This is a genomic window from Terrabacter ginsenosidimutans, from assembly GCF_039539425.1.
In the GTDB taxonomy this organism is placed as follows: Bacteria; Actinomycetota; Actinomycetes; order Actinomycetales; family Dermatophilaceae; genus Terrabacter; species Terrabacter ginsenosidimutans.
Genome location: NZ_BAABDC010000001.1, coordinates 697,717 through 810,279 on the forward strand (window position 1 = coordinate 697,717; position 112,563 = coordinate 810,279).

General features: G+C 72.3%; 101 protein-coding genes, 1 tRNA gene and 1 pseudogene (1 of these 103 only partly in view). 40 read left to right on the forward strand and 63 right to left on the reverse strand.

Annotation, left to right across the window (positions count from 1 at the left end; translation table 11 throughout):
• Window positions 1-673, forward strand: partial view of a hypothetical protein gene (locus tag ABD831_RS03365; RefSeq protein ID WP_344941476.1) — the 3' portion only. Its footprint begins 575 nt before the window's first position; 673 of the gene's 1,248 nt are visible here — the last part of the coding sequence; its start codon lies off the left edge, out of view; the stop codon is at window positions 671-673.
• A 23-nt stretch (window positions 674-696) separates the two neighbouring features.
• Window positions 697-1,644 carry a carbohydrate kinase family protein gene (locus tag ABD831_RS03370; protein ID WP_344941479.1) on the forward strand — a complete coding sequence of 316 codons (948 nt, stop codon included), beginning with the start codon at window positions 697-699 and terminating at the stop codon, window positions 1,642-1,644.
• Here ABD831_RS03370 and ABD831_RS03375 read toward each other — a convergent pair.
• Together ABD831_RS03375 and ABD831_RS03380 are read right to left on the reverse strand one after the other, a co-directional pair.
• Window positions 1,621-2,049, reverse strand: coding sequence for a VOC family protein (locus tag ABD831_RS03375; RefSeq protein ID WP_344941482.1), 429 nt, complete (start codon window positions 2,047-2,049; stop codon window positions 1,621-1,623). The two genes, ABD831_RS03370 and ABD831_RS03375, sit on opposite strands and share 24 nt — an antisense overlap.
• Before the next feature lie 83 nt (window positions 2,050-2,132).
• Window positions 2,133-3,002 (reverse strand): DNA-formamidopyrimidine glycosylase family protein, encoded by an 870-nt coding sequence (locus ABD831_RS03380; RefSeq protein ID WP_344941485.1) that lies wholly within the window; start codon window positions 3,000-3,002, stop codon window positions 2,133-2,135.
• Between the two features lie 394 nt (window positions 3,003-3,396).
• On the opposite strand from ABD831_RS03380, the gene ABD831_RS03385 reads away from it, so the two are divergent.
• Window positions 3,397-4,281, forward strand: a complete 885-nt coding sequence (locus ABD831_RS03385) for a hypothetical protein (RefSeq protein WP_344941488.1) — start codon at window positions 3,397-3,399, stop codon at window positions 4,279-4,281.
• A gap of 18 nt (window positions 4,282-4,299) precedes the next feature.
• On the opposite strand, the gene ABD831_RS03390 is transcribed toward ABD831_RS03385, so the two are convergent.
• The 5 genes from ABD831_RS03390 to ABD831_RS03410 all read right to left on the reverse strand — a co-directional run bounded on the left by ABD831_RS03390 (window position 4,300) and on the right by ABD831_RS03410 (window position 13,171).
• Window positions 4,300-9,240 carry an ATP-dependent helicase gene (locus ABD831_RS03390; protein WP_344941490.1) on the reverse strand — a complete coding sequence of 1,647 codons (4,941 nt, stop codon included), beginning with the start codon at window positions 9,238-9,240 and terminating at the stop codon, window positions 4,300-4,302.
• Between the two features lie 96 nt (window positions 9,241-9,336).
• Window positions 9,337-9,798: a universal stress protein gene (locus tag ABD831_RS03395; protein WP_344941493.1), complete on the reverse strand. Its 462-nt coding sequence runs from the start codon at window positions 9,796-9,798 to the stop codon at window positions 9,337-9,339.
• A gap of 110 nt (window positions 9,799-9,908) precedes the next feature.
• Window positions 9,909-11,729, reverse strand: a complete 1,821-nt coding sequence (locus tag ABD831_RS03400) for a SelB domain-containing protein (protein ID WP_344941496.1) — start codon at window positions 11,727-11,729, stop codon at window positions 9,909-9,911.
• A gap of 2 nt (window positions 11,730-11,731) precedes the next feature.
• Window positions 11,732-13,036, reverse strand: a complete 1,305-nt coding sequence (gene selA, locus ABD831_RS03405) for an L-seryl-tRNA(Sec) selenium transferase (protein WP_344941499.1) — start codon at window positions 13,034-13,036, stop codon at window positions 11,732-11,734.
• Window positions 13,037-13,075: 39 nt separating this feature from the next.
• Window positions 13,076-13,171: transfer RNA gene (locus tag ABD831_RS03410), tRNA-Sec, on the reverse strand.
• 86 nt (window positions 13,172-13,257) lie between these two features.
• Between ABD831_RS03410 and selD the strand changes: the two genes are divergently transcribed.
• Complete coding sequence (gene selD / locus ABD831_RS03415) at window positions 13,258-14,250, forward strand: selenide, water dikinase SelD (protein ID WP_344941502.1); 993 nt, start codon at window positions 13,258-13,260, stop codon at window positions 14,248-14,250.
• A 142-nt stretch (window positions 14,251-14,392) separates the two neighbouring features.
• Here the strand turns inward: selD and ABD831_RS03420 are convergent, their stop codons facing one another.
• The 4 genes from ABD831_RS03420 to fdh are packed head-to-tail and all read right to left on the reverse strand — an operon-like array spanning window position 14,393 to window position 21,307.
• Window positions 14,393-15,721, reverse strand: coding sequence for an L-lactate MFS transporter (locus tag ABD831_RS03420; RefSeq protein ID WP_344941505.1), 1,329 nt, complete (start codon window positions 15,719-15,721; stop codon window positions 14,393-14,395).
• A 34-nt stretch (window positions 15,722-15,755) separates the two neighbouring features.
• Window positions 15,756-16,856, reverse strand: a complete 1,101-nt coding sequence (nrfD, locus tag ABD831_RS03425; protein WP_344941510.1) for an NrfD/PsrC family molybdoenzyme membrane anchor subunit — start codon at window positions 16,854-16,856, stop codon at window positions 15,756-15,758.
• Complete coding sequence (locus ABD831_RS03430; protein WP_344941513.1) at window positions 16,853-17,977, reverse strand: 4Fe-4S dicluster domain-containing protein; 1,125 nt, start codon at window positions 17,975-17,977, stop codon at window positions 16,853-16,855. The genes nrfD and ABD831_RS03430 overlap by 4 nt, the downstream gene beginning before the upstream one ends.
• Window positions 17,978-17,980: 3 nt before the next feature.
• On the reverse strand, window positions 17,981-21,307 hold the full coding sequence (gene fdh, locus ABD831_RS03435) for a formate dehydrogenase (protein ID WP_344941516.1): 3,327 nt from the start codon (window positions 21,305-21,307) through the stop codon (window positions 17,981-17,983).
• 132 nt (window positions 21,308-21,439) lie between these two features.
• On the opposite strand from fdh, the gene ABD831_RS03440 reads away from it, so the two are divergent.
• Window positions 21,440-22,504, forward strand: coding sequence for an FUSC family protein (locus ABD831_RS03440; protein ID WP_344941518.1), 1,065 nt, complete (start codon window positions 21,440-21,442; stop codon window positions 22,502-22,504).
• Window positions 22,505-22,597: 93 nt separating this feature from the next.
• Window positions 22,598-25,147, forward strand: a complete 2,550-nt coding sequence (locus ABD831_RS03445; RefSeq protein WP_344941521.1) for a DEAD/DEAH box helicase — start codon at window positions 22,598-22,600, stop codon at window positions 25,145-25,147.
• A 7-nt stretch (window positions 25,148-25,154) separates the two neighbouring features.
• Here the strand turns inward: ABD831_RS03445 and ABD831_RS03450 are convergent, their stop codons facing one another.
• Complete coding sequence (locus ABD831_RS03450) at window positions 25,155-25,598, reverse strand: SRPBCC family protein (RefSeq protein ID WP_344941524.1); 444 nt, start codon at window positions 25,596-25,598, stop codon at window positions 25,155-25,157.
• A gap of 76 nt (window positions 25,599-25,674) precedes the next feature.
• On the opposite strand from ABD831_RS03450, the gene ABD831_RS03455 reads away from it, so the two are divergent.
• The 3 genes from ABD831_RS03455 (at window position 25,675) to ABD831_RS03465 (ending at window position 27,718) form a co-directional block, all read left to right on the forward strand.
• Window positions 25,675-26,517 carry an acyl-CoA thioester hydrolase/BAAT C-terminal domain-containing protein gene (locus ABD831_RS03455; protein WP_344941527.1) on the forward strand — a complete coding sequence of 281 codons (843 nt, stop codon included), beginning with the start codon at window positions 25,675-25,677 and terminating at the stop codon, window positions 26,515-26,517.
• Between the two features lie 134 nt (window positions 26,518-26,651).
• On the forward strand, window positions 26,652-26,828 hold the full coding sequence (locus tag ABD831_RS03460; protein ID WP_344941530.1) for a hypothetical protein: 177 nt from the start codon (window positions 26,652-26,654) through the stop codon (window positions 26,826-26,828).
• 104 nt (window positions 26,829-26,932) lie between these two features.
• Window positions 26,933-27,718, forward strand: coding sequence for a DUF1206 domain-containing protein (locus ABD831_RS03465; RefSeq protein ID WP_344941533.1), 786 nt, complete (start codon window positions 26,933-26,935; stop codon window positions 27,716-27,718).
• An 80-nt stretch (window positions 27,719-27,798) separates the two neighbouring features.
• Here the strand turns inward: ABD831_RS03465 and ABD831_RS03470 are convergent, their stop codons facing one another.
• Genes ABD831_RS03470 through ABD831_RS03480 form a run of 3 tightly spaced genes read right to left on the reverse strand, consistent with a single transcriptional unit; the run spans window position 27,799 to window position 30,291 of the window.
• On the reverse strand, window positions 27,799-28,530 hold the full coding sequence (locus tag ABD831_RS03470; RefSeq protein WP_344941536.1) for a phosphatase PAP2 family protein: 732 nt from the start codon (window positions 28,528-28,530) through the stop codon (window positions 27,799-27,801).
• Window positions 28,527-29,249 carry a phosphatase PAP2 family protein gene (locus ABD831_RS03475; protein WP_344941539.1) on the reverse strand — a complete coding sequence of 241 codons (723 nt, stop codon included), beginning with the start codon at window positions 29,247-29,249 and terminating at the stop codon, window positions 28,527-28,529. Before ABD831_RS03475 ends, ABD831_RS03470 begins: the two co-directional genes overlap by 4 nt.
• Before the next feature lie 13 nt (window positions 29,250-29,262).
• Window positions 29,263-30,291, reverse strand: a complete 1,029-nt coding sequence (locus ABD831_RS03480; protein ID WP_344941542.1) for a diacylglycerol/lipid kinase family protein — start codon at window positions 30,289-30,291, stop codon at window positions 29,263-29,265.
• Window positions 30,292-30,441: 150 nt separating this feature from the next.
• Between ABD831_RS03480 and ABD831_RS03485 the strand changes: the two genes are divergently transcribed.
• Entirely contained in the window at window positions 30,442-31,086 is a 645-nt protein-coding gene (locus ABD831_RS03485; RefSeq protein WP_344941545.1) for a DUF1345 domain-containing protein, read from the forward strand.
• A gap of 46 nt (window positions 31,087-31,132) precedes the next feature.
• Here ABD831_RS03485 and ABD831_RS03490 read toward each other — a convergent pair whose 3' ends face one another.
• From ABD831_RS03490 to ABD831_RS03500, 3 genes are all read right to left on the reverse strand, one after another.
• Window positions 31,133-31,321 carry a hypothetical protein gene (locus ABD831_RS03490; RefSeq protein WP_142176068.1) on the reverse strand — a complete coding sequence of 63 codons (189 nt, stop codon included), beginning with the start codon at window positions 31,319-31,321 and terminating at the stop codon, window positions 31,133-31,135.
• A gap of 436 nt (window positions 31,322-31,757) precedes the next feature.
• Window positions 31,758-33,011, reverse strand: a complete 1,254-nt coding sequence (locus tag ABD831_RS03495; protein WP_344941551.1) for an ATP-grasp domain-containing protein — start codon at window positions 33,009-33,011, stop codon at window positions 31,758-31,760.
• Window positions 33,008-33,742 (reverse strand): alpha/beta hydrolase, encoded by a 735-nt coding sequence (locus ABD831_RS03500; protein ID WP_344941555.1) that lies wholly within the window; start codon window positions 33,740-33,742, stop codon window positions 33,008-33,010. Before ABD831_RS03500 ends, ABD831_RS03495 begins: the two co-directional genes overlap by 4 nt.
• 183 nt (window positions 33,743-33,925) lie before the next feature.
• Between ABD831_RS03500 and ABD831_RS03505 the strand changes: the two genes are divergently transcribed.
• Window positions 33,926-35,374: an HNH endonuclease signature motif containing protein gene (locus tag ABD831_RS03505; RefSeq protein ID WP_344941558.1), complete on the forward strand. Its 1,449-nt coding sequence runs from the start codon at window positions 33,926-33,928 to the stop codon at window positions 35,372-35,374.
• A 77-nt stretch (window positions 35,375-35,451) separates the two neighbouring features.
• A complete protein-coding gene (locus ABD831_RS03510; protein ID WP_142176060.1) occupies window positions 35,452-35,892 on the forward strand; it encodes a DUF1348 family protein in 441 nt (146 codons plus the stop codon).
• A gap of 24 nt (window positions 35,893-35,916) precedes the next feature.
• On the opposite strand, the gene ABD831_RS03515 is transcribed toward ABD831_RS03510, so the two are convergent.
• On the reverse strand, window positions 35,917-36,603 hold the full coding sequence (locus tag ABD831_RS03515; RefSeq protein ID WP_344941563.1) for an SPFH domain-containing protein: 687 nt from the start codon (window positions 36,601-36,603) through the stop codon (window positions 35,917-35,919).
• Window positions 36,604-37,074: 471 nt separating this feature from the next.
• Here ABD831_RS03515 and ABD831_RS03520 point away from each other — a divergent pair, with 471 nt between their 5' ends.
• Complete coding sequence (locus ABD831_RS03520) at window positions 37,075-38,472, forward strand: DUF2786 domain-containing protein (protein ID WP_344941566.1); 1,398 nt, start codon at window positions 37,075-37,077, stop codon at window positions 38,470-38,472.
• On the opposite strand, the gene ABD831_RS03525 is transcribed toward ABD831_RS03520, so the two are convergent.
• The 3 genes from ABD831_RS03525 to ABD831_RS03535 all read right to left on the reverse strand — a co-directional run bounded on the left by ABD831_RS03525 (window position 38,469) and on the right by ABD831_RS03535 (window position 41,714).
• Window positions 38,469-38,831, reverse strand: coding sequence for a TfoX/Sxy family protein (locus ABD831_RS03525; RefSeq protein ID WP_344941569.1), 363 nt, complete (start codon window positions 38,829-38,831; stop codon window positions 38,469-38,471). The genes ABD831_RS03520 and ABD831_RS03525 overlap by 4 nt on opposite strands.
• Window positions 38,832-38,917: 86 nt before the next feature.
• Window positions 38,918-40,357: an MFS transporter gene (locus ABD831_RS03530; protein WP_344941572.1), complete on the reverse strand. Its 1,440-nt coding sequence runs from the start codon at window positions 40,355-40,357 to the stop codon at window positions 38,918-38,920.
• Window positions 40,358-40,388: 31 nt separating this feature from the next.
• On the reverse strand, window positions 40,389-41,714 hold the full coding sequence (locus ABD831_RS03535) for a M20/M25/M40 family metallo-hydrolase (RefSeq protein ID WP_344941574.1): 1,326 nt from the start codon (window positions 41,712-41,714) through the stop codon (window positions 40,389-40,391).
• A gap of 28 nt (window positions 41,715-41,742) precedes the next feature.
• Between ABD831_RS03535 and ABD831_RS03540 the strand changes: the two genes are divergently transcribed.
• Complete coding sequence (locus tag ABD831_RS03540) at window positions 41,743-43,356, forward strand: LLM class flavin-dependent oxidoreductase (protein WP_344941578.1); 1,614 nt, start codon at window positions 41,743-41,745, stop codon at window positions 43,354-43,356.
• 12 nt (window positions 43,357-43,368) lie between these two features.
• On the opposite strand, the gene ABD831_RS03545 is transcribed toward ABD831_RS03540, so the two are convergent.
• The gene (locus ABD831_RS03545) at window positions 43,369-43,917 is read right to left on the reverse strand and encodes a type 1 glutamine amidotransferase domain-containing protein (protein ID WP_344941581.1); all 549 of its coding nucleotides are present in this window, start codon (window positions 43,915-43,917) and stop codon (window positions 43,369-43,371) included.
• A 139-nt stretch (window positions 43,918-44,056) separates the two neighbouring features.
• Here ABD831_RS03545 and ABD831_RS03550 point away from each other — a divergent pair, with 139 nt between their 5' ends.
• The gene (locus ABD831_RS03550) at window positions 44,057-44,782 is read left to right on the forward strand and encodes an MBL fold metallo-hydrolase (RefSeq protein ID WP_344941584.1); all 726 of its coding nucleotides are present in this window, start codon (window positions 44,057-44,059) and stop codon (window positions 44,780-44,782) included.
• Between the two features lie 82 nt (window positions 44,783-44,864).
• Window positions 44,865-45,851, forward strand: a complete 987-nt coding sequence (locus ABD831_RS03555; protein WP_344941587.1) for an LLM class F420-dependent oxidoreductase — start codon at window positions 44,865-44,867, stop codon at window positions 45,849-45,851.
• A gap of 12 nt (window positions 45,852-45,863) precedes the next feature.
• On the opposite strand, the gene ABD831_RS03560 is transcribed toward ABD831_RS03555, so the two are convergent.
• Together ABD831_RS03560 and ABD831_RS03565 are read right to left on the reverse strand one after the other, a co-directional pair.
• Window positions 45,864-46,418, reverse strand: a complete 555-nt coding sequence (locus ABD831_RS03560; RefSeq protein WP_344941590.1) for a DUF4395 domain-containing protein — start codon at window positions 46,416-46,418, stop codon at window positions 45,864-45,866.
• Window positions 46,419-46,488: 70 nt separating this feature from the next.
• Window positions 46,489-48,030, reverse strand: a complete 1,542-nt coding sequence (locus tag ABD831_RS03565; RefSeq protein WP_344941593.1) for an MFS transporter — start codon at window positions 48,028-48,030, stop codon at window positions 46,489-46,491.
• 80 nt (window positions 48,031-48,110) lie between these two features.
• Here ABD831_RS03565 and ABD831_RS03570 point away from each other — a divergent pair, with 80 nt between their 5' ends.
• Window positions 48,111-48,908: a deoxyribonuclease IV gene (locus tag ABD831_RS03570; protein ID WP_344941596.1), complete on the forward strand. Its 798-nt coding sequence runs from the start codon at window positions 48,111-48,113 to the stop codon at window positions 48,906-48,908.
• Window positions 48,909-48,982: 74 nt separating this feature from the next.
• Here the strand turns inward: ABD831_RS03570 and ABD831_RS03575 are convergent, their stop codons facing one another.
• Entirely contained in the window at window positions 48,983-49,813 is an 831-nt protein-coding gene (locus ABD831_RS03575) for a DUF4118 domain-containing protein (RefSeq protein ID WP_344941600.1), read from the reverse strand.
• 161 nt (window positions 49,814-49,974) lie between these two features.
• Here ABD831_RS03575 and ABD831_RS03580 point away from each other — a divergent pair, with 161 nt between their 5' ends.
• Window positions 49,975-50,376: a DUF3224 domain-containing protein gene (locus ABD831_RS03580; protein ID WP_344941603.1), complete on the forward strand. Its 402-nt coding sequence runs from the start codon at window positions 49,975-49,977 to the stop codon at window positions 50,374-50,376.
• Between the two features lie 115 nt (window positions 50,377-50,491).
• Here the strand turns inward: ABD831_RS03580 and ABD831_RS03585 are convergent, their stop codons facing one another.
• On the reverse strand, window positions 50,492-55,612 hold the full coding sequence (locus ABD831_RS03585; protein WP_344941605.1) for a GH92 family glycosyl hydrolase: 5,121 nt from the start codon (window positions 55,610-55,612) through the stop codon (window positions 50,492-50,494).
• A gap of 246 nt (window positions 55,613-55,858) precedes the next feature.
• On the opposite strand from ABD831_RS03585, the gene ABD831_RS03590 reads away from it, so the two are divergent.
• Window positions 55,859-56,890: a LacI family DNA-binding transcriptional regulator gene (locus tag ABD831_RS03590; protein WP_344941608.1), complete on the forward strand. Its 1,032-nt coding sequence runs from the start codon at window positions 55,859-55,861 to the stop codon at window positions 56,888-56,890.
• 41 nt (window positions 56,891-56,931) lie between these two features.
• Window positions 56,932-58,011 (forward strand): class I mannose-6-phosphate isomerase, encoded by a 1,080-nt coding sequence (locus ABD831_RS03595; protein WP_344941611.1) that lies wholly within the window; start codon window positions 56,932-56,934, stop codon window positions 58,009-58,011.
• Between the two features lie 2 nt (window positions 58,012-58,013).
• On the opposite strand, the gene ABD831_RS03600 is transcribed toward ABD831_RS03595, so the two are convergent.
• Both ABD831_RS03600 and ABD831_RS03605 read right to left on the reverse strand, forming a co-directional pair.
• The gene (locus ABD831_RS03600; protein ID WP_344941614.1) at window positions 58,014-58,892 is read right to left on the reverse strand and encodes an ABC transporter permease; all 879 of its coding nucleotides are present in this window, start codon (window positions 58,890-58,892) and stop codon (window positions 58,014-58,016) included.
• On the reverse strand, window positions 58,889-59,929 hold the full coding sequence (locus ABD831_RS03605; protein ID WP_344941617.1) for an ATP-binding cassette domain-containing protein: 1,041 nt from the start codon (window positions 59,927-59,929) through the stop codon (window positions 58,889-58,891). The genes ABD831_RS03600 and ABD831_RS03605 overlap by 4 nt, the downstream gene beginning before the upstream one ends.
• A gap of 253 nt (window positions 59,930-60,182) precedes the next feature.
• Between ABD831_RS03605 and ABD831_RS03610 the strand changes: the two genes are divergently transcribed.
• Window positions 60,183-60,563 (forward strand): helix-turn-helix domain-containing protein, encoded by a 381-nt coding sequence (locus ABD831_RS03610; RefSeq protein ID WP_344941620.1) that lies wholly within the window; start codon window positions 60,183-60,185, stop codon window positions 60,561-60,563.
• Window positions 60,564-60,600: 37 nt separating this feature from the next.
• Here the strand turns inward: ABD831_RS03610 and ABD831_RS03615 are convergent, their stop codons facing one another.
• From ABD831_RS03615 to ABD831_RS03630, 4 genes are all read right to left on the reverse strand, one after another.
• Complete coding sequence (locus tag ABD831_RS03615) at window positions 60,601-61,572, reverse strand: phage tail tip lysozyme (RefSeq protein WP_344941623.1); 972 nt, start codon at window positions 61,570-61,572, stop codon at window positions 60,601-60,603.
• The gene (locus ABD831_RS03620; protein ID WP_344941625.1) at window positions 61,557-62,306 is read right to left on the reverse strand and encodes a D-Ala-D-Ala carboxypeptidase family metallohydrolase; all 750 of its coding nucleotides are present in this window, start codon (window positions 62,304-62,306) and stop codon (window positions 61,557-61,559) included. The genes ABD831_RS03615 and ABD831_RS03620 overlap by 16 nt, the downstream gene beginning before the upstream one ends.
• A 269-nt stretch (window positions 62,307-62,575) precedes the next feature.
• Window positions 62,576-63,187 carry a ClpP family protease gene (locus ABD831_RS03625; RefSeq protein WP_344941628.1) on the reverse strand — a complete coding sequence of 204 codons (612 nt, stop codon included), beginning with the start codon at window positions 63,185-63,187 and terminating at the stop codon, window positions 62,576-62,578.
• Entirely contained in the window at window positions 63,184-63,792 is a 609-nt protein-coding gene (locus ABD831_RS03630; protein ID WP_344941631.1) for an ATP-dependent Clp protease proteolytic subunit, read from the reverse strand. The genes ABD831_RS03625 and ABD831_RS03630 overlap by 4 nt, the downstream gene beginning before the upstream one ends.
• Window positions 63,793-63,920: 128 nt before the next feature.
• Between ABD831_RS03630 and ABD831_RS03635 the strand changes: the two genes are divergently transcribed.
• Both ABD831_RS03635 and ABD831_RS03640 read left to right on the forward strand, forming a co-directional pair.
• Window positions 63,921-64,469, forward strand: a complete 549-nt coding sequence (locus ABD831_RS03635) for a DinB family protein (protein ID WP_344941634.1) — start codon at window positions 63,921-63,923, stop codon at window positions 64,467-64,469.
• A gap of 25 nt (window positions 64,470-64,494) precedes the next feature.
• A complete protein-coding gene (locus tag ABD831_RS03640) occupies window positions 64,495-66,141 on the forward strand; it encodes an FAD-binding dehydrogenase (protein WP_344941637.1) in 1,647 nt (548 codons plus the stop codon).
• A gap of 20 nt (window positions 66,142-66,161) precedes the next feature.
• Here the strand turns inward: ABD831_RS03640 and ABD831_RS03645 are convergent, their stop codons facing one another.
• Complete coding sequence (locus ABD831_RS03645) at window positions 66,162-67,346, reverse strand: MFS transporter (protein WP_344941640.1); 1,185 nt, start codon at window positions 67,344-67,346, stop codon at window positions 66,162-66,164.
• Between the two features lie 147 nt (window positions 67,347-67,493).
• On the opposite strand from ABD831_RS03645, the gene ABD831_RS03650 reads away from it, so the two are divergent.
• Window positions 67,494-67,946 (forward strand): MarR family winged helix-turn-helix transcriptional regulator, encoded by a 453-nt coding sequence (locus tag ABD831_RS03650; RefSeq protein WP_344941642.1) that lies wholly within the window; start codon window positions 67,494-67,496, stop codon window positions 67,944-67,946.
• 41 nt (window positions 67,947-67,987) lie between these two features.
• On the opposite strand, the gene ABD831_RS03655 is transcribed toward ABD831_RS03650, so the two are convergent.
• The 7 genes from ABD831_RS03655 to ABD831_RS03685 form a co-directional block, all read right to left on the reverse strand.
• Complete coding sequence (locus tag ABD831_RS03655; RefSeq protein ID WP_344941645.1) at window positions 67,988-68,785, reverse strand: phosphatase PAP2 family protein; 798 nt, start codon at window positions 68,783-68,785, stop codon at window positions 67,988-67,990.
• 43 nt (window positions 68,786-68,828) lie between these two features.
• A complete protein-coding gene (locus ABD831_RS03660; protein WP_344941648.1) occupies window positions 68,829-69,911 on the reverse strand; it encodes a DNA polymerase IV in 1,083 nt (360 codons plus the stop codon).
• Window positions 69,912-70,010: 99 nt separating this feature from the next.
• Window positions 70,011-70,454: a hypothetical protein gene (locus ABD831_RS03665; protein WP_344941651.1), complete on the reverse strand. Its 444-nt coding sequence runs from the start codon at window positions 70,452-70,454 to the stop codon at window positions 70,011-70,013.
• Window positions 70,455-70,560: 106 nt separating this feature from the next.
• A complete protein-coding gene (locus ABD831_RS03670; RefSeq protein ID WP_344941654.1) occupies window positions 70,561-71,601 on the reverse strand; it encodes a hypothetical protein in 1,041 nt (346 codons plus the stop codon).
• Between the two features lie 492 nt (window positions 71,602-72,093).
• Window positions 72,094-74,283, reverse strand: a complete 2,190-nt coding sequence (locus tag ABD831_RS03675) for a penicillin acylase family protein (protein ID WP_344941657.1) — start codon at window positions 74,281-74,283, stop codon at window positions 72,094-72,096.
• A complete protein-coding gene (locus tag ABD831_RS03680) occupies window positions 74,280-74,690 on the reverse strand; it encodes a TIGR03618 family F420-dependent PPOX class oxidoreductase (RefSeq protein WP_344941660.1) in 411 nt (136 codons plus the stop codon). Before ABD831_RS03680 ends, ABD831_RS03675 begins: the two co-directional genes overlap by 4 nt.
• Before the next feature lie 5 nt (window positions 74,691-74,695).
• Window positions 74,696-75,145 (reverse strand): hypothetical protein, encoded by a 450-nt coding sequence (locus ABD831_RS03685; protein WP_344941663.1) that lies wholly within the window; start codon window positions 75,143-75,145, stop codon window positions 74,696-74,698.
• Window positions 75,146-75,226: 81 nt separating this feature from the next.
• On the opposite strand from ABD831_RS03685, the gene ABD831_RS03690 reads away from it, so the two are divergent.
• The 3 genes from ABD831_RS03690 to ABD831_RS03700 all read left to right on the forward strand — a co-directional run bounded on the left by ABD831_RS03690 (window position 75,227) and on the right by ABD831_RS03700 (window position 77,122).
• Complete coding sequence (locus ABD831_RS03690; RefSeq protein WP_142175997.1) at window positions 75,227-75,622, forward strand: DUF2237 family protein; 396 nt, start codon at window positions 75,227-75,229, stop codon at window positions 75,620-75,622.
• Window positions 75,619-76,386, forward strand: a complete 768-nt coding sequence (locus ABD831_RS03695) for a pentapeptide repeat-containing protein (RefSeq protein ID WP_344941666.1) — start codon at window positions 75,619-75,621, stop codon at window positions 76,384-76,386. The genes ABD831_RS03690 and ABD831_RS03695 overlap by 4 nt, the downstream gene beginning before the upstream one ends.
• A gap of 97 nt (window positions 76,387-76,483) precedes the next feature.
• Window positions 76,484-77,122 (forward strand): hypothetical protein, encoded by a 639-nt coding sequence (locus tag ABD831_RS03700; RefSeq protein WP_344941669.1) that lies wholly within the window; start codon window positions 76,484-76,486, stop codon window positions 77,120-77,122.
• A gap of 34 nt (window positions 77,123-77,156) precedes the next feature.
• On the opposite strand, the gene ABD831_RS03705 is transcribed toward ABD831_RS03700, so the two are convergent.
• Window positions 77,157-78,137 carry a DUF389 domain-containing protein gene (locus ABD831_RS03705; RefSeq protein WP_344941672.1) on the reverse strand — a complete coding sequence of 327 codons (981 nt, stop codon included), beginning with the start codon at window positions 78,135-78,137 and terminating at the stop codon, window positions 77,157-77,159.
• A 67-nt stretch (window positions 78,138-78,204) separates the two neighbouring features.
• Here ABD831_RS03705 and ABD831_RS03710 point away from each other — a divergent pair, with 67 nt between their 5' ends.
• Window positions 78,205-79,398 carry an MFS transporter gene (locus ABD831_RS03710; RefSeq protein WP_344941674.1) on the forward strand — a complete coding sequence of 398 codons (1,194 nt, stop codon included), beginning with the start codon at window positions 78,205-78,207 and terminating at the stop codon, window positions 79,396-79,398.
• On the opposite strand, the gene pdxR is transcribed toward ABD831_RS03710, so the two are convergent.
• Window positions 79,361-80,827, reverse strand: a complete 1,467-nt coding sequence (pdxR, locus tag ABD831_RS03715) for a MocR-like pyridoxine biosynthesis transcription factor PdxR (RefSeq protein ID WP_344941677.1) — start codon at window positions 80,825-80,827, stop codon at window positions 79,361-79,363. The genes ABD831_RS03710 and pdxR overlap by 38 nt on opposite strands.
• An 80-nt stretch (window positions 80,828-80,907) precedes the next feature.
• Between pdxR and ABD831_RS03720 the strand changes: the two genes are divergently transcribed.
• Window positions 80,908-82,212 carry an amino acid permease gene (locus ABD831_RS03720; protein ID WP_344941680.1) on the forward strand — a complete coding sequence of 435 codons (1,305 nt, stop codon included), beginning with the start codon at window positions 80,908-80,910 and terminating at the stop codon, window positions 82,210-82,212.
• 146 nt (window positions 82,213-82,358) lie between these two features.
• Window positions 82,359-84,176, forward strand: coding sequence for an APC family permease (locus ABD831_RS03725; RefSeq protein ID WP_425582789.1), 1,818 nt, complete (start codon window positions 82,359-82,361; stop codon window positions 84,174-84,176).
• Window positions 84,177-84,194: 18 nt separating this feature from the next.
• On the opposite strand, the gene ABD831_RS03730 is transcribed toward ABD831_RS03725, so the two are convergent.
• Complete coding sequence (locus ABD831_RS03730; RefSeq protein WP_344941686.1) at window positions 84,195-84,728, reverse strand: GNAT family N-acetyltransferase; 534 nt, start codon at window positions 84,726-84,728, stop codon at window positions 84,195-84,197.
• Window positions 84,729-84,825: 97 nt separating this feature from the next.
• Between ABD831_RS03730 and ABD831_RS03735 the strand changes: the two genes are divergently transcribed.
• From ABD831_RS03735 to ABD831_RS03745, 3 genes are all read left to right on the forward strand, one after another.
• Complete coding sequence (locus ABD831_RS03735; protein WP_344941689.1) at window positions 84,826-85,872, forward strand: GTP pyrophosphokinase; 1,047 nt, start codon at window positions 84,826-84,828, stop codon at window positions 85,870-85,872.
• A 121-nt stretch (window positions 85,873-85,993) separates the two neighbouring features.
• Complete coding sequence (locus tag ABD831_RS03740) at window positions 85,994-86,419, forward strand: YciI family protein (RefSeq protein WP_344941692.1); 426 nt, start codon at window positions 85,994-85,996, stop codon at window positions 86,417-86,419.
• The gene (locus ABD831_RS03745; protein ID WP_344941695.1) at window positions 86,420-87,670 is read left to right on the forward strand and encodes a DUF6596 domain-containing protein; all 1,251 of its coding nucleotides are present in this window, start codon (window positions 86,420-86,422) and stop codon (window positions 87,668-87,670) included.
• Here the strand turns inward: ABD831_RS03745 and ABD831_RS03750 are convergent.
• Complete coding sequence (locus ABD831_RS03750) at window positions 87,657-88,199, reverse strand: DinB family protein (RefSeq protein WP_344941698.1); 543 nt, start codon at window positions 88,197-88,199, stop codon at window positions 87,657-87,659. The genes ABD831_RS03745 and ABD831_RS03750 overlap by 14 nt on opposite strands.
• Before the next feature lie 72 nt (window positions 88,200-88,271).
• Here ABD831_RS03750 and ABD831_RS03755 point away from each other — a divergent pair, with 72 nt between their 5' ends.
• The 3 genes from ABD831_RS03755 to ABD831_RS03765 are packed head-to-tail and all read left to right on the forward strand — an operon-like array spanning window position 88,272 to window position 91,709.
• A complete protein-coding gene (locus ABD831_RS03755) occupies window positions 88,272-88,904 on the forward strand; it encodes a LysE family translocator (RefSeq protein WP_344941701.1) in 633 nt (210 codons plus the stop codon).
• Window positions 88,905-88,950: 46 nt separating this feature from the next.
• Window positions 88,951-90,429: an FAD-binding oxidoreductase gene (locus ABD831_RS03760; RefSeq protein ID WP_344941704.1), complete on the forward strand. Its 1,479-nt coding sequence runs from the start codon at window positions 88,951-88,953 to the stop codon at window positions 90,427-90,429.
• Between the two features lie 8 nt (window positions 90,430-90,437).
• Window positions 90,438-91,709: a class I SAM-dependent methyltransferase gene (locus ABD831_RS03765; protein WP_344941707.1), complete on the forward strand. Its 1,272-nt coding sequence runs from the start codon at window positions 90,438-90,440 to the stop codon at window positions 91,707-91,709.
• Window positions 91,710-91,745: 36 nt separating this feature from the next.
• Here ABD831_RS03765 and ABD831_RS03770 read toward each other — a convergent pair whose 3' ends face one another.
• Window positions 91,746-92,231 carry a hemerythrin domain-containing protein gene (locus tag ABD831_RS03770; protein ID WP_344941710.1) on the reverse strand — a complete coding sequence of 162 codons (486 nt, stop codon included), beginning with the start codon at window positions 92,229-92,231 and terminating at the stop codon, window positions 91,746-91,748.
• A gap of 127 nt (window positions 92,232-92,358) precedes the next feature.
• Here ABD831_RS03770 and ABD831_RS03775 point away from each other — a divergent pair, with 127 nt between their 5' ends.
• Complete coding sequence (locus ABD831_RS03775) at window positions 92,359-94,017, forward strand: FAD-dependent oxidoreductase (RefSeq protein ID WP_344941712.1); 1,659 nt, start codon at window positions 92,359-92,361, stop codon at window positions 94,015-94,017.
• Window positions 94,018-94,046: 29 nt separating this feature from the next.
• On the opposite strand, the gene ABD831_RS03780 is transcribed toward ABD831_RS03775, so the two are convergent.
• From ABD831_RS03780 to ABD831_RS03790, 3 genes and pseudogenes are all read right to left on the reverse strand, one after another.
• Window positions 94,047-94,307 (reverse strand): metal-sensitive transcriptional regulator, encoded by a 261-nt coding sequence (locus tag ABD831_RS03780; protein WP_030201220.1) that lies wholly within the window; start codon window positions 94,305-94,307, stop codon window positions 94,047-94,049.
• A 91-nt stretch (window positions 94,308-94,398) separates the two neighbouring features.
• Window positions 94,399-94,733: pseudogene (locus ABD831_RS03785) on the reverse strand (YnfA family protein).
• A 43-nt stretch (window positions 94,734-94,776) separates the two neighbouring features.
• Entirely contained in the window at window positions 94,777-95,175 is a 399-nt protein-coding gene (locus tag ABD831_RS03790; protein ID WP_344941716.1) for a VOC family protein, read from the reverse strand.
• Window positions 95,176-95,301: 126 nt separating this feature from the next.
• Between ABD831_RS03790 and ABD831_RS03795 the strand changes: the two genes are divergently transcribed.
• Together ABD831_RS03795 and ABD831_RS03800 are read left to right on the forward strand one after the other, a co-directional pair.
• Complete coding sequence (locus ABD831_RS03795) at window positions 95,302-96,135, forward strand: isocitrate lyase/PEP mutase family protein (RefSeq protein ID WP_344941719.1); 834 nt, start codon at window positions 95,302-95,304, stop codon at window positions 96,133-96,135.
• Between the two features lie 130 nt (window positions 96,136-96,265).
• On the forward strand, window positions 96,266-96,487 hold the full coding sequence (locus tag ABD831_RS03800; RefSeq protein ID WP_344941722.1) for a sigma factor-like helix-turn-helix DNA-binding protein: 222 nt from the start codon (window positions 96,266-96,268) through the stop codon (window positions 96,485-96,487).
• A gap of 23 nt (window positions 96,488-96,510) precedes the next feature.
• On the opposite strand, the gene ABD831_RS03805 is transcribed toward ABD831_RS03800, so the two are convergent.
• Window positions 96,511-97,131 carry a class I SAM-dependent methyltransferase gene (locus tag ABD831_RS03805; RefSeq protein ID WP_344941724.1) on the reverse strand — a complete coding sequence of 207 codons (621 nt, stop codon included), beginning with the start codon at window positions 97,129-97,131 and terminating at the stop codon, window positions 96,511-96,513.
• A 140-nt stretch (window positions 97,132-97,271) separates the two neighbouring features.
• On the opposite strand from ABD831_RS03805, the gene ABD831_RS03810 reads away from it, so the two are divergent.
• Window positions 97,272-97,790: a flavodoxin family protein gene (locus ABD831_RS03810; protein ID WP_344941727.1), complete on the forward strand. Its 519-nt coding sequence runs from the start codon at window positions 97,272-97,274 to the stop codon at window positions 97,788-97,790.
• A gap of 6 nt (window positions 97,791-97,796) precedes the next feature.
• On the opposite strand, the gene ABD831_RS03815 is transcribed toward ABD831_RS03810, so the two are convergent.
• From ABD831_RS03815 to ABD831_RS03875, 13 genes are all read right to left on the reverse strand, one after another.
• Window positions 97,797-98,762 (reverse strand): alpha/beta fold hydrolase, encoded by a 966-nt coding sequence (locus tag ABD831_RS03815; RefSeq protein ID WP_344941730.1) that lies wholly within the window; start codon window positions 98,760-98,762, stop codon window positions 97,797-97,799.
• A gap of 72 nt (window positions 98,763-98,834) precedes the next feature.
• Complete coding sequence (locus tag ABD831_RS03820) at window positions 98,835-100,079, reverse strand: RNA polymerase sigma factor (RefSeq protein ID WP_344941733.1); 1,245 nt, start codon at window positions 100,077-100,079, stop codon at window positions 98,835-98,837.
• Between the two features lie 17 nt (window positions 100,080-100,096).
• Window positions 100,097-100,477 carry a YciI family protein gene (locus ABD831_RS03825; RefSeq protein ID WP_344941737.1) on the reverse strand — a complete coding sequence of 127 codons (381 nt, stop codon included), beginning with the start codon at window positions 100,475-100,477 and terminating at the stop codon, window positions 100,097-100,099.
• A 119-nt stretch (window positions 100,478-100,596) separates the two neighbouring features.
• Window positions 100,597-100,968 carry a VOC family protein gene (locus tag ABD831_RS03830; protein ID WP_344941740.1) on the reverse strand — a complete coding sequence of 124 codons (372 nt, stop codon included), beginning with the start codon at window positions 100,966-100,968 and terminating at the stop codon, window positions 100,597-100,599.
• Between the two features lie 48 nt (window positions 100,969-101,016).
• Window positions 101,017-102,027: a sugar phosphate isomerase/epimerase family protein gene (locus ABD831_RS03835; protein WP_344941743.1), complete on the reverse strand. Its 1,011-nt coding sequence runs from the start codon at window positions 102,025-102,027 to the stop codon at window positions 101,017-101,019.
• 50 nt (window positions 102,028-102,077) lie between these two features.
• Window positions 102,078-103,472 (reverse strand): alkaline phosphatase family protein, encoded by a 1,395-nt coding sequence (locus ABD831_RS03840; protein ID WP_344941746.1) that lies wholly within the window; start codon window positions 103,470-103,472, stop codon window positions 102,078-102,080.
• The gene (gene eboE / locus ABD831_RS03845; RefSeq protein ID WP_344941749.1) at window positions 103,469-104,668 is read right to left on the reverse strand and encodes a metabolite traffic protein EboE; all 1,200 of its coding nucleotides are present in this window, start codon (window positions 104,666-104,668) and stop codon (window positions 103,469-103,471) included. The genes ABD831_RS03840 and eboE overlap by 4 nt, the downstream gene beginning before the upstream one ends.
• 3 nt (window positions 104,669-104,671) lie before the next feature.
• Entirely contained in the window at window positions 104,672-105,559 is an 888-nt protein-coding gene (locus ABD831_RS03850) for a TatD family hydrolase (protein ID WP_344941752.1), read from the reverse strand.
• Between the two features lie 9 nt (window positions 105,560-105,568).
• Window positions 105,569-106,174 (reverse strand): EboA domain-containing protein, encoded by a 606-nt coding sequence (locus tag ABD831_RS03855; protein ID WP_344941755.1) that lies wholly within the window; start codon window positions 106,172-106,174, stop codon window positions 105,569-105,571.
• Entirely contained in the window at window positions 106,171-107,052 is an 882-nt protein-coding gene (locus ABD831_RS03860) for a sugar phosphate isomerase/epimerase family protein (RefSeq protein ID WP_344941758.1), read from the reverse strand. The genes ABD831_RS03855 and ABD831_RS03860 overlap by 4 nt, the downstream gene beginning before the upstream one ends.
• A complete protein-coding gene (locus ABD831_RS03865) occupies window positions 107,049-107,945 on the reverse strand; it encodes an SCO3242 family prenyltransferase (RefSeq protein ID WP_344941761.1) in 897 nt (298 codons plus the stop codon). The genes ABD831_RS03860 and ABD831_RS03865 overlap by 4 nt, the downstream gene beginning before the upstream one ends.
• Window positions 107,942-109,084 carry an inositol-3-phosphate synthase gene (locus ABD831_RS03870; RefSeq protein ID WP_344941764.1) on the reverse strand — a complete coding sequence of 381 codons (1,143 nt, stop codon included), beginning with the start codon at window positions 109,082-109,084 and terminating at the stop codon, window positions 107,942-107,944. Before ABD831_RS03870 ends, ABD831_RS03865 begins: the two co-directional genes overlap by 4 nt.
• Window positions 109,085-109,194: 110 nt before the next feature.
• Window positions 109,195-112,539 (reverse strand): PQQ-dependent sugar dehydrogenase, encoded by a 3,345-nt coding sequence (locus ABD831_RS03875; RefSeq protein WP_344941767.1) that lies wholly within the window; start codon window positions 112,537-112,539, stop codon window positions 109,195-109,197.
• Window positions 112,540-112,563 lie beyond the last annotated feature (24 nt).

Sequence of the window (112,563 nt, forward strand, 5' to 3'; positions counted from 1 at the left end):
GAACGTGCTCCCCGCCGACGTCGGCATCCCCCTGAAGCGCGGGTCCCTGCTCGTGATGCAGGTGCACTACAACCTCCGTCACGGGGTCACTCCCGACCGCACGTCCGTCAAGCTGCGCCTGTCGTCGTCGACGAGGCTCAAGCCGCTCGAGACGATGCTCTATCCGGCTCCGGTCGAGCTTCCTTGTCGCGCAGGCAAGTCCGGGCCCCTCTGCGACCGTTCGGCCGCTGTCGCCGACGTGACGGCACGCTTCGGCGCCATGTCCGGGCCCATCGTCAACGGCCTGCTCCTCGTGTGCAACGGCACGGTCATCCCGACTCCTGGACCGACCCAGTCGTGCACCCGTCGGGTCGACGCCCCCGCCACGATCCGCGCGGTGGCCGGCCACATGCACCTGCTCGGGTCGTCGCTGCGCATCGAGCTCGACCCGGGCACGGCACGGGCCAGGACGCTGCTCGACATCAAGGTCTGGGACTTCGACAACCAGGGATCGGTCCCGATCCCGGCGACGGCGATCCGTCCCGGTGACTCGATCAAGGTCAGCTGCACCCACGACCAGGCGTGGCGCGACAAGCTGCCCGACCTGCAGGGTCTGCCCGAGCGTTACGTCGTCTGGGGCGAGGGCACGACGGACGAGATGTGCCTCGGTCTGCTCAGCGTGACCCGTCCCTGACGCGAGCCGTGCAGAATGGCCCGGTGACACCTTCGACCACTGACGTCCTCGTCGTCGGCGGCGCCGGCGTCGACACCATCGTGCGGGTCGAGGCGCTGCCCGTCCCGTTCGCCGACTCCCACGTCGTCCCGCCGATCGACACGGTGGTCGGGCACACGGGGAGCGGGGTCGCGCTCGGCTGCCACCGCCTCGGCCTCGCCACCCGCTTCGTCGACGTCATCGGCGACGACCGCGAGGGCCGGATGCTGCTCGACCGTTTCGCCGCCGAGGGTCTGACCTTCGAGCACGTCGTCCACGAGAGCGGGACCCGGCGCGCGGTCAACCTCGTCGACGCGGGCGGCCGCCGGATGTCCTTCTACGACCCGCGCCACCCCTACGACCTGGCACCGGACCCCACGCTCTGGCGGGGCCCGCTGGGGCACGCTCGTCACGTGCACGCCTCGATCATGCCGTGGACCGTGGGAGCGCTCGAGGACGCGGCTGCCGCCGGGGCCACCACCTCGACAGACCTGCACGACTGGGACGGGCACAACCCGCACCACCGGCCGTTCGCGTATGCCGCCGACCTCGTCTTCGTCTCGGGCTCACGCCTCGACGGGATCGAGGCCGACGTCGTCGCCGACGTGCTCGACCGGGGCCGCACCCGGCTCGTCATCGTCATGGACGGTGCGCAGGGCAGCCGCGTGACGGTGCGCGACGGCGGGTCGTTCGCCGTGCCGGCGATCGACATCCCCGGTCGACCTGCCATCGACTCGAACGGCGCGGGCGACGCGTACGTGTCGGGGTTCCTCCACACATGGCTGGCCGGCGGCGACGCCCACGCCGCAGCGAGGACCGGTGCGGTCGCCGGCGCCTGGGCGTGCGGGACCGCAGGCACGCACGCGAGCCCGATCGGCGCGGACGAGCTGACCCGCCAGCTCGAGCGGGTCGGGCACGTCGGTGACCGGTCAGCCGGCGGCCGCGTCTCCTGACTGCTGCCCGGAGATGTTGACGAGCCAGCCGATGCCGAACCGGTCGGTCAGCTGGCCGAACTCGTCACCCCACATCTGCTTCTCGAGGGGCATGGTCACGGTGCCGCCGTCGGCGAGGCCGTCCCAGAAGCGACGCAGCTCGTCACCGTCGTCGCCGCTGAGGCTCACCGTGATGCTCGATCCCTCCCGGTGGGTCATCCCCTCCGGGGTGTCGGACGCCATGATCGTGTAGCCGCTCGGGGTCTCGAGCTGCGCGTGCATGACGTTGTCGGCACCTGGTCCGGGCTGACCGAACTCGCCGAAGGTCGACACCGTGAGCTCGCCGCCGAAGACCGACTGGTAGAACTCCATCGCCGCTCGGGCGTTGTCCTTGAAGCTGATGTAGGGGTTGAGGCGGGACGCCATGGCCGTGCTCCTCTCGGTGGGGTCTGGCAGCGGGGTTGGGCTACCCACCACGGTAGGACGGCGTCCCGACAGCCACGGCCTTTTCAGTACGAGCGGCGCGAGCGGGCCGCACCACGGTTGGATCCGAGCGGCACCTGGGGCCGGCCGTCGTCGGTGGGTCCCAGACCGCCCTGGCAGCCCGGGCAGTAGAACATCGTCCGCTCGCGCGTGGGCTCCCCGATCATGGCGACCCGGACCGTCGTGCCGCAGCGTCGGCACGGCCGGCCGCTCCGGGCGTGGACGTAGTGCGCCTCGTCGAGCCGGTAGCTGCCGGTGCTCGACTGGACCGCCTGCCGGCGACCGTTGTCGATGAGCCGGTGGGCCCGCGCCACGATGCGCTCCACGGTCTCGCGTCCGAGCTCGTCGGCCGGGGTCCAGGGGGGCACACGCTCGAGGAAGAGCGTCTCGGCGCACCACATGGTGCCGACCCCGGCGAGGTTGCGCTGGTCGAGCAGCGCCTGCCCGACCGGCACGTGGCTGCCCACGACGTGGTCGACGGCGCGCACCGGATCCCAGTCCGGGCCGAGGACGTCGGGGCCGAGATGGCCCACGACGTCGGCCTCGCGGTCGGTCGGCACGAGGTCGAGCATGCCGAGCCGCAGCCCGAGGGCCGTCCAGTCGGGCGCCGCGACGAGGGCCCGCAGCTGCGGGTTGCGCCGCCACCGAGGGGCGAGTCCCGGCGTCGCCTCGACCCGCCACTGCCCCTCCATGCGCAGGTGCGAGTGGAGAGTCAGACCGCCCTCGACCCGGTGCAGCACGTGCTTGCCGCGGCTGACGACCTCGAGCGTCGTGCGGCCGGTGAGGTCCACGGTCGAGATCTCGGGCCAGCGCAGGTCGGACTCGATGATCTCGCGCCCGGCGAGGGCCTCGTTGAGGCGGGTGGCGGTGCGCCACACGGTGTCTCCCTCGGGCACGCCACCTCCTGCTCACCGGTCGTTCACCTGCGCGGGTGCGCGCCCGTCCAGCCTATTCACATGCAGTCGCTACCTTCGCCGGGTGCGTGACCTCTCCGTCGTGGTGTCCGCCCTCGGCTCGTGCGACCGGCTGGCCACGTGCCTCGGCTCGCTCGCGGCCCAGACCCTTCCGCCCGACCGGTTCGAGATCGTCGTCGTGCTCCACGGCCCGGGTCACGCAGCGCGCGAAGCCGCCGAAACGGGCAACCCGCGGTCCACTTGCCGGTCACGAGGTCGAGCTGGTCGACGCTGGAGGCCGCTGTCTCCGTGCGCGAGCTCGGGTCCGCGGTGGCGGGGCTCAGCAGCGCCGGGGCGGCTAGCATCACCAGATGCCCATCGCTGCCCGACCTGCGCGATGATCGGCGGCTACGCCTCGGCCGGTGCCTGGGGTGCGCGCAACGGCCCGGCCTTCATCCGCCGGATGCTCGACCGGGAGCGTGCCGGCACCTTCGTCGCGCTCCTGCTCGCCGAGCTCGCCGTTCTCGCAACGTCGGCGGGGGTGCTCGTGGCGGTCCTCGTCGTGTCCGCGGACGAGCCCCTGTGGCTTCGGGCGCTCGCGGTCGGCGCCTTCGGGCTGACCACCGCCGGCGCTCTCGTCTGGGTCGTCGAGGCGGTGTCGCGCTGGTGGTGGAGCGTTCGGCGGCCCGGGATCCTCGTGCTCGCCACGGCGCCCTCCGGAGCCGCCTCCACTGCGGTCCGGCGCTCTCGCGGGTCGCTGGCGACACCTGTGACGACCGCTCTCGTCCTGCCTGCGTGGTGCGTCCTCATGGCTGTGCTGACCGCGCCTTCCCCGCGGGTCGCGCTGCTCTTCGTCCTGCTCGCCCTCGTGGCCGGCTCGAGGCTGGCGCCCTTCGTGCTCGGCCGGGCCGCGGCCGGCGGCGTCTACCTGACGCCCGCCGCGATCGAGCTGCGCTGGGGCGTGCGCTCGGCCAGCGTCCCGTGGGAGTCCGTGAGAGGTCGCCCCGACGATCTCGCGCACGGCCTGGGCGGCGCCGTGGACCCCGCGGTGCGGGCCTTCCCCGTGGACGTGGCCCTCGACGTCACCGACCGGCCGCTCCCCGTCCGGGTGGCGGTGCCCGTCGCCTACCTCTGGCTGCGCGCCGACGAGCTCGCCGAGCTCATCGGGTGGTATGCCGTCCAGCCGGGTCTGCGGGCGCACCTCGGGACGCGACCGTCCCTCGAGTGGCGAGCCTCTGCACCCAGTGCTGTGACGATGACCGACCGCGACCCGTTCGGCTGATCGGCGTTCGGGCTCCGCTCAGCGGCGCAGGCGCAGGCCTCGCGGAGTCATGTGGAAGCCGGCATTCGAGAGCGCCTGCACGAGCGGGTGGTCGGAGCCGAGCACCGAGGCGCCGTCGGCCTTCTCGACGGTGAGGCGACCGAGGGCTCCCTCACGGACGGCGAGCGCCAGGGCGTCGGCTGCGGCCTGGAGGTGCTCGGGGGCGTCGGACCAGCACAGCATGGTCTTGCCGCCCCGCTCGACGTAGAGCACGAGCTCGCCGTCGACGACCACGACGAGGGCTCCGGCCTTGCGGCCGGGCTGGTGCCCCTTGCGCCGGGAGGCCTTGGGAGCGGACTCGTCCTCGCCCTCCTTGCCAGCAGCCGGCTCGTCGGCGGCGGCGTCGGTGAGCCCGCGCTCGGGCCAGCCGATGGCGGCACCGTAGGGGTTGGCGGGGTCGCTGGCCGCGAGGACGAGCGCCGGAGGTCCGGTGCGCTCACGGTCACGCCGACCGGCGTGACCTGCTGCTGCGGACCCGGCGGACGTGCCGGGCGAGGGCGCGAGCCACTCGTCGCCGTCGGCAGCCTCGACACGTCGACCGCCGACCCCGTCGTCGCCGCCGGGTAGGCGGGACATGGACCGGAGCCGGTCGACGGCGCCGGTCGAGGCGAACTGCGAGGCACCGAGACCTTCGACGAAGTAGCCGCGCCGCACCTTGCCCGCCTCCTCGGCGGCCGCGAGCACGCGGTAGACGGCTGCGAACCCACCGGGCACGTCCTCGGTGACGACCGACCCGCGGGTCAGCACGCCGTAGCGGTCGAGGAGCAGCTCGGCGTTGGTCACGGCCCGCACCGTCGGGTCGGACTCTGCCGGCGGCAGGGCCGTCCAGCGACCGACACCCGTCGAGGGACCGGAACCCACGGCTCTGCCCGCCGCGAGTGCCTTGCCCGTCGCCGCCTCCTCCGCCGCCTCGACCTGGGCTGGGCTCGTGCCGGCGAGGGGGCCACGCAGGGAGCCGAAGCGGCCCAGCGAACCGCGCCGGCCGGCATACCTCGTCGAGCGCGGGCCGCTCGTGGTGCGCTTGTGGGCGGTGCGGCCGCCGGCGAGCAGGGCGCGCAGCGGCGCGATCGTGTCGTTGGTGATGCGGCCCGACCAGAGCAGCGACCAGAGCGCGTCGTTGAGGGCGGCGTCGCCGAGGCCGACCCTCGTCGAGAGGGCACGGAAGAAGTAGGCGCCGCCCCCCTCGAGCGCGTCGAGCACGGCCTGCTCGTCGTCGGTGAGCTCCACGACCTCGGGCGGCGTCAGCGTCAGGTGCGCGGCGTCGGCGAGGTGGAGGCTGACCCAGCCGTCGTCGCCGGGGAGCGAGCCGTGGCCACGCCAGACGACCTCGCCTGCGCTCATCACCTCGTCGAGCAGCGCCGGACGGTAGTCGGCGACCCGCGCCGGCAGGACGAGCGACTCGAGCGCACTCGCGGGCAGGACCGCGCCGGTCAGCTGCTCGACGGCGCGGAGCAGCCCCTCACGTCCGCGCAGTCCGCCACCGACGCCCTGCCACTGCGGCAGGAAGCGCGCCAGGTCGGGCTGTGCGACGGGCTCGACCTCGTGACGGAGCGCAGCGAGCGAGCGCCGACGGAGCAGGCGCAGCACCTCGGCGTCGCAGAACTCGGGACCGTGGCCGCCGCCGTTCTCGGTCGGGAGCAGCTCGCCCTCGACGACGCGGCCGGACGACACCAGGCGGCGCAGGGCGTCGTGGACGACGGCGGGGCCGACGCCCCACCACGCGGCGACGGTCTGCACGGCGAAGGGTCCGTGGGTGCGGGCGAAGCGGGCGACGAGGTCGGCCAGCGGGTCCGGCACCGGGTCGAGGAAGGCCTGCGGCACCCCGACCGGCAGCGCGGTGCCGAGGGCATCGCGCAGCCGGGCGGCGTCCTCGATCGCTGCCCACCGGTCGTCTCCGCCGACGCGGACGGCGATGACTCGACGGGCCGCCTCGAGCTCGGTGATGGACGCTTCGACGGCGGCCGGGGCGAAGCCCTCCGCGGCTCGCGCGACGATGTCGCGCAGGGACAGCGGACCGAGCACGCGCAGCAGGTCGGCGACGTCCTCGGCGTCGCGGGCTCCGCGCTCGGGCGTCAGTCGCTGGAGCTCGGCCTCGGTGCGGGCGACCGCCTCGGGGTCGAGCAGGTCGCGCAGCGCGAGCGCCTCGCCCTGCCCGAGCAGCTCGGACAGCAGCGACGGGTCGAGCGCGAGCGCGGCAGCGCGTCGCTCGGCCAGTGGCGAGTCGCCCTCGTAGAGGTACTGCGCGACGTAGCCGAAGACGAGTGACTTGGCGAACGGGCTCGGCTGGCTCGACTCGACGTCGACGACCTTGACCGCACGCGAGCGGATGTCGCCCATGAGCTCGACGAGACCGGGCACGTCGAAGACGTCCTGGACGCACTCGCGGACGGCCTCGAGCACGATCGGGAACGACGGGTACTGGCTGGCCACCTCGAGCAGCTGAGCTGCCCGCTGGCGCTGCTGCCACAGCGGCTGGCGCTTGTCGGGTCGGCGCCGAGGCAGGAGCAGAGCGCGAGCCGCGCACTCCCTGAACCGCGCTGCGAACAGGGCGGATCCGCCGATCTCCTGCGTGACGAGCTCGCTGACCTCCTCGGGCTCGAGGGTGACGAGCTCGACGAGCTGCTGGCCGATGGCCGCCCCGTCCTCGAACTCGAGGTCGGGCAGCCGGAAGACGATGCCGTCGTCGCCGTGCATGGCCTGGACGTCGATGCCGAAACGCTCACGCATGCGGGCCGCGACGCAGAGGGCCCACGGCGCGTGGACCTGGCCACCGAAGGGCGAGAGCACCGCGACCCGCCAGTCGCCGATCTCGTCGCGGAAGCGCTCGACGACGATGGTCCGGTCGTCGGGGACGTGCCGCGTCGCCTCCTTCTGCTCGGTGAGGTAGCCGATGAGGTTGTCGGCGGCCCACTCGTCGAGCCCGGCGGCGGTGACCCGTGCCCGGGCCCGCTCGGGGGTGAGGCCCACGATCTCGCGCACGAAGCCGCCGAGCGCCCGGCCCAGCTCGGCGGGACGGCCCTGCTGGTCGCCCTTCCAGAACGGCAGCTTGCCGGCCTGCCCCGGTGCGGGGGTGACGAGGACGCGGTCGTGGGTGATGTCCTCGATGCGCCACGTCGACGTGCCGAGGGTGAAGACGTCGCCGACGCGGGACTCGTAGACCATCTCCTCGTCGAGCTCGCCCACCCGGCGGCCGGGCCCCTCGCCGGAGGCGAGGAACACGGCATACAACCCCCGGTCGGGGATGGTGCCGCCACTGGTGACGGCGAGGCGCTGGGCACCCCGGCGGCCCGAGAGCGTGTCGCTGACGCGGTCCCAGACGATGCGGGGGCGCAGCTCGGCGAACTCGTCGGACGGGTAGCGGCCGGCGAGCATGTCGAGCGTCGCCTCGAGGACCGAGCGCGGCAGCGAGGCGAAGCTCGCCGCCCGGTGCACGAGAGCCTCGACGTCGGCGACGGACCAGTCGTCCATCGCGCACATCGCGACGACCTGCTGGGCCAGCACGTCGACGGGGTTGGCCGGGATGCGCAGCGACTCGATGGCCCCGGCGCGCATGCGCTCGACGACGACGGCGGTCTGCACGAGGTCGCCGCGGAACTTCGGGAACATGACGCCCTGGCTGACGGCGCCGACCTGGTGCCCGGCGCGGCCGACGCGCTGCAGCCCACTCGCGACCGACGGCGGGCTCTCGACCTGGATGACGAGGTCGATGGCGCCCATGTCGATGCCGAGCTCGAGGCTGCTCGTGGCGACGACGGCCGGCAGGCGTCCGGCCTTGAGGTCCTCCTCGATGGCGGCGCGGTGCTCCTTGCTCACCGAGCCGTGGTGGGCGCGGGCCAGCACCGCCGGCGCCCCGCGGGAGGAGCCGGCCTGGGCCATGACCTGCGCGGGTGGCTGGTTACGGGGCTGGGTCGAGAGCGCTGCGAGGCTCGGGACGGGCAGACCCTCCTGCTCGGCGAGCCGCTCCTCCCAGATCTCGTTGAGCCGCGAGGTCAGCCGCTCGGCGAGGCGCCGCGAGTTGGCGAAGACGAGCGTGGACCGGTGGTCGGCGATGAGGTCGACGATGCGCTCCTCGACGTGCGGCCAGATGCTCGCCTGCGGCGCGTTGCCCGCGGCCGGGCCAGACAGGTCGGGGACCCCGGGCGAGATCTCGACGGGGCTCCCCGACAGCTCGCCCATGTCGGGCACGGGGACGACGACGTCGAGGTCCCACTCCTTGGTGGACTTGGGCTGCACGATCTCGACGGGGCGGCCACCGGCGAGGTAGCGGGCCACCTCCTCGACGGGTCGCACGGTCGCCGACAGCCCGACCCGCTGGGCCGGCTTGGGGAGCAGTGCGTCGAGGCGCTCGAGGCTGAGGGCGAGGTGCGCGCCACGCTTGGTGCCGGCCACGGCGTGGACCTCGTCGAGGATGACCGTTTCGACCCCCCTGAGGGCCTCGCGCACCGACGAGGTCAGCATGAGGAAGAGCGACTCGGGCGTCGTGATGAGGATGTCGGTGGGCGTGCGGGCGAAGGCGCGGCGCTCGTTGGCCGGTGTGTCCCCCGAGCGGACGCTGACGCTGATGTCGGGCGGGGCCAGCTCGAGCCGGGTGGCGGCGTGGCCGATGCCGACGAGCGGCGCTCTCAGGTTGCGCTCGACGTCGACCGCGAGCGCCTTCATCGGCGAGATGTAGAGCACACGGCACCGCTCGAGCCGCTCCTCCGGGACCGGTTCGCTCGCCATCCGGTCGATGGCCCAGAGGAACGCCGAGAGCGTCTTGCCCGACCCGGTGGGAGCGACGACGACGGTGTGGTGGCCGGAGCTGATCGCGTCCCACGCCCCCGCCTGCGCGGTCGTGGGCGCGCTGAAGCTGCTCCGGAACCATTCGGCGGTCGCCGGAGAGAAACGGTCGAGCACGTCGGCCCGCTTGCCCTTCGCCATCGGGCTCAGCCTGCCATCCCGCACCGACATCCCCCAGCGGGCCGGGTTGGTCCAGACCGGATCCGGTCAGTCCCGGTCAGTCCCGGTCAGTCCCGGTCAGTCCCGGTCGTGGAGGACGAGCACCGGGCAGTGCGCGTGCTCCGAGCAGGCCGAGCTGACCGAGCCGAGCAGCAGCCCCGCGAAGCCACCGTGCCCGCGGCTGCCGACGACGAGGAGCGACGCGCCGCGGCTGGCCTCGATGAGCACCGTCCGGGCCTGGCCGTGGGCGACCACCGGCTCGAGGCCCTCAGGACGGTGGTCGCCGAACACCTCGTCCAGCGTCTCCGTCAGGATCGTGTCTGCGTCGAGGTCGGGGCGCCAGTCCACGTCCACCGGAGCGTTGAACGACGGCGGGTAGTCCCACGCGGTCACGGCCTCGATCCGGCTCCCGTCGGCCGCGGCCAGACGGGCTGCCCAGCGCAGCGCCTGCTTCGAGGACACGGACCCGTCGACCCCGACCACGATCCGCGCCGGTGTCGTGTCGGGTGTCGGGTCAGCCGTGCTGTCGCGCTCGGTCATGGTCGCCGCCTCTCGCTCCCCTCCAGCCTCGCGGGTGGGGGAACGACCGGGCAGGGCCGTTGGTCCCTGTCGGTCGCTTCACGGCATACGAGCACGTATGCCGTGTCGGCTCAGCGGGCGACCTCCCGGTGCGAGCCGTCGAGCCGGCGGGTCCATCCCCGACCGTCGAGGTGCTCGAGCAGCGGGATGACGACGCGTCGGGTGCTGTCCAGCGCCTGGCGGGCGTCGCTGGTGGTGAACGGCTGGGGCAGCGCGGCGAGCTCTCGCATGGCGAGCGCCGGGGCGTTCGGCAGCAGGACGACGTCACCCGGGAGCCTGAGGATGCGGCCGGTGCCCTCGGCGGCTGCGAGCTCGCGCGCACCGAGGCCGGCGGCGTCGAGGTCGTGCTGCTCCGGCGCCGCGAACGGCCTCTGCCGAAGACGTTCCTCGATCCTGCTCAGTGCGGCCTCGGCCCCGGTCGCCAGGGCCGCCGCACGGCCCGGGAGACCCACCCGACCGTCACGCACCTCGAGCCCCGCAGCCAGGGCGAGATCGCCCACCAGGGCGCGGTCCGGCACGCCTGCGGCGGCCCGAGCCGCCTCGAGCGCGAGCACCGGATCGATCGGTGCGGAGTCGGCTCGCGCCCGGACGGCCTGCTGCAGGCGGAGGGCCGCGGCCTGCCAGGCCTCGTCGTCGACGAGCCAGGTGCCGCGACGCGCGACGGTCGCCGTCGGGCGCTCACCGGGCGGCACGACGATCCCGAGCGACGCGGCGTCGGACGGCCTCATCCAGCCGCGGCGACCGACCTCACGGCCGAGGTCGGGTGCACCGGCCAGGCCGCGGACGACCTCGGCCCGCCGGGCGGCCGCGCCGCGCCGGTCGAGCACCGGCGGGTCTGCATCGACCACGACCGCGCCCACGACCCGGCGCGAGCCGGGGTCGCGCAGCAGGATGCGGTCGCCGGCCACGACGGGAAGCGCCGCCGGCAGGGCGAGGCGCACCGCGCCCGGGCCGAGGGGCCGCACCCGGGCCTCGACGGCGAGGGTGCCGACGTGGAGCATGACGTGCGACGGGAGCGGATCCGGCTCGACCGCGGCGATGGCGGCACCGGAGGCACCGGCGGCACCGACGAGCCGTGCGTCGAGGGTCGTCGTGACGTGCCAGGCGCGCGGCGTCAGCAGGACGTCGCCGCGCCCGACCTCGTCGACCCCGACCCCGCGCAGGTTGACCGCGACGCGCGCCACGGCCGACACCTCGTCGCGGGTCCGGCCCAGGCTCTGGAGGCCGCGGACGGTGACCGCCCGCGAGGCGCCGCTCGCGCGTTGGACGAGGAGCTCGTCGCCGACCCGGATCGTCCCGGCGCCGAGGGTGCCGGTGACGACGGTGCCGCTGCCACGCACCGAGAACGACCGGTCGGCCCACAGGCGCAGGCGTCCGGTCCGGTCGGGAACAGGCAGGGAGGCGACGAGGTCGTCGAGGGCCGTGCGGAGGGCGTCGAGGCCGTGACCGGTGCGCGCCGACACCGCGAGCGCGGCACTGCCGGCGAGGCTCGTGCAGCCGACGTGCTCGAGCGCCTCGGCGAGGGCCGGGCCCGGGTCCGCGAGGTCGCTGCGTGTCACGACGACGAGCCCGCGCGAGATGCCGAGCGCGTCGACGGCCGCGAGGTGCTCGGCCGACTGCGGTCGCCATCCCTCGTCGGCCGCCACGACGAGCACGACGGCGGGGGCCGGCCCGAGGCCGGCCAGCATGTTGCCGATGAAGCGCTGGTGGCCCGGGACGTCGACGAAGGCCACGTCGGCGCCCGAGGCCAGGGTGGTCCACGCGTAGCCGAGGTCGATCGTCATGCCGCGCCGGCGCTCCTCGGCCCAGCGGTCGGGCTCGATCCCCGTGAGCGCCCGCACGAGCGTGGACTTGCCGTGGTCGACGTGCCCCGCGGTCGCGATGACGTGCACGGTCAGTCGCCGCTCGGGTGGTCCACGTCGCGGGCCGCGAGGACGGCCCGCTCGACGTCCCGGTCGCGGTCCGGCGGCACGCACCGCAGGTCGAGGAGGCAGCGTCCCCGCTCCACGCGCGCGACGACCCCGGTCTCGGCGCGCCGCAGTCGCTCCGCGTACTCCTCGGGCAGGGCGACGGCCCAGCCGGGAAGAGGCAGGCCCGGGGCCCCGCCTCCGCCGACCCGCCCCTCGACCGGGACGACCTCGCCCGCCACCGCGGCGGCGAGGCGCTCGGTGCGGGCGCGCAGCCGGTCGAGGTCGACGTGGAGGTAGTCGGTGACCGGCGGGACCGGGCCGCGCAGGGTCGCCTCGAGCGCCGCCAGGGTCAGCTTGTCGACGCGCAGCGCACGGGCCAGCGGGTGGCGCCGCAGCCGCTCGACCGTGGCGGCCTCGCCGAGGACGAGACCCGCCTGCGGGCCGCCGAGCAGCTTGTCGCCGCTGGCCGTGACGATGGTCGCGCCGTCGGTGAGCGCCGTCGTCACGTCAGGCTCGTCGGGCAGCATCGGGTCGGGCCGCAGCAGCCCGCTGCCGGTGTCGACGACGAGCGGCGCGCCCAGGGTCGCGAGCTCACGGACGGACGCGGCGCTCGTGAAGCCCTCGACCCGGAAGTTGCTCGGGTGCACCTTGAGGATGCACCCGGTGTCAGGACCGAGGGCGGCGGCGTAGTCGGCGAGCCGTGTGCGGTTGGTCGTCCCCACCTCGCGGAGGCGGGCGCCCGTCGAGGCGATGAGGTCGGGCAGCCGGAAGCCGTCACCGATCTCGACCATCTCGCCGCGGCTCACCAGCACCTCCCGTCCCGCAGCCAGGGAGGTGGTGGCGAGGACGAGCGCGGCAGCACCGTTGTTGACGACGAGCGCGTCGCCGGCAGCGGGCACGGCGGCACGGAGCGCCTCGAGAGTCCCCCGCCCGCGCCGGGCCCGCGCCCCGGTGGCGGTGTCGTACTCGACGTCGACGTAGGCCGCGGCCGCCACGACCGCGTCCACCGCAGCGTCCGAGAGCGGGGCCCGGCCGATGTTCGTGTGCACGACGACACCGGTGGCGTTGAGGAGCGGGCGGAGGGTCGTGCTCCGGGCCGGGAGCGCCGCGTGCGCCGCCGCGACCACGTCGTCCGGCGCGATCTCGCCGCTGCGGGCGCGGTCCTGGGCCGAGCGCACCGCCGCCTTGACCGTCGCCGTGCCGTGCCGGGTCACGGCGGCGACGAGGTCCGGGTGAGCCATCAGCACGTCGGTGCGTGGAACGGCCCGTCGCGGATCTGACTGCGCCACAACGACTTCCTCTCCCGCTAGGACTCTCCCGCAAAGACATGGCGGAGGTGGACGGGAATCGAACCCGCCAGGCCGAGATACTCGGCCTCACCGGTGTTGAAGACCGGGGGGACCACCAGGTGCCCAGACACCTCCACGGCCACCGTACCCATCGCCCGCCCGGCGGGATCGGAGGGTGCGGGGGCGGGCCCCGGACGGCATACGCCCGTCGTGGGTGGGGTATGACTGCAGACGTGGACACGGTGCGACTGACCCAGTACGCGCACGGCGGCGGCTGTGCGTGCAAGATCCCACCCGGCGAGCTCGAGGACATGGTGCGCGGGCTCACCGGGATCGCAGGGGCCGACCTGCTCGTCGGCCTCGACGACGGTGACGACGCGGCCGCCGTCATGGTCGCCGACGGCCTCGCCGTGCTCGCGACGGCCGACTTCTTCACCCCGGTGGTGGACGACGCCTACGACTGGGGTCGCATCGCGGCGGCGAACGCCCTGTCCGACATCTACGCGATGGGCGGACGTCCCGTTCTGGCCGTGAACCTCCTCGGCTGGCCGCGGGACGTCCTGCCGACCGAGCTGGCCGCAGAGGTCCTGCGCGGGGGTCTCGACGTCGCGCGCCTGGCCGGCTGCCCGGTCGCCGGAGGCCACAGCATCGACGACCCCGAGCCGAAGTACGGCATGGCCGTGACCGGCGTCGGAGACCCGAACCGCCTGCTGCGCAACGACGCCGGTGAAGCGGGACTGCCCCTCAGCCTCACCAAGCCGCTCGGTGTCGGGGTGCTCAACAACCGGCACAAGGCGACGGGTGAGGTCTTCCCCGAGGCTGTCGCGTCGATGGTTGCGCTCAACGACGTGGCGAGCCGGGACGCCCTCGCGCACGGCGTCCGGGCGGCGACCGACGTCACCGGCTTCGGACTGCTCGGGCACCTCTACAAGATGGCCCGGGCATCGGGAGTGACCGCTGTCATCGACGCGGCCGCGGTGCCCTACCTCGACGGGGCACGCGCCTCGCTGGCCGCGGGCTACGTGCCCGGGGGCAGCCAGCGCAACCTCGACTGGGTGCACCCGCACCTCGCGGCCGCGGTCGACCACGACGAGCTGCTGCTGCTCGCCGACGCGCAGACCAGCGGTGGCCTGCTCGTCGTCGGCGAGGTCCCCGGCGGCACGGTCATCGGCGAGCTCGTGCCGCGCGGCGACCACGTCATGCAGGTGCGCTGAACGGCGGGCGGGGACGCACGGCACACCTCTGTCGGTGTCGGGGACGGATGACGCACCGTCAGGCCGCGTAGGCGGTGGCCCGAGCACGTGCACGCGTCGCGGACGCGCGAGGCTGCGTCATCCGTCCCGTCTGACGGGGCAGTCAGCGGCGGGCAGCAGGGGTGGTCGTGGAGCCCGACGCTGCCGGGTTCGCCGTCCGGGGAGCGGGCTTCTTCGTCAGCATCGGCAGGGCCATCCCGACGAGCGCGATGATCCCGACCACGGTGAAGCCGAGCGTGTAGGCCTTCTGCTCGCCGATGAGCGAGGAGATGAGCAGCGGACCGACGATGCCGCCGATGCTCCACCCGATGAGCATCAGGCCGTAGATCGCGCCGGCGTTTCGGACCCCGAAGAAGCGCCCGGCTGTCGAGGGCATGGTGCCGAAGGCGCCGCCGTAGCAGGTGTAGACGAGCGCGGCGAGGACGGCGAACAGGATCGGCGACGCCACGTGCGGGATGAGCAGCAGACACACGCCCTGGATGCCGAGGATCCCCATGAACGCCGGCATCTTGCCGATGCGGTCCGAGAGCCAGCCCCAGAGGATGCGGCCGCCGCCGTTGAAGAGGCCGAGCACGCCGACGAGGCTGGCTGCAGCCGCGGCCGAGTAGCCTGCGACGTCGCTCGCACTGCCGGCTGCGACGGAGATGAGCGAGATGCCGGCGGTCACGCTGAGGGTGAGGATCGCGGTCAGGAGGTACCACTGCGGGGTCCGCAGGGCCTCGTCCGCCGTGAAGTCCGCCTCGGGCACCGGGTCCTTCGTGTGTGCCTGTACCCCGTGGCCCGCGACGTCGGCGGTCATGCCGGGGGGCCGGTAGCCCTCCGGCGGGTTGCGGAAGAGGCTCGCGCCGATGACGACCGCGACCAGGTAGCCGATGCCGAGCGGCAGGAAGGCCTTGGTCGGCATCGACGGGTCACCGGCGATGAGCCGCTGCCCCAGCGGCGCCGTGATGACGGCGCCGAAGCCGAAGCCCGCCACGGCGATGCCCGTGATGAGACCCGGCTTGTCGGGGAACCACTTCTGCAGCATGGCGATCGGGACGATGTAGGCCATGCCCAGGCCGAAGCCGCCGAGCACGCCGTAGCCGAGCAGCAGGACCCAGAAACGGTCCTTGTCGGCGAAGGAGGCGAGCATGACGCCGATGCTGTAGACGATGCCGCCGGTCAGCGCCACGACCTTCGGTCCGCGTCGGTCCTGGATGCGACCTCCGATGTAGCTGCCGACGAAGATCATGCCGATCGCGACCTCGAAGGGCACTGCCGCCTGCGCCTTGGACCACCCGAACGCATCGGGACTCTGCATCGCCTTGGCGAAGACGCTCCACGCGTAGACGGCGCCGATGGCGAGCTGCACGAGGACTCCGGCCACGAGGATGAGCCATCGGTTGCCGCCCGGTGAGGCGGTGCTGTCGTTCCGGACCGCGTTCGTGCTCATGAGGCTCCCCTTCTCATCCTGGTGGTCAGGCGCGTCAGCGCGCCGTCGTGATCGAGTCGTCGACGACGCCGGCGGCACGACGCTTCTCGAGCCGCTCACGCTGCGGCTCGACGGTGTACTTCGGGTCGATCGCCGAGACCATGCCGGCCTCGAAGACGCCGAAGCGGGTGCACACGGAGGCCGCCATCAGGGCAGCCCCGCTCAGCGCCGCAGTGACCCGGTTGCCGCCGAGGGCGACGGCGCCGACGGCACCGCCGATCGTCAGTGCCCGGCTGGCCTTGAGCAGTCGTCCGGCCTTGCCGGTGCGCAGCGGCTCCGACAGGGTCGGCCCCAGCTGGTCCTGCATGCGCTCGAAGGCGACGAGCTCGGCGAGCGCGCTGACGGCCGCGAGCTTGCGCGCCGGGCCGTTCTCGCGCGTGGGGACGGTGACGAGGGCGAGACCGGAGGCCGCGAGGTTGGCGGAGCTGACGAAGACGAAGGGCAGCTCGCGGTAGGACTCGTGCCAGGTCGGGGTGGCCGTGTCGGCGAGCAGGACCGCCGTGTAGGCGGCCAGCGGTGGCGCGAAGAACGCGGACCCCACGGTGGCCGGTCCGTCCGCGAGCTTCAGGGCCTTGGTCAGCAGGGAGACAGCACCGCCGGATCTGCCTGTGCGCGAACGCCGCTCGAGCATCGGGCGACCGACCTCTGAAGCGAGGGCCGCGCCGGCGAAGGTCCCGAACGCGGTCAGGATCCACGAGCCGACCGACATCGGCGAGGTGAGCTTGACGGTTCGCATCATGTTGAGCGCCCGGCTCGGCTTGCCGAGGTCCATGGCCAGCGCCGCACCGCCGAGGGCGGCTCCCGCGACGGCTCCGACCCGTCCGGCGCGGCGCAACGCGGGATATCCGCGGGCTGCCCCGCCCGCGCCGAGCAGGGCGGAGCCCGCGGCGACGCCGCCGAGGAAGAGGTATGCCGCAACCTCCTTCCCCCAGGGCGCCGGCTTGACGATGTGGCGCCCGTAGTAGCTGTCGAAGCTGACGTCCGGGACCATGAGCGACTCGTCGCGGCCTCGTCGGGCGGTGTCGGGCGAGGAGTCGTCGCGGCGACGCTTCCGGCGCTCCGGCGGCCGGTCTGCGTCGAACGGGTTGGTCGTCACTTCCGCCTCCCGACGACGGCGACCGCCGCCATCGCGAGCATCGTCAGCCCCGCGTAGCCGGCCTTGCGGAACATGTCGGGCAGGTCCGCCGTGGTGACCCTCGGGTCCGGCGGCAGGCCGTAGACCTCGGGCTCGTCGAGCAGCAGGAAGGTCGAGCCGGTGCCGCCGACGCCGTCGTTCTCGTCGACGCCGTAGAGACGCGCCTCGGTGAAGCCCTGCTCGTGCAGCTGGGCGACGCGGGCCCGGGCCGTGGCCCGCATCTCGTCGAGGTCACCGAACTTGATCGACGTCGTGGGGCAGGCCTGGGCGCACGCGGGGGTCTCCCCCGCACCGAGGCGGTCGTAGCAGAGCGTGCACTTCTGGGCGATGCCGACGTTCTTGACCTCGCCGTTGGACGCGGCGTACGAGGGAGGGTTCTTGTGGGAGCCGTCGCCACCCGCGCCCTTGATGCTGATGCCGTGCGACTGGCCGGTCTCCTCGTGTCCCTCCTTCCCGCTCCGACGCTCGATGACGCCGAACGGGCAGGCTGCGACGCAGTAGCCGCAGCCGTTGCAGACGTCGTCCTGAACGACGACGGTGCCGAACTCGGTGCGGAAGAGGGCACCGGTGGGGCACACGTCCAAGCAGGCCGCGTGGGTGCAGTGCTTGCACACGTCGGAGGCCATCAGCCACCGCATGTCGGGCACCGCGGTGTCGGTCGGACCGGGGCCGGCCGCCGCGCCGGGGCGCAGCTCGCCCGGAGCCGCGAGCGTCGCCGTCGCCGTGCCCCCGCCACCGGCGAGGACCGCCTCGTCACTCGAGCGCACCGACGGCATACCGAGGGAGACCAGCTTGCGTCCCGACTCGCGGGCCTGCTCGATGCGGTCGCTCGTCTGCTCGACGAAGGCGACGTGTCGCCACGTGCTCGCACCGAGCGCGCCGGTGTTGTCGTAGGACTGGTTCAGCAGGTCGAGGCCGTCCTCGGGGATGCCGTTCCACTCCTTGCAGGCCACCTCGCACGCCTTGCACCCGATGCAGATCGAGGTGTCGGTGAAGAACCCCTTGCGTGGCTCGTGCCGGTCCCACGCAGCGTCGGCCGCCGGGTCGGTGGGGCCGGAGAGCTGGTTGCGCCAGAAGCCCATCGGTCAGCCTTCTCTCGTGTCGGGCGTGGATTCGGGGTGTCCGGTGCGCAGCTCGTTGCTCGTCATGACGGTGCTGCCCGCGCGCGACTGGTACTCCGCGACGAGTCGCAGCAGCTCCTCGCCGGCGGGGCGACGGCCGGGCACGATGTCGCACGAGCCGGCCTTGCTCTCCTGGATCTGCACGTTGGGGTCGAGCGCGACACCCAGCAGGTCGTTGGCGGCGTCGCCGCTCACGACCGCATCGCGGCCGACGCCCCAGTGGTAGGGCAGCCCGACCTGGTGGATGGTCCGGCCCGTGATGGTCAGCGGCGTCATCCGTTCGGTGACCATGACGCGGGCCTCGATGGCGGCGCGGGCCGAGACGATGGTGGCCCACCCGCCGTTCTCGAGACCACGCTCGGCCGCCAGCTCCGGCGAGACCTCGCAGAAGAACTCGGGCTGGAGCTCCGACAGGTAGGGCAGCCACCGACTCATGCCGCCGGCCGTGTGGTGCTCGGTCAGACGGTAGGTCGTGAAGACGTACGGGTAGACGTCGGCACCCGGCGAGTCACCCGACGGGCTCCACAGGTTGTCCTTGCGCGGGAACACCTTGCGGGCCGGGTTCGACTGCTGGGCGTAGAGCGGGTTCTGGACCGGGGACTCCTGCGGCTCGTAGTGGGTCGGCAGCGGCCCGTCGAGCATGCCCTTGGGCGCGAAGAGCCAGCCCTTGCCGTCGGCCTGCATGACGAACGGGTCGTCGCCGGCAAGCCCTGCCGGGCCGCCCGTCCCCGGCTCGGGTCGGAAGGAGGGCGCCTTGTCGGGCACGAAGTCGGGCACGTCGTGACCCGTCCACCTGCCCTGCTCCTCGTCCCACCAGATGTACTTCTTGCGCTGGCTCCAGGGCTTGCCCTCGGGGTCCGCTGAGGCGCGGTTGTAGAGGATGCGGCGGTTGGCCGGCCACGCCCAGCCCCAGTCGAGGGCGGTGAGGTCCTGCTCCCGACCGGGCCTGCGGTCGGCGGCATGGTTGACGCCGTCGGCGTAGACACCCGTGTAGATCCAGCACCCACCGTCGGTGGAGCCGTCGGCCTTCATCTCCGTGTAGGCCGACAGAGGCCGGCCCGCCTTGTCGCCCGACAGGTGGCGTCCGTTGATCTCGGCGAGAACCGCCTCGGCGTCCGGGTCGCCGTGCTCGTCGGTGGGGTAGTCCCACGTCAGGTCGAGCAACGGACGATCACGGTCGTCGGTCGAGTCCGCGAGCAGCTCGCGCACCCGCCGGCCGAGCTCGTAGAAGAACTGCAGCTCGCTCTGGCAGTCGCCCTCGGGCTGGACTGCCTGGTGGTGCCACTGCAGCATCCGCTGGGTCTGGGTGAACGATCCGCTCTTCTCGGTGTGCGCCGCCGCCGGGAGGAAGAAGACCTCGGTCTCGATGTCCTCGGTGGCGAGCTCGCCGGAAGCGATCTCGGGGCCGTCCTTCCAGAAGGTGGCGGACTCGATCATGTTGAAGTCGCGCACGACGAGCCACTTGAGGTGCGACATGGCCTGCCGCTGCATGCGGCCGTGCGCGGAGCCGACCGCAGGGTTCTGGCCGAGCAGGAAGTAGCCCTCGACCTGGCCGTCCAGCATCGCCATGGTCGTCTGGTAGGTGCCGTGTGCACCGGTCAGCCTCGGCAGGTAGTCGAAGCACCAGTCGTTCTCGGCCGTGGCGGCCTTGCCCCACCACGACTTGAGCAGGCTGACGGCATACGTGTCGGCGTTGGCCCAGAAGCCCTTCTGCTCCTTGTTGCCGATCGCGCCGAGGTAGTCGTCCCACGTGTCGTGCAGCCCCGCGACGGGCATCGCGAGGTAGCCGGGGAGGATGTTGTAGAGCGTCGGGATGTCGGTCGAGCCCTGGATGCTGGCGTGCCCGCGAAGGGCCATGATGCCGCCGCCCGGCCGGCCCATGTTGCCGAGCAGCAGCTGCACGATCGCAGCGGTGCGGATGAACTGAGCGCCGAGCGTGTGCTGGGTCCAGCCGACGGCATAGACGAATGCCGTGGTGCGTTCGCGTCCGCTGTTCTCGGTGACCGAACGGGCGAGGTAGTCGAAGTCGTCGACGCTGATGCCGCACGTGTCGGCCACCATCTCCGGGGTGTAGCGGGCGTAGTGCTTCTTGAGGATCTGGAAGACGGTGTTGGGGTCCTGGAGCGTCTCGTCACGCAGGACCCTGGCGTGCTCGAGGGCGGGACCACCGGACCCGTGCTCGTCGCCCGCGGCACGGTCCGACTTGGTCTCACCGTGCTCGTGCCCGGCCGCAGGGCCCCCGATGGTGCCCGGCGTCTCGTCGTCCTCACCGTCGCTGCTGGCGTAGGCCCAGGTCTCCTGGGAGTAGCTGCCCTTCGCGTCGTCGTAGCCGGAGAAGAGCCCGTCGAGGTCCTCCGTGTCCCGGTACTTCTCGCTCACGAGCGTCGCGGCGTTGGTGTACGCGACGACGTACTCCTTGAAGTACAGCTCGTTGTCGAGGATGTACTTGATGAGGGCGCCGAGCAGCACGACGTCGCTGCCGGCCCGGATCGGGATGTGCTTGTCGGCCGTGGCCGACGTGCGCGTGAACCGTGGGTCGACGTGGATGACCCGTGCGCCCTTGAGCCGCGCCTCGGTCACCCACTGGTACGCGACCGGATGGCACTCGGCCATGTTCGATCCCTGGATGACGATGCAGTCGGCGTTGGACAGGTCCTGCACGTACTGCGTGGCGCCGCCGCGCCCGAACGAGGACCCCAGACTGGGGACCGTGGAGGAGTGTCAAATACGGGCTTGGTTCTCGATCTGGATGGCGCCCGCGGCGGTGAAGAGTTTCTTGATGAGGTAGTTCTCCTCGTTGTCGAGCGTCGCTCCGCCCAGCGAGGCGATCCCCATGGTGCGCCGCAGTGGGCGCCCGTGCTCGTCGTGGTCCTGCCACGTGCGGCGCCGCGACTCGACGAACCGCTGCGCGACCATCTCGACGGCCGTCGACAGCTCGATCGGCTCCCAGTCCGTGCCGCCGGGACGGCGGTAGAGCGCCTTGCGCTGACGGCCGGGGTTGTTGACGAGCTGCTCGCTCGCGGATCCCTTGGGGCACAGGCGCCCACGCGACACCGGCGAGTCAGGGTCGCCCTCGATCTGGACGACGCGGCCGTCCTTGACGAAGACCCGCTGACCGCAGCCGACCGCGCAGTAGGGGCAGACGCTCTGGACGACCTTGTCCGCGGTGGCCGTGCGGGGCGCGAGCTCACGCGTGTGGGCGGAGGTGACCGACGGCCCTCGGCCGAGGAAGTCGCCGGAGCGCACCTGACGGACGACCGGCCAGGACAACAACGTCTTCTTGGGATCCACCGCTGCACCTCTCTGGACTGGGCGACCGCACCATGACAGCACGAGAGTCTGGGAGGCGCCACAGAAGCATTACCCACTTGGGCGACGTCGCACACGGCGGCCGGTGGAGCGCTGACTACACTCGACCCAGCGATGACGAGCGAGCCCGAACCGACCCCCACCGGACGCGTGCGGTCCGTGGCCCGGGGTCTGCTGACCCTGGGCCCCCACCGGGGCGCGCACCGCGTCGCCCTCCGCGCGGGCGTCTCCGTGCTCGTCCCCCTCCTGGCGCTCGTCCTGCTCGGTCGCGTGGAGTGGACGGCGTATGCCGCGTTCGGCGCCTTCACGTCGCTCTACGGGCGCAACCACGCCCGCGCCGAGCGAGCCGGGATGCAGGTCGTGGCCAGCGGGTTCCTCACGCTGGCAGTGACGCTCGGCGTCCTCGTGTCCCTCGCGCCCGACTCGCGCTGGCTCGTGGTGCCCGTCGGCGCGCTGCTCGCCGCCGGCGGTTCGCTCACGTCCGACGCCTACGGCTGGCACCCGCCCGGGCCGCTGTTCCTCGTCTTCGGCTTCGCGGTCTGCGCCATGGTGCCGTCCACCCCCGTCACGGTGGCCGTGGCAGCGGGGATCGCCGCCGGCAGCGCCGTCTTCTCGATGCTCGTCGCCCAGGTCGGGGTGCTGCGAGAGCCTTCGTCGTGGGCGCCTCCGGTGCTCCCGGCGCCGCGCTTCCGGGACGCCCTGGCGCCGCAGGGCGCTGTCGCGCACCTCGTCCGTCACGTCGTGGCGCTCTCGGTCGCGGGCGCCGTGGCGACCGCCCTCGACTGGCAGCACCCGTACTGGGCCATGGTCGCGGCCGTGGTCGTCCTCTCGGGCCCGGACCTGCTGTCCCGTCTGACCCGCGGCGTCCAGCGGGTCGTGGGCACGCTGCTCGGGCTGGGCGTGGCGGCGGTGGTCCTCGCGTGGCACCCGCAGGACGTGACAGCGGTCCTCGCCATCGTCGTGCTCCAGGTCCTCACCGAGCTCTTCGTGGGTCGCAACTATGCGGTCGCGCTGCTCTTCATCACCCCGCTGGCCCTGCTCATGGGCCAGCTCGCCCACGAGTCCCCGGTCGGCCCGCTGCTGCGCGACCGGCTGCTGGAGACGGTCCTCGGCGCGGTGGTCGGCGCCGTCGTGCTGCTCGTCGTCCCGGATCGGCTGCGCGGCCGGTCCGACGCCTAGCGCCGCGAGCAGGTCGTGCTCGATGTCGCGGGCCGCCAGGGCGAGGGCCGTGACGACGGTTGGGAGCATCACCCCGCCGGACGGCATACTCACGTGGTGACGAAGAACCTCAGTGAGCGCATCCCGCGGGATCCCGATCCCGACGGCCTCTACGAGGTCTTCACCGAGTGGACGACCGAGCGGGGGCTCACGCTCTACCCGCACCAGGAGGAGGCGTTCCTCGAGATCCTGAGCGGGAGCAACCTCATCCTGTCGACACCGACGGGGTCGGGGAAGTCGCTCGTTGCGACGGCGGCCCACCTCACGGCCCTCGCAGAGGACCGCGTCAGCTTCTACACGGCACCCATCAAGGCCCTCGTCTCCGAGAAGTTCTTCGCCCTGTGCGAGCAGTTCGGCGCCGACAACGTCGGCATGATCACCGGTGACGCGTCGGTCAACGCGGACGCCCCGATCATCTGCTGCACCGCCGAGATCCTCGCGAACCTCGCGTTGCGCGAGGGGAGCTCGGCCGACATCGGTCTCGTCGTCATGGACGAGTTCCACTTCTACTCCGAGCCCGACCGCGGCTGGGCGTGGCAGGTGCCGATCCTCGAGTTGCCCCAGGCCCAGTTCGTCCTCATGTCGGCCACGCTGGGCGACGTCACCATGTTCAAGGACGACCTGACCCGGCGCACCGGCCGCTCCACCGCCGTCATCACCGGCACCGAGCGCCCCGTCCCCCTCGAGTTCTCGTATGCCGTGACGCCGCTCCACGAGACCATCGAGGAGCTGCTCGACAAGGACCGCGCGCCGGTCTACGTCGTGCACTTCACCCAGGCGGCCGCCCTGGAGCGCGCCCAGAGCCTCATGGCCGTCAAGATCACGACCCGCGAGGAGCGTGAGGCGATCGCGGCCCGCATCGGCGGCTTCCGCTTCGGGGCCGGCTTCGGCCGCACCCTGTCGCGGCTCGTGCGCCACGGCATCGGCGTGCACCACGCCGGGATGCTGCCGAAGTACCGCCGCCTCGTCGAGCAGCTCGCCCAGGACGGTCTGCTCAAGGTCATCTGCGGCACCGACACGCTCGGGGTCGGCATCAACGTGCCGATCCGCACGGTCCTGCTCACGGGGCTCACGAAGTTCGACGGCACGAAGCAGCGAACGCTCAAGGCGCGCGAGTTCCACCAGATCGTCGGTCGGGCCGGCCGTGCGGGCTTCGACACCCGGGGCTGGGTCGTCGCCCAGGCGCCGGAGCACGTCGTCGACAACCTGCGTGCCGTCGAGAAGGCCGGCGACGACCCCAAGAAGCAGAAGAAGATCCAGCGCAAGAAGGCACCCGAGGGCTTCGTCAGCTGGTCCGAGGAGACGTTCGAGCGGCTCATCGTCGCCGAGCCCGAGCCGCTGCAGCCCCGGATGCGCGTCTCACACTCGATGCTCGTCAACCTCCTGGCGCGAGAGGGAAACCCGGTCGCGCACGCCCTGCGCCTGCTCTCGGACAACCATCACGAGCCCAAGGACCAGCGGCGCCTCCAGCGACATGCCCTCGTGCTCGCCAAGGAGCTCATCACCTCGGGTGTGGTCGAGCGCCTGGCGACGGCCGAGGAGTCGGGGCGCCGCCATGCCCTGACGATCGACCTCCAGCGAGACTTCGCCCTCAACCAGCCGCTGGCACCTTTCGCGCTCGCCGTCATGGACACCCTCGACCCCGAGTCCGACTCCTACGCAAAGGATCTCGTCTCGGTGATCGAGGCGATCCTCGAGGACCCCCGCCAGGTGCTGTGGGCCCAGGAGTTCAAGGCCCGGGGCGAGGCCGTCGCCGCCATGAAGCTCGACGGCATCGAGTACGAGGAGCGGATGGAGCGGCTCGAGGAGGTCACCTGGCCCAAGCCGCTCGCCGACCTGCTCGAGGTGACGCTCGCCGCCTACCGGCAGACGCACCCGTGGATCTCGCAGGACGCGCTGTCGCCCAAGTCGGTCGTGCGCGAGATGTACGAGCGGGGCATGACCTTCAACGAGTTCGTCTCCTACTACGGCCTGTCCAGGTCGGAGGGGCTCGTCCTGCGCTACCTGACCGACGCCTACCGCGCGCTGCGCCGCACCGTCCCCGAGAGCCACCGCACGGAGGAGCTCGAGGACATCATCGAGTGGCTGGGCGAGCTGGTGCGCCAGACCGACTCGAGCCTGCTCGACGAGTGGGAGGACCTCGTCAACCCGAGCGACGCCGTGCTCGCCCAGACCGACGTCGCACCCCCGGCCCGGCCGATCACGGCCAACGAGCGGGCCTTCACCGTCATGATCCGCAACGCGATGTTCCACCGCGTCGAGCTCGCCTCGCGCGACGAGTGGGAGGCCCTGGGCGAGCTCGAGGCCCGCATCGCCGAGCTCACCGACCCACCGCAGAAGGTCGTGATGGACGCCCAGGCGTGGAACGACGCGCTCGGCGCCTACTACGACGACCACGACGCCATCGCGACCGACCAGGGCGCGCGCTCGCCCGCGCTCCTCCAGGTCGAGCGCACGCCGACGGAGTGGCGCCTGCGTCAGGTCGTCGTCGACCCCGACGACGACAAGGACTGGGGCATCACGGCCGTCGTCGACCTCGCCGCCAGCGACGACGTCGGCGCCGCCGTGCTCACCGTCACCGGCTTCGAGCGCCTCGGCGGCTGACCGCCGGTCAGGCGCCGGACTCGGCGAGCTTCTTCAGCTCGGTCATCGCGCCCTCGGTCTGGGCGGGCAGCTGCCGGTTGATCATGGGCGTGAGGACCTTGCCGAAGCCCTTGGTGTCGATGGTGATCGTGTGGGTGAGCCGGGTCTGCTCGGGGCTCGGGCCCGGCTCGACGTCGAAGTCGACCGTGACGTCCATCATCTTGTCGGTGAACCAGTTCGTCAGCTTGCGGTCCTGCTCGCGCGCGACCACCTTGCCGTCCATGACGCCGGTGCGGCCGCCGTCCTTGTAGTGGTACCTCAGCTGCGTGCCCACCGACGTCGGCCCCCCGGTCAGGTTGTCCAGCCGGGTGCAGCGCCCCAGCCACTCCGGGGCGCGAGTGACGTCGTCGAGGATCGCGAACACCGCGGCCGGAGGGGCATCCACGATCTCGGTTCGGGCGTGGTGCGGCATGCGAGTCACCTCTCGGGGCGGGCGTCCGGGTCGACGCCGACCGCCCCATCCTCGCATCGCCGATAGGTTGGGCGGTGTGGATCTGCGCGAGCACCTGACCGACCACGACGGCGTGCTGGTGGAGCCGTCCGACGGGGGCAACGGCACCGGCGTGCTCGTGCTCTCCGGCTCCAGCGGCCGCGTCGAGCGCGACCGCGCGCGCCTGCTCGCCTCGGCCGGGGTCTCGGCCGCCCTGACCTACCGCTGGTTCGGTGGCGAGGGCCGGCCTGCCGGCATCTGGGAGCACCCTCTCGAGGCCTTCACACCCGCCGTCGCGTCCCTGGCCGAGCACTGCGACCGGGTGGTGCTCCTCGGCACCTCGAAGTCGGCCGAGGCCTTCCTGCTGTATGCCCCCGGCGACCCCTTCGTCGACGCCGTCGTCGCGATCGCACCGAGCCACGTCGCCTGGGCCAACGTCGGTCCCGGCCCCGACGGCGGGCTGCGACCGCAGCACTCGTCGTGGTCGCGGGGCGGCGAGCCCCTCCCCTTCGTGCCGTACGACGACGAGGCCGAGCCGGTCGGCGACCCGCCTGCCTTCACGCCCGTCTACGCCCAGAGCCTGCGCACGCACGCCGACCGGGTCGCAGCCGCGACGATCCCGGTCGAGCGCTTCTTCGGTGACGTGCTGCTCGTCGCGGGCGGCGACGACCAGGTGTGGCCTTCGCTCACCTCCGCCCGCGCCGTGCAGGCCCGACGGCGTGCTCTCGACCTGCCGACGACCCTCGTCACCCATCCTGGGGCCGGCCACCGCGTCCTCCTGCCCGGTGAGGCCGTCGCGTCCGGCGGCCAGCGCATGGCCCGCGGCGGGACCGAGGCAGCGGACCGGGCGCTCGGCGAGCAGGCCTGGCCCGAGATCCGCCGGGTCCTCGACCTCGCCTGAGAGGTCGAGGACGTGGACCGCGCCGATCTGAGGTAGCCGGCGACGCGGCATACGTCGTCCTCCCGATGTGGGAGGGCCCACCTCAGACCGACGCTGGAGAGGTCCGCACCACAGCGACCTCGAAGGATCCGGTCATGCTCTCTCCCACCATCGTCAGCGCCCTCGTCGCCATGCGCGAGGCCGACCTCCGGCACGGGGCGGAGGTCGCGCGTCGCCGCCGCCTCGAGCCGGCGCCCGAGGCGCCGGTGCCACCCACTCCTCGCCGGCGCACCCGCACCGCCCGCCGCCGCCGGCACCTGCGCCTCGTGTGAGGGCCGGCGATGGTGGTGGTGCCTGACCCGCCGGTTCAGGCCCCGGTGCGGGTATGTTCCCCAGTGCCCACATCGGGGACCCCTCGACCGACAGGACCAGCTGCATGGACTCCACCGACGTCACCGCCGCCTCACGGCGCGCCGGCGACCATCCCGCCCTCGAGACCGCCGCCCGCGTCGGCTACGCCGTCAACGGCGTGCTCCACATCGTCATCGGCATCATCGCCCTCCAGCTCGCCTTCGGCGCCAAGGGCAAGAGCGCCGACCAGTCGGGCGCCCTCGGCTCGATGGCCGACAACGGCTTCGGGCTCGTCATGCTCTGGGTCGCCGTCGTGGCGTGGCTCGGCCTCGCGCTCTGGCAGGTCACCGAGGCGATCTCCGGCGGGTGGGAGACGAGCGACCGTCTCAAGGCCGCCGCCAAGGCGGTCGTCTACCTCGTCCTGTCGTGGACCGCGTTCAAGTTCGCGAGCGGCACGGGCTCGTCGAGCAAGAGCCAGACCACCGACTTCACGGCCAGCCTGATGAAGCAGCCTGCCGGCCAGTGGCTGGTCGCCCTCGTCGGGCTCGCCGTCATCGGGGTCGGCGTCTACCACGTCGTCAAGGGGTGGAGGAAGAAGTTCCTCCAGGACCTCGAGACGCACCCCAGCGAGTGGATCGTCAAGGCGGGGCGCGTCGGCTACATCGCCAAGGGGATCGCCCTCGCCATCGTCGGTGGCCTCTTCGTCCTGGCCGCGGTGCGACACAAGCCGAGCGAGGCCCGCGGGCTCGACGGCGCCCTGCGCAACCTGCTCGGCGCCCCGGGCGGCCCCTTCCTGCTCGGACTCGTCGCCCTCGGTCTCATCGCCTTCGGCGTCTACTGCTTCGGTCGGGCGCGTCACGCCGACGTCTGACGCCTGCTCGACACGAACGGCCGGGAACCGCGAGGGTTCCCGGCCGTTCTGCGTCCCGCGGGGAGACGGAGCGCTTGGTGTCAGCGCGACACGGCCTCGCGAGCCGTACTGCTGACGCGGCCGCTGGTGGTCTTGCGACGCAGGTAGTTCCAGGCCAGCAGGGCGCACACGATGCCGTTGACCATGCCGACGAGGATGTCGACGAGGTGGTGCATGCCGCGGTACAGGCGCGCGTAGCCGACGAGCAGCGGGATGACGGCGCAGACCACCGTGATGAGCCGCCTCAGCCACACCGTCTGGATGCGCTGCGCCATGAGGGCGAAGGTGAGGTAGAGCGCCGTCGAGGCGCCCATGTGGCCGCTGGGGTAGCTCGACGTCGGGGGCGCCGGGTCGAGGTGCTCGACGGCCGGCCGCTTGCGGTCGGCGATGGTCGTGGCGGCCACGAAGACGCTGGCCTGCGTGGCGATCGCGATGGCGGGGATGACGGCATACCACCACTGCTTGGTGCGCCACCAGATGAGGGCCACGGCCACGAGGCAGACGCCGATGACGATCTCGGTGTTGCCGATGTGCGACCACACCGCGGTGATCGAGTTCCACGTCGACGTGCGGCCTGCGGCGACGGACCGGCTGATGCTCTCCTCGGAGGGGAGGCCGCCGAGCGGGCCCATGATGAGGAAGCCGAGACCGACGATCGCCCCGAACAGGACCACGGCGGGCGCGAGGACCCGCAGTGCGAAGTCACGCAGGGCCGACCCGACCGTTGGTCGCGAGGAGTCGATCTCGTAGCGGTGGACGAAGGTGTGGTTCACGTGCTGCCTTTCGATGACTCGGGCCCGGCGTCCCCCTCCGGCGGAGGGGAGTCGTCCGGACGCTTGGGGTTCCACCCGATGTAGCCGGCGTAGGACGCCGTACCGAGTCCGACGCCGAAGATGATCCCGGCGAGGACGTCTGAGGGGTAGTGCACGCCGAGGAAGACCCGGTCGAGTGCGGTGAGGAGGACGTATGCCGTCAGGCCGGCCATGAGCCAACGGCGGGCCACGGGCGAGAGCACCGGCCAGAGCAGCAGCGTCATGGTCGTCGCGATCGCGGCGGCGCAGGCGACGTGACCCGACGGGAAGCTGTAGCCGGGCGCGTGCGAGACGGGATCGCTGACGACGGGGCGGGCCCGTCGCACGATCGCCTTGAGGTCGAGCTGGAGGTTCCACGACACCATGAGCGTGATGAAGGCCCAGAGGCACCGGGTCGCGAGCTCACGGTGGCGTCGCCACAGGATCAGGCACACGGCCGACGAGACGATGTAGACCCACACCGGCTGGGTGGCCTCCTGCCAGACGAGCAGGGCCGTCTTGAGCCAGGGGTTGTCTCGGGTGATGTCGGTGGCGGCGATGATGAGCCGCTCGTCGAGCTCGATGACGGGGAGGAACTTCTCGCGAACGACGAACGCGAGCACCGTGACGGGGATGGCGAAGGCGAGCCCGAACCCGACGGCCTTGAGCAGGCGTCGACCCCGACCCGCGGGTCGGAGCACACCTCTGCGTCGCTCAGCCAACCCGGACCACCAGGGAGTCGGGGAGGATGCGGATGCCCAGCGAGACGTGCTCGCCGATCGGGTCGCCGTCGATCTCCGCCTCGACGGGGCGACCGGCGGTGACGGTGAACTCGCGGCCGCGGAGGCGGTCGAGGCGGCGGTGGCCGGCGCGGTGGCGGCTGACGAGGTCGGAGATGACGGAGAACCAGCCGAACGCGCCGTTGGGGGCCACGACGACGGCGTCGAGGATGCCGTCGTCGAGCTTCGCCTCGGGCATGAGCTCGAGGCCGCCCTGGAGCGTGCCGCAGTTGCCGACGACGACGGTGCGAGCGTGCCGGCTCACCGATCCGCTCGGCTCGTCGTGCTCCCGCTCGTGGTCGCCGTGCTGACCGGTCACCCCGGAACTGCCCTTGGAGCTGACGTCCACGCGGAAGCCGCGGCTGAAGACCTGACGCAGCCCGCTGAAGATGTAGGCGACCCAGCCGACGACGGCCTTGACCTTCTCGTTGGTGCCGGCCATGACCTGGCCGTCCAGACCGAGACCGGCCATGACGAGGAAGACCTCCTCGTCGTCGTCGACCTGGGAGCCGCCGTCGTGCGTGCCATGGCTCTCGTGCGGCCGGATCGGCTTGTCGGAAACGCGCATCAGACCCACGTCGATGCGGCGCTCGGTGCCGCCGAGCATCGCCTCGACGGCGTTCTCCAGGGAGTCGATGGGCAGGCCGAGGTTGCGGGCGAGCAGGTTGCCCGTGCCTCCCGGGAGCAGGCCGAGCGCGACGTCGGTGCCCACGAGGGCCGAGGCCACCGCACGCACCGTGCCGTCGCCCCCGAGCGAGGCGACGACGTCGGCGCCGGAGCGCACCGCCTCGCGGCCCTGCTTCTCGCCGGTCTCGTCCTCGGTCGTCTCGATCCACGACGGGTCCTCCCAGCCGTGCTGCGCTGCAGCCTTGGCGACCAGCTCCTTGGCGGAGTCGAGGTCGTCCACCTTCACCGGGTTGTAGACGACGGTGAGGCTGCGACGAGCGCTGGGGGTGTCGGGCATGTTGGGGATCCTAGGGCTCAGGGCATGAGGGGAGACGGCCGCAAACATCGGCCAGCACCTCACATACCCCGAGGCCGCACCCAGCCGACCACCAGCGCACCCCCAGCCGGAGCCCAGCCACGGGGCCGCGTGCGGCGGTAGCCTCCGGACGTGTCCACCATTCGCCGGCGCCTCGCCGTCGCGCTGCTCGTCGGCGTCCTCGCCGGTGTCGTCGTCCCCCTGGGCCCGGCAGGCGAGCTGCTCACCCACCTGCTCACCGGGTTCGTGGCCGGTGGGCTGACCTTCGCCGTGCCGCTGCTCGTGCACGTCCTCGGCCACGACGCCCCCGCCACGCGAGCGCGCGTGCAGGGCCGCGACGGCGACGCCGCGTGGTACGACGTGGTCGTCATCGTCGTCGGTCTCGCCAGCCTGGCGGGCGTGGGCGTCCTCCTCGTCGGCGGCCAGTCGAAGGGCGTCGCGCAGGTCATCGACGCCCTCGTCGGGGTGGGCGCGGTCGCGGTGGGCTGGCTGTGCGTCCACACCGTCTACGTGCTGCGCTACGCCCGCGTCTACTACGCGAGCGCGCGCCCACCGATCGACTTCAACCAGGACGAGGACCCGACCTTCTCGGACTTCGCCTACTTCTCCTTCAACCTCGGCATGGCCTACCAGGTCTCGGACACCGACCTCAAGACCTCGGACATCCGGCGCGTGGTCCTCGGGCACACGCTGCTCGCCTACCTCTACGGCACGATCGTCATCGCCGCGACGATCAACCTCGTGGCAGGCATCGGCAACTCGGGCCTGGGCGGCTAGCGGCCGCCGCCGGCTACGTCGCCCCGGCCCACGGGGACAGGGGGCGTCAGCCTTCGCCGCCCTCGTCCGGGTCGTCGTCCGCGTCGTGCCGCTCCGCCTCGAAGCTGTCCACGAGGTCCCAGGCCCGCTCCTCGCGCCCCGCGGTGTCCTCGTCGTCCCGGTCGTTCATCGCCTGTCCGAGAGCCCAGTCCGGAGGGACGTGCCGTCCCGGATCCGACTCAGAGGTCGTGGACATGTCGTCACTCTCCAGGCGATGGCTGGGGCGGGGATCCCGCGCGTCCAGTGTCTCACCGTGCGAACCGTCGGCACAGGTTCTGGACCCGTCCGACCCCGATCCGCCTACGCGGGCAGGGTCAGGCGTAGGGTTCGGAACGAGGTTGACGCACGGTGCGCCGGCAGATCGGAGCCCGTGGTGCCCGCTGTTCCGTCGGCTCCCCCGCCCCCTGACTCGCAGCTCGAGGGACTGAAGTCGGCTGTGCGCGCTGCGCGTCGCGACGTGGACCTCCGGAGGTCCGGAAAGGTCGACCCGGCCCTGCTGGTGACCGCTCGCGGTGTGCTGCTCAACGCGCTGGAGAGCCTTGCCGCCGAGCTGGTCAGACGCAGGCTGCCCATGCCACCGGCGCTTCGTGACGACCTCCGACTCCAGCGGCGGATCCGCGGCGCCCGCCGGATCAGGTAGCCGCCAGCCGCGCCTTCTCGTCCTTGACCCACAGGCCGATCAGGCCGCCGAAGTGCGCCATGAAGCGGTCGCGCTCGTGGGCGGGGTAGGTCGTGACGACCGTCGAGCGCAGCAGGCTGTCGAACGCGTCGGACTGCACCCACTCGAGCACCGCCGCGTCGAGGTGCGGGAGGTAGCGGTCGCACCAGGCCCAGTAGGCGGCGGTGTCGAAGTACTCGTCGGCGATCGCGAGGTACGCGTCCAGCTTCTCCTCGTCGGTGAGGTCCTCACGGTCGGCGATGTCGAAGTAGCGGCGCATCTCGAGGTCCATCGGCCCCTTGCGACCGGTGACGAGACAGAAGGCCGACCAGCGCACGAGTGCCTTGATGGCCCAGGGGAAGTAGTAGTGCAACGAGGTGACCGCGACGTCGGGACACGCGTTGGCGTAGTCGATGGGATAGACGTCGTCGCCCTTGACGAGCATCTCGCAGGAGTTGAACTCCCAGCCGAACATGGCGTTGACGATGCGGCTGATGGCGGCGGTCTGCTTGCCCGCCGACGGCTGCAGGAAGTCGTAGCTCACGGCATACCTGTTGTGCATCGGCTGCTCGGGGCGGAAGTCCATGACCATCGTCTCGGGCCCGATGGACAGGGCTCGCGCGAAGTGGTCGTACTCGACGGTCGACTGGAGGTGCATGAGCATCTCGCCCGACTCGTCGTAGGCCTTGACGAGGTCGGCCTCGTCGTCGATGCGCGAGACGCCACGCCACCCGCCGCCGTCGAAGGGCTTCATGTACATCGGGTAGCCGAGGTCCCTGGCGATCTTCTTGAGGTCGAAGGGCCGGTTGTACTTCGCCGACGTGTAGGCCCAGCGGACGTTGTCGACGGGGTGCTTGTAGGGCACGAGCCAGGTCTCGGGAACCTTGAGCCCGAGGCGCATCAGCGCGACGTAGGCGCTGTGCTTCTCCATCGACTGGAAGGTGAACGGGCTGTTGAGCAGGTAGGTGTCGTTCATCAGCGCGGCCTTCTTGAGCCACTCTCGCGGGTGGTAGTACCAGTAGGCGAGCCGGTCGATGACGAGCTCGGTGCGCACCGGCTGGCGCAGGTCGAACGGCTCGATGGTGAGGCGCTCGCTCGTCAGCTCATGAGTCACTCCGTCGTCCGTGGTGATCGGACCGACGAGCGCGAGCAGGGCCTCGAACGCGGTGGGCCAGTCCTCCTCGGCCCCGAGCAGCAGCCCGATCAGGTGGTTGCGCGTGTGCGTCATGTGCCTCTCCTGGTGGACGATCCGGGTGACCCCGATCCTTGCAGCAGTGTCAACAGGAACGGGTCGAACGCGGCCTCCCAGGAGCGCCAGTCGTGCCGGCCCGGCCTCTCGTGGAACGTGACGTCGTGACCGCTCGCGGCGAGGGTCTGCGCCATCTGGCGGTTGTTGGCCAGGTTGCCCTCGTCGGCGCCGCACGTGAGGACGATCCGGGCGTCGCTGCGCCGCTTGCGCGCCCGGCGCACGCCCGCGACGAAGGCCGTCACGCGGTCCCAGAACTCGAAGTCCTCCTCGTCGTCCACACGCTTGCGGAAGAACGAGCCCGACTGGAGGAAGAGCGCCCCGAACGTCCCCGGGTGGCGCCACTCGGTCTGCAGGGACGCGAGCGCTCCGAGGCTCGCTCCCACGAGCGTCGGCTTGGCGTCGGCGGCGTATGCCGTGTGCACGGTCGGGAGCACGTGCTCGGCGAGCGCCTCGGCCCAGAGGGGGTTGGCGGCATACCGCTCGTTGCGAGGCCCGGGCTCGAGCAGGACGACCCGGGTCGGCGGGACCCGGCCGTCGGCGGTGGCCGTGCGCAGCCGCGAGACGAGGTGCGCCCGGCGCGAGTACTCCGGGCCGTCGTGCGCGACGAGGAGCGGGAGGGGGTCGCTGCGGCGGGTGCCCACGGGAGTGACGACGACGAGGTCGACGTCGCCGACCGGCGTGCCGGTGACGGTGAGCCTCGTTCGCGCCATCCCCTGACCCTATGCGTGACGCCGGACGGCGGCCCGTCCAGCGTGCAATCCGTCGTTGTCATTGATCGAGATCTATTGCAGGACAATGCGATTCGTTGTCCACAGATGCCCGCGAACTCTTGTCGATCGAGTCGAACATGTGTTCTAATTAACCTGTTCGCAGATCCCGAGAGGAGTGGTCCCGTGCCCTACGTCGCATCCACTCGCACGGGTCTGCTCGGGGTCGAGGACGACCGGTTGCGCGCCCAGGTGATGGCGGACGTGCAGGACAGCCTCACGGCGCTCGGTGAGCGGGCGTTGGGCACCATCGAGGCCCTGGAGACGGAGAAGGCGCGGGTCGAGGCCCGGCTGCTGGCGGCCTACGGCGCCCTTCACACGATCGAGTCACAGCAGGTCGAGACGCTGGCGCTGGCAGCCGGGTCCCTGCACGTGTCGGCCGACCGGGTCGTCAGCGAGGAGATCGCCCTGGCCACGGGTCTCGGCGTCGGCGAGGTGGCCCGTCGGCTGTCGCTGGCCACCGCGCCGCGACGGCACCGGATGATCCTCGCCGCCCTCCGGTCCGGCGCGACGACGCTGCACCGCGCCCTTCAGGTCGCGTCCGAGACGGCGGCCCTGTCGGACGCCGACGTGGCGGCCGTCGAGGAGGCCGTGCTCGCACCCTCCCGCGACGGTCGGCGCCTGTCGCAGCGGACGTTCGTGACCCGGCTGCGGCGTGCGATCGCCTCCCTCGACACCCGCGGGTCCGACGAGCGCCGCGCCCGGGCGCGGTCGCGGCGGGGCGTCTTCAGCCGGCTCACCGGCGACGGGATGGGCTGCCTCACCCTCGTCGCCGATGCCGACGCGATCGCTGCGGTCATGGACCGGCTCGACGGGCAGGCCCGCGCGGCCCGGGGAGCGGACGATCCCCGCACCCTCGACCAGCTCCGCTGCGACCTCGCGACCGAGGCACTCCTGCGCAGCCACCTCGAGGCCCGGCAGCAGGCGACCCAGTCCGGCAACGACTCCGGCTCCGGCTGCGACTCTGTCTCCGGCACCCACTCCGGCACCGTGTCCGATCCCGCCTCACCCTCCTCGCCGAGCACGACGCCGGCCGGCCTGGTGTGGCTCATCGTGCCCTTCGAGGTCGCGACGGGCACCTCCGACGCCGCCTGCGAGCTGCCGGGCCACGGCTGGATCACTGCCGCCCAGGCCCGCGAGATCATGACGCGGCCCGGATCGGTCTGGCGCACCCTGCCGGTCGACCTGCGCACCGGCGAAGCCCTGTCACGACCGACGAAGGCCTACCGCCCCACTGCCGCCATGGTCGAGCACGTGCAGGCCGTCGACGGCAGGTGCCGCGGGCCCGGCTGCGAGGTCCTCGCCTCGCGGTGCGACCTCGACCACGAGACACCGTGGCCAAGGGGTGAGACGTCGGTCGGCAACCTCCACCTCAAGCACCGCTGGCACCACAACACGAAGACCGACGGCGTGTGGACCTCCAGGCCCGTCGCCGACGGCGGACTCGAATGGACCACCCTGACCGGCCGCACCTACGTCACCCACCCCAAGGACTGGCGCGAGGGAGTGGGTCCGCCGGACCTCGCAGCGACGCTGGAACCTGCCCCCAACGACGAGGCGCCTCCGCCGTTCTGATCCGTGCTCGGGGGCCGGTCGTAGTCTGGGCTGACCGTATGACTGACTGACTGCTGCTGCGCCCCGAGGAGCCCACGATGGATCCACGACCTCCCCTGCCGCCCTTCACCGAGGAGACCGCGCGCCAGAAGGTGCAGGCGGCCGAGGATGCGTGGAACACCCGCGACCCGGAGCGCGTCGCCGGGGCCTACACGGAGGACACCGAGTGGCGCAACCGCGGCGAGCACGTCGTCGGCCGCGCGGCCGTGGTCGACTTCCTCACCCGCAAGTGGCAGCGCGAGCTCGACTACCGCCTGCGCAAGAACCTGTGGGCCTTCTCCGGCAACCGCATCGCCGTCCGCTTCCAGTACGAGTCGCGCGACGCCGACGGGCAGTGGTGGCGCTCCTACGGCAACGAGCAGTGGGAGTTCGACGACCTCGGCTACATGCGCCGCCGCGAGGCGAGCATCGACGACGTGCCCATCGACGAGTCGGATCTGCGCGTCACCCCCGGCGAGGGCGAGCTCCCCACCTTCTGAGCATCGCCCCCGCAGGGCTGGGCCTCAGGCCTGGTCGAGGCTGTCGCTGACGGCCACCGCGTCGGGCACGCCGAGGACGATGCGCGTGCCGGGCGGTGCAGCCTGCACGAGACGGAGCCGGGCGAGCGCCGGGTGCGCGTCGAGCAGCTTGGCGCCGTTGGCGAGGGAGCGCAGCGCCGCCGTCTCGGCCCGAGCCGCCTCGAGCTGGGCCTCCCCGCGCCGCCGGGCCGTCGCCAGCTCGGCAGCGGCGGCCCGCAGCTCGACGGGCACGATGACGTCCTTGACGACGACCTCGGCCACCTCGGCACCGACGCGTCGGGCGACCTCGGCCGTGGCGGCGGTGATCCGCGCGGTCGGCAGGGCCGCCCCTCGACCGACGAGCTCGTCGGCCGACACCGTCGACAGCGCGTCACGCAGCGCGACCTGGGCGGCGAGGTAGGCGGTGGCCGTCGGCTCGTCGGACACCTCGGCGAACGCGATCGGGTCGCCGACGGCCCAGCGCACGACCGCGGACACGCGCACCGACACACCGTCTGACGTCAGGACCTCCTGCGGGGCGACCTGCGTCAGGCGCTCACGCAGGTCGAGGACCACGAGCCGCTGCCCGCGCAGACGTCGGTGCCGACCCGACGGCAGGACCTGCTGGAGGACGCCGTGACGGTAACGGAGCGCGCAGTGGCGCGGCTCGATCGTGAAGCGGTTCAGGGACATTCGGGCGACCTCCTTCGGGTCGTTCGGTTGGACATGCAATGGCTCGACGGGCCCTGCCGGGTGACGCGGACGCGGACACGTGCGGGTGTCGCCGACCGTGCAGCGCGTGCCGCGGGGGCCGGGCTCGAGGCCCGACCCGCAGGGCGACACCCGGCGGGACACGGTCGACGACACCCTGAGGATTCGAACCTCTGGTGCAGGGCACCGTTACCTGGAGTGGGCGCTTGGACAGAGCGCTGCATCCGTGGGCGGGTCCGACGCGCAGGACCTCCGGTGGCACGCCACCTCGGCTGCTTGCCCGCCCCGTGCCGTCCAAGGATGGCGCGCCCGGTGCCAACCGCACCATTGGTTTTCTCCGGCGCCGGTGTCCACATCCCCTGCAGACCGCGGGCTCTCATCCACAGGCGCCGCCGCGATGGAAGAGCGGTGTCCGCCTGGTGACAGCATGGTGTCTCGACCTGAGGAGGACACATGGGCAAGGCACGGAGAACGGGGCGGCAGCGCACTCGACGCGGCTCGTGCGACCCGCGCCCCGGGTCCACGTTCGGCGCCGGCGACTTCGGCGACCCCGGCGGCGGCCAGGTCGACGCACCGCCGTCGGACGCCGAGGTGCGCGGCGTGCTCTTCGACCTCCTGGGGGAGGCGTTCGACGCCCTGGACGAGCCGGACGAGCATCGGCTGGACCATGTGACGGCCTCGGTCGCCGCGCTGTGCGCTGCGTCGACCACTCGACGCACGGTGGTGCGGACCCTGGTCGACTCGACCGCGGCCGCGACGACTCGGGCGTGGCAGCTGGGCTGGCAGCCCGCGGACGTCCACCGGCTGGTGGGCCGACGGCTCGGTGCCACGGAGCAGGCGGTCGCCGTCGACGCCATGCGTCACGAGCTCGCGCAGTACGCGGCCGCCACCGTCGACCGCCAGTGGTTGTCGCAGCTGAGCGAGCTCGACGAGCGGGGCGATGCACCAACCGCTCCGCCGTCGGTCAGCTGGATCGAGGCCCGGCGAGCCGCTGGGTCCGACTGGTTCACGCTCATGTCGCAGGTCGTCACGGTGCTGCACCTCCTCACCCGACTTCCCGAGCTCGAGCGCCTGACCCCGCTACCCGGGGAGGCACTCCCCCAGCCGCAGGACAGGCACGATGCTGACGCCCCGCCCGCTGCCGACGAGCGCATCCTCAGCCGCGTCCGCATGCTTCTCGCCAAGGCGGAGTCGACGACGTTCGAGGCCGAGGCTGCCACCTTCACCGCCGGCGCGCAGTCACTGATGGCGCGGCACAGCATCGACGCCGCCATCCTCGCCCGGGAGGCGGACCGCCCTGACCGGGACGGCCCCCAGGGCCGGCGCATCGGGGTCGACAACCCCTACGAGGGCCCCAAGGCCGTCCTGCTGCAGGCCGTCGCCTCGGCCAACCGGTGCCGGATGGTCTGGTCGCGCGAGCTGGGCTTCGCCACCGTCGTCGGCTTCGAGGCCGATCTCGAGGCGGTCGAGCTGCTCTTCACCTCGCTCCTCGTCCAGGCGACGCGCACGCTGGCCGCTGCGGGCTCGCGCAGCGACCAGCACGGAGGCAGCCGCACCAGGTCGTTCCGGCAGTCCTTCCTCTCCGCCTTCGCCCACCGCATCGGCGAGCGGCTGCACGAGGCGACGGCCCACGAGGAGGAGGCTGCGGTGGCCGACGGCGCCAACGGTCGTGAGCTGGTGCCGCTCCTCGCCGCCCGCGCGGAGGAGGTCGACGAGGCGCTGAGCACTTGGTTCCCGGAGGTGCGCCAGGCCAGGGTCAGCGCGGCCCGCGACGCCGAGGGCTGGCACCACGGTCGCTCGGCCGCCGACCGGGCGCAGCTCGGGACGGCGCGCAGCCTGCAGGAGCGCTAGGGCCTTGGCTTCGGCTTCGGCTTCCCGACCTTGGGCGGCAGGGTCGCGACGTGGTCGCGCGCGCGGTCGAGCCACGCCGACTGCTCGGTGTCGTCGAGCTCGGGGGGCAGCGAGAGGTAGCCACCCATCGGTCGCCCTTGCGGCCCGAAGGGTCCGCTTCCCGGGAGCGCCCCCAGCTCCTCGAGCCCGGCCGCGTCGAGCTTGACCCCGACGTTCGGTCCGAAGAGCCCAGCGAACATGTTGCCGTTGACGAAGGCGCCGAGGCTGCCGAACATCGGCTTGACCTCGACACCCGGCGCGTCTTTCACCAGCGACCGGAAGTGGGCCTTGGCCTCGTCAGAGTGCTGGGGCATCTGCATGGCTCCATGACACCACCGAACGTTCCGGTACGGGACGCTTCCCCGCCCGGACCGTGAGCGCCTGGCGTCCGCAGGCCGGACGTCGCTCAGGCCGCCTGCGCCTTCGGCTCGCGCACGACCGCGAGGAACACGGCTGCGACGAGCGCCGTGACCCCGCAGATCGCCCAGACGACGAGATAGCCCGCGAGGGACGCATGGGCCGTTGCCTCGGCGTCGACCGTGCCGGTCGAGGCCAGGGCGATCGCGAAGACGCTCGACGCGAACGCACCGCCGATCGTCTTGGTGGTGTTGGTCATCCCCGTCGTCAGACCGGTGTGCGTGGGTGGCGCCTGGGCAGCAGCGGCGGTGGGCAGGCCCGCCACGAGCGCGCCCGAGCCCAGCCCGGCGATGACCATGTTGGTCATCGTCTGGGCGAGCGACGCGTGGAAGGGCAGGAAGAGCAGGTAGCCGACGGCGACGAGCACGGCCGCCGCGACCATCGCCACCCGCGTCCCGGTGCGGTGGGCGAGCAGGTGCAGCAGCAGTGCACCGACCGCCAGCGACAGCACGTAGCCGCCGATGATGATCGAGACCTTGCCGGCGGACGCGCCGAGGCCGTAGCCCGTGACGGCCGGGTCGGTGCGCGCGAAGGTCGACAGCGGGATCTGCGCGCCGAGCACCGAGACCCCGAAGAGGAAGGCCGTCGCCTGCACGGGCCACTGTCCGCGCGCGCCGAGGATGCGGAGGTCGACGAGCGGTTCGGGATGCGCCAGCTCGGCACGGGCGAAGGGCACCAGCGCCGCACCACCGGCGACGACGAGCACCCACGGCCACGGGCTGCCCGGACCGAGGACCCGGAGCATGACGAGGCCGCCCATGACGAGGCCGAGGGCCAGCGTGACGAGCCAGAAGCCGCGCCAGTCGACGGAGCCGTGGGCCAGCACGGGCGACTCCTCGACCCCGAACCAGATCGCCACGAGGGCCAGGGTCACGACGACGGCCGGCAGCGCGAGCAGGGCCGTCATGCCGAGGGACTCGGCCAGCGCACCACTCGTCAGGGCTCCGGCGATGACGCCGAGCTCGAGGCCGGCGACGAGCAGGCCGGCGGCGCCGCGCACGCGGCGCTCGGCGCCTCCGGTGCGGCGGTGGATGATCGCGACCTCCATCGGTAGCCACACGACGTAGAAGCCCTGGACGGCCCACGCCACGAGGAAGAGCCCGAAGCTCGGCGCGAACGCGACGCCCCACGACGCGAGCGCGGTGACGACCGTCGAGAGGAGCAGCACCTTGCGGTGGCCGATGAGGTCACCGAGCCGAGCGAGGAGCGGCACGACGAGGGCCGACACGATGAGCTGCGCGGCCTCGAACCAGTTGACGTCGGCGTCCTTGATCGAGAGGTGCCGCGCGATGTCGGTGAAGATCGGGGTGTAGTAGCCCTGCAGCACCCCACTCGCGAGCTCGACGCAGATGAGGAAGCCGACGACCTTGGTGATCGGGCTTCGAGCCACGGCCCGGGCGGCGTCGGAGACGGCCGTGCTGTCTGACATGCGGATCCTGTTCTCTCTCGGTCTTGGTCGACTAGAGCTGTTCGATGAGGCGGCGGTACCACGCGATGCCGTCGTGGAGGTCGTCCACGCCGATGCGCTCGTCGACACCGTGGATCGACGCACGCTGGGCGTCGGTCATCCGGAACGGCGTGAAGCGGTAGACGCGCGGCCACACGCGGTGGAAGTGCCGTGAGTCCGTGGCCGCGAGCATGACGTAGGGCACCGCGACCGTCCCCGGGAAGACCTCCCCGAGCGTCGACTCGAGGAGGGCGTATGCCGCGTCGTCCGTCGGCGACACCGGGCTCGGTTCGTCGCCGCTGACCAGTGTCACCTCGACGTAGGGGTCCTTGACGGTGCGACGGATCCGCTCGATCGCCCCGTCGACGGTCTCGCCCACCATGACCCGCATGTTGACGTGGGCGCGGGCCGTCGCGGCGATGACGTTCGCCCCCGGCGAACCCGAGAGCTGGGTGACCGCGACGGTCGTCCTCGTCAGGGCCGCGGTCTCGTGCCCGAGCCGCGGAAGGACCCGGGAGAGGACCGGGCGAAGGCGGCGCGCGTGACCGAAGACGGCGGCATACGGCATACGCGCGTGGGCTCCGGCGCGTTCGAGCATGTCGACGGTGGCATCGGGCAGGTGGCTCGGGAACGGCCTCCGTTCCAGCCGCAGGATCGCGCGGGCGAGCCGACTCGTCGCCCCCATCCGGCGCGGAGCCGAGGCGTGGCCGCCGTCGCCGCGCGCGGTGAGGTCGACGTCGACCGTGCCCTTCTCGGAGACACCGATGACGGCCATGGGTGCGTCGACGCCGGGCAGCACACCCTCCACGATCGCTCCGCCCTCGTCGATGACGAACCACGGCTCGACGCCTCGTTCGCGCAAGATCGCGACGGCGTCCCTGGCGGCGCGTCCCGAGACCTCCTCGTTGCAGCCGAACGAGAGCCAGACGTCCCGCCCCGGGGTGACGCCGTCGGCGATGAGGTCCTCGACCGCCTGGCACGTCGCGACGAGAGACCCTTTGCAGTCGAGCGCCCCACGGCCCCAGACGTGCCCGTCTGCAAGGTCCGCGGCGAAGGGCGGATGGGTCCACGCCGAGGCGTCGTCGACGGGCACCACGTCGAGATGCGCCATGAGCACGACCGGCGCCTCCTGCGTGCGGCCGGGCCAACGCACGAGCAGCGCGTCGCCGCTGATCCGTTGCACGTCGCACGTCGCGTGCAGGCGGGGGAAGCGGGCACGCAGCTCGACCAGGAGCGCGTCGAAGGCCGCCCGGTCCTCGTTGCCGGGATCCCAGTCCGACACGGTCGGGATGCGGATGAGCGCCCGCAGCGCCTCGACGGCAGCCTGGTCCCCGTTCATGGCCCGGAGCGTATGCCACGCTGACCACATGGACTACGGGCACGAGCTGCAGTTCGGGGTGTTCGCGAGCCCCGAGGCGTCACGCGCACACGCGACGCTGGAGCTGGGGCAGCTCGCCGACGTCTCGGGCCTCGACCTCTTCACGGTCCAGGACCACCCGTACAACGCCAAGCACCTCGACACCCTGACCCTGCTCACGGCGGTCGCGACGCGGACCAACGCGATCCGCGTCGCGGCCAACGTCGCCAACCTGCCGCTGCGTCCACCCGTGGGGCTCGCCAAGCAGGTGGCCACCCTCGATGTCCTCAGTGGCGGACGCGCCGAGCTCGGCCTCGGCACCGGCGCCTTCTGGGACGCGGTCGTGGCCGCCGGTGGCGAGCGCCGCACGCCTCGGGAGGCGGTCGACGCCCTCGTCGAGGCGGTCGGCATCATCCGGGGCGTGTGGGGCCAGGACCCCGACGATCCCGGCGCCCGGTCGCTGACGGTCCAGGGAGCGCACTACTCCGTCACCGGGATGCACGCCGGCCCCTTCCCCGTGCACCACGTGGAGATCTGGCTCGGGGCCTACAAGCCGCGGATGCTGGGCGTCACCGGCCGGGTTGCCAACGGGTGGCTGCCGAGCCTGGGGTATGCCGCTCCAGAGGCCCTGCCTGGGATGAACGCAGCGATCGACGCGGCAGCCGAACGGGCTGGGCGAGGACCTCAGGCGATCCGACGGATGTACAACATCTTCGGCCGGTTCGGCTCGGGCGGCGGCTTCCTGCGCGGCACGGCCGACGAGTGGGCCGAGCAGCTCGCCGAGCTCGCCCTCACCGCAGGGATGAGCACCTTCATCCTGGGCACCGACGACCCCGACGTGCTCCGCCGGTATGCCGTCGAGGTGGCTCCCGCGGTCCGCGAGCTCGTCGACGCCGAGCGCAGTCGCCGCGCAGCCGGTTCCCAGCCACCGGTTCCCACCGAGGCGGCGCCTGAGGCGGCACTCGAGGCGGCGCTCATGGGGGTCCGCGAGACCCACGCTGACCGCGCCCCGCTCACCGTCCGGGCGACGCCCGACGACGGCACGCGGCTCAGCGCGACGCTGCCGTGGCGCGAGGACGACCGCCCGGTGACCACGAAGCCCGGCGACGCGGCATACTCCCCGTCGGAGCAGGCGGTCCCGCAGCACCTCGTCGACGTGCACGACCACCTGCGGGGCGAGCTCGCCCAGCTGCGCGACATCGTCGGCCAGGTGCGATCCGGGGCGATGTCGACCGGCGCCGCCAGGTCGGTCATCAACACGATGGCGATGCGGCAGAACAACTGGACCCTCGGCGCCTACTGCGAGACGTACTGCCGGCTCGTCACCGGGCACCACACCCTCGAGGACCGGAGCATCTTCGTCCACCTGCGCGGTGCCCAGCCCGACCTCGCCCCGGTCATCGACCGGCTCGAGCAGGAGCACCACGTCATCGCCGACGTGCTCGAGCAGGTCGACGACGCGCTCGTCGGGCTCGTCGGCACCGAGGCCCACGGCCGGTCCGGGCAGGAGGCCCTGGACGAGGTCCAGCGCGCCCTCGACCTGCTCACCGACACCCTCCTGTCACACCTGGCCTACGAGGAGCGCGAGCTGATCCACCCGCTCGCGCTCCACGGGTTCGGCTGAGCCACCAGGGGTTCAGGCCGGGTTCGCGGCGGCTCCGTGCTCGAGCGCCTCGACGACGGCGCCGCAGAAGTCGGGCAGGTCGTCAGGGTTGCGGCTCGTGATGAGGTTGCCGTCGACGACGAGGGACTCATCGACCCACTCGCCTCCGGCGTTGCGCAGGTCGGTCTGCAGGCTCGGCCACGACGTGAGACGTCGGCCCTTGACCACGTCGGCCTCGATGAGGGTCCACGGTGCGTGGCAGATGGCGGCGACCGGACGACCCGAGGCGATGAAGTCACGCACGAGGGCGACCGCGTCGTCATGGGTGCGCAGGTTGTCGGGGTTGGCGACACCACCGGGCAGCACGAGTGCGTCGAAGTCCTCGACCTTCGCGTCGGCGACGGTCACGTCGACCTGCTTGGTGTCGCCCTTGTCGAGGTGGTTGAACATCTGCACCTCGCCCGCCTCGGGGCTGACGACGAAGGCCTCGTGCCCGGCGTCGGTCACGGCCTTCCACGGCTCGGTCAGCTCGACCTGCTCGATACCCTCGCTCGCGACGAGAAATGCGACTCGCTTGGCCACGTGGCCCTCCTCTGCTCGCCCACGTCGGGGCGCTCGGTTGTCCAGGACTGTCTCCTCGCCCCTACCCGCCCGGCCACCGCATCTCACCCGAGGCTCGACACCGGGCGCGCTCGACACCTGCGACGGTTAGGGTCGGCCCATGGCCAAGGACCTCGTGGTTCCGCTCGCGCCGAACGTCTGGCGCATCCCCCTCGTGCGCGACCTCGTCAACGGCTTCATCCTGCGCGACGACGACGGCCAGGTGACCCTCGTCGACATGGGCCTGAAGAGCTCGGGCCCCAAGGTGATCGCGGCGCTGGACGCCGTCGGGGCCGCGCCGTCCGACGTCACGCGCCTGCTGCTGACCCACGCCCACCCCGACCACGCCGGCGGGGCTGCCCACGTGGCCCACAAGACCGGCCGCGGCTTCACCATCCACCACGACGACGCGGCCTACGCCGCCGAGGGGTCCTCTCCGCCGCGTGACCGCAGCTTCCTGCTGGGACGGCTCTTCGACCGGTTCTCCCGGCCGGGCCGCGACTTCGAGCCGCTGACCGTCGAGCGCGAGATGGTCGACGGGGAGGTGCTGCCGATCGCCGGTGGGCTGCGCGTCGTGCACACGCCTGGGCACTCCCCCGGGCACGTGTCGCTGCTCCACGAGGAGTCGCGCACGCTCATCACGGGAGACGCGATCTTCAACGTCCTGGGGCTCCGCTGGCCCGTCAAGGCGTTCTGCACCGACTTCCGCATGACGCAGCGAACGGCCCACCTGCTCGGTGAGCTCGACTACGACGTCGCCGCCTTCACGCACGGCGCCGAGCTGCGCGACCGCCCTCGCGAGGCGATCCGCCGCTTCCTGTCGCACGGCGCGACACCGTCCGACTGACGCGGGACACTGATCCACAAGGCCATCCACAACTGTGGACAGACCTTGGACACCGAGCAGGGCAAGTGGGTAAGGGGCACGAGTGACGAACTTCGGATACACCCTGATGACCGAGCAGAGCGGCCCCAAGGACCTGGTGCGGTGGGCCGTGCAGGCCGAGGCGGCCGGCTTCGACTTCGAGGTCTCGAGCGACCACTACTCGCCCTGGCTCACCGAGCAGGGCCATGCGCCGTATGCGTGGTCGGTGCTCGGCGCCGTCGCCCAGGCCACCGAGCGCGTCGAGCTCATGACCTACGTGACGTGCCCGACGATGCGCTACCACCCCGCCGTCATCGCCCAGAAGGCTGCGACGATGCAGTTGCTCGCGGACGGCCGCTTCACCCTCGGCGTGGGCAGTGGCGAGAGCCTCAACGAGCACGTCGTCGGCGAGGGATGGCCCGGCGTCGTGACGCGCCAGGAGATGCTCGTCGAGGCCATCGAGATCATCCGCAAGCTGCACTCGGGCGAGCTCGTCACGCACCACGGTGAGTACTTCGACGTCGACTCCGCCCGGGTGTGGGACCTGCCCGACATCCTCGTGCCCGTGGCTGTCGCGGTGAGCGGTGACATGTCGATCGAGCGGCTCGCCCCGCTGGCCGACCACATGATCGCCGTCCAGCCGGACGCCGAGCTCGTCGACACCTGGAACCGCACCGAGGGCGCCGAGCGCATCGGCACCGGAGCGCGGGCCATCGGCCAGATCCCGATCTGCTGGGATCCCGACGAGGACGCAGCAGTGGCCCGCGCGCACGAGCAGTTCCGGTGGTTCGGCGGTGGATGGTCGGTCAACTCCGACCTTCCCACGCCCGCCGGGTTCGCCGGGGCGACGCAGTTCGTCCGGCCCGAGGACGTCGCCGACTCGATCGCGTGCGGTCCCGACCTCGACCGGATCGTCGAGGCCGTGAGCGCCTACTGGGAGGCCGGCTTCACCGACATCGCGCTGGTGCAGGTCGGCGGGGACGCCCAAGAGCGCTTCCTCGACGAGGCCGCGGGACCGCTGCTCGAGAAGCTGCGCGCAGCGGCGGGCTGAGGCGTCCGGCCGTCACGCCACCTGACGGTCGGCGCCCTTGGCACCCTCGGCGCGCTCGGCCAGCAGGCGCTCGCGACGCTTCGTGATGTCCGCACACTCGAGGCAGACCTCCTCGGGGATGACACCGAGGCGCATGAGGCCCGAGAAGAGGATGCAGCCCACGCAGATGCCGAAGACCGACTCGAGCGCCGGGAAGACCACCATGACGACGCCGATCAGGACGACACCCACGACGGCGCCCGACGAGCCCGTGACCAGGCTAAGCACCCAGAGGGCGGTCGCGGCGACCGTCAGAGCCGCACCGATGGTCGCCGCGAACCGCTTGGGCGGGCCCGCCGTGGGCCGCTTGGGCGCGGAGACGGCGGGTCGGATCCACCGCTGCACGAGCCGGGCGACCGGGCTGGCCGAGGGTCCGAGCGCTGCCCGGAGCGTGAAGTCGACCGCCAGGACGGCATAGAGCCACCACTGCGAGGTGGCCAGCGCGATGACACCGACGACGAGGACGACAGCCGCGATGAGCCGGACGGTGACGTCGTCGACGACGGCGGGGAAGCGCGAGGAACTCATCCACACATTATTGACGGCATAAGGTCTGGTTATGCAAGTCGTCTCGCGATGTGAGGCGTCCCCGACCCCCTCAGCGGGCACGGAGCACCCGCGCCGCGACGACAGCGCACACCGCGAAGATCGCAGCGCCCGTACCGGCGACCACGCCCAGGCTCATCGTGAAGGCGCCCTGTGCGGCGGTCACGAGGTCGTGCCCAGCCGCCGCCGGCAGCGACGTCGCCGCGCGCAGGGCGCCGGCGAGGGAGTCGAGCGCGGCGGTCGTGGCGTCCCCGGCATGCACGGCGGCATACGGCCCGAGCTGGTCCCGGTAGACGAAGGTCGCGAGCGACCCGAGACCGGCGATGCCGACCGCGATCCCGAACTCCCCAGAGGTCTCGGACATCGACGCGACCGAGCCGGCACGCTCCGGCGGGGCGGACTGCATCATGACGCCCATCGTCAGCGTCGACGGGAGCATGATCCCGAACGATGTCAGGCACATCCCGAGCACGAGCAGCCCCAGCCCCTGCGCCGGGCCGACCCGCGTGTAGAGCACGAGACCGGCGGCGCAGACCAGCAGGCCGGTCGCCATCGTGCGGCCCGTGCCCCATCGCTGGGCGATCCGTGCCGAGGACGCCGACCCGACGAGCAGGGCGACGTTAGCCGGGAGCATCCACAGGCCGGCCCCCAGAGGGTCGAGACCCGCGACGAGCTGCAGCCACTGGGAGCTGAGGAACGAGACCCCGGCCATGACGACGCCGCTGACGAGCATCACCGCGAGCGCCGTCGAGAAGGCACGGCTCCGGAAGAGCGCCAGGTCGACGAGCGGGTTGGCGATGCGCCGCTGTCGGCGGACGAACACGATGCCCAGGAGTGCCCCGGCCCCCATCGTCATCAGGGCCGTCGGGGTGCTCCCACCGCGGGCGATCTCCTTGAAGCCGTGGATGACCGGCAGGATCGTCGCCAGCGACAGGATCGAGCTGACGACGTCGACCCTCGCGCCGGCATGCCGCTCGGACTCCGGCAGCACCCGGCGCCCGACGACGACGAGCAGCAGCATGAACGGCACCCCGAGCAGGAACGCAGAGCCCCACCAGAAGTGCTGCAGCAGGAGACCGCCCACGAGCGGGCCGACGGCCATGCCGCCCATGAAGCACGAGTACCAGACGCCGATCGCCGCCATCATCTGCTTCTCGTCGGTGAAGATCGTGCGGATGAGCCCCATCGTCGACGGCATGAGGGTGGCCCCGGCGATGCCGAGCACCGCTCGCCAGAGGATGAGCTGGCCGGGGCTCGAGGAGTAGGCCGCCGCGGCGCTCGCGAGACCGAAGGCGACCGCGCCGGCCAGGAGCAGCCGCTTGCGGCCGATGCGGTCGCCGATCGCGCCCATCGTCACGAGGAACCCGGCCAGCACGAACGAGTAGATGTCGAGCATCCACAGCTGCTGCGTCGTGCTCGCGCCGAGGTCGGCGGAGAGCTCGGGCAGCGCGAGGTAGAGCACGCTGACGTCCAGCGACAGGAGCAGGGCCGTCAGGGCGAGGACGGCGAGGGCGAGCCACCGGCGCCGCACCGGCAGGCCGGCGGGGGTCGCGGTTGGGGCTGAGGTGGACCGAGTCTCGGCGGGTGTCGTCATGCCCCTACGTCGAACGGGTCCGGGCCACCTCGACACGGCCACGCGGAATCGGTGTCGGCCACGCGGCATACGCTGACGGCATGGCTCTACACATCGGTGCGCACGTCGACCAGGAGGACCCGATCGCCGAGGCGAAGGCACGCGGGGCGTCCCTCTCGCAGCTCTTCCTCGGTGACCCGCAGAGCTACAAGGGCCCGGTCATCCGGTATGCCGGTGGCGCGGCCGCGCTCAAGGCCGACGCCGAGGCCGCGGGCATCGACCTCTACGTCCACGCGCCCTACCCGATCAACGTCGCGAGCCTCAACAACCGCATCCGCATCCCCGGCCGCAAGCTGCTCCAGCAGCACCTGACCGCCGCTGCCGAGATCGGCGCCAAGGGCGTCATCGTCCACGGCGGCCACCTCGGCGCCGACGAGGATGCCGCGAAGGGCTTCGACAACTGGCGCAAGTGCATCGACGGGCTCGAGCTCGCCGTGCCGCTCCTCATCGAGAACACCGCTGGCGGGGACAATGCGATGGCCCGCCGGCTCGAGGCCATCGCCCGACTCTGGGACGCCATCGGTTCGGCGGCCGGCAGCGAGCACGTCGGCTTCTGCCTCGACACCTGTCACGCGCACGCCGGTGGCAACGACCTCGGCACGGTCGTCGACGAGGTGCGCGCCATCACCGGCCGCATCGACCTCGTCCACGCCAACGACTCGCGCGACGAGTTCGACTCGGGCGCCGACCGGCACACGAACTTCGGCTCGGGACACATCGCCGGCGACGCGCTGGCCGGTGTGATCCGCGCCGCAGGGGCGCCCGTGGTGTGCGAAACCCCCGGCGGAGTCGAGGGTCAGACCGCGGACATCGCATGGTTGCGGGCGCAGGTCGACTGATTCCGTCGTTCCCAGCAGCCTCCCAGGATTTCCTGACCGGCTCTTTACCCAACGGGCCCCCGCGGGCACCTAGGTTACTCAGGGGCCGCGTTCGGGTCGTCGACGATGCCGTTCCGACGCTCCCGCTCACGAACGCCGCGTCCCGCCATCCCCTCCTCGGTGGCGGGCCGCGGCGTTCGCGCGTCGGCCATCCGGTCGGCGAGGAGCACCGCGACGCGCAGCTGCTCGGCGCTCGGCCGCACGACGTGGGTCGAGGCCGTCACCCGGAAGTGACCGACGACGTCTGCGCCGCGACGCACGACGACGGCCGCATAGCCGTCAGTCGGCAGTCCGACCCGCTCCACGGGCAGTCGACGCCCTCCCGCCGTGACCTGGCCGTCCGCGTCGACGACGGCGTCGTTCCAGCGCGGGTGGCCGGGCTCCCACGTGCACTGGTCGGCGCCCAACACCGTCGTGATGGCCCTCGCGATGGCGGTGGACCGGGCCTGCTCGGTCGTGTCGGGCGGCAGGTCGAGCAGGTGGGTCAGGCCCGAGATGTAGCCCTCACGGCGCTGGGCCACGGCCTGCTGCCGCCGACCCCAGAGCGCGATCTCCGTGACGGCGAGCCCGACCACCACGAGGGCGACCGCGAGCTGGAGGTCGCTGTCGCGGTGGATCGAGAGCGAGTAGTAGGGCTCGGTGAGGAAGAAGTCGAAGCTCCCGGCGGCGGCGAGGGCAGCCACGACCCCGGCGACACGGTCGCCCGTGGCGGCCGCGGCGACCACCGGGAGGACGAGCACCATCGCCGCGGTGCTCGGGTCCATGGCATCGCGGAGCAGACCGAGGACGGCGCCGACGACGATCGGCAGGAGCAGGGAGCCCCACCGCATCATCGAGCGGTGGGCGGTGAGCCAGTCGTTCGTCATGGCATCAACGCAACACCCACCGGCGGTGGAGCGTCAGCAGTTCGACGCATCCTGATGCGATCTTGACGTCGTCCTGATGGGACCCGGCTCGAGGTACCCGGTTCGTCGACGGGTCGGGAACGTTCAATCCCAACGGCGTCAGGGCCGATATCGTCCCGCTCATGCTGAGCACCTCGACCTTCACGACGTCCGACTTCGACGTCACCGACTACGTCCCCGACGTCACGACGGCACTCCCGACCGGTCACCTGCGGATGCGCAAGACGTATGCCGGCGACGTCGTCGGGCGCAGCGTCACGCAGTTCACGTCGGCCTTCGACCAGACCACCGGCGTCGGCACCTACGTCGCGATGGAATCCTTCGAGGGCGCGGTGGCCGGGCGCCACGGGGCCTTCAACTTCGTGCACGCAGCCTCGACGAGCGGCGCGGACCGGGCCGACGAGTACGGCCTCATCGTGCCGGGCAGCGGCACCGACGAGCTGACCGGTATCGCGGGGACCGTGCGCCTGCACATCGACGACGACGGCACGCACCGCATGGACTTCGACCACAACCTCGGCTGACACGGCCGCACGCCCGGCGCCGGACGGTCGAGGGGCCACGGACCGGGTGTTGCAACCCGGCCCGTGGCCCGTCCACAGGGTGCGTGGGGGCGTGTCCCCCGCACCGCATTCGCGGCTAGCCGACCGCGACCTTCAGCGACGCGAGCACGTCGGACCGGGAGTCGGACACGAGGACCCGCACCGTGTAGGTGCCGGCGGTCGCCCAGGTGTGGCCGCCCTTGACGGTGGCCGTGCCGTCCGGGGCGGTCGTCACGGTCGCGTCCTCCGTCACGGTGCCGTCGCCCCACTGGACCCGGGCCGTGTAGCCGGTCGACGCAGGGACGCCGCCGGTGGCCGTGCCGAGCGTGACGTCGGTGGCCGTGCCGGTGGCCGCCGTGGTGTCGGCGGCCGCCGCGACCTCGAGGGCCGAGCCGTTGTCGGCCACGGCGAAGACGTGGATCCGTCCCGCCGACGCCGGGTCACCGGTCTGCGTCGGCAGCGTCACCGACTCGACCGTCTTGCCGGCCGGCACCGTGAGCGGCGCCGTGGCGAAGAGCTTCACCTGGCAGCCGTCCGTGCCGGTCCCGTTGAGGCGGTAGCCCATCTGGATGGCGACGACGTTGCCGAACTGGGGCGAGCCGCACCAGTCGCCGTACTGCACCTTGTAGCTCGTGCTCGAGCCGTCGGTGAAGTTGACGGTGGCCGTCGTGTCCTGGTTCTTCTGCGTGGCCGTCCCGATGAGCGACAGCTTCGTCGCGCCCGGGGCGAGGGTCACCGGCAGGGTCTGACCCGCGCCGGTGGCGTTGTCCTTCTCGCCGACCGGGATGCCCGGCATCGAGAACCGGAGGTCGGTGCCGGGCACCGTGAGCAGCTTGCCCGGGACCCCGCCTGCGGCGACGAGCGCCTCACGGGACAGGCCCGCCCGGTCGCCGTCGCACGGGACCGAGTCACCCACGTTGCCGAAGCACACGGAGTCGAACCCGGCGGCATACGCCGGTGTCGACATCTGGTGCACGGTCGCAGCACCGAGGGCCGAGCCGCTGTCGTTCGCCGTGGTGACGGTGACCTTGGGCTGGTACGGACCCGGCTCGGCCCACGTGTGGGTTCCGCGGATCGTGAACGACCCGAGGTCCCCTGCCTCGATGGTGCCTGCCGAGCTCGTGCCGTCACCCCAGGTGATGGTCGCCTTGGCCGTGGCCGACGGGTCCTGACCCTGGCCGACACCGCCCGAGAAGGTGCCCACCGTGCCGGACCAGGCGGTGTCCTCGGCGACCTCGAGCGACTCGGCGGCCGAGACCTTGATGCCGGTGTTCTGCGCCTTGGAACCGTCGGTGAGCAGCTCGAGCTCGGACAGGTTCGGGGCCGCGCCACCGGCCGTGGCCGTGACCACGAGGCGGTAGGACGTGAACGTGCCCGTGTGCGCCATCTCGAACGGGCGCGTCTGCACCCGCCACGGGAAGACCTGACCCGTGCGCTCATCGAGCGTCTGCCACGTCTTGCCGTCGTCCTTGCTGCCCTCGAGGCGCCACGCCGACGGGTCGCCGGCCTTCGGTCCCGAGGTGACGGTGTACCAGGTGGCCCGCTGACCGACACCGGAGAGGGCGAAGGTCACCGAGGGCGTGGCCGAGGTGAAGGCCACCGAGGTGCGCGACGTGTTGTCGAAGAGCGCCTTGGCGTCGTCGCCCGACGCGAGGTCGGTCGCCGTCGCGGTGCCACGACCCGGGCCGGTCGCGTCCTTGAGCGGCTGGGGCGCCTCGGTGCCCTGCGTCAGCGAGGGCGGGGCGTCCTGGGCGCGGGAGCCGAAGTCCGAGGGCTTGGCACCCATCGCGAAGTCGACCGTGGTCGGGCCCGCGATCTCGTCCTGGCTGATCGAGACGCTCTTGTGCTTGGCGCCGTTGACGGTGACGCCCTGGACGTAGATGTTCTTCTCCGAGTTGCCCGGGGCGTTGACGACGAGGTCACCCTGGGTGCGCTTGACCCGAACCTGCTCGAACTTCGGCGAGCCGATGGCCCAGTTGGCCGATCCGACCTGCAGCGGGTAGATCCCGAGAGAGGACAGGACGTACCACGCCGACATCTCGCCGTTGTCCTCGTCGCCCGGGTAGCCCTGCCCGATCTCGCCGCCGACGTAGAGGCGACGCATGATCTCGCGGACCTTCTCGGCCGTCTTCCACTGCTGGCCGGTCCAGTCGTACATGTAGGCGATGTGGTGGCTGACCTGGTTGCTCTGGCCGAGCTGACCCATGCGGACGTCGCGGGCCTCGAGCATCTCGTGGATGACGCCGCCGTAGCCGCCGGGCTTCGTCGCCGTCTCGGGCGTCGAGAAGAACGTGTCGAGCTTCTTCGCGAGCGCGTCCCGGCCGCCGTAGAGGTTGGCGAGGCCGTTGCCGTCGAACGGCGCGTGGAAGGCGAAGTTCCAGGCGTTCGTCTCGGTGTAGTCGCCGCCCCAGTCCTCGGGGTCGAAGCTCGTCGGGAAGCTCCCGTCCGCCCCGCGGCCCTGGAAGAAGCCGACCTTCGGGTTGAAGAGGTTGCCGTAGTGCGTCGACCGCTCGAGGAAGTACTTCGACTCCTCGGTCAGCTGGGCACGGCGCGCCTCCGGCGTGGCGGGGTCCTTGGCGAGCTTGGCCGCCATGGTCCCGATGCCGAAGTCGTTGACGAGGCCCTCGAGGCCCCACGACACGCTCTCCCCGGTGTTGGTGCTCGTGTAGCCGAGGAAGGTGGAGGTGTCGAGGCCCTTGCGACCGACCGCGCTCGACGTCGGGAGCACCGTGGCGTTCTTCACGGCCGCGTCGTAGGCCGCGAGCGGGTCGGGCAGCTTGACGCCCTTGGCGTAGGCGTCGGCGAACGCCACGTCGGAGCTCGTGCCGGTCATCAGGTCGGCGTAGCCCGGCGAGCTCCACCGAGCGACCCAGCCGCCGTCGCGGTACTGCTGCACGAAGCCGTCGGCGATCTCTGCGGCGACCTCCGGGTAGAGCAGGCTGTAGGCCGGCCACACCGTGCGGTAGGTGTCCCAGAAGCCGTTGTTGACGTAGATCTTGCCGTCCTTGACCGCGGCGTTGGTCGTCGTGGCCGTGGCCGAACCGCTCTTGTCCGCAACCGGGCTCGCGTACTGGTAGCGCGGAGCCGCAGCCGTGCCGGTGTTCTCGAACTGGCTGTTGGGGTAGAGGTTGAGCCGGTAGAGGTTGGAGTAGAGCGTCGTGCGCTCGGAGTCGTTCGCACCCTTGACGTCGACGACCCCGAGACGGCCGTTCCAGGCCGCCTTGGCGCCGGCGCGGACCGCGTCGAAGTCGCGGCTCGCCAGCTCGAGGGCATGGTTCTTCTTCGCCTGGTCGAGCGAGATGAACGACGTCGAGAGCTTGAGGGTGACCTGCTTGTCCGAGCTGGTGTCGAAGGTCGCGTAGCGCGTGCCGGTGTGACCGTTCGGCGCGGTGCCGACCGCCGTGGCGGGTCGGTCGAACGTGCCGTAGACGAACATCCGGCTGCGGCCGGCGGACAGGCCGCTGCCGTTGTCGACCCAGCCGGTCATGGTGCCGGTGGCCGCGTCGACGGTGAAGGTGCCGTTGTTGTCGATGGTGTCGACGACGAGGTGTCCCTTGCTCGCCGAGGCGGGGAAGGTGAACCGGTAGACGCCGCCGTGGTCGGCCGGGGCCGTCTCGGCGGTGAGACCGCCGGCGAGGGCGACCTTGTAGTAGTCCGGGTGGGCCACCTCGGTGGCGTGGTCGAAGGCGAGGCCACGCCCGGACGCGCTGCCCGTCGGGGTGCCGGTCGCGATGGACGGCATGACCGACATCTGGTTGCGGTCACCCATCCACGGGCTCGGCTCGTGCGAGACCGCAAGTCCTTGCAGCACAGGGAGGTTCGCCGCGTTGTTCTGCGACTGGTAGTAGTACTCCCACGACTGCGAGGTGGCGTTGGTCACCGGGGTGAAGAACGTGAAGCCGTTGGGCACCGCGCTGATCGGCAGGTTGTTGCCGCGCGAGAAGCCGCCCGACGCGTTGGTGCCGCGCCGCACGTCCACGTAGTTCGTCAGGTCCGCGCCGTCGACGACCGCCGGGGTGGCCTGGACCGAGACGTCGTCGATCCACCCACCGAAGCGGGTGTCCTTCGTCGCGCCACCGGTGTTGTCGTAGCCGACGAGGACCCGGTCGATGGTCTTCCCGGCGGCGACCTTGCCGACGTCGAGCGAGACCGCGTTCCACTGGTTGGCGTAGAGGATCTTGCCCTTGCCCTGGCCGCTGGGGCTCGCGGCGACTCCGTGCTGGTCGTCGGCGCCGAGGTCGGAGAGGTAGGTGCCGTCCGTGAAGCGGACGTCGAGGGCGGCATACGTCGACGGGTACTCGAGGTCACCGGCGATCATGTCGGGGAAGATCTTGTAGCTGAGCCGGGTCTGCGGCGTCACGGGGAGGTCGACGTCGAAGAGCCGGTTCCACGCGTAGCCACGGCCGTCCGCGATGTGACCGCCGGAGTAGCGCAGCGCCTTGACCCCGGTCCAGCCCACGAGCGGCTTGATGTTGAAGCCGGAGATCGGGCCGGAGCCGACGACCGTCCGCATCGGAGTGGCGGGGCCGGAGCCGGTGCTGCCGTCCGAGAGGTCCCAGTCGGCGAGCTGGACGATGCCGCCGGAGTGGATGGCCGTCACGTTGAGCCGGTAGTAGGCGTACGTCCCCGGCGTCGTGACCTCGAAGGTGCGCTTGGCGAAGCGACCCGAGAAGTCGATGCCGGTCCGGCGGTCGAGGTCGGTCCACGTGGTGCCGTCCGTCGACCCCTGGAGGGTGAAGTCCTTGGGATCACGCTCCGGCGAGTCGTTGGCCGACGTCAGCGAGTAGCGCACCGCCTTGGCCGGGGTGCCGAGCTGGTAGCGCACCCATGCCGTCGAGGCGAAGGCGAGCCACTTGCTGTCGGGGTTGGCGTCGGCGAGGTTGGCCGCGACCTCACCGGGAGTGTTCTCCGCGCTCGCCGTGACGCCGACGACCGAGCCGAGCAGACTGCCGTCGGCGCTCGCGGTGCCCGAGACGTTCTGCTGCCGCGGACCGCTGGCCCCGGTCTCGACCGTCGAGAGCTCGGGCTGGGGCTGACCGGCCTCGAACGAGGTCGAGAAGTCACCCGCACCGGCATCGGCGGCGGGTGCTGACAGCGGCGCCGCGGCAGTGCTGCCGAGGGCGTTCGCGTGGGCGGGACCGGCGACCGCACCCGCGGTCGACGTGGCCAGGACTGCCAGGGCGATGACGCCTCTGTGGATCCCGGATCTCATGGACATGGTGCCTCCGTGCTCGTCGTTGAGCCGTGCTGAAGTGAGCTGCTGATGTGGGCTGCTGGAGAGTCGGCGCCGGCGACCCCGAGCCGCGACCGACCCCGCGAGACTCGCCGCACCGGACAAAGGGCGTCAACAGCCCGAAGCGATCCTGTCCGGTCAGGACATCGGATCGGACAGAACTGGGTCCTACGGCAGCCCCGTCGCCCTCCCGCGTTGCACATCCGAGCGCTCCGTGGTCAGACTGCGGGCATGACAGCGTTGTCTGACCACCGGACAGCCGTGCGCCCGACCATGGCCGACGTCGCCGCCGAGGCCCACGTCTCGGTCAAGACGGTCTCGCGCGTGGTCAACCACGAACCGGGCGTGCGACCCGACACCGCCGAGCGGGTCAGGGCCGTCATCGAACGACTCGGCTTCCGTCGTCATGACGGCGCCCGCCTCATGCGCCAGGGGCGGACGTTCACCATCGCCCTCGTCGTCGAGGACCTCGCCAACCCCTTCTACTCCCAGGTCGGGGCGGCCGTCGAGCGCGAGGCACGCATCCGTCAGCACCAGCTCATCACCGCCTCCGCCGAGGGGTCGCCGTCGCGTGAGAGAGCCGTCATCGAGGCCCTCGTCAACCGGCGGGTCGACGGCATCGTCGTCGTCCCTGCCGACGAGGGCGCGTCGTCGGACGCCGTCCTCGAGGCGAGCCACACCCCGATCGTCTACATGGACCGCCCGGTCCGCGGCACCCCTCGCGACACCATCCTCAGCGACAACCACGGCGGCATCCGCAGCGCCGTCGAGCACCTCGTCGCGCACGGCCACCGCAACATCGCGTTCTACGGCGACGACCCGGCGTTCTGGACCGCACGGCAGCGGCGCGACGCCTTCGTCGCGACGCACCAGGGCCTCGGTCTGCCCAGCAGCCCGCGCGTCTCGATGGGACCCCACACCTCCGGTTCCGTTCAGGAGACCCTCATCCCGTGGTCCAAGGGGCCCGAGCCGATCACGGCGGTCATCACGGGAAACAACCGCATCACCCTCGCTGTGCTGCTCGCCCTGCGCGAGCTGCGCCTGCCGCTGTCACTCGTCGGGTTCGACGACTTCGAGCTCGCCGCGCTCATCGACCCTCCCGTCACGGTCGTCCACCAGGACCCGGCGGCCATGGGTCAGAAGGCGGCCCAGCAGCTCTTCGCCCGCCTGCTCGGCGACGAGTCGCCGGCCCAGACCGTCGTCATGCCGACCCGGCTCATCGTGCGCGCCTCGGGCCTGCGACGCGCGGCCCTCAACCGATGACCCCGAGCCCTCCCCCGCCCCCACCCAAGGAGCACCAGCCCGTGTCCGAGACGACCGTGTCCGACCCGACCCGCCTGCCGAGCCACCTGCCGCTCAACACACCACACCGGTTCTACTGTGGCGGGCAGCGGATCCTCGCGTTCCGCGGGCTGGACGTGCCTCCGGACTTCGACGACCACAGGCCGGAGGACTGGCTGGCGTCGACGACCAGGCTCTTCGCCGAGGGCGGCGACGGCGTCACCGTCCTGGACGACGGCACCAGACTCCCGGACGCTCTGGCCACCGACCCCGACCACTGGCTCGGCCCCGACCACGTCGCCGCGCACGGCGTCGAGCCGGGACTGCTGACCAAGCTGCTCGACGCGGGCGAGCGCCTGCCGGTCCACTCACACCCCGACCGTGCCTTCGCGGCGGCGCACCTCGACTGCGACCACGGCAAGACGGAGGCGTGGATCGTCCTCGATGCCGAGCCCAGCGCCTGCGTCTGGCTCGGCTTCCGCGAGGAGCTGCCGCCCGACGAGCTCGCGACCCTCGTCGAGGCCCAGGACGAGCGGCTCCTGGCCGCCCTCAACCGGATCGAGGTCGCTCCGGGCGACGCCCTGCTCGTGCCCGGCGGACAGCCCCATGCCATCGGCGAGGGAGTCTTCGTCCTCGAGCTGCAGGAGCCTACCGACCTGTCGGTCATGCTCGAGCACCGCCGTTTCGGCCTCGAGGAGGCGCACGCCTTCCTCGGCCTCACGGTCCCCCGCGCCCTCGAGAGCGTCGACCGGGGTCCGTTGACCGCCGAGGGCCTTGCGGCCCTGCGCCGTCGGTGGACCGACGTCACGGGCGTCGGCCACGCGCTGCCCGAGGAGGCCGCGGCGTTCTTCCGCGCCGAGGTGCTGAGGGCGACGTCCGACGCCCCCGCAACGGGCGGAGCGGCCTTCGCCGTCGTCGTCGCGGTCGCGGGCAACGGCGTCCTGACGACGGGCACCGACGCGACGGGCACGGACGCGACCGAGACGGTGTCACCCCGCACCACCGAGGTGGCACGGGGCGACGTGCTGCTCGTGCCCTACGGCGCCGGTGACGTGCGCCTCGAGGGCGACGTCACCGTCATCCGCTGCATGCCGCCGGTCTGACCTCAGTCAGTCGTGCGCCGGACGAAGGCCCGGACGGCGAGCGGAGCCACCACACCGGTGATGAGCACCGACCAGATCACCGTGGTCAGCACGGGGTGCTGGAGCGGGAGCGCCGCATCGGCCGGCGCCGGCGGGACGTTGCCCCACAGCTCACGCATCGCCTGGACGAGCGAGCTGATCGGGTTCCACTCGGCGACGGTGCGCAGCCACGGCACCATGCCCTCGGTCGGCGCGAAGGTGTTGGCGAGGAAGGTGACCGGGAAGATCGTCGTGAACATCAGTCCGTTGACCGCCTCGGGCGAGCGCATCGAGGATCCGACGAGGACGCCGATCCAGATCATGGCGAAGCCGAAGAGCAGCAGCAGGCCGAAGGCCAGCAGCGCCTCGCCGACGCTGCCGCGGATGCGCCAGCCGATGGCGAGGCCGGTGACCGACATGACGAAGATGCCGATGCTCGAGTGGATCAGGCTGTAGATGCTGCGCCCGACGAGCACGGAGGACCGGGCGATGGGCAGCGACCGGAACCGGTCGATGATGCCCTTGCCGAGGTCCATGTTGAGGCCGATGGCGACGATGAACGAGGCGAAGGCCATCGTCTGGGCCATGATCCCGGGCAGCAGCCACTCGCGGTAGGACCCGCTGTCGGTCTGGATCGAGCCGCCGAAGACGAAGGCGAAGAGCAGCACGAACATCACCGGCTGGATGGTGACGTCGGTGAGCATCTCCGGCTGGCGCTTGATGTGCTTGAGGTTGCGCCAGACCATCATGGCGATCTGCCGCAGCCGGCCGGGCGGCTCGTAGTCGTGCGGCGCGGGCCGCGACGACGTGGGGGCGCTGACGGTGCTGACGGTGCTGGCGGGGGCGACGGTCCGGTCGGTCATCGGGACTCCTCGGCGAGGGCGGAGCTGGTGTCGGCGGCCTCATCGGGGTCCGGGGTGTCGGACTCGGCGCGGTGCCCGGTGAGGCTGAGGAAGACGTCATCGAGGCTCGGGCGCTGCAGGCCGAGGTCGTCGAGCACGATCTCGCTGCGCTCGAAGACCGCTGCCACTCGGGTCATGTCGTGCAGTCCCTCGGCGGGAGCCGTGAGCCGCCGGGCCGGCACGTCGACGTGGACGCCCTCGACGTGCGAGGCGAGCAGGGCTCGTGCGGCCTCGACCTGGTCGGCGTGCGAGACCGTGAGGACGATCGCGGCCTGGCCCGACTGGTCCTTGAGCTCGAGCGGCGTGCCCTCGGCGATGATCCGGCCGTGGTCGATGACGACGATGCGGTCGGCCAGCTGGTCGGCCTCCTCGAGGTACTGCGTCGTGAGCAGCAGCGTCGTCCCGTCGCGGACGAGCCCGCGCAGGACGTCCCACAGCTCGACGCGGCTGCGGGGGTCGAGGCCGGTCGTGGGCTCGTCGAGGAAGAGCACGGGCGGGGTCGCGATGAGGCTGACGGCGAGGTCGAGCCGGCGGCGCATGCCGCCGCTGTAGTCCTTGACGACCTTGCTGCCCGCGTCGGTGAGCGAGAAGCGCTCGAGCAGCTCGTCGGAGAGGCGGCGGACCTCACCCTTGGGCAGCCCGTAGAGCGAGCCCATGAGCCGGAGGTTCTCGCGGCCCGTGAGCAGCTCGTCGACGGTGGCGGCCTGGCCGGTCAGTCCCATGCTGCGCCGGACCAGCTCGGGCTCGCGCGCGACGTCGTGGCCGGCGACCCGGGCCGACCCGCTCGTCGGGCGGCTCAGGGTCGTCATCATGCGGACGGTGGTGGTCTTGCCGGCGCCGTTGGGGCCGAGCAGACCGAGGACCGTGCCCTGCGGCACGGAGAAGCTGACGTCGTCGACGGCGGTCATGTCGCCGAAGCGTTTGACGAGGTGCTCGGCCTCGATGGCCGGCCCCGTGAACCGGTCGCGCACAGCCGGCGCGTCGGTGGTGATGGTCATCTGGAAGCTCCCCTGTGTGACGTGCGTGAGGGTGTGAGTTGCGGCGTGCGACGAGCGTAGACGTCGCCACCGACAGCCTCGGCGACGAAGTGCACGCCGTCAACATTTTTCTCCTCAACCACCGCCCCAGCGTGCCGGGCCCACGCATACGCCCGCGAGTTCGCCCACGGCGTACGCCCTCGGTGACCTCTCGGGGCTCCCTCCGCACGCTCCCGTGCGACGCTGGACGCACGCACCCAGATCGGAGACGGCCATGACCCAGATCGCCCCGCGCCCGCGCCCCGGCGTCCGCACCCCGCTCCTGCGTGAGGTCTACGGCCGGTTGCTGCGCGGCCTGCGCACCCGCCAGGGCCGCACGCTCGCCGAGGTCGCCGCCCGTGCCGGCATCTCGGTCGCCTACCTCTCCGAGGTCGAGCGCGGTCTCAAGGAGCCCTCGTCCGAGGTGCTCGAGGCAGTGTGCGTCGCACTTGGCTCGAGCATCACCGGCCTCGTCGGCGCCGCGCACCGCGAGCTGCGCGACCTCACCGACGGCCCGGCGGCCACGGGGCGCGTCCTCGACCTCACCTCACGCGTCGGGTCGAGCATCGCGGCTCCCGCCGACGCGACGACGGGGCCGGTGCTGCTCGTCGCGTGAGCAGCACCGGCCCCGTCGGGGTCGGTGCGTCCGGACGTCAGTCGACGAGGCTGCCCCACGTGTTGTTGCCGACGACCCCGTCGACGACGAGACCCGTCTTCGACTGGTAGGCACGCACGGCCGAGTACGTCGTCGGACCGAACGACCCGTCGACGGTCAGGGAGTAGCCGGCGTCGACGAGCTCGCGCTGCAGACCCTTGACGGCCTCGCCGCTCGCGCCCTGACGGAGCACGGGCAGGAGCGAGAACCACGTGTTGTCGCCGACGACGCCGTCCACCGACAGGCCGTGCGTCGACTGGTAGCTGCGAACCGCGGAATCAGTTGCGGGACCGAACGATCCGTCAGCGGTGACGCTGCGGCCCGAGGCCCGGAGCAGGTACTGCAACGTGCGCACCGCGGTGCCGCTGCTGCCGCTGCGCAGGACGGGGAGGCTCGTCTCCGTCGTGCCACCGCCCGTGCCACCCGAGCCGTACCTGGCCAGCACGTCGTCGGCGTAGGCGATGCGCTGTGTGGTCGCGCACGTGCCGCAGCGCTCGAACTTCTGCATGAAGACGGTCGTCGCCGTGCTGACCGACGTCGACGCCCGCAGGTCGGCGAGGCCGTAGCCCGAGAAGGTCGACAGCTCGTACCAGGTGAAGTCGAGCTGCGCCGTGAGGCTGTAGCGGCTGCGGGCGCTGAGGTCGACGTACCAGACCACGTTGTCCCGGGAGTCGGTGTCCCAGCGGCCGCCCTCGCTCCACTGGGCGATGCCCATGCCCGGGCCGCCCGGCTGGTCGGCGTAGGGGTTGATCGGGCTGCCCGACTCCTGGATGAGGTTTCCGACGACGCCGGCCGACTGGCGCTCCGTGAGACCCTTGCCGACGAAGTAGTCGAAGGCGATCTCGTCGTTCGAGGCGGCCAGGGCGCTCGGTGCCGAGACGACACCGAGGACGGCGACCGCCACGCCGGCGAGCAGGCCGGCGAGCGTCCTTCCTGCCCGGCCGAGGACGGGGTTCACCAGCCCGCGCACGCGTCGGCGTCCCAGGCGATGGTCGTGCGGATGTCTACGTGCGCGTGGTCGTCGTGGGCCGGGTAGCCCGGGCCGAAGATGCCGCCGAACCCTGCGTAGCGAGCCTGCTTGGCGATGCTGCAGATCGAGGTGGCACCGTCCCCGGGAACGAGGTCGAGGGCGCCCCCGGTCAGGTGCACGCTGTTGCTCGCCCCACCGACCGACGCGTTGCACGCCGAGTCGCGGAAGCCCGAGGTCACCCTGAGCGGGTGGTCGCCGAGCTGGTGGCGCAGCGCCTCGGCCCGCCACAGGGCACGCTTCATGTTCTCCTTGTTCGCCGCGGTACCTGTGAAGCCCTTGCCGCAGTTGTCGCTGGCCTCGGCGTAGGTGAAGTGGACCGGCGAGCAGTCCGGGTCCTGCAGGGCATAGATCTTCGAGAACGTCGCCGGGCCGGCGACGCCATCGGCCGTGAGGCCGTATGCCTTCTGGAAGTTCGCGACGGCCGTCTTCGTCTGTGCCCCGAAGGACCCGTCGATGCCCATCACCTGGCCGCGCGGCACCCAGCCGGCGACGCGGATCTGCAGCTGTGTGACGTCCGCTCCGGACGCGCCCGAGCTGAGGGTGCGGGGCCACGAGTAGCACTCGTCGGCGTGGGCGGTCGGTGCCGTCGCGGTGACGGTGGCGGTCGCGACGCCGAGCCCTCCGAGGGCGAGGGCGACGGCGGCGAACGCGTGGGTGAGCCGGTTCCTGCGCATGCGAGTTTCCTCCCGTGAGCTGTCTGTGCCTACAGACCGAGAGTGTCCGACTCGTCCCGATATCGCGCGGTGAGTGCATGGGGAGCACTCCCCATGCACGCTCCCGAGGCCGGCACCACCGCACGCAGAACGGTGGCGGTGGCGCCTCCCTGCGCCACCGCCACCCCCTCCCCGGGACGCCGCTCGGGCGTCACCAGGCTGATGCGCGTCCTGCCCAAGCACTCTTGCACCAGGCGGCGACCGGTGTCCACGGGTTCGCCAGGGTCCCTTCAGGCGTCGCCGAGCCGGGCCTCCGTCGCGCGCTCGATGACGTGGTCGACCAGGCCGAACTCCACCGCCTGCTGCGCGGTCAGCACCTTGTCGCGGTCGGTGTCGAGGCGCAGCTGCCCGACCGAGCGCCCCGTGTGGTTGCTCAGCACCTCCTCGACCTGGGCCCGCACGCGCAGCAGCTCGTCCGCCTGCAGGGCGAGGTCGCTGACGGTGCCCTGCCCGCCCGCCGACGGCTGGTGGAGCAGCACCCGCGAGTGCCGCAGGGCGAAGCGGCGCCCCGCCTCCCCTGCTGCGAGGAGCACCGCCGCAGCGGAGGCCGCCTGGCCGAGGCAGTACGTCGCGACCGGCGACGGGACGAACTGCATCGTGTCGTAGATGGCCATGAGCGACGTGAACGAGCCGCCGGGGCTGTTGACGTAGAGCGAGACCTCACGGTCGGGGGCGACGTCGGCCAGGTGCAGCAGCTGGGCCATGACGACGTTGGCGACGCCGTCGTCGATGTCGGTACCCACGAAGATGATCCGCTCCTGCAGGAGCCTGCTGTAGATGTCGAAGCTGCGCTCCCCTGCCGGGGTGCGCTCGATGACGTAGGGGATCGTGTAGCTGCTCACCGCAGTCCCACCTTGCGCTCGACACCGACGGGGCGCACGTCGGTGAGCGTGCTGACGACGTGGTCGACGATGCCGTAGGCCGCCGCCTCCTCCGCGCTGAACCAGCGGTCGCGCTCGCTGTCCTGGGTGACCTGTGCAACGGTCTGGCCCGTGTGCTCGGCCTGCAGCTCGTTGACCCGGCGCTTGACCGCCTTGAGGTTGGCGGCCTGGACCTCGACGTCGGCTGCGGTGCCCTGGATCCCGGCGGACGGCTGGTGCATCATGATCCGCGCGTTGGGGAGTGCGAAGCGCTTGCCCGGGGTGCCTGCGCCGAGGAGGAACTGGCCCATGGAGGCGGCGAATCCGAGTGCGAGAGTGGAGACGTCGTTGGGGATGACGCGCATCGTGTCGTAGATGGCGAGCCCGGCGGTGACGGAGCCGCCGGGGCTGTTGACGTAGAGGCTGATGTCGGATCGCGGGTCGCGGGCCGAGAGCAGGAGCAGCTGGGCCGTGATCCGGTTGGCGATCGGGTCGTCGACCTCCGCCCCGAGGACGATGATCCGCTGGTGGAGCAGCTGCATCGACAGCTGGTCGTCGAGGGCGGCTGGGATGGGTGAGTCGGTCATCCACCCAGCGTGGGCTGCTCCGAGGAGGCTGGGAATCCGTCTCTGCCACGGGCAGATTCGCCGACAGCGAATGCCGTCCGGCCGATATCGCATGGCGCGCCGGCTCCCGCTCGGCGACGATGGCGACCATGGCCGGACAGAAGTACCCCGACATGTGGGTCGACCCCGAGGACGATCCCCGCTCGCAGGAAGCCGTGCTGGGTGACGAGCGTGCCACCCTGCTCGACTACCTCCACAGCTACCGCCTGACCCTCGAGCTGAAGTGCTCGGGGCTCACCGCGGACCAGCTCGCCACCCGCTCCGTCCCGCCGTCGACGCTCTCGCTACTCGGGCTCGTTCGGCACATGGCCGCGGTGGAGCGGAACTGGTTCCGACGGACCATGGCGGGCGAGGACGTCCCGCGGCTGTACCGCGAGCCGGAGGACCGGGACGCCGACTTCAACGGCGCCGTCGCCGACGACGTCGTCGTGGAGGAGGCCTGGGCGCGTTGGCGCGAGGAGGTCACCCACGCTGAGGCCTTCGTCGACGCGGCCGAGTCGCTCGACCTGGTGAGCCTCGACCCGCACACGCGCATCAACCTGCGCGAGGTCCTCGTGCACATGATCGAGGAGTACGCCCGCCACTGCGGCCACGCCGACCTGCTGCGGGAGTGCATCGACGGCGCCACCGGCCAGTGACCGTGTGGGTGACATGATCGGACCCATGGAAGCCGACGTCGTCGTCGTGGGTGCCGGTCTGGCCGGGCTCGTCGCCACCGCTGAGCTCGCGGACCGCGGGAAGAGGGTCGTGCTCGTCGACCAGGAGGGCGAGCAGTCCCTCGGCGGCCAGGCCTTCTGGAGCTTCGGCGGGCTCTTCCTCGTCGACAGCCCGGAGCAGCGCCGGATGGGCATCAAGGACAGTCTCGAGCTCGCGACGCAGGACTGGATGGGCTCGGCGCAGTTCGACCGCGACGAGGACTTCTGGCCGCGCAAGTGGGCCGAGGCGTACCTCCACTTCGCGGCCGGCGAGAAGCGCGCGTGGCTGCACGAGCAGGGCCACCGGCTCTTCCCGGTCGTCGGCTGGGCCGAGCGCGGCGACGGCCGCGCCGACGGTCACGGCAACTCGGTCCCCCGCTTCCACATCACGTGGGGCACGGGCCCCGGTCTCGTCGAGCCCTTCGAGCGGCGCGTGCGCGCGGCCGTGGCGAGCGGCCGGGTGACCCTCGCTTTCCGTCACCGCGTCGACGAGCTCATGGTGACCGCGGGCGCGGTCACCGGCATACGCGGTCGTCTGCTGGCGCCCGACGGTGTCGGCCGCGGTCGGCCGAGCAGCCGGGAGGAGGTCGGCGACTTCGAGATCACGGCGCAGGCCGTCATCGTGACGAGCGGCGGCATCGGCGGCGACCACGACCTCGTCCGGCAGGCGTGGCCCGAGCGCCTCGGCACGCCGCCGGCGCGCATGGTGGCCGGCGTCCCCGCCCACGTCGACGGCCGGATGCTCGGGATCACGCAGGCGGCCGGGGGCCATGTCATCAACCCCGACCGCATGTGGCACTACACCGAGGGGCTGCGCAACTGGGACCCCGTCTGGGACAACCACGGCATCCGCGTCCTCCCCGGGCCGTCGTCGCTGTGGCTCGACGCGCGCGGCCGCCGCTTCCCGGCGCCGTACTTCCCCGGCTTCGACACGCTCGGCACGCTGGGTCACATCATGCGCAGCGGCCACGACTACTCGTGGTTCGTGCTGACGCAGCGCATCATCGAGAAGGAGTTCGCCCTCTCCGGCTCCGAGCAGAACCCCGACCTCACGGGCAAGGACGTCAGGCAGGTGCTCGGCCGGGTCCGCAAGGGGGCGCCGGGCCCGGTCGAGGCGTTCAAGCGCCACGGCGAGGACTTCGTCGTGGCCGACACCCTCGACAAGCTCGTCCGGGGCATGAACGCCCTGACCGGGGACGACCTGCTCGACGTCGAGTCCGTTCGGCGGACGGTCGTCGCTCGCGACAACGAGATCGACAACGACTTCAGCAAGGACGCCCAGATCACGGCGATCCACGGGGCCCGGAACTACCGCGGGGACAAGCTGATCCGCGTCGCGAGCCCGCACAAGCTGCTCGACCCCAAGGCGGGGCCGCTCATCGCGGTCCGACTCAACATCCTGACCCGCAAGACGCTCGGGGGGCTCGAGACCGACCTCGCCGGTCGGGTGCTCCGGCCGGGCGGCGAGCCCCTGCCGGGTGTGTATGCCGCAGGCGAGGTGAGCGGCTTCGGCGGGGGCGGCATGCACGGCTACAACTCGCTCGAGGGCACCTTCCTCGGCGGCTGCCTCTTCAGCGGGCGCACGGCCGGCCGCGCGGTGGCTGCCGCGCTCTGACGCCGACCGGCGGGGTGGTGTCAGGCGGACACCGGGGCGAGCACCTCTCGTGCCGACGTCCGCCGCTCTGCCGTGGTTGCGGCGAGGAGCACGACGAGTCCCAGCGTCGCGAAGGCCGCACCGACCCAGAGCGGTGAGGTCCAGCCGAGGCCGGCGCTGATGGCGAGCCCCGAGACCCAGACCCCGAGGAAGTTGCCGACGTTGAAGGCGGCGATGTTGGCCGATGACGCCATCGTCGGCGCACCCTCGGCGTGGCTGAGGACGCGCATCTGGAGGCCGGGCACGGTCGCGAAGCCGAAGAATCCCATGGCCAGCAGCATGGCCGCCGACCCCGCCATGCTGCCCGAGAGCAGAGCGAACGCGACGAGCGATACCGCGAGCGCGAGCGTCAGCACGACGAGCGTGCGAGCGAGCGCCCGGTCGGCCCAGCGCCCACCGAGGAGGTTGCCGGCGAAGAGCCCGACCCCGAAGAGCACGAGCAGCCACGGGACCGCCGACTCGTCGAAGCCGGTGACACGGGTCAGGAGCGGCTCGACGTACATGAACGCCCCGAACATGCCGCCGAAGACGAGGACGGTCATCGCGAGGGAGAACCACACCTGGCGGTTGCGGAAGGCTGCGAGCTCGGCGCGCAGCGTGGAGGTCGCCCCGGTGGGCGCACCGGCATCCGGGACGAGCGCCGCGATGCCGGCGGCGGCGACGAGCCCGACGACGGCGATGAGGGCGAAGGTCGCGCGCCAGCCCCACTGCTGCCCGACGAAGGTGCCGAGCGGGACGCCGAGGACGTTGGCGAGGGTCAGGCCACCGAACATGATCGAGATGGCGCCGGCCTTCCGGTCGGCGGGGACGAGCGAGGCGGCCAGCACCGAGCCGATGCCGAAGAACGCACCGTGCGCGAGGGCCGCGACGACCCGTCCGGCCAGCAGCATCCCGTAGCCGGTCGCGACCGCCGAGAGGGCGTTGCCGACGACGAAGAGGACCATGAGCGCGAGCAGTGCACGCTTGGGCCGCCAGGCCCCGAGCACGGGCGTCAGGCCCAGGGCACCGACGACGACGGCGAGGGCGTAGCCGCTGATGAGGTAGCCGGCCGTGGGGATGGTGACCCCCATGTCGGTGGCGACCGTGCTGATGAGGCCGGCGATGACGAACTCCGTCAGGCCGATGCCGAAGCCCCCGAGGGCGAGGGCGATGAGACCGAGTGGCATGGGTTTCTTCGAGTCCTTCCGGGCAGGATGCGAGCGTCCGGGCCGAGCCTCTCTGCCTTCGCCGGTATGCCGCGTGTGCAACTAATTGACGTCGGCGACGCTAGTTGCACACGCGGCATATTGCAAACGCGCGTTATGATGGTGCGCATGGGTATCGCTGACTCCGCCGTCGAGGTGCGCGCCTCCGGGTGGCGCACCCTCGCCGCCCTGCACGGTCACATCGAGGGCGCCCTCGAGCGTGAGCTGGTCCGGCGCCACGAGCTGTCCGTCGTCGAGTTCACCGTGCTCGACGCCCTGTCGCGCCAGGACGGCTGGCACATGCGGATGAGCCAGCTCGCCCGCGCCGCAGCCCTGTCGTCGTCGGCGACGACCCGGCTCGTCAACCGTCTCGAGGACCGCGGGCTGCTGACGCGGGTGCTCTGCGCCGACGACCGCCGCGGCATCTACACCGAGCTGACGGACCGGGGCTGGGCGCTCTACCGCGAGGCCGTACCCACCCACGACGAGGTGCTCGAGCAGTCCCTCCAGACCGCGGGCGACGTGCCCGAGCTCGCACCCCTCGTCGAGTTCCTGCACCGCGCGGTGCCTGCGCGGGCCTGACCCCCGGGGCCCCGCCCGACCCAGCCCGACCGGGTCCTGACTCAGTCCTCGTCGGTCTCGCCGGGGGGCTCGAGAGGTTCCGCGTCGTGGTCCGCACCCTCCCCGGGGACGTCCGCATCGGCATACCGCGGCACGTAGCCCTGGCCGACCACGCGACGCCACCCCGGCGGTCCGGCGACCACCGAGCGCTGGAGCAGGCGGTGCGCCGCCGGCGCGAGGGCCCACGTGCCGAACCACACGACGAACACCCCGACGGCGAGGCCGGCCAGGACGTCGTGCCAGTAGTGCGCGCCGGTGAGCACGCGCGACGCGCCCACCGCGAGGGTGAGGGGGACGGCGAGCCGCCACCACACGGGCGCGAGGATGACGATGGCGGTGGCAAGGGCGCCCGCGATCGTCGCGTGGTTGCTCGGCCACGCCCAGTCGCCGGGGGCTGGGCACGTCGCGACGGTGTGGACGGACAGCGTGCGGCACGGGCGCTCCTCGCGCACGAAACCCTTGACGACCTCACTGAGCACGTATGCCGTGACCGTCGCCACCGCGGCCACCACCGCGACCGCGAGGTGCTGCAGACCCTGCGAGCGCGCGCGCCAGGTGAGCACGGCGGCGACGCCGGCGAGCACGACGAGCCCGAGCTCGCCGACGACCTCGAAGAACCCGCCGACGACGGACGGCAGCGCGACGGCGCCCGAGGCCGTCGCGCGGTAGGCGGCGTCCCGCACGACGAAGAGGAGGGCGGTGACCACCACGACCACCACCGCGGCCGACAGGGCTCCGGTCACCGGGCCGCCGCCGAACCGTCGTCGCACGTCCACCGCACCGTCATCTCGAGAGGGCATGGGCACGACCGTAGGTGACGAAGATGAGAACCGCGGAACGCCCTCAGAGGCGCCCACGGACCGGGGTGCGCTCGACGGGGTCGCCGTCGTCGGGCATGACCATCTCGGCGCGCACACCGAGCAGGCGCACCTCACGCCCTGGCTCGAGCGTCTCGGCCAGGGCGACCGCGGCCGCGACGACGTCGCCGCGCTCGACCGTCGGCGCGGGCAGCTTGCGGGCCTTGGTCGAGGTGAAGAACGGGGCGTAGCGCACCTTGAGCGTGACGCGGAAGACCGGGCGTCCTTCCTTGACCGTGTCGTCAAAGGCCTGGGACGCGAGCTCGCGCACCGCGTCACGCACCTCCTCGGGCGTCGTGAGGTTGCTCTGGAAGGTGGTCTCGCGACTGTGCCCGCGCGCGACCCACGGCGAGTCGTCGACCACGGCGGACCCGATGCCGCGACCCAGCTGGGAGTACCAGACACCCATGCGGGGTCCGAACTCGCCGACGAGGACGGCCTCCTCGGCCTCGGCGAGCTCGCGCACCGTGCCGATCCCGTGGGCCGCCAGACGCTTGGACACCTTGGACCCGACACCCCACAGGTCGATCGTCGGTCGTTCGCCCATGACCTCGAACCAGTTCTCCCCGGTGAGGCGGAAGACGCCCCGCGGCTTGCCGAAGCCCGTCGCGATCTTGGCCCGGACCTTGTTGTCGCCGATGCCGACGGAACAGTGCAGCTCGGTCGCCTCGAGCACCGCCGCTCGCGCCCGCTCGGCAAACGCCTCGGGGTCGTCGGCGTCGACCCCGAGGAAGGCCTCGTCCCAGCCGAGCACCTCGACGACCACACCGAGCCCGCGCAACGCCTCCATGACCCGTTCGGAAGCCTCGGTGTAGGCGGGGGCGTCGACCGGCAGGATCACCGCATCGGGCACCTTGCGCGCAGCCAGACGGAGCGGCATGCCTGACCCGACGCCGAACCGCCGTGCCTCGTAGCTCGCCGTGGACACGACGGCACGCTCGGTCGGGTCACCACGGCCACCGACGATGACCGGCAGCCCCGCGAGCTCGGGACGGCGCAGCACCTCGACCGCCGCGATGAACTGGTCGAGGTCGACGTGCAGCACCCAGCGGGTGCGGCCGGCGCTCATCCCGCCATTGTGCCCGGGCGGAGCGACACCGGCTCGCCGTGCGTCCTGCCGACCGTGCTGCCGACCGTGCTGCCGACCGTGCTGCCGTGAGCGTCGCGGTCAGCCTCGGGAGGGCCGGTCTCGCCGGGTGGGACGCGGGGCGCGCTCGACGATCGGCCGGCCCCCGCGGAAGGTGTAGACGTCCGGCCCCTCGGTGGGGGCCCAACGGTCGTCGTCACGTCCCCCGGAGTCCGCGCGGTCGGTGGGGTTTGCGACGGGTGCGACGGGTGCCACTGTGGCGGACGCTGCGACGGCCGGTGCGACGGGTGCGACCCGCGCGGCGGGGCGCCGCGGCGGTCCCGCGGCAGCATCCTGCTCGCGCGCCGCGCGCATGACGCCGTGGAAGAGCATCACGGCTGCGAGCGCCGTCATGGCGAAGGCAGCCACGGCGAGCGGCAGGCCCGTGTGCGAGCCACCGATGGCGGAACGGAGCAGGTGCAGGCCTCCGGCGACCGTCCCCACAACCGCCGCTCCGACGAACCAGATGATCGTGGCCCGGGTCATAGATTTACCCACGAGGTCACTGTGGCACAGGTCTCCGCACGGCGAGAGCAGCCGCGACCGCACGCGGCAGGTCTGGCCTTGACAGGACGCCTGTCAGGGCGCCGCCTCAGCCGTGGGCGAGCGCCGACGAGGCCGTCGACGACGCCGCGAGCTTCGAGGGCATGGTCGCCTTCGTGCTCGCGGCCTTGGCAGCCTTGGCAGCCGTGCCGGCCTTGCCGGCCTTGCCGGCCTTGGCGGCCTTGCCGGCCTTGGTGGGTTGGGGAGCGGTGACGGTCGCGCCGCTCTTCGACGGCTTGGGCTGCTTCGGGACGAGGCCTGGCCTGGGGCTCAGCGCGTCGGGTGAGAGGGTCAGGACGCCGCCCACCGCCGTCAGGCCGGACACGAGCGCCGGCGCTTCTGACTCGGCGTCAGGCCGGGCGGGAGTCGCCGGAGTCGCGGGAGTCGCCGGAGTCGCCGGAGTGGCTGCCTTTCCCGGGCTCCCCGGAGTCGCCGGGGTGGCGGGTGTCGCCCGCGTCCCAGGGGTCGCGGCGCCATCGTGCCGCGAGGCGAGGGACTCGTCCGAGCCGACCGCGCCGGTCGCCGGACGGCCCGTGAGCGACCGCGACGCAGCCGACGACGGGCGTGCGGTGGCCGACGGGGAAGGGGCCGCCGGGGACTCGGCAGCCACGCTCGGGGCGGCCGGGCGCACGGTGTCCGAGGTGCCCTCCGTGCTGACGGCACTCACCGGGACGAGGGCCGTCGAGACACCCTTCACGCCTGCCGGACGGTCGTGCGCAGCGACGGAGCCGACCATGAGGGCCACGACGGCGGCGCCGAGCAGCACCCCCGCGCCGCGCTGGCCCCCCACCCTCGTGAGCGAGAGGTGACCGCGCACCAGGGCGGCACTCGCGGCGAGCAGCGTGGACACACCGACGACGATGAGGCCGCCCGTGACACCGCCGACGAGACAGCTGACGGCGAGGAGCGCGGCGAGGACGACGAAGCCTCGAACCGTCCCCTCCGGCGCCCGGCGGGGGGCCCGGAGATCGGCGAGGAGGTCGATGCGCTCGTCACGGGGCCACGCCTCGTCGACGAGGACGCTCGGGCGCGTCGGCAGCGTGAACGAGGCGTCCTCGAGCTCGGCCAATCTGGGCATTTCGGACATCACGTCGCCAGTGTGGTGCATACCGGGCCCATCGTGCACATGGGACCGCTGCGGGGTCGGCTGCTCGTCACGCTCCTGAGGCGCGCGAGGCGGCCGGGATCCGTCGTCGCCGTCCTGACGAGCGCGACGCCCGGGTCCCGCGCCGGAACCGGCGGCGGCCCAGAGCTGCCAGCCGCGCGGAGGCACCGGCCAGGACGGGTCGGGCAGCCAGCGCTCGGCATCACCGTCGGACAGGGCACGCGGACGCGACGCACGGGGCGGGCGCGGGTCCCCGTGCGTGGGCGTCATGCTCGTCGTCACCAGACTCACTACTCCTGCGATCAGGTGAGGCACCGGAACAGACGGGTGCCGTTGCGGTGAACCGTACGGGCAAAGTCACGTTTTGTACCGTAAATAGTAAAAGAAGCGCAAAAATCATCTCTTCGCCGAATCAACCCGCGGCGGCGGACTTCGGCCATGCTGCACCTTGAGGACCGTGACCGTCGACGCCGAGGGCTACCTCGTGCCGTCGGGCGGCTGACCCACCACGCCCCTCGACGGTCGCACCGGGTGCAGCTCACCGTCGAGCCAGGACCGAGTCTGGTCGGCGAAGTGCGGGTCGCGCGCGTCGCCGCTCGCGCCGAAGGGCACCACCCATCGGCTGGCGTCGCGGTCCGCGAGGTCCCAGACGTAGCGGGCCACGGGTCCGCCGTAGCAGTGGTCCGTCACCCCGGGCGCGCTGGCCGCCGCCAGCACGCAGCCCTTGTCGCCGCCGACCGGGTCACGCGGCACGCTCGGTGCGCGACCGGACGCGTCGAGCGCGTGGAGGGGGCGGAGCCAGTGGCGCTCACCCCACGCGGTCGGCGAGTCGGCTTGAGCCGCAACGCGTTCGAGCGCGACGCGTACGCCCTCGCTCACGTCGATGCCGTGCTGCGGGCCGAGTCGGGCCATCGAGTGCCAGCCGGCCCCGATCTGGGCCACGACATCGGTCCAGGCCGCGAAGAGGCGCGAGTGGCCGCTCGGCTCGTGCAGCGCCGCGAGCTGCGGGTGATCGGAGAACCACAGTACGAGCGCCGTTCGCCACGCGGCGAAGAGTGCGGCGCCGGCGCTGTCGGGGTCGCTGTGCCCGTCCCAGGCGAGCAGCTCGTCCCGCAGGGCGGCGGCTGCTCCCGTGACGTCTGCCTCCTCGACGAGCTCGCGCATGAGGTCGGCCTGTCCGTTGAGGGTGTCGACGTGGATGGCCGCGCAGTCGTCGGCCGTCAGCCCGCCCCCGGCCTCCCCGAGCGTCTCGATGAGCGAGCCGATGCGCTCGGCCCGGAACGGTGTCGCGTACTCGACGCCGAGCCCGCCGCCGCTGCACCGGTCGTTCGCACTGACCATGACGTCGGGCACGTCGCGGGCCGGCCCGGGCCGGTAGCCGCGCCACACGTGCCTCGGGTCCCACGCAGCCACCGGCAGGACCGCGCCCAGGCCGTCGCGCTCCGGGACGCGGCCCGCCACGACGTGCCGCATCCGGCCCGTCACATCGGCCACGAGAGCACTGTTGACCGGCTCGACCCAGCGCGACAGCGCCTCCTCGACGTCGGCGACGGTGCGCGAGCGCAGCAGCGCCAAGAGAGCCCCGAAGCCGAGGTCCTCCTCGACCTGCGTCGGCGTGCGCAGGCTGTGGGCGGCCGGGTGGGCGCGGCGCGGCTGCGCGCTCTCGTCGGTCCACTGCGGCGGCGCCTCCGCCTCGGCGACGAGCCGCTCGATCTCGGCCTCGAGCCCGGTCACGACGGGACCTCGCGCGGTCACGACGACGGGGACCGTCACGTCGTCCCCGCCGCGCACCCGCACCGTCTCCGTGGTCGACCGCACCGGCTCCCAGCCGTCGACCCCCCTGGCCTTGAGAACCGGTGACCCGTCCGCGGCGTGGCCGACGTGGCCGAACGACTCGAGCGTCAGGTCCTGGTAGTCGGCCATCGCGTTCGTGATGCCCCACGCGACGGTCCCGGTGTGTGCGAAGTGCTGCACGCCCGGCACGCCGGGGAAGGCGAACCCGACGACGTCGAACTCGGGGCAGGCGAGCCCGACCTGCTGGTAGCAGCCGGGCAGCTCGATCGTGCGGTGCGGGTCGCCGGCGATGAGCGGCAGGCCGCTCGCCGTGCGCGCGCCGCCGATGACCCAGGCGTTGCTGCCGGAGGCCTCGACGCGCTCGACCCCCTCGGCGTTCAGCATGGCGAGGGCGTCGACCCCGAGCCGCTCGGCGACGTGCGCGTTGAACAGCTTCGACGGGAAGGTCCCGAAGAGCAGGTGGATGCCCCAGAAGATGCCGAGCGGCGTCCACGGCTCCCACGGGCGGGGCGACGCGGCATACGACCCGAGGCCGAGCTGCGCGACCTCGGGCGTGCCCGCCAGCCCGTCGGCGAGGGCGTCGTCGACCCCGTCGACGTAGGCCGTGAGCCACCTCCGCGTCTCAGGGTCGAGCCGCTCGAAGCAGCGCCGCACCGTCGGCTCGAGACGCACCTGGCGAGCGAACCGGTCCCAGGCGAGGCCGTCGGCACCGACGTACTCGGCGGTGCGGCCCTCCATGCGCCAGCGGTGGTGCTCGACCTGCCAGCCCCGGTCGAGGGCGGTGACGCGGCCCTGGAGGCGCGCCAGCTCCATCACGTCGTCGGCCTGCAGGTGCGGGACACCGAGCGCGTCGCGCCGCACCTCGGCGCTCACGTGGCGTCCCGCAGCCGGCCCCAGCCGTGCCAGCGGTCGACCTCGATGCGGGCCGTCACGCGCGGCCGGTCGCGCACGCGGTAGGGCCGGCCTGTGTAGTGGGTGGCGAGGCGGTCGATGTCGGCGAGATCGGTGTCGTCGACGAGCTCGACGACGCGGCCCTGGAGGCTGACGTGGGTGAGCCAGTCACCCGGGTCCATGGCAGTCAGGCTGACGCGAGGGTCGGCCCGGAGCCACTCGAGGCGCTTGCGCCCGGCATCCATGTTGACGACGATCCGACCGTCCTCCACGAGGTACCACGTCGCGACCGAGACGGGTGACCCGTCAGGTCGCACACAGCTGATCGTGGCGTGGTTGGGACGGGTCAGGAACTCGACCACCTCGGCGGGCATCGGGGCTCGGGGCACGGCGCTCAGACCTCGTCGTGAGAGAACCGGCTCTCGATCTCGCGCAGGAACGCGTCGGAGATCCTGCGGTACTGCTGGAGCGTCAGCGTCACCGGTGCGCCGACCTCGAGCCGGAGGACGCTGCGCGCCGGGTCGAGCGGGATCGTGGGGTCGGCCATCATCGTGCCGCCGTTCTCCATGAGCGAGCGGGTCATGACCCGGACCTCGTTGAGGGCGTTGCCGTCCTTGCCCTCGACGCCCCTCAGCCGGTGCACGAAGTAGCCGTCGAGGACGATGAGCATGTTGTTGAAGTACTCGTACTCCAGCGACTCCAGAGCACCCTCGAGACCCGAGACGTCGGCGTCGCCGTGGTCGCGTGCCGACTGGGCGACCTCGTAGAACACGGCGATCTGGGACTCGATGCGCGAGCGGCAGGCGTCGATGTAGTCCTGCTCGTACTCCTTCATCCCCAGCATGACCTCAGCCTAGCGAGCCATCTCACCGCGCAGGCCCCGTCCAGCGAGGCCGGGGGCACTTGCGCCCACTAGGTTTGGCGCATGGCAGCGCGTGAACGGAACGTGCTCGGCACCGAGCTCGAGGCGTGCGGCACCGACCCGGTGACCGGCTTCTACCGCGACGGCTACTGCACCACCGGTCCCGAGGACCGGGGCAGCCACACCATCTGCGTCGTCGTCACGGCCGAGTTCCTCGCGCACCAGCGCAGCGTCGGCAACGACCTCCTGACGCCGCGTCCCGAGTGGCGCTTCCCGGGCCTGACGCCCGGCGACCGTTGGTGCGTCGTCGCGAGCCGCTGGCTCGAGGCGCACCAGGACGGCGCCGCAGCTCCCGTCGTCCTCGCGGCGACGCACGAGCGCGCCCTGGAGGTCGTGCCCCTGCAGCTGTTGCAGTCGTATGCCGCCGACGTGCCGGACGACCCGAGCTCGCTGTTGTGAGACGGCTCGAGGCCGACTGCTCGCAGTGCTTCGGCCTGTGCTGCGTGGCGCTCCCCTTCGCGCGTTCGGCCGACTTCCCCGTCGACAAGCCGGGCGGTGAGCCGTGCCGCAACCTGCTCGCCGACCACCGGTGCGGCATCCACGACCGCCTGCTCGAGGGCGGGTGGCGCGGCTGCGTGACGTTCGACTGCTTCGGCGCCGGACAGCAGGTGTCGCAGGTGACGTTCGGCGGGGTCTCGTGGCGCGAGGCCCCCGCGACGGCGCCGATGATGTATGCCGTCCTGCCCGTCATGCGCCAGCTGCACGAGATGCTCGCCCACCTGCGTGACGCCCTCGCGCTCGAGCCGGACGAGGCGACGCGGCACGGTCTCACGGCGGTGGCCGACGAGGTCTCGGCTGCGACGGACGGGACCCCGGACGAGCTGCTCGCCGTCGACCTCGTCGCCGTGCGGTCTCGCGTCGGAGGCCTGCTGCGGACGGTGAGCGCGAGCGCGCGGGAGCGCCGGAGGTCACGACACGGCATACCGAAGCCACCCCGGCGGGTACGGGCCGGCGCTGACCTCGTGGCCGCCGACCTGCGAGGTCAGGACCTGCGCGCGGCCGACCTCCGGGGAGCGCTGCTCATCGCCGCGGACCTGCGCGACGCCGACCTGCGGTGGGCGGACCTGCTCGGTGCGGACCTCAGGGACGCCGACCTGCGCGGGGCCCGGCTCGACGGCGCGCTCTTCCTGACCCGTCCTCAGCTGGCGGCCGCGCGCACCTGACGGGGAGGCCGTCAGGACGATTCGCGCATTCCCTTCCGCGAGCGCCATGCAGCGATGACAATCGACGCACCGTCCACGTCGAGCATCGGAGTCGGCCGTGCACCGCGCCAGGCTTGCAGCAGGGCTCGCGCTGTCGGCTGCCGTCGCGCTGGGCGGCTGCTCGTCCGGCCAACCGGCCGTCGAGCTGAGCCAGGTCGCCGGCACGTCGGGCACCCCGGTGCCGACGCAGACCGTGACGGTCACCGAGATCGACACCCGGACCGTCACCGCCACGGCGACGGTCGTCACCACAGCCACGGTCGTCGCGACCCCCACCGTCACCGTGACCGCGCTGCCACGCCCCAGCCTGACGACGAGCACCGTCTTCAACCGTCCGGTCGCGCTGGCCGACTACACCAGCCTCGTCGTGGACGTGCGACTGCTCGACCGGATGTCGTTGTCCGGCAACGCTGCTGCGCTCCAGCTCGACCTCCTGGCGCAGCACCTCGCCCGACTCGGCGCCAACGGGCCGCCACCCGGGCTCGACGCCCCCAGCTACTACGGCCGGCTCGGGTCCCTCGGGCTGTTCGCCCGTGCCGCCTCGGACGAGGCCCAGGCGAACTCGCCTGTGGCACAGAGCCGCTACGCCGTCATCCGCCAGGAGACCGGGGTCCTGCTGACGCTCGTCAACGGGGCGCTGAAGACGACGTTCACGCTGCCGACTCCCCCACCCAAGCCGACCACCACCACTCCCTGACCGATTCCGCCGGTCGGTGGTCGTCGGCGCGTGCTCAGCGAGGCGGTGGCGGGTCGGCGTGCACGCGGCGGCTGAGGCGGGAGTGCGACCGCGGCGCGGGCACCCGCGACCACACGGCATCCTGCAGTGCGAGGGTCAGCCAGCCCGCGAGCGCCATGCCGACGATGTTGACGACGAGCTGCAGCCCGCTGCCGCGGACCTCGGCCCACGCGCCGAAGGCGAGCCCCAGCGCGACGTTGCCGGCGGCCGGGATCGTCGTCACCGAGATGAAGACGCCGCTGAGCCCGCCAAGCTTCGCCGACGTCAGCGAGAGCACGCCGGCCGCAGCCGCGAGGACCGCGACGATGAACGACCACTTGTCGGGCGCGTAGATGAAGTCGGTCGCCGGTCGCTTGCCGGTGATGTCCTCCAGCGTCACCCAGCCGAGACCGCGGCCGACGAGTCCCGCGAGGCAGGTGACGACGATGGCCACGAGGAAACCGACGACGAGGGCGCGCGCGGCCACGGCGAGCAGCAGGGTCCGCCGGCGCACGAGGGCGACGCCCAGCGCGGCGATGGCACCGAACTCCGGCCCCAGCACCATGGCGCCGATGACGAGGATCTGGGAGTCGAGCACGATGGCGATCCCGGCGATGAGCGTCGCGAGCGACATGAACGACAGGTAAGTCCAGTTGAGCTCGCTGTCGTCGTAGGACCGCTGCGCCACCTGGGCCCAGACGACCGCGTCGGCGCTGCTGCCGGGCGTCTCCTCGTCGGCCTCGAAGCCGGCACGCGAGATCCACGTCGTGACCGGCTCGACCTGGAGCGTCCCCCTCTCGTGCACGCCGAGCTCGCGCAGCCGGTCGACGAGGACGTTGGCGCCCTCCCGGGCGACGTCCGCGTGCACGACGTCGCCGACGGGTCGCACCGCGGCGCCCCGGAGGACCGACAGCGTGCTGACCGCCGTCGAGTCGCCCAGGACGTGCGTCACCCGCTCGGTCAGGTCGGCCGGGATCGTGACCGTCAGTCTCAACATGCCGACAGTCTGCCGCGAGAACGACTGGTCTTGACGGCGCGGTGCGGGAGCGACAGTGTGACCCACCGTGACAGTTCGGGCCGAGTCCTCCTCCCCGCTGCGGTCCCGGCTCGCCGCCGGCACTGCCTTCTTCGTGCAGGGCCTGCTCTTCATCTCGCTGACGACCCGGCTGCCGCAGGTGCAGCAGAAGTGGTCGCTCGACGAGCTCGCGGTCAGCGGGCTGCTGCTCATGGTGGTGCTGCTCGCGGGCGTGGGTTCGGTCGTCGCGGAGCTCGTCGCGGCCCGCTCGTCGAGCGCCGTGGTCGTACGCGTGGGGCTCGTCGTCGCGACCGTGGGCTTCGCGGTGCTGCTCGTCGCCCCGGCCTTCGGCGTCTTCGTGGCCGGGCTCGCCGCCTACGGACTGGCGCTCGGCCTGGTCGACGCGTCGTCCAACATGCAGGCCGTCACCGTCGAGCACCTCTACCGGCGCCCGATCCTGCCGTCCTTCCACGCCTTCTGGACGGCCGGCGGCATCCTCGGCACGGTCGTCACGCTGGCGACCTCGGGCGTCGACCTCGGACCGGCCCTGCTGCCGCTGCTCGTCTTCCCCGTCGCGGCGCTGGCCGCACCGTACGTCCGTCGCGACCGCCTCGCGGAGTCCGACGCGACGATCGACGTGCCGTGGCGCCGCATCGCCCTGCTGGGCGTCGCCATGGTGCTCTTCTACATGGTCGACACGGCCGCGACGACGTGGGGACCGGTCTACCTCGACGGCACGCTCGACGCCCCGACCGGGCTCACGGCCCTCGCGACGCTCCCCTACCTCGTCGCCACGCTGCTGGCCCGCGCCGTCGGTGACCGGCTCGTCGACCGGCACGGCGCCGTGTGGCTGCTCCGCATCAGCGGCGTCGTCGCCGCCCTGTCGCTCGCGGTCATCGTCTTCGCACCGTCGTGGGTCATCGCCGTCGTCGGCTTCACCGTCCTCGGCGGCGCCGTCGCGACCATCGCACCCCTCAGCTTCTCGGCCGCGGGCGCCATCGCCGGCGGCGACGACGCCGCCTCGGCGGGTGAGCGCATCGACAAGATCGACCAGGTCGTGGCCCGCTTCAACCAGTTCAACTACGTCGGGGCGCTGCTCGGCGCCGTGCTGACCGGCGCCGTCGGGTCGGACAACCTGCGCCTCGGCTTCGCGGTGCCGATGGTCCTCATCCTCGGGATCATCCCGCTCGCGACGCAGTTCGCGATCATCCGTCGCCGGGGCGTCGCGGCCGGGCCGGGCTGAGGGCACCCCGCAGCGCCGCGAGCGCCGGGCCGATGTGCTCGAGCCGTATGCCGCCGACACCGAAGGCGAGCCCGTGGCGGGCCGGCTGGTCGAGGTGCCGGACGGACAGCGGCTCCACGAAGACCCCTGCGGCCAGGGCCAGCTCGGCGACGGCGACGTCGTCGAGGTCGAGGTCCCGCAGCAGGGTGCACACGTGCAGGCCGGCTGCCGACGGGATCACCTCGAGCCGGTCCCCGAGACCGTCAGGGCTCGTCAGGCCCTCGAGCAGCGCCTCCCGACGCGCCCGGTAGACCTTCGTCGCGCGCCTGACGTGCGCCGCGTGGTGACCCTCGGCGAGGAAGTCGGCGAGCGCGCCCTGTGTCACCGCGTCGCCGTCCCAGACCGTGACCCGCTTGGCCTCGCGGAGGGCAGCGGTGAGCGTGGCGGGCGCGATGGCGTAGCCGACCCTCAGGGCCGGCAGGAGCGACTTGGAGAACGAGCCGATGTAGACGACGCGTCCGTCCCGGTCCAGGCTCTGCAGCGGCTCGAGCGGTCGGTCGGCGAAGCGGAACTCGCTGTCGTAGTCGTCCTCCACGACGACGGCCCCGCGCCGGACCGCCCAGTCCAGCAGGGCGATCCGTCGAGCGTGTGACATGGCCACACCGGTCGGGTGCTGGTGCGAGGGCGTGACGTAGACGAGTCGGGCCGCGTCCGGCAGCGCGTCGACGACGATCCCCTCGCCGTCCACGGGCACGCCGCGCACGACCGCCCGGTGCGTGGCGAAGAGGCGCGCGGCAGCCGTGTAGCCCGGGTCCTCGACGGCGACGACGTCACCCGGCTCGACGAGCACCCGCGCGACGAGGTCGAGCGCCTGCTGCGCCCCCGCGGTGGTCACCACGTCGGCACCCGCGGCGACGACGGAACGGGACCGGCCGGCATACCTCGCGATCTCGGCCTCGAGCCGGCTGCCTCCCGCTGCACCGCCGGGTCCGTCGTAGGTGCCGGCGGACAGGCGCCCGCGACGCAGCGTGCCGCTGACGAGGCGCCGCCACGTGGCGAGGGGGAAGAGCGAGTCGTCCGGCACCCCGACCGAGAAGTCGAAGGCGACGCCGGCCGGCGTGCTCGCTCCGAGGGTGGGAGACGCCGCCCACAGCGCGGTCGGGACGACGGCCCCGGCGCGAGCACGCCGGGCCGACGGAGCGGGGGGCACGCAGCCACTCGCGACGAAGGTGCCGGCGCCGCGCCGGCTCTCGAGCAGCTCCTCGGCGAGGAGCCGGTCGTAGGCGGCCGTCACCGTGCCTCGCGAGACGCCGAGGCTCGCCGCGAGCTCCCGCGACGCCGGCACGCGGTCCCCGCCGGTGAGACGACCGTCGAGGACGGCAGACCTCAGCTGCGCGTAGATCTGGGCCGTCAGGTCGCCGGAGCCCGTGAGCGTGACGTGGAGGTCCATCTCCCCAGTGTGGAGTGGCCCAAACACTCTGCCAAGATGTGGCACTTCCGACCGGTCCACTCGAGCGCGAGTCTGGAGCGATGGCGACGACCGCAGGCATCACCACGGCCCCTCCGACCGCAACGGCCGGCTCGCTCACGGTCGCGCAGGGAGCCGCCCTGTCGGTGGGCGCGGTGCTCGGGACCGGCGTCATCACCCTGCCTGCCCTCGCGGCCGAGGTCGCGGGCCCCGCGTCACTGGTCGCGTGGGCGTCACTCGTGCTGCTGTCGGTGCCGCTCGCGAGCACCTTCGCCGCGCTCGGGGCGCGCCACCCCGACGGGGGCGGCGTCTCGACGTACGTCCGGCGCGCCTTCGGGGGGCGCGCGGCGGGCGCGGTCGGCTGGTGCTTCTACTTCGCCGTACCGGTCGGCGCACCGCCGGCGTCGATGATGGCGGGCGGCTACGTCGCGGACGTCGTCGGCGGCGGCCGCACGACGATCGTCGTGGTCGCGGCCTCGCTCATCGTGGGCACCGGCGCGATGAACCTCGCCGGGTTGCGCTTCTCGGGGCGCGTGCAGCTCGTCCTCGCGAGCGTGCTCGCGCTGCTGATGACGGCGACCATGGCGGTCGCCCTGCCGCACGGCAGCGCGACCTCGCTGACGCCGTTCGCCCCCCACGGGTGGACCGCCGTCGGCACCGCCGCGGCCGTCCTCGTGTGGGGCTTCGCCGGCTGGGAGGCCGTCGCCTCGCTGGCCGGGGACTACCGCGACCCACGCCGCGACGTGCCCCGGGCCACCGGCATCGCCGTTGCCGTCGTCGGCGTCCTCTACCTCGGCCTGGCCACGACGAGCGTGCTCGTGCTCGGCCCCGCGGCCGGCAGCAGCCAGGCACCGCTCTCCGATCTCCTGGCCCTCGCCCTCGGTGAGCAGGCCCGGGTCGTGACCGCCGTCGTGGCGGTGCTGCTGACGATCGGGGCCATGAACGCCTACTACGCGGGGGCGTCACGGCTCGGCGCCTCGCTGGCCCGTGACGGCGCCCTGCCCGCCTGGCTGGCCCGCGGCAGCGAAGCCGGTCAGGTCCCCCGCCGCAGCACCGTGCTCATCACGGTCACCTCCCTGGTCTCGCTCGGGGTCGCCGTCGTGCTCGACCTGGGGCTCACCCCGCTCATGCTGCTCGCCACCGGCTGCTTCACCCTCGTCTACGTGCTCGGCACGGGCGCGGCCCTGCGCGTGCTGCCTCGACGGTCCCCGGCGTGGTGGACGGCCGTCGTCGCCTTCGGCTCGGTGACGGTGCTCCTCGTGGCCAACGGCATCCATGGGCTGTGGGCCCTCGGGATCGCGCTCGCGTCCCTCGCCTACCAGTCCCGGGCGCGCCGGAACGGAGTGCCACTCAGCGCAGCCCCCTAGACTTCGCCGCCGTGACGACACAGCGCCTGGAGCGCACACCCCTCAAGCGGTGGTTCCTCGACGCCGAGGAGGCCGACCCGGGCGGCTACTACGAGCCGGAGCGCGAGGCCAAGGCCCAGCAGCACGTGCAGCCGTGGTGGCGGGTCATGTGCCTGACGGGTGTCGACTACTTCTCGACCCTCGGCTACCAGCCCGGCATCGCGGCGCTCGCGGCCGGTGCGCTCTCGCCGGTCGCGACGCTCGTCCTCGTGCTCATCACCCTGTTCGGCGCCCTGCCGATGTATCGCCGCGTGGCGGCCGAGAGCCCCCACGGCGACGGCAGCCTCTCGATGCTCGAGCGCCTGCTGTCCTACTGGCCGAGCAAGATCCTCGTGCTCTGCCTCATCGGCTTCGTCGCGACCGGATTCGTCATCACCATCACGCTCTCGGCCGCCGACGCGAGCGCCCACCTCATCGAGAACCCCTACCTCAAGTCGACGCTGACGGGACGTCAGGTCGGCGTCACGCTGACGCTGCTCGTGCTCCTCGCGGGCATCTTCCTCAAGGGCTTCAAGGAGGCGATCGGCATCGCCGTCGTCCTCGTCGTCGCCTACCTCGGGCTCAGCTCGGTCGTGCTGGTGCGGGGCATCGTCGAGATCGGCAACCACCCGACGGCGTTCAGCGACTGGGTGACCGCGATGACCTCGGCCCACTCGGCGCCGTTCGGGATCATCGGGGCGTCCCTGCTCGTCTTCCCGGCGCTGGCCCTGGGTCTGTCCGGCTTCGAGACGGGCGTCGTCGTCATGCCGCTCGTCAAGGGCGACCCGACCGACACTGCCGAGAAGCCGGAGGGCCGCATCCGCAACGCCCGCCGGCTGCTCACGACCGCGGCGCTCATCATGAGCGTCCTGCTCATCGGCTCATCGCTCGTCACGACCCTGCTCATCCCGCCGGCGGCGTTCCAGCCGGGGGGAGAGGCCAACGGCCGAGCCCTGGCCTACCTCGCGCACGACCTCCTCGGCGAGGGCTTCGGCACCGTCTACGACGTCTCGACGATCGGCATCCTCTGGTTCGCCGGGGCCTCCGCCATGGCGGGCCTGCTCAACATCGTGCCGCGCTACCTGCCGCGCTACGGGATGGCTCCGGACTGGGCGCGCTCGACCCGGCCGCTCGTGCTCGTGCTCTCGTTCATCGCCGCCGTCGTGACGCTGGCCTTCGGTGCCAACGTCGACGAACAGGCAGGGGCGTATGCCACGGGCGTCCTCGCGCTCATGACCTCCGCCGCGATCGCGGTCTTCCTCACCGAGCTGCGCCGTGGCCACCGGGCGGCCGCCGCCTTCTTCGCCGTCGTCAGCGCGATCTTCGTCTACACGATCACCATCACCATCGAGCAGCGCCCCGAGGGCCTCGTCATCGCGCTCATCTTCATCGCTCTCATCGTCGTCATCAGCGTCTGGTCCCGCATCGTCCGCTCGACCGAGCTGCGCGTGCAGCGGGTCGTCTACGACGACAGCGCCAGGGCGATCCTCGACGACGCCGCCCTCGGACCGCAGCCGCTGCGCTTCATCGCCAACAAGATCAACGCCGGCGACCGGGACGAGTACCGCGCCAAGTCGCTCGACGTCCGCATGCACAACCACCTCAACGCCCGCCAGGGCGCGATCTTCCTCGAGGTCGAGATCAGCGACGCGAGCGACTTCGCGACGACGGTGCACGTCGGGTCGGCCGTCGTCGGCGGGCACTACATCCTGCGCGCCACGGGACCCTCCGTGCCGAACGTGCTCGCAGCCGTCCTGCTCGACGTGCGGGACCGCGTCAGCAAGCCGCCGCACATCTACTTCGAGTGGAGCGAGAAGGCGCCCGGGCAGAACGTGCTCCGGTTCCTGCTGGCCGGCGAGGGCGACATCCCGCCGCTGACCCACGAGATCATCCGCCGGGCCGAGCCCGAGGCGGACCGGCGTCCGCAGGTGCACGTCGGCGGCTGACCCGGGCACACGGCATACCTAGGCGCGGTTGGCCCAGCGCTCCGGCGTCGTCCGGTAGACGCGGGACTCCTCCTCGTACCACTTCTCCATGACGCCCAGGTCGTCGAGACCGAGGCGACGGCACACGGCCTGCGACGGCTCGTTCGTCGTGTGGGTGATGGCGTAGACCTCGGGCAGACCCGCGTCGAAGCCGTGCTGGATGACCGCGGTCGCAGCCTCGGTGGCGAAGCCGTGACCCCACGAGTCCGGGTGCAGGTGCCAGCCGACCTCGACCTCGGCGTCGTCGGCGTTCGGGAGCGTCAGCAGGATGACGGAACCGGCCACCACCCCGGTCTCGCGGACCTCGACGGCCCAGAAGCCGAGCGGCGGTGTCGCGCTGCGCTCCTCGTAGCGGTCGATCCGGGCGTGCGCCTCGTCGATGTCCTTCATGAGGACGGGCTCGCCGTCGCCGAGCCACTTGACGACCTCGAGTCGACTCTGGATGTCGAGGAGGCGGTCGGCCTCCTCGTGGGACCACGGGCGGATGGTGAGTCGGGCGGTCTCGAGGTGCATGGCGCCACGCTCGCACCTCGCCGCCTCACCCGTCCACGAGATTGTCGCGTGGCACCACCGGTCGCCGCCTGTGCTCGAGGCACGGCAGGATGGCGACATGTCCGACAGCGATGGCGAAGGCACGATCCACGAGGCGACGACCGCGCCCACCGAGACCACCGAGATCAGCGAGGCCGCCTCGGCCTATGCCGCCGTGCGGCCCGAGGTCGAGGCCGCGACGGCGCTCTTCGTCGACATGGTCACGGGACTGCTCGACGACGCCGGGATCAACTACCTCAGCGTCAGCGGACGCACCAAGTCCGTCGCGTCGTTCGCGTCCAAGGCGGAGCGACGCGACGACCACGGCCTGCTCTACCCCAACCCCCTGGTCGACATCACCGACCAGATCGGCGTCCGCGTCATCACCTACGTCCACGACGACGTCGCCGCGGTGGCCGAGCTGCTGGCCGAGGAGCTCGCCGTCCTCGACGACCGGGACATGGGCCTCGAGACGGCGCGTGCCGGGCGCTTCGGCTACGCGAGCCGCCACCAGCTCGTGTCGGTCGACGCGAGCCGCACGGTTCCCCCCGCCTACGAGTCCCTGCGCCGGCGGAGTGCCTCCGTGCAGATCCGCACGGTGCTGCAGCACGCGTGGGCCGAGTTCGAGCACGACATCCGCTACAAGGGCACCGTGCCCGAGGAGCACGCGCACGAGCTCGACCGCCGGTTCACCCTCGCCGCCGGGCTCATCGAGCTCGCCGACCGCGAGTTCTCGGCCATCCGTGACCGCCTGCAGATGGCGCTGCCGGCCGCAGCGCCCGGGCCGGCCGAGCACGACCCGCGGATCAGCTCGCCGGACCTCGCCAAGTTCCTCGCGTCGAAGTACGCCGGCGCGGGATGGGCCCGCACCGACCACTACACGTGGGTCTCGGGTCTGCTGCTCGAGCTCGGCATCACCTCGGTCGACGCCCTCGCCGAGGTCATCGCGCCGGTCGACGGAGCCGACCTCATCGAGCGGATGGGCTACAAGTACCCGCCGGGGGCGGTCCGCCGCCTCGACGACGCCCTGCTCGCCACCTTCGGTGCGCGCTACCTCGACCTCGAGGGCAACGCCCACCGCCGCGCCTCGCTCGAGGCCCGGCTCGAACGGCTCGCCGCCAGCTGACCCGAGGCTGACCTCGAGAAAGTTCTGCCAGCCTGTCGATTCCGTCGGGACGAGTCCGTCAGGATGATGTGGCGAGGGTCGCCACCTGCGCACCGCGCACCTGTTCGAGAAGGAGCCGGCCATGGCCGACACGTACGTCTACCTGATCCACGAGGGCGACTGGGACTCCGACGCCTACCTGGGCGGTCAGCCCGAGGCGAGCCCCGAGGGCAGGGACCCCGCCGCACCCGGCGCTGCCGCCGACATGGACGCATCGTTCCCGGAGCACAAGGCCTTCCAGCAGGCCGTCGTCGACCTCGGTGCCCGCGTCGTGGGGGGCGCCGCCCTGCAGAGCACGCGCCACGGCGGCACCGTGACCCCCGGCACCAAGGGCCGCCTCGTCGAGGACGCCGTCTACACCGACGGCCCGTTCCCCGACACGTCCGAGGTGATCACCGGCTTCTACCTCGTCGAGACGGACGACGAGGACACTGCACGCCGGGTCGCCGCACTGGTGCCGACGGGCGGCCACATCGAGTGGCGCAAGGTCTTCCCGACGGGGATGTGAGTGCCGCTCGGGACGGGTGAGTTCGAGGAGGCGTGGCCGCGCATCGTGCGCGCCCTCGCCTCCTTCACCGGGAGCCTCGACGACGCCGAGGAGTATGCCGCCGAGGCCGTCGCGCGCGCTGCCGCCCACGAGCGGGACGGCGGGCGACCCATCGAGTCGTATGCCGCGTGGTGCACCTCGGTGGCCAAGCGGGCGTGGCTCGACGACGCCCGTCGGGCCGCAGTGGCGCGCCGGCTCGCCCCTGAACTGGCCCGTCCCGAGGCGGAGCGCACCGCCATGGATGCCGACGACCCGTCCCTGACCTCCTTCGAGGGACTCGACGACCGCCTCGCCCTCCTCTTCGTCGCGTGCGACGAGGCGATCTCCCCCACGTCCCGCATGGTCCTGGCCCTTCGGGTCGTGTGCGGCCTGACGATCCCGGAGATCGCCGGCCACCTGGGAGTCCAGGAGACGGCTGCGGCAGCGCGGCTCACCCGCGCGAAGCGCGCGCTCGCCGAGGCCCGAGGCGCGTTCCACGTGCCTGACGTGGTCGAGCGCGCACGCCGCCTGCCTGTCGTGATCGCCTGTGTCGCAGGGATGTTCACAATCGCGCACCGGACCGTCCTCGACCCCGCCGACGCCCTGGCCGACACCGGGCGTCAGGCCCTGTCCATCGCCGACGCGCTCGTTGCGGCCTATCCGGACGACACGGAGGTGCGGGGCCTGCGCGCCGTCATCCGCCTCGGCCTGGCCCGGCGCCCCGGTCGCGTCGACGACGTCGGCACCGGACTCGCGCTCGACGAGGTCGACCGGTCGCGCTGGGACGCGGCGCTGCTACGGGCCGGGCTCGACGACGCGACGGTCGCCGCCGGTGGCGACGGCCGCTTCGCCATCGAGGCCGCGATCGCCGGGCTGCACTCGAGCGCAGCCTCGTTCGAGCGCACCGACTGGCCGCGGATCGCCCAGCTCTACGGTGCGCTCGAGGACCGCTGGCCGTCTCCGTCCGTCCGCGTCGCGCGTCTCGTCGCCACGGCACAGTCCCTTCTCGCAGTGGGAGGCTCACCGGCCGAGGTGGAGCGGGAGCTGGCAGCCGTCGAGAGGGAGGGGCCGGCATACGCAAGCCGTGACGCGAGCCTCGCGCTCGCCGACCTCGAGTGGCGCACCGGCCGGCGACAGCAGGCGGCGGCGCGCTACCGCGACCTCGCCGAGGTCATCACCGTCGAGCCGTTGCGCCGCTTCTGCCTCAGACGGGCGGACCTCACTCCCCCGTGACGCCGTCGACCGCCTCGCGCAGGAAGTCCGCATGACCGTTGTGGCGGGCGTACTCCTCGATCATGTGCAGCAGGATCCAGCGCAGGGTGAACTGCTGGTTGTCCTTGCGCGACAAGGTCGCCGACCGGAACTCGAGCCCACCCTCCGCGAGCGCCGCGTCGATGTCACGCCTGGCCTGCGCGACCGACTCGTCCATGATCCGGCGGAGCTCCTCGGGGCTGTCGTCGCGCGCCGAGGTCATCTCCCAGTCGCGGTCGGCGTCCCAGTCGGCGCTGGCCCACGGCTCCGGCATGGCACGGCCGTGCAGCACCTCGCCGAACCAGCTCGCCTCGTTGAGGGCGACGTGCTTGAGCAGCGCCCCGAGGGTGAGCGTCGAGGGTGCGAGCGGCTGGCGGAGCTGCTCGGCGGTGAGCCCCTCGGTCTTGATCCGGAGGGTGTCGCGGTGGTAGTCGAGGAAGGCGACGAGGGTCGTGGCCTCGTCGGCGGCGAGGGGCGGGTCGGTGCGCTCGGTGTGCGGGGAGGTCGTCATGCCGACCGACGCTAGTGTCCGAGCCTCGAAATCCGCCTGCCGATTTCGCCTTGGCACGAGCAGACTGGTGCCGTGCCGTCATCGAGCCAGTGGGTCGCCTTCCTCGTCGCGTCGATCCTCTTCATCCAGGTCCCGGGCCCCAGCCTGCTCTTCACCATCGGTCGCGCGTTGACCGTCGGCCGCCGCGAGGCCCTGCTGTCGGTCGTCGGCAACGCCATCGGGGTGACGGCCCAGGCGCTCCTCGTCGCTGTCGGCCTCGGCGCTGTCGTCGCGGCGAGCGTCACGGCCTACACCGTCATCAAGGTTGCCGGCGCCGCCTACGTCATATGGCTCGGGATCCAGGCGATCCGGCACCGGCGCGAGGGACGCGAGGCGCTGGAGTCGCACGCGCAGGTGTCGGCGAAGCGGGGTCATGCGCTGCGCATCGGTGTCGTCGTGGGACTGACCAACCCGAAGACGATCCTGTTCTTCGTCGCCTTCCTCCCGCAGTTCACCAACCCCGCTGCCGGACACGTCGGCGCACAGATGGCCGTCCTCGGCGCGGTCTTCGGCGCGATGGCCGTCTGCAGCGACAGCGTGTGGGCCCTGCTCGCCGCGCGGGCCCGGGAATGGTTCGCCCGCAAGCCTGCCCGGTTCGACAAGCTCGGAGCCACCGGCGGCGTGATGATGGTCGGTCTCGGCGCCGCGATGCTCGCCAGCGAGTAGTCGCCCATCCTCACCACAGCGGAGTCGGATCTGTTTCACTGAAATGGTGGCAACCCCTCAGGTCAGGTCTCCTGCGGATCGGCACGAAGCCCTCCAGCGGGTGCGGGAGCACGAGCGTGCGCTCGAGCAGGTGAGGACGGCCTATGCCGCCCTGCCGCCCGATCGCCCGGTGCGGCTCGCCAAGCGCACCTCGAACCTCTTCCGCAACCGGACCACCACCGACTCCCCCGGCCTCGACCTGTCGGCGTTCTGCGGCGTCGTCGAGGTGCGGCCCGGCGTCGACGGCGGCCCGGCGACCGCGCTCGTGGGGGGCCTGACCACCTACGAGCAGCTCGTCGACGAGCTGCTCCCCCACGGCTACGTGCCGCTCGTCGTGCCGCAGCTGCGGACCATCACCATCGGCGGGGCCGTGACCGGGCTCGGCATCGAGGCGTCGTCCTTCCGCAACGGGCTGCCACACGAGTCGGTGCTGCAGCTGCGCATCCTCACCGGTGACGGGCAGATCGTGACGGCGACGCCCGACGGCGAGCACGCCGACCTCTTCCGGACCTTCCCCAACTCCTACGGCTCGCTCGGCTACGCCCTCGACCTCGTGATCGAGCTGGAGCCGGCTCGGCCGTACGTCGCTCTGCAGCACCTGCGCTTCGACTCGGTGCGCTCCCTGACCGACGCGGTCGACGACGTCATGACGACGCGGACGTGGGGCGGCGATCGTGTCGACTTCGTCGACGGCGTCGTCTTCGGCCCCACCGAGTGCTATCTCAGCCTCGGACGCTGGAGCGACCACCTCGAGGGGCAGGCGCGGCCCAGCGACTACACCGGCGAGCACGTCTTCTACCGCTCGATCCAGCAACGCCGCACCGACGTGCTGACGGCCCACGACTACCTCTGGCGCTGGGACACCGACTGGTTCTGGTGCAGCCGCGCGTTCGGTGCCCAGATCCCGACGGTCCGTCGCCTGTGGCCCAGCCACCTGCTGCGGAGCGACGTCTACTGGAAGATCGTGGCCTTCGAGAACCGGCACCGCGTCATGGGCCGGATCGACCGGCTCCGAGGGCTGCCCGACCGCGAACGGGTCGTCCAGGACGTCGAGATCCCGCTCGACCGCACGGCCGAGTTCGTCGACTGGTTCCTGCGCGAGGTGCCGATCGAGCCGATCTGGCTGTGCCCGATCCAGCTGCGCAGCGCCGGCCGGGGAGACGGCGAGCAGCCGACCTCGACCGATGCCGCGCCCGTCGCACCCTGGCCGCTGTACCCGATGCGTCCCGGGGAGCGCTACGTCAACGTCGGCTTCTGGTCGTCCGTCGCGATCGAGCCGGGCGCGAACGAGGGAGACGTCAACCGCCGCATCGAGGCCGAGGTGACCCGGCTCGGCGGCCACAAGTCTCTCTACTCCGACGCGTACTACGACGAGGCCACCTTCGCCGCCCTCTACGGCGGCACCGCATACGGCCCCGTCAAACGCAGGTACGACCCGAGGGGACGGTTCCCCACGCTCTACGAGAAGGCGGTGCAGGCTCGATGACAGTGACCGTGGGACAGGCATTCGACTACACGTTCGGACCCGGGGCCCCGGTGCGGGTCATCGCGTGGGACGGCTCGGAGGGCGGCAGTCCCGACGGGCTCGTGCTGCGCCTGACCGGCCCCGACGCCCTCAACCACCTCCTCACCGCGCCCGGCGAGCTCGGCCTGGCCCGCGCGTACCTGCTCGGGGACCTCGTCATCGAGGGCATGGACGAGGCCGACCCCTACGACGTGCTCCGCGTCCTCGGTGACGGGCTGACGCCGCGCCGGCCGACGGGGCACGAGGCCGTGGAGCTGGCCCGGTTCCTCGCCCACCACCGCCCGCACACGCCGACGCTGCCGCCGGAGGAGACACCGGGACAGCTGCGCCGGCTGGCCCATGGTCTGCGCCACGGCAGGGCCCGGGACGCCGCCGCCATCAGCCACCACTACGACGTGTCGAACGCCTTCTACGAGCTGGTCCTGGGCCCGTCGATGACCTACACGTGCGCGTGCTTCCCGACCGAGGAGGCCTCGCTCGAGGAGGCCCAGGCCTACAAGTACGACCTCGTCGCGAGGAAGCTGGGGCTCCGGCCCGGTATGCGGCTGCTCGACGTCGGCTGCGGCTGGGGCGGCATGGTGCGCCATGCCGTCAAGCACTACGGCGTCACGGCGCTCGGCGTCACCCTCTCGCGCGAGCAGGCCACGTGGGCGCAGGCCGCGATCGAGGCCGACGGCATCGGCGACCGCGCCGAGGTCCGGCACGGCGACTACCGTGACGTCACCGAGCGGGGTTTCGACGCGATCAGCTCCATCGGGCTGACCGAGCACATCGGCGTGGGCAACTACCCGGCCTACTTCCGCTTCCTCCACGAGCGGCTGCGCGACGAGGGGCGCCTGCTCAACCACTGCATCACGAGGCCCGACAACAAGCACGCCGGCCTGCCCGCGCGGGGCTTCATCAACCGTTACGTCTTCCCCGACGGCGAGATCACCGGCAGCGGGGACGTCGTACGCGTCATGGAGGACGAGGGCTTCGAGGTGCGCCACCACGAGAACCTCCGGGAGCACTACGCCCGCACCTGTGCGGCGTGGAACGCCAACCTCGCCAAGAACTGGGAGGACTGCGTCGAGCTGGCCGGCCTCGGCACGGCTCGCGTGTGGGGGCTCTACCTGGCGGGATCGCGGCTCGGCTTCGAGCGGGGCGGGATCCAGCTGCACCAGGTGCTGGCGTCGCGGACGAGTGCGGAAGGGGTCTCGGGCTTCACGCTGCGCCCGCGGTTCGAGCCGGCGGACGACTGACGGCGACGGCCGGCCCGGCGGCCGACGGCCGACGGCCTAGCCCTGGCCGCCGAGGTCGACGTCGTAGGCCTCGTAGACGAGGTCGCCGCCCTTCTGCCGGTGCCGCACGAGCCGGCCCATGAGCACGGTGAGCTCCTCCCGGAAGACCGGCAGGTCAGCCAACGTGCCACCGTGCTCGAGGACGGCGAGGTAGCCGTTGATGGCCTCGCGCAGGTCGCGGTGCTCGCTCAGCAGGCGCTCGACCCGTCCCGAGAGGCGGGGTGCGCTGTGCCGGGCCCGGTCGTAGATCCCTCCGGGGCTCTCGGTCAGGGCGACATGGTCGTCGAAGTCGTGGGCGAGCTCGGCCATGGCAGCCCGCACCCGCTCGCGCCACATGCCGCCGCGGGCGATGGGCGCCTCGAGCGCGAGGTCGACGGCGGCGACGGACTCGCGCAGCTCCGAACGGTGTCGGCGGACCCGGTCGAGGTGGAGGGCGAGGTCGGCGGCACTATCGACCTGGATGGCATCTGGCTGCACGTTCATGGCGACCTCCGTGCCCTCCATGGTCGCGCCGGGCGGCCGCCGCGTCCAGACCCCGGGGAGGCCTCCCTCGGCCGCGAGGCGCTCGGCGAATTGGGCCCGTCAATACCCCCTGGGGTATCATCGACACATGGATCACATCATCATCGGCGGTGTCGCCGGCGGCATGAGCGCGGCGACGCGGCTGCGCCGCCTCGACGAGGACGCCCACATCACCGTCATCGAGCGCAGTGGCCACGTGTCCTTCGCCAACTGCGGGCTGCCCTACCACGTCGGCGGTGTCATCGAGGACCGCGAGTCCCTGCTCCTGCAGACCCCCGCCTCGCTCGGTCGCCGCTTCGGCCTCGACGTCCGCGTCGGCACCGAGGCGGTGCGCATCGACCGCGCACGCCGCGTCGTCGTGGTGCGCGAGCTCGCCACGGGCGCGGAGTCCGAGCTGCCCTACGACCACCTGCTGCTCTCCCCCGGCGCCCGCCCGGTGCGCCCGCCGATCCCCGGCATCGAGCGCGCCCTGTCGCTGCGCGACATCGAGGACACCGACGCTCTCGTCGCCGCAAGCGGCCCCGCTCGCACGGCCGTCATCATCGGTGGCGGCTTCATCGGCCTCGAGCTCGCCGAGAACCTCACCCACCGCGGCATCGCCGTCACCGTCGTCGAGGCGGCCGGCCAGGTCATGGCTCCGCTCGACCCCGAGATGGTCGCGCCGGTCCACGACCACCTCCGAGCGAGCGGCGTGACGCTGCGCCTGGGCACCTCCGTCACCGCCATCGGTCCCGACACCGTGACGCTCTCGACCGGCGATCAGGCCGAGCACGTCGAGCACGTCGACGCCGACCTCGTCGTCGCCGCCGTCGGAGTGCGCCCCGACACGCGCCTGGCCGACGACGCGGGACTCCGGACGGGACCTCGGGGCGGCATCCTCGTCGACAGCCGCTTCCGCACGAGTGACCCGCGCATCCTCGCTGTCGGCGACGCCGTCGAGAAGCGCGACGCGCTCGACGGCGAGCAGGTGCTCGTGCCGCTCGCCAACACCGCGAACCGGCAGGGCCGCATGGCCGCCGACGTCATGGCCGGCCTGCCGGCCCACGACCGGCCCGTGCTCGGAACCGCCATCGTCGGCGTCTTCGGCCTCCAGGTCGCCACGACCGGATGGAACGAGAAGCGCCTCGTCGCCGCCGGTCGCCCGCACCGCGTCATCCACACGCACCCGGCCTCGCACGCGACGTACTACCCCGGCGCCGAGGGCATGAGCCTCAAGCTGCTCGTCGACCACGACACCGATGCGATCCTCGGGGCGCAGAGCGTCGGCCGTGACGGTGTCGACAAGCGCATCGACGTCATCGCCACCGCCATGGCGGGCGGCATCACGGCGAGCGCCCTGGCCGACCTCGAGCTCGCGTACGCGCCCCAGTTCGCCTCGGCCAAGGACCCCGTCAACATGCTCGGCTACGTCGCCGACAACCTCCGCAGCGGCGTGACCCGCTCGATCCAGTGGCACGAGCTCGACGACGCCCTGGTCGACGGCGCGGTCCTCGTGGACGTGCGCACCCGGCAGGAGCACGAGGCGGGCGCGATCCCCGGTGCGCGGCTCATCCCGGTGGACGAGCTGCGCCAGCGCCTCGAGGAGATCCCGGCGGGTCCGGTCGTCGTGCACTGCGCCGTCGGCCAGCGCGGCCACACGGCAGCGCAGGTGCTCACCCACGCGGGGCGCGAGGTGCGCAACCTCGACGGCGGCTACCGCACGTGGCTCGCCGGCACGAGCGCGCGCGAGCGGGTCCCCGCGGGCTGAGCCGACCGGTCGGGCTCAGGCTGTCGAGCTCAGGCCAGGGAGAGGAAGAGCTTCTCCATCTGGGCGACGTCCATCGTCTCGCCCTCGGGATTGGTGATGCACTCGCGCAGGCCCGTGGCGATGACGGCGAAGCCGGCCCGGTCGAGGGCCTTGGAGACGGCGGCGAGCTGGGTGACGATGTCCTTGCAGTCGCGGCCCTCCTCGATCATCTTGACGATGCCGCCGATCTGGCCGCGGGCGCGGTTGAGGCGACGGATGACCGACTGCATCTCGTCGAGGTCGAGCTCCACGGCGTCCTCCTGGGGTCGTTGCCTGAAGGCTCCATGATACCCCCTGCCGTATGCCGTGGCGTATGCCGTCACGCGCGTCGGGAGGGCGGGCTCAGCCCGAGCGGGGGGCATACATGATGAGCGCGACGCCGACGAGGCACACGGCCGCGCCCGCCACGTCCCAGCGGTCGGGCCGGAAGCCGTCGACCGCCATCCCCCAGAGCAGCGAACCCGCGACGAAGACGCCACCGTAGGCGGCGAGGGGCGCCCGAAGCTCGCATCTGGCTGGAGCGTCGCGACGAAGCCGTACAGGCCGAGGGCGACGACGCCGGCCCCGGCCCACACCCAGCCGCGGTGCTCCCGGACCCCCTGCCAGATGAGCCACGCCCCACCGATCTCAGCGAGGGCGGCGAGCACGAAGAGCGCGATGGAGCGGGCGACGGTCACGGGCCTCATCGTCGCACCGGCCCGTGCTGCCTCTGGGGGCGCGTCAGAGGTCGCCGGCCGCGCGCCGCTCCTCGTCGCTGCGCAGGATGCAGAACTCGTTGCCCTCGGGGTCGCCCATGACGACCCAGCCACGGCCGTCCTCGGTGCGGCAGTCCTGGACGACGGTGGCTCCGAGCGCCTCGACCCGAGCGACCTCCTCGTCGCGCGGACGGTCGGTCGGGCGCAGGTCGAGGTGGACGCGGTTGCGCACCTGCTTGGCGTCCTCGACCTCGATGAAGAGCAGCCGGTGGGACTCGTCGGGCGAGAAGATCATGCACTCCTCGTGGCCGGGCAGGTTCGGGTCGGACGGGTCCTCGTGGTAGCCGAGCAGGTCGGCCCACCAGACGGACTGGGCGTGCGCGTCGAGGGCGTTGACGGTCGTGTGCGAGAGCGTGAGTGCCATGTCGACACATCCTGCTGACCGGGCAGCCTCGGTGCCACCACTTTCCTCGCTGTCGACGGCCCGGAGCGTGGGATGGTGTCATCGGCCCCCGCGTCGGGTGGCCCATGGCGAGGAGGGAGCCCACTCATGACCGCAGGATCCGTGTCGGACAAGGCGACCGCCCTCCTGGCCCTGCACTCCGGAGCCGGCTTCGTGCTGCCCAACGCCTGGGACGCAGGGTCCGCGCGCATCCTCGAACAGGTCGGCTTCCCGGCCGTCGCCACGACGAGCGCGGGCATCGCCTGGTCCTGCGGCATCCCGGACGGCGAGGAGCTGGACCGCGACACCATGCTCGACCACGTCGGCCGTATCGCGGCCGCGGTGAGCGTGCCCGTGACCGCGGACCTCGAGGCCGGCTACGGCGACACCGCCGACGAGGTCGCACGCACCGTCGCCACAGCCGTCCAGCTCGGCGTGGTGGGCGGCAACCTCGAGGACGCCGGGCCCGACGGGCTGTTCGGCATCGACGTGGCCGTCGAGCGGCTGGCGGCTGCCCGGGCCGCGGCTCCCAGGGGCACCTTCGTGCTCAACGCCCGCACCGACACGTACTTCACCCACGCCCGTTCGACCGACGGCGGCGACCCGTTCGCCGAGACCATCGAGCGTGCGACCCGCTACCTCGAGGCAGGCGCCGACTGCATCTTCGTGCCCGGAGTGGTGGACGAGGACACGATCCACCGGTTGGCGACGGCCATCCCCGGACCGCTCAACATCGTGGCGGGCCTCGCGAACCTCATCGACGCGCCGACCCTCTTCTCGCTCGGCGTCGCTCGGGTCAGCCTGGGCGGCAGCATCGCCCGGGCCGCACTCACCCTGGTCGAGCGTGCGGGCCGGGAGCTCCTCGAGTCCGGGACGCTCGGCTTCCTCGACGGCGCGATGCCCTATGCCGACCTGCAGCGTCGTTTCGGCCCTGACCACTGAGCACTGAGCACTGAGCACTGAGCACTGAGCACTGACCGCCGCCCACGGTCGCCCATGTCAACGTTGGTTGACGGCGGGCCGCGGCCGGCATACCGTGTCAACAGGAGTTGACATCGGGAGAGGTGCCGCGGTGACGAAGGAGGTCGACGACATGCTGAAGCTCGCTCGGGCCACGGGGGACGACGACCCGCGCGCCGCGCTCGCCGCCGCGCGGGAGCTGCGGCGTACGGCCGACCGAACCGAGGCCGCCGTCGTGCGCCGCGCGCGCGTGCAGGGCCTGGCGTGGGCCGAGATCGCGGAGCAGCTCGGCGTCAGCCGGCAGGCCGTGCACAAGAAGTACGGCCGCCGCTAGGCCCACGCGCCGGCCAGGGCGCGTCAGCCCTCGCGGCGAAGTACGACCACGGTGTCGAGCGCGACACGGGCGCCCTCGTCGGTGTCGACCGGGCGCTCCCGGATGCCCGAGTGCTCCACGGTGACCGGCAGACCGTCGGCCCGGTCGAGCACCTCCTCGGGGTCGTAGAGCACGGCCCGCTCGCTCGGCCCGCCCCACCCCTCAGCGAGGTTGCGGCCGGCGTGCCCGATGACGACCACCCGGCCACCCGGCCGTACCGCCTCGACCGCGGCCCGCAGCGCCTGCCGCCACTGGTCAGCGGGCAGCTGGAGGTAGCAGAGCAGGGCGAGGTCGTAGGCCGCGGGCCCGCCGGGCGCGTCCTGCGTGGCGTCCGCGACGAGCCCGGTCAGCCGGCTGGAGTCGTCGCCGAGCCGGTCGACGGCGAGCGATCGCATGCGGTCGACGGCCACCGTCGAGTAGTCCACCGCGACGACGGTCCACCCCTGCTCGACCATCCAGATGGCGTTGCGTCCCTCGCCGGCCGCGAGGTCGATGGCGTGACCCGGCGTCAGCGGACCGATGATCTCGGCGACGAAGCGGTTCGGTTCGACCGACCACACGAGGTCGCGCGCGGCGTACCTCTCGTCCCAGGCGCTCGCGTCCACGGTGGCTCTCCTCGTGTCGGGGATGACGAACCGTCCGATGACGGCCCGAATCCCATTGTGTCGCGGCAGGTCTGGTGCGTCACGATCCTGTGGTCGCCGCTCCCGCCGCGCGTAGCGTGGAGGACGGAAAGGTTTGCATGATGAACGTCCTCATCGTCCACGAGTCCATGTTCGGCAACACCCGCCAGATCGCGTCGGCGATCGCCGACGGGATGCGCGACGCCACGACGCAGGGCGGCGACGTCCAGGTCGTCCACGTCGACGACGCGCCCACCACCATCGGCGACGACGTCGACCTGCTGCTCGTCGGGGGGCCCACCCACGGCTTCAGCATGACGCGACCGCAGACCCGCCAGGACGCGACGTCGAAGGGGGCCACGGCCGCCCGCGAAGGGGTCCGCGAGTGGATCGCCGAGGTGACGCCGCGGCACGGGCTCCCCGTCGTCACCTTCGACACGCGCGTGCACGTCAAGATGCTGCCCGGCTCCGCCGCGAGCGCCGCCGCCAAGGCGTTGCGGCACCGCGGCTTCGACCGCGCCGAGCGGGGCGAGACGTTCTGGGTCAAGGACGTGCAGGGCCCCGTCGTCGAGGGCGAGCTCGAGCGCGCCCGGGAGTGGGGCGTCGCACTGGCCGCCCGCGTCTCGCACGGCGTGTCCTGACGAGCCTCAGCCTCTCGACTCGGTCGACTCGGTCGACTCCGCCGACTCCAGCGACTCGAGCCACGGCTCGAGATGGCCGAGCACGTCCTCGGGCGACTCGAGCTGAGGCGTGTGTCCCATCCCGTCGAGGTAGGCGGTGCGCCACGTCGGGTTGAGCCGCGCCGCCCGCCGAGCGGCCGAGACCGGCACGAGCCGGTCGCTCGTCCCGTGGATGAGCAGGACCGGCACGCGCAGGTCGCGCATGATCCGGTCGTACTCACGGCGCCCGCGCAGCACGCGCAGCAGCGAGCGGGCCGCACCGAGGAACTCGGCCTCGGGGTCCGGGAGCGAGCGTCGCCATGCGGCGAGCTCGATGCCAGCCGCCACGACGTCCTCGTCGGCGCGTGACGGGTCGGCGAAGCAGAGGGCCACGGTGCCGAGCACGCGCTGACGGTCGCTGAAGCGGGTGTTGTAGTGGGTCAGCACCATCTCGCCGACCCGCGGCACGGCATACATCGCGAAGGTGGCCGCGACCTGCGGGTCGGGGCGCGCGCCCGGGTTCGGCAGGGCCGGGTCGACGAGCGCGAGACCGGCGACCTGCTCGGGGCGCCGGTCGGCGAGCAGCAGGCTCACCATGCCGCCCATCGAGTTGCCGACGAGGACAACCGGGCCGCCGAGGACCTCGTGGATGAAGCGGCTGAGCAGCGCCGCGTTGTGGTTGACGCTCGTGTCGCGACCCAACGCGGGGGTCAGGCCGAACCCGGGCAGGTCGAGCGCGACGACCCGACGATGCTCGGCGAGGGCCGGCGCGATGCCGACCCAGTTGAGGTGCGATCCCCCGAGCCCGTGGACGAGGACGATCGGCGGGGCCTGAGACGTCTCGGGGCCGCCGAAGTCGACCCAGTGGACGGGTCCGTCGAGGTCGACGGTGCGGCCGACCCCGCCCCACGGGGAGGCGAGATCGACGGGCTTGGTGGACGGGGGCGTCGTCATGACGGCAGGTTACCGCCGGGTCACCTGGGCACTCCAGTGGCGCCGTGCGGCGCCGTCCAGCAGCGGATGCGCTCACGTCGAGGCAGGGCCGTCACCGGCGACCGCTGCCGCTCGGGCGTGCAGGTGACGTGACTGCGTCGCGTTGTCGCTGAGGTCCGCGGCGCGCTCCCACGCTGCGGCGGACTCGGCTCGTCGCCCCAGCCGGTCGAGCAGCTCGGCTCGCACCACGTGGAACGGGGCATATGCCGCGAGGTCGAGGTCGTCGAGCAGGGCGAGCGCGACCTGCGGGCCGTCGAGCTCGGCCACGGCGACGGCGCGGTTGAGCCGGACGACATCGGTGGGCGTGAGCTGCAGCAGGTGGTCGTAGAGGGCGACGACCTGGGACCAGTCCGTGGCGGCGGCATCGGCCGCCTCGGTGTGCACCGCGTTGATCGCCGCCTGCAGCTGGTAGGGCCCGGGGGCATTGCGCCGCAAGCACTTCCGCACGAGCCCGTGCCCCTCTGCCACGAGGTCCGCATCCCATCGTGACCGGTCCTGGTCGGCAAGCAGCACGAGGTCACCGGCCTCGTCGGTGCGGGCAGGGCGGCGGGCCTCGGTCAGGAGCATCAGGGCGAGCAGCCCCAGCGCCTCCGGCTCGTCGGGCATCAGCTCGACGAGCTGCCGCGCGAGCCGGATCGCCTCGGCAGCGAGGTCCGGGCGGTCGAGGTCGGCACCGGCGGAGGCCGTGTGGCCCTCGGTGAACACGAGGTAGAGGACCGAGAGCACCGAGGAGAGCCGCGCCGGGAGGTCCTCGTCGCGCGGCACCCGGTAGGGGATGCCGGCCGTGCGGATCTTGCTCTTGGCGCGGACGATCCGCTGCGCCATCGTCGACTCGGGGACGAGGAACGCGTGGGCGATCTCCGCGGTGGTGAGACCGCCGAGCAACCGCAGGGTCAGGGCCACCTGCGCCTCGCGGGAGAGCGCCGGGTGGCAGCAGGTGAAGACCAGTCGCAGACGTTCGTCCTTCACGGGTCCCTCCTCGTCCGGACCGACCGCGGGGTCCGCGGCCTGCAGGGCCACCGCCTCGGCCTGCCGCGCCTCACGCGTGGACTCGCGCCGGAGACGGTCGATCGCCCGGCGACGCGCGGTGGTGATGATCCAGCCCGCCGGGCTGGGCGGCATACCGTCGCGGGGCCACCGCTCGACGGCCACGGTGAACGCGTCCTGCACGGCGTCCTCCGCGAGGTCGATGTCGCCGAGCGCCCGGATGAGCACGGACACCGCGCGCCCGTGCTCGGCCCGGAAGACGCGTGCGATGTCGGCGCCGGTGACCGTCATCGCTCAACCCTCGTGGCTCAACGGTCGGTCGGGACCTGGCCCGGGTCGTCCTGGTCGACGAAGGGCCGGACCTCGACCGGCAGGCCGGTGACCCCGGCGATCCGCTCGGCCCAGCCGAGCACGACGTCGTAGTCGTCGGACCGCACGATGGTGAAACCGCCGAGGTGCTCCTTGGCCTCGATGAACGGACCGTCGGTGAGCACCGCGTCGGCGACGGCGTCGCTCTTGCGGATCGTCGTCGCACTGGCCTGGTCGCCGAGCCCGCCGGCGAACACCCAGCTGCCGGCCGCGCGGATCTCGTCGTTGACGACCTCGAGGTCGGTCATGATGCGGCTGAGGTCCACCTCGGCGGGCGGCGGCCCGTCCGGCGAGAACAGGCTGATGAGGTAGGTCTTCATGGTGGTCTCCTCCTGCCGGCGGTCACCGGCTGGTCGGGGGCGCACCCTCCGCGCGCCCTTCACCGTCTACACGAACGCCCGGGCGCCGGATCGACACCTCCGGCGAGACTCCTTCGCCGTCAAGCACGTGGGCGCTGCTCGACGAGCCCGACGAGGTTGCCCTCGGAGTCCACGACGAAGGCCATCCACTCGTCCGTGCCGGCCGGCCCGAGGGTGTCGTCGTCGTGCCCGAAGATGACGTGCGGCTCACTGCGCACCTCGACGCCTGCGGCGCGCAGCCGCTCGACCGTGCCGTGGAGGTCGTCGACGCCGAGGTAGTGCAGCGCGCTGGGCGCCCCCTGGTCGAGGAGCAGCCGCACCCCGCCGAGGTCGAAGAAGACGAGGCCCGGCGGGTCGTAGGTCGCGAGCGGCTCCGCGCCGAGCAGGTCGCGGTAGAAGGCGGTGGCCCGGCCGAGGTCGTCGGCGTGCTGGGCGATCTGGACGAGTGCCATGCCCCGACGGTAGACCCGCCGGGGCAGTCTCGTCAGTCGTCGGGCGCGTCAGTCCTTGCTGCTGCTGAAGGCCGCGTCGAACGCCGCCTCCGGCTTGTCGAAGTTGAGGGCCCGGACGAACTCGAGCGCACCCGGGGCGCCGACGAGGCGGTCCATGCCGGCGTCCTCCCACTCGATGGAGATCGGGCCGTCGTAGCCGATGGCGTTGAGGGTGCGGAAGCAGTCCTCCCACGGCACGTCGCCGTGGCCGGTCGAGACGAAGTCCCAGCCGCGGCGCGGGTCGCCCCACGGGAGGTGGGAGCCGAGACGACCGTTGCGGCCGTTGCCGATCCGCTTGCGGGTGTCCTTGCAGTCGACGTGGTAGATCCGGTCCTTGAAGTCCCAGATGAAGGCCGCCGGATCGAGGTCCTGCCACACCATGTGGCTCGGGTCCCAGTTGAGGCCGAAAGCCTCGCGGTGCCCGATCGCCTCGAGTGTCGCGACCGTGCTCCAGTAGTCGTAGGCGATCTCGCTCGGGTGCACCTCGTGCGCGAACCGCACGCCGACCTCGTCGAAGACGTCGAGGATCGGGTTCCAGCGGCGCGCGAAGTCGGCGTAGCCCTCCTGGATGACGTCGTCGCCGACTGGCGGGAACATCGCGACGTACTTCCAGATCGCCGAGCCGGTGAAACCGATGACGGTGTCGACGCCGAGCTTCGCCGCTGCACGGGCCGTGTCGGCCATGCGCTCGGCGGCCCGCTGGCGCACGCCCTCGGGGTCGCCGTCGCCCCAGACGGCCGCGGGCAGGATGTCCTGGTGTCGCTGGTCGATGGGGTCGTCGCAGACGGCCTGGCCGACGAGGTGGTTGGAGACGGCCCACACCTTGAGGTCGTGCTTGGCGAGGATCTCGCGACGGGACTCGATGTAGCCGTCCTCGGCCAGTGCGCGGTCGACCTCGAAGTGGTCGCCCCAGCAGGCGATCTCGAGGCCGTCGTAGCCCCACTCCCCCGCGAGGCGGCACACCTCCTCGAAGGGCAGGTCGGCCCACTGTCCGGTGAAGAGGGTGATCGGTCGGGCCATCGTGGATCTCCTTGCTGCTGCTGTGAGTTGCTGCGGTGAGGGCTGGCTGGTCAGAGGGTGGTGGTCGCGGCGACGGCGACCCCCGCGGCCTCGAGCACGAGGTCGTGGACGTCTGCTGCCGCCACGGTCTCACGTCGCAGGCTCGCGTCGGAGGCAATGACGACGGGTCCGTCCGACGGGTCGGCAGGCAGCCGTCCGTGGCTGCCCCGCACCCACCGCGGGTCGAGGGGGACGACCTTCATGGCATACCGCAGCCCGAGCTTCTTGCGCACGAGACCGAGCCCGGCGCGCGCCTTGGCCGAACGGTCGGCGGGGTCGAAGAACAGCTCCGCCGGGTCGTAGCCGGGCTTACGGTGGATCTCGACGCCGCGGGCGAAGTCGGGGGCACGGTCGTCGTCGAGCCAGTAGTAGTAGGTGAACCACGCGCGCGGCTCGGCGACGAGGACGAGGTCGCCGGAGCGGTCGTGGTCGAGGCCGTATGCCGCCTGGCCGGCCCGGTCGAGCACCTGGTCGACGCCGGGGGTGGCCGCGAGGACCGCACGGACCTCGTCGAGGCGGGCGGGGTCGCGCACGTAGACGTGGGCGACCTGGTGGTCGGCGACCGCGAAGGCCTCGGAGGCCCACGGGTCGAGGTACTCCATCCCGGCCTGGGTGTGGACCTCGAGCAGACCGGCACGTCGCAGCACACGGTTGACGTCGACGGGCTGGTCGACGGCGGTGATGCCGTACTCGCTGACGACGAGGACGCTGACGCCGAGCCGTTCGGCGTCGTCGAGGAGCGGCGCCAGCGCGGCGTCGAGCTCGCGCGCGGCGGCGCGGGCCTCGGGCGACTCGGGCCCGAAGCGCTGCAGGTCGTAGTCGAGGTGGGGCACGTACGAGAGCGTCAGGTCGTGCTCGGGCAGCAGGATCCGGGTGGCCTCGATGATCCAGCGTGACGAGGCGATGGAGGCGGTCGGGCCCCAGTAGTGGAAGAGCGGGAAGTCGCCGAGACGGTCGACCAGCCTGTCGTGCAAGGCGGCCGGCCGCGTGTAGCAGTCGGGCGACTTGCGGCCGTCGGCGTGGTAGACCGGCCGCGGTGTGACGATCGAGTCGACGTCCATGCCCATGGCGTACCACCAGCAGACGTTGGCGACGCGGGCACCGGGGTGCGCGCGGCGCAGGGCGTCCCAGACCTTCTCGCCCTCGACGAGCGCGTTGTGCTGGCGCCAGAGGAAGACCTCGCCGAGGTCGCGGAAGTACCACCCGTTGCCCACGGCGCCGTGGTCGGCGACCGGTCGGCCGGTCAGCATCGTCGACTGCACCGAGCAGGTGACCGCTGGCAGCACGGTCTCGAGCGCGGACTGCCAGCCCGACCCGGCGAGGCGGGAGAGCCGCGGCATGTCGGCGAGGGCGCGCGGCGTCAGGCCGACGACGTCGAGGAGCAGGACCTTGCTGGGCTGGTTCATGCGGTCTCCTTGAGGCCGAGGTCGATGAGGGTGTCGCGCAGCCAGGCGAGCTCGCCGGCGATGCTGGCCGCGAGGGCGGCGTCGTCACGCGGGCGCACGGCCTCCGGGACGACCGTCCACGTGTAGGTCTCGACCTCGAGGTGGTCGGTCAGGGCGGTCTCGCCGCCGACGAGCACGCCGAGCGAGCGCCGCAGGTCGTCCGTCGTGGCGGCGAGCGGCGGCTCCGGGGCGTGGCCGAGGGGGACGTGGAAGTGCACCCGCCACGGCTGCTCGGTGCCGCCCGGGCACGGGTCGAGCGGGCGTATGCCGCCGAGGGCGTCCCCGAGGTCGTCGCGGGCGCGCAGCTGGCCGCCCTCGCCCTGCTGCCCCGGCGAGCGGGTCTGGTGCAGGAAGCGGTCCTCGTCGAACGCGGCCAGTGCGCTCCGGCTCGCCTGCTGGCCGGGGTGCTCGACGTGGAGCGCGGCAGAGACCTGCGCCTTGACGATGCGCCGACCGGCGCCGGTCAGCCGGGGGACGGCGACGGCCGCGTCCTCGAAGCCGACCGCGAGGTGGCACAGGTCGAGGCAGACGCCGAGCACCTCCTCGTCCCGGCCCTCCATCCGCTCGACGAGGTCGGTCGTCGTCTCGATGACGCAGCCGGGCTCCGGCTCGAGACCGACGCGGATCTCGCGGCCGGTGCGCTCGCGCAGCGCGCGGAGGTGGTCGGCGAGGCGGTCGAGCTGCTCGGCGGCGAGCGCCTGCCGGTCACCGAACCAGGGGTGCCGCCAACCGAGCGGGAGGGTCGAGATGCTCCCCCGGGCGGCGTCGTCGGGCAGCAGGCGGGAGAGCACCTCGGTGAGGTCGGTCGTGTAGGCCAGGCGCGACGGCTCCGTCCAGTCCGGGTGGTAGACGCGGTGCTTGACCACCTCGTCCTGGAAGCCGCGGTAGGGGAAGCCGTTGAGCGTGACGACCTCGAGCCCGCGCGCGTCGAGCGCGGCGCGGAGCCGGTCGGTCTGGCGCGGGTCGCCCGCGAGCTCACGCGCCACGGGGGCGCTCAGCCACAGGCCGAGCCCGAGCAGGTCGGCGCCGAGGTGCCGGCGCACAGGCAGCGCGAAGCGGTCGAGCTGCCCGATGATCGTGTCGAGGTCCTCACCCGGGTGCACATTGGTGCAGTAGGCGACGTGGACGGTCTGGCCGTCGGCATGGAGCAGGCGCACGGTTCACTCCCTCGCGCCACGGAGGACCGAGTTGCCCATGAACGTCGCGCCGGCGCCGACGAGCTCACCCTCCGGCGCCTCGGCCGGCTGCTCCGTCTCCGGCAGCTCGAGCCGTCCGCTCTGGCCGTAGAACTCGACGGGGTTGCGCCACAGCACGCGGTCGACGTCGTCGGCGGTGTAGCCAGCAGCGAGCATCGTCTCGGCCACACGGCGCGTCTTGAGCGGGTCGCTGTTGCCCCAGTCGGCGGCCGAGTTGACGATCATCCGGTCCAGGCCGTGCCGGCGGAGGATCTCGACCATGCGGTGCTCGTCCATCTTCGTGTCCGGGTAGACGGAGAAGCCCATCCAGCAACCGGACTCGGCGACGACGCCGACCGTCATCTCGTTGAGGTGGTCGACGAGGACGGCACCCGGCTCGAGGGCCGACTCGCGCACGACGTCGAGGGTGCGTCGGGTCCCGGCGAGCTTGTCGCGGTGCGGGGTGTGCACGAGCGCTGGCAGCTCGTGCTCGGCGGCGAGGGCGAGCTGGGCGGCGAAGACGTCGTCCTCCTCCGGGGTCATCGAGTCGTAGCCGAGCTCGCCGACCGCGACGACACGGTCCTTGGCGAGGTAGCGGGGCAGGACCTCGAGGACCTCGCGGCAGCGGGCGTCGTTGGCCTCCTTGGGGTTGAGACCGATCGTCGCGTGGTGCGCGATGCCGTACTGCGACGCCCGGAACGGCTCCCACCCGAGGAGCGCGTCGAAGTAGTCGCAGAAGGAGCCGACGCTCGTCCGGGGCTGGCCGAGCCAGAAGGAGGGCTCGACGACGGCGCGGACGCCGGCGGCGTGCATCCGCCGGTAGTCATCGGTCGTCCGGGAGGTCATGTGGATGTGGGGGTCGAAGATGCGCACGGCTGCTCCTCAGTCGGCTCGGTGGGGGCGGGTGGCGGGCTGGCGGCCTTCGGCGAGCCCCAGCACGGTGCGGGCGTCCGGCGGCACGACGCGACCGGCGGCCTCGCGCTCTGCGGCGTAGTCGCGGACCATCCGGGCGAGCTCGGCGTCCGCGCGCTCGGCGAGGCCGGCAACCTCCTCGACCGGCACGCCGGTGAAGAGCACCTTGAGGACGGCCTGGCGCCACGCGTCGTCGTCGAGGTGGGTGGCGGCATACGGCCCGAGGGCTGCAGCAACGAGACGGGTGTCGTTGGTGCGCAATGCGTCTCGCACGATCGGGAGCGCTCCGTCGCCGATGGCGTTCGTCCGGCCGGCGGCGTCGAGGGCGGGGAGCGCGAGCAGCACCGCACGTCGCTCGGCCGCGTCCCCGTGGTCGTAGAGGCGCCGCACGACGCCGACGACGTATGCCGTGTCGCCGGGGACCGCGAGCAGCAGCGCCTCGCGCGCGGCGTCACCGTCCAGACCCTCCCGAGCCGAGATGCGGGCGGCCGCCGGGAAGTGCCGCTCGATGGTTTCGGGGGCACTCGCCACCTGCGCGAGCGCGTCGGCGATGGTCACGGTGGTCGTCGGGCTCATCGGCCCACCTCCTGAGGTCGTCGCGAGTGGTTCCGTTCCTGCGCACGGCGTTCGGCGTCGCGCAGGAAGTCGAGGCTCGTCGCCGCGAGCGCCGGCGCGGCGTGGGTGTGGCGGGGCAGCTCGACGGCGACGAGGCCGTCGAACCCGACGTCGGCGAGGGCCGCGAGCACGGGCGGGAAGTCCACCTCGCCGTCGCCGAAGGGCAGGTGCTCGTGGACCCCGCGGCGCATGTCGTCGATCTGGACGTTGGCGACGAGGTCGCCGGCGCCGACCACGCAGGCCGCCGGGTCGGCGTCCTCGGTGCACCGCAGGTGGCCCACGTCGATCGTCAGCCGCAGGCGGACCGGGTCCCCGAGCCGTCGGCGCAGCTCGCGCACGTCCTCGATGCGCTCGACGAACATGCCGGGCTCCGGCTCGAGGGCGAGGTCGATGCCAAGGGCCTCCGCGAGGGGCAGCAGGGTCGTGACGCCGTCCTCGACCCGCGACCACCGCTCAGCGATAGGGACTCCGGCGGGTGCGATGCCGCTCCAGAACGACACCGCGGGCGATCCAACCTCGGCGGCGATGCGGATCGCCCTCTCCAGCAGGTCGATCCGACGCTCACGACCCGAGTCGGACACCAGCGTCGGCTCGTGCTTGCGCCGCGGGTCGAGCACGTAGCGGGCGCCCGTCTCGACGACGACCCCCAGATCGTGCCTCTGGAGCAGGGCGGCTACCCGGGCGGTGCGAGCAGCGAGGTCCGGTGCGAACGGGTCGAGGTGCATGTGATCGAGGGTCAGGGCGACCCCGTCGTAGCCGAGGTCGGCGAGAACGGCGAGCGCGTCCTCGATCCGGTGGTCGGTGAAGCCGTTGAGGCCGTAGCCGAAGCGCAGGCTCATGTCGCCGACACCTTCCACATGAGGGCCCCGCCCACCGGAGCGGAGGCGGCGAGTCCCAGGGCGGCCGCATGGTGGCCCGAGGCCGCGAGCGCCGCACTCTGCAGGGGCACGAGGCCACGGATGCCGGCACCGGTGGCGCGTCGCACCGTGCCGGCATCGGGGCTGCGCACGGCGGAGAGCTGGGCGCGGAGGACGCTCACGGCATACGTCCCCGTCAGGGCGACGGAGACCGCGGCGCCGAGCACTCCCCCGGCACGCCCGCGGCCGGCGGTGGGGACCGGGCGCAGCGCCGAGGCCGCGGCGACGAGCGCCGTCGCGGCGACGCAGGCGCGCGCGACCCCGGTCGAGCCACCGTGGACCTCGCCGCGGCTCAGGGCCGTGACCCCCGCGGTGTGCACGGCGACCATCGTGGCCGGCACGGCCGCCGCGCGAAGCCCCGAGAGGCCGCCCGCGCTGGCGCCGAGGAGCACGTCGAGGCCCCGCGTCGAGGCCATCGTCGCGACGCTGAGCGCACCCTGCTTCGGGGAGAGGTCGTAGGCCCAGACCGCGGCAGCGAGGACCGCGGCCGTCGCGGCGGACCGGCGGCCTCCCCCCACCGCTGCGGCGGCGACGCCCGCAGCGGTGAGGGTGCCGGCGACCGCGAGCGCCGTGCCGGCGGGCACCCGGCCCGACGGGATCGGACGCTCGGGGCGTTCCACGGCGTCGACCTGCCGGTCGGCCCAGTCGTTGAGGGCCATGCCGGCCCAGTAGAGGCACGTCGACGCGACCGGGAGAGCAGCCGTCCGGGCACCGGCCGGCCACCCCGCGCTCGCCGCCCCCGCGAGGGTGTCACCGGGCACGGTGAGGGCGGCCGGCGCCCGCACCAGCTCCGCGAGGTCGCGCAGGGACGTCACGCCGTCGCCCACTCCGCCAGGGCGCGGTGCTGCTCGAAGAGGCGGTGCTCGTCGGAGCGGACCGGGTCCTTGAAGAAGAAGCCGAGGGCCGGCACCGGGCCGACCTCCCCACGGCGCAGCGCCAGGTCGAGCAGGCGCGCGAGGTCGATGACGAGCGGCGCGGCGAGGCTCGAGTCGCAGCCCTGCCAGGTGAACTGCATCGACATCCGGGTGCCGAGGAAGCCGGAGAATGTGAGGTGGTCCCACGCCGTCTTCCAGTCGCCCAGGTCGGCGATGTTGTCGATGTGCACAGGCCCGTCGACGGGGTGGCCGAGCATCGCCTCGAGGCCGCGGGCCTTGCTGCGGGCCTTGCTCTCCATCGCCTCGGGGTCGGCGAGCGTCGCGCCGTCGCCGCCACCGAGCAGGTTGGTGCCGGCCCAGGACCGCACGCGCAGCGCGCGGGCCGCGAACATCGGGGCCAGCACCGACTTCACGAGGGTCTCGCCCGTCTTGCCGTCGCTGCCACCCCACGGCACGCCGTGGCGCTCGGCGAGCTGCTCGAGCGCCGGGAGCCGCGCCCCGGTGGACGGGGTGAAGTCGACGAAGGCCGCACCCGCGGTGAAGGCTGCAGCCGCATACACGGAGCTGGCCGGAAGCGGTGACTCCCCTGCGGCCCAGGCGTTCTCGAGTGCACCGAGGCTCGCGTGGGCGGCGGCGTCGACCACGACCGGCTCGGTGGAGCTGACGTTGACGACGACGACGCGTGAGAGCGACTCGGACAGGGCGAAGGCTCGGATGTCGCCGGCCAGCCGCTCGACGGCGTCGGCCTGGCGCTCCTCGCCGGCCCGGTAGCCGTGCCGGATGCGCTGGCACGTGCGGTCGAGCTCGTCCGAGACGAGCGTGAGGGCCGTGTGCGGGATGACGCCGGCGTCGGCCAGCTGGGCGGCGCGCTTGACGAGGGGGACCTCCGCGACGTCGTGCCCTCCCACGACGAGGTGACCGAGCGGCACGAGGCCGGCGCCCGCGAGGTCGGGCTGCTCGGTGACGAGCCCGTCGGGTCCGGCGCCGCCGGCGGTGATGAGGGCCAGGCCGGTCGCGACGGTCGTCGCGACGGAGCCGCGGGCCCCGACGAGCCAGAGGCCGGTTCGTTCGTCCGTCATGTTCTTCTCCTCGGGAGGTGGGGCGAGGGATGGTCTGTCAGGTGACGCGGATGGTGCCGGTGGCCCGGCGGCGGGGGCGTGTGCCCGCCGCCGGGCCACCGGGGGACGGTTCAGCGCAGCGAGGCGATGACCGCGTTGGCGTCGCGCTGCAGGGCGGCCGAGGCCGCCGCGTCGCGGACGTTGGAGGTGGACTTCGCAGCGTCGACGAAGCTCTGCAGCTGCGAGATCGCGGCCGCGGTGCGACCACCGGCGACGTGCTTCTCCGCCTGCTGCAGGCGCTTCTCGAGCTCCTTCTCACCCGCCGGGGTGACGAGTCCCTCGCGGGACAGTCGCTCCGTCAGGGCCGTCAGCGACAGGATCGAGGTCGTCGTGGTGAACGTCCTCGTCGACGTGGTGACGAGACCAGCCTTGTCGGTCGCCTTGACGACGAGCGTGTGGCTGCCGAGCGAGAGCGTCCAGAGGGCCAGCGGCTTGTCGGCCGCGACGGCGACGCCGTCGACGGTGGCCGTCACGGAGTCGATGCCGCTCGTGGCGTCCGTCGCCGTCCACGTGACGTCGCCCGCGTCGCTGACGGACGCTCCCTCAGCCGCACCGGAGACCGCGACGGTCGGGGCCGTCTTGTCGAGCTTGACCGTCACCGACCCGACCTGCGAGACGTTGCCGCCGTTGTCGGTGGCGCGGTAGAGCACGGTGGTCGTGCCGTCGGTCGAGATCGTCAGCGCCGTGTTGGCGTTGACCCACGTGGTGCCGCCGTCCGTGGAGCGCTGGCGCGAGGCGACGGTGCCGTTGTCGGTCGCGTTGACCGTCACGGTGACGTTGCTCGTGTACCAGCCGTTCGCGCCGTTCGGGGTCGGCGGGCTCAGCGTCGCCGACACGGTCGGGGGCGTGACGTCGGCGACGCCGTTGCCCACGAAGGTGAGGGAGTCGAGGACGACCCCGCCCGACGACGTCACGTAGAGACGCCCGGTGCCGGTGGGCTTCGACGACAGGTTCGCTGCCGTGTCGGTCCAGCCGGAGCCGTTCACCGCGATGGTGCCGAAGGGAGCCGCGGTCGGCGAGTCCCAACGGAGCGACAGCGTGCCGGTGCCCGTGGTGCGGGCGCTCACGCCGGTGACACCGACGAGGTTCGCCGGGTCCCAGGCCAGCCAGTCACCGGCGTCGAACGAGGTGACCTTGCGCAGGCCACTCGCCGTGTCGTCGCCCGTGATCTCCACACCCTGCGAGGCGTCGGCCCACTCGGCCTCCTGCTTCTTCGGGTTGAGGACGAGCTGCTCGGTGGTGGTCGCACCGGGCAGGCCGTTGGCACCGTTGTCGGTGTAGGTGATGACGACGACGCCGAAGATGTTCTCGGTCTCGCCGTGCTGCGTGGCGTCGGCCGGGGTCGGGATGGCGAACTGGCAGCCCGTGCCCTGGCTCAGCGGGTGGGCGTGCGCGTCGTGGCCCAGACCGAAGGTCCAGCTCACGCGGGAGCACACCGTGGCGGTGCCGTCCTCGGGGTCGGAGGTCGTGACGTTGAACGGCACGGCCTGGCCCCAGTCGAAGAAGGCGCCGTTGGGCGGGGTGGCGATGGTGACCGTCGGGGCGACGTTGCCGACGCTGATCGAGGTGCTCGTCAGGCCGCGGCGGCCCTCCGGGTCGGTGACGCGCAGCCGCGCCGTGTACTTGCCGAGCTCGCTGTAGGTGTAGCTCGCCGTGACACCGGTCGCGTCGAACGTGCCGTTGCCGTCGAAGTCCCACTCGTACGTCAGGGTCTTGCCCTCGGGGTCGACCGAGTCCGACGCGTCGAAGTCGACCTTGAGCGGCGCGCTGCTGCTGCTGATCGGCGTGGCGGAGATCTTCGCCTGCGGCGCCTTGTTACCGGGCGAGTAGTCGATGCGGTAGAGGCCCGCGTCGGGGTTGGCCCGGAAGAAGCCGTCGCCGTAGTCGAGGACGTAGAGCGAGCCGTCCGGACCGAACTCGATGTCGATCGGGCTGTCCGTGATCGGCTGCCCGTTCGTCTCCAGCGCCGCGTTCGGCAGGAAGTTCTGGATGTGGTCGACCGGACCGTTGGGCCACTGCACGTCGAACACGGCCAGGTAGTCCTGCGAGAACTCGGCGAAGAACGCCTTCTTGTCCCAGTACGCCGGGAACTTCGTCGTCGACGGGTTGGCACCGTCGTAGTGGTAGACGGGGCCACCCATCGGTCCCTGGCCACCGGCCGGCGAGAAGTCGGTCAGCTCGGGCCACGGCTGGTGGGTGTTGTTGTCGCCGTAGTAGAGCGTCGGCGCGGTGGCCGGCGGCACCTGGGCGAGGCCGGTGTTCCACGTCGAGTTGTTCTTGGCACCGGCACCGCAGTCGAACCACGGTCCGGGGGTGGCCGTCGCGAAGTCCCACTCGTTGTAGTTGGCGTTCGGGCCGTGGCAGTAGGGCCACCCGCCGTTGATCGGCTTCGTGATCGCCGTGGTCTGCCACTCGACGTAGCCCATCGGCCCGCGCTGCGGGTCGGGGGCGCCGGCGTCGGGGCCGTAGTCACCCCACGAGACCGAGTTCGTGACCGGGTCGACGTCGATGCGGAACGGGTTGCGCACGCCCATGACGAAGATCTCGGGACGGGTCTTGGCGGTGCCGGGCGCGAAGAGGTTGCCCGCGGGGATCGTGTAGGACCCGTCGGCCTCCGGGTGGATGCGCAGGATCTTGCCGCGCAGGTCGTTCGTGTTGCCGGCGCCGCGGCGCGAGTCGAAGCCCGGATTGAAGCCGGGGGCGTTGTTGTTCGGCGCGAAGCCGTTGGCGCCCGGCGCACTTGCCGGCGTGTTGTCACCGGTCGAGAGGTAGAGGTTTCCCTTGTCGTCGAAGTCGACGTCGCCCGCGACGTGGCAGCACTGGCCACGCTGGGTCTCGACCTTGATGACGACCTGCTCGGTCGAGAGGTCGAGCTTGTCGGTCGCGTCGTCCCACTTGAAGCGGCTGAGCTGGTTGTAGCCCTTCCACTGGTCCCAGTAGGAGGCGTCGGCGCCGGCAGGCAGGCTGTTGGGCGCCGACCCCGTGGGGGTCGAGGTCACGTAGGGCGCCGTCATCGTCTTGGGCGCATAGTAGAGGTAGACCCACTTGTTCGACTGGAAGTCGGGGTCGAGGGTGACGGTCTGGAGACCGTCCTCGGAGTTGTTGTAGACGGGCAGCGTGTTGATGACCTTCGTGACGCCGGAGTCGGGGTCGACGAGGCGCACGTCGCCGTTGCGGGCGGTGGTCAGCACCCGGCGGTCGGGCAGCACCGCCATGTCGATCGGCTCACCGGTGTCCTTGGTGAGCGTGATCTTCTCGTAGTTGGACCAGTCGAGCGCCGGCTCGGTGCCGTGGTCGACGCCGTCGTGGGCGGAGGCTGGGAGGGTGGCCACGGCGCCGAGCGCCGTGCAGGCGAGGACGGCTGCCGCAGTTGTGGCAACCAGCCTCCTCGCCCTGGAACGGGAAGTAGCATTCATCGGTACGTCCTTCTTGACAGAGAC

Excerpts from the sequence above, each read along its gene's own strand:
- ABD831_RS03375 (WP_344941482.1), bottom strand. The coding sequence starts at position 2,049 with ATGGCGTCCCGCCTCAACCCCTACATCAGCTTCAAGGACAACGCCCGA.
- ABD831_RS03385 (WP_344941488.1), top strand. The coding sequence starts at position 3,397 with ATGATCGGCGGCTACGCCTCGGCCGGTGCCTGGGGTGCGCGCAACGGC.
- ABD831_RS03390 (WP_344941490.1), bottom strand. The coding sequence starts at position 9,240 with ATGGCGAAGGGCAAGCGGGCCGACGTGCTCGACCGTTTCTCTCCGGCG.
- ABD831_RS03395 (WP_344941493.1), bottom strand. The coding sequence starts at position 9,798 with ATGACCGAGCGCGACAGCACGGCTGACCCGACACCCGACACGACACCG.
- selD (WP_344941502.1), top strand. The coding sequence starts at position 13,258 with ATGACTGCAGACGTGGACACGGTGCGACTGACCCAGTACGCGCACGGC.
- ABD831_RS03420 (WP_344941505.1), bottom strand. The coding sequence starts at position 15,721 with ATGAGCACGAACGCGGTCCGGAACGACAGCACCGCCTCACCGGGCGGC.
- ABD831_RS03430 (WP_344941513.1), bottom strand. The coding sequence starts at position 17,977 with ATGGGCTTCTGGCGCAACCAGCTCTCCGGCCCCACCGACCCGGCGGCC.
- ABD831_RS03440 (WP_344941518.1), top strand. The coding sequence starts at position 21,440 with ATGACGAGCGAGCCCGAACCGACCCCCACCGGACGCGTGCGGTCCGTG.
- ABD831_RS03450 (WP_344941524.1), bottom strand. The coding sequence starts at position 25,598 with ATGCCGCACCACGCCCGAACCGAGATCGTGGATGCCCCTCCGGCCGCG.
- ABD831_RS03460 (WP_344941530.1), top strand. The coding sequence starts at position 26,652 with ATGCTCTCTCCCACCATCGTCAGCGCCCTCGTCGCCATGCGCGAGGCC.
- ABD831_RS03465 (WP_344941533.1), top strand. The coding sequence starts at position 26,933 with ATGGACTCCACCGACGTCACCGCCGCCTCACGGCGCGCCGGCGACCAT.
- ABD831_RS03480 (WP_344941542.1), bottom strand. The coding sequence starts at position 30,291 with ATGCCCGACACCCCCAGCGCTCGTCGCAGCCTCACCGTCGTCTACAAC.
- ABD831_RS03490 (WP_142176068.1), bottom strand. The coding sequence starts at position 31,321 with ATGTCCACGACCTCTGAGTCGGATCCGGGACGGCACGTCCCTCCGGAC.
- ABD831_RS03495 (WP_344941551.1), bottom strand. The coding sequence starts at position 33,011 with ATGACGCACACGCGCAACCACCTGATCGGGCTGCTGCTCGGGGCCGAG.
- ABD831_RS03500 (WP_344941555.1), bottom strand. The coding sequence starts at position 33,742 with ATGGCGCGAACGAGGCTCACCGTCACCGGCACGCCGGTCGGCGACGTC.
- ABD831_RS03510 (WP_142176060.1), top strand. The coding sequence starts at position 35,452 with ATGGATCCACGACCTCCCCTGCCGCCCTTCACCGAGGAGACCGCGCGC.
- ABD831_RS03515 (WP_344941563.1), bottom strand. The coding sequence starts at position 36,603 with ATGTCCCTGAACCGCTTCACGATCGAGCCGCGCCACTGCGCGCTCCGT.
- ABD831_RS03520 (WP_344941566.1), top strand. The coding sequence starts at position 37,075 with ATGGGCAAGGCACGGAGAACGGGGCGGCAGCGCACTCGACGCGGCTCG.
- ABD831_RS03525 (WP_344941569.1), bottom strand. The coding sequence starts at position 38,831 with ATGCAGATGCCCCAGCACTCTGACGAGGCCAAGGCCCACTTCCGGTCG.
- ABD831_RS03530 (WP_344941572.1), bottom strand. The coding sequence starts at position 40,357 with ATGTCAGACAGCACGGCCGTCTCCGACGCCGCCCGGGCCGTGGCTCGA.
- ABD831_RS03535 (WP_344941574.1), bottom strand. The coding sequence starts at position 41,714 with ATGAACGGGGACCAGGCTGCCGTCGAGGCGCTGCGGGCGCTCATCCGC.
- ABD831_RS03540 (WP_344941578.1), top strand. The coding sequence starts at position 41,743 with ATGGACTACGGGCACGAGCTGCAGTTCGGGGTGTTCGCGAGCCCCGAG.
- ABD831_RS03550 (WP_344941584.1), top strand. The coding sequence starts at position 44,057 with ATGGCCAAGGACCTCGTGGTTCCGCTCGCGCCGAACGTCTGGCGCATC.
- ABD831_RS03560 (WP_344941590.1), bottom strand. The coding sequence starts at position 46,418 with ATGAGTTCCTCGCGCTTCCCCGCCGTCGTCGACGACGTCACCGTCCGG.
- ABD831_RS03565 (WP_344941593.1), bottom strand. The coding sequence starts at position 48,030 with ATGACGACACCCGCCGAGACTCGGTCCACCTCAGCCCCAACCGCGACC.
- ABD831_RS03570 (WP_344941596.1), top strand. The coding sequence starts at position 48,111 with ATGGCTCTACACATCGGTGCGCACGTCGACCAGGAGGACCCGATCGCC.
- ABD831_RS03575 (WP_344941600.1), bottom strand. The coding sequence starts at position 49,813 with ATGACGAACGACTGGCTCACCGCCCACCGCTCGATGATGCGGTGGGGC.
- ABD831_RS03580 (WP_344941603.1), top strand. The coding sequence starts at position 49,975 with ATGCTGAGCACCTCGACCTTCACGACGTCCGACTTCGACGTCACCGAC.
- ABD831_RS03585 (WP_344941605.1), bottom strand. The coding sequence starts at position 55,612 with ATGTCCATGAGATCCGGGATCCACAGAGGCGTCATCGCCCTGGCAGTC.
- ABD831_RS03590 (WP_344941608.1), top strand. The coding sequence starts at position 55,859 with ATGACAGCGTTGTCTGACCACCGGACAGCCGTGCGCCCGACCATGGCC.
- ABD831_RS03600 (WP_344941614.1), bottom strand. The coding sequence starts at position 58,892 with ATGACCGACCGGACCGTCGCCCCCGCCAGCACCGTCAGCACCGTCAGC.
- ABD831_RS03605 (WP_344941617.1), bottom strand. The coding sequence starts at position 59,929 with ATGACCATCACCACCGACGCGCCGGCTGTGCGCGACCGGTTCACGGGG.
- ABD831_RS03610 (WP_344941620.1), top strand. The coding sequence starts at position 60,183 with ATGACCCAGATCGCCCCGCGCCCGCGCCCCGGCGTCCGCACCCCGCTC.
- ABD831_RS03620 (WP_344941625.1), bottom strand. The coding sequence starts at position 62,306 with ATGCGCAGGAACCGGCTCACCCACGCGTTCGCCGCCGTCGCCCTCGCC.
- ABD831_RS03630 (WP_344941631.1), bottom strand. The coding sequence starts at position 63,792 with ATGACCGACTCACCCATCCCAGCCGCCCTCGACGACCAGCTGTCGATG.
- ABD831_RS03635 (WP_344941634.1), top strand. The coding sequence starts at position 63,921 with ATGGCCGGACAGAAGTACCCCGACATGTGGGTCGACCCCGAGGACGAT.
- ABD831_RS03640 (WP_344941637.1), top strand. The coding sequence starts at position 64,495 with ATGGAAGCCGACGTCGTCGTCGTGGGTGCCGGTCTGGCCGGGCTCGTC.
- ABD831_RS03645 (WP_344941640.1), bottom strand. The coding sequence starts at position 67,346 with ATGCCACTCGGTCTCATCGCCCTCGCCCTCGGGGGCTTCGGCATCGGC.
- ABD831_RS03650 (WP_344941642.1), top strand. The coding sequence starts at position 67,494 with ATGGGTATCGCTGACTCCGCCGTCGAGGTGCGCGCCTCCGGGTGGCGC.
- ABD831_RS03655 (WP_344941645.1), bottom strand. The coding sequence starts at position 68,785 with ATGCCCTCTCGAGATGACGGTGCGGTGGACGTGCGACGACGGTTCGGC.
- ABD831_RS03660 (WP_344941648.1), bottom strand. The coding sequence starts at position 69,911 with ATGAGCGCCGGCCGCACCCGCTGGGTGCTGCACGTCGACCTCGACCAG.
- ABD831_RS03665 (WP_344941651.1), bottom strand. The coding sequence starts at position 70,454 with ATGACCCGGGCCACGATCATCTGGTTCGTCGGAGCGGCGGTTGTGGGG.
- ABD831_RS03685 (WP_344941663.1), bottom strand. The coding sequence starts at position 75,145 with ATGCTGGGGATGAAGGAGTACGAGCAGGACTACATCGACGCCTGCCGC.
- ABD831_RS03690 (WP_142175997.1), top strand. The coding sequence starts at position 75,227 with ATGGCAGCGCGTGAACGGAACGTGCTCGGCACCGAGCTCGAGGCGTGC.
- ABD831_RS03705 (WP_344941672.1), bottom strand. The coding sequence starts at position 78,137 with ATGTTGAGACTGACGGTCACGATCCCGGCCGACCTGACCGAGCGGGTG.
- pdxR (WP_344941677.1), bottom strand. The coding sequence starts at position 80,827 with ATGGACCTCCACGTCACGCTCACGGGCTCCGGCGACCTGACGGCCCAG.
- ABD831_RS03720 (WP_344941680.1), top strand. The coding sequence starts at position 80,908 with ATGGCGACGACCGCAGGCATCACCACGGCCCCTCCGACCGCAACGGCC.
- ABD831_RS03725 (WP_425582789.1), top strand. The coding sequence starts at position 82,359 with ATGTGCCTGACGGGTGTCGACTACTTCTCGACCCTCGGCTACCAGCCC.
- ABD831_RS03730 (WP_344941686.1), bottom strand. The coding sequence starts at position 84,728 with ATGCACCTCGAGACCGCCCGACTCACCATCCGCCCGTGGTCCCACGAG.
- ABD831_RS03735 (WP_344941689.1), top strand. The coding sequence starts at position 84,826 with ATGTCCGACAGCGATGGCGAAGGCACGATCCACGAGGCGACGACCGCG.
- ABD831_RS03740 (WP_344941692.1), top strand. The coding sequence starts at position 85,994 with ATGGCCGACACGTACGTCTACCTGATCCACGAGGGCGACTGGGACTCC.
- ABD831_RS03750 (WP_344941698.1), bottom strand. The coding sequence starts at position 88,199 with ATGACGACCTCCCCGCACACCGAGCGCACCGACCCGCCCCTCGCCGCC.
- ABD831_RS03770 (WP_344941710.1), bottom strand. The coding sequence starts at position 92,231 with ATGAACGTGCAGCCAGATGCCATCCAGGTCGATAGTGCCGCCGACCTC.
- ABD831_RS03775 (WP_344941712.1), top strand. The coding sequence starts at position 92,359 with ATGGATCACATCATCATCGGCGGTGTCGCCGGCGGCATGAGCGCGGCG.
- ABD831_RS03790 (WP_344941716.1), bottom strand. The coding sequence starts at position 95,175 with ATGGCACTCACGCTCTCGCACACGACCGTCAACGCCCTCGACGCGCAC.
- ABD831_RS03795 (WP_344941719.1), top strand. The coding sequence starts at position 95,302 with ATGACCGCAGGATCCGTGTCGGACAAGGCGACCGCCCTCCTGGCCCTG.
- ABD831_RS03810 (WP_344941727.1), top strand. The coding sequence starts at position 97,272 with ATGAACGTCCTCATCGTCCACGAGTCCATGTTCGGCAACACCCGCCAG.
- ABD831_RS03815 (WP_344941730.1), bottom strand. The coding sequence starts at position 98,762 with ATGACGACGCCCCCGTCCACCAAGCCCGTCGATCTCGCCTCCCCGTGG.
- ABD831_RS03820 (WP_344941733.1), bottom strand. The coding sequence starts at position 100,079 with ATGACGGTCACCGGCGCCGACATCGCACGCGTCTTCCGGGCCGAGCAC.
- ABD831_RS03825 (WP_344941737.1), bottom strand. The coding sequence starts at position 100,477 with ATGAAGACCTACCTCATCAGCCTGTTCTCGCCGGACGGGCCGCCGCCC.
- ABD831_RS03830 (WP_344941740.1), bottom strand. The coding sequence starts at position 100,968 with ATGGCACTCGTCCAGATCGCCCAGCACGCCGACGACCTCGGCCGGGCC.
- ABD831_RS03835 (WP_344941743.1), bottom strand. The coding sequence starts at position 102,027 with ATGGCCCGACCGATCACCCTCTTCACCGGACAGTGGGCCGACCTGCCC.
- ABD831_RS03840 (WP_344941746.1), bottom strand. The coding sequence starts at position 103,472 with ATGAACCAGCCCAGCAAGGTCCTGCTCCTCGACGTCGTCGGCCTGACG.
- ABD831_RS03855 (WP_344941755.1), bottom strand. The coding sequence starts at position 106,174 with ATGAGCCCGACGACCACCGTGACCATCGCCGACGCGCTCGCGCAGGTG.
- ABD831_RS03860 (WP_344941758.1), bottom strand. The coding sequence starts at position 107,052 with ATGAGCCTGCGCTTCGGCTACGGCCTCAACGGCTTCACCGACCACCGG.
- ABD831_RS03870 (WP_344941764.1), bottom strand. The coding sequence starts at position 109,084 with ATGACGGACGAACGAACCGGCCTCTGGCTCGTCGGGGCCCGCGGCTCC.
- ABD831_RS03875 (WP_344941767.1), bottom strand. The coding sequence starts at position 112,539 with ATGAATGCTACTTCCCGTTCCAGGGCGAGGAGGCTGGTTGCCACAACT.